This is a genomic window from Arthrobacter sp. THG-b23 (assembly GCF_059091265.1).
Genome location: NZ_JBNHGM010000003.1, coordinates 1 through 114,588, shown reverse-complemented (window position 1 = coordinate 114,588; position 114,588 = coordinate 1). Strand labels below are relative to the sequence as shown.

The window sequence follows — 114,588 nt, the reverse complement described above, 5'->3', positions numbered from 1 at the left end:
CGGGCGCCGAGGTCCGCCAGCAGAGCGTCCAGTTGGTCGTCGGTGGCCCAGCCGTTCAGGCCGATGGTGCCGTCGGCCGCGACCCGGATTTCGATCCGGTCCGGTTGGGCCGCGATGTCCTCCAGCAGGTCGCGGTAGCGGCCGGTCAGCGCGGTCAGGCCCTGGTTGGTGGAACCGATCCATGGCCGGTGCAGTTCCGGCTGGTCCCGCAGGTACGGTCCGTCGGCCAGCAGGTCGGTGGCAGCCAGCAGGCCGGCGATGTCTTCGCGGTCCGTGGCCCAACGCCGCAGGTCACGGTGCAGGTAGCCCGTGAATGTCATCACGGACAGGCCGGCCGCTTGGAAGGCGCGCGCGACGACGGCGCTGGCCGCCGCCTGTTCGAAGGGTTCGCCTCCCAGCAGGGTCAGGCCCTCGGCCCCCGCGGCCACCGCCTGGTCGACGAGGTCGGCGGCGAATTGCCCGGTCGGGACGAGCTCTGCGCCGCGGGCGGCCCAGAGGTGGGGATTGAAGCACCCGGGGCACCGGATGGAACAGCCTTGCAGCCAGAGGGCGGCGCGCCGGCCCGGCCCCTCGGCCTCGGTGGCCGGGAGGAACCGCGCGTGACGGATGAGTCCGGCATCGGCCGGCGCCGGAGCGGAGCCGTTGTTGATGCGGGGCAACAGGACCGGGCCGCCCGGCTGCCCGGGCGCTCCGGGGCTACCGCTCTGCTGACTCATTGTGGACGTAGTCGCTGGTGGTGGCGGCGGTGCGGTTAAAGTCCTCGGTGTAGGAACTGGAGACGCTCTCGGCCTCCAAGAGATCCTCCAAAACCGTGATGTAGTCCAGGCACTCGGCGCCGAAGATGTTGCGCGTCTCGGCCGATACCGCGCCGTCGGGGCTGACCGTGACAATCAGTTGTTGCTGGTCCATAGCTTTTCCTTCGAGGAGTCGAATGTTTGTCTAGAAGTCCACGGTGCGGCCGCCGCGTACCGGATGCCCGGAGGCCGCGGCGGGCACGGCTCCGGCGGATTGCGCCGGATCGACCGGCTGTTCGGAGGCGGCGTCCAGATCCTCGCTGCCGGTGGCACCGACGGCCCGCAAGGCAGCCCACTGCCGGATGGCACCGACTTCCTCTGCCTGCGTGATGGCCAACGGAATCATGTTGGAGACGGCCCGCTGCAGGTCGTCCAGGCGGATTGGGCGGTCTTCGGCGTAGGCGTCGAACAGTGCGGCGACGACAGCCTGTTCGATTTCTGCGCCGGAATAGTTTTCCGAGGCAGCGGTGAGGAGCTCGACGGCGGCCTGATCGTTGGCGACGGCGCCCAGCTGGTTGGCGGCGGTGCTCTTGCCGGCCATCTGGATCTGCCAAATTGCCCGGCGTTCGGCGTCGCTGGGCAGATCGACGAAAAAGATCTCGTCGAAACGGCCCTTGCGCATGAACTCCGGGGGCAGCCGGTCGATGTTGTTGGCGGTGGCGACCACAAAGACCGGATGGCGCTTCTCCTGCATCCAGGTGAGGAACGAGGCGAAGACGCGTGCGGAGGTTCCCGAATCCCCCTCGCCGCTGGTGCCGGAAAAACCCTTCTCGATTTCGTCGATCCACAGGATCGCAGGCGAGATGGCCTCGGCGGTGGCGATGGCGTTGCGCATGTTCTGTTCGCTGGATCCGACCAGGCCGGAGAACACCCGGCCGATGTCCATCCGCAGCAGCGGCAGCCCCCAGGCCGACGCCATTGCCTTGGCCGTCAGGGACTTGCCGCAGCCGGGCACGCCGGTAATCAGCACGCCCTTGGGCGCGGGCAGGCCAAAGTCGGCAGCGGCATCCAGCCAGGACCCCTGGCGCTTGGCCAGCCACCGCTTAAGGTTGTTCAGCCCGCCCACTTCGTCCAGGCTGATGTTCACGTCCACATAGTCCAGCAGTCCGGACTTGCGGATGGTCTGGCGCTTCTCGTCCAGCACCACTTGGACGTCGTGCGCGGTCAGTTCGCCGTCGTCGACCATGGCGCGCGCGAAGGCGTTCTCGGCTTCGGCCATGGTCAGGCCGAGCGCCGCCTGGACCATGTTCTCCTGGTCGGCTTCGCTCAGCGTGACCTTGATCCGTCCGCCGTCGGAATTCTGGCTGATCATGTGCGCCAGCATGGCCTTAATCTCGTCATGGCTGGGCAGCGGAAAGTCGACCAGCGTGACGGCCTTGTCCAGCTCGGGCGGAATGCGCAGCACCGGGGCGACGATGATCAGCACCCGTCCGGTGCTGCCTTGCCGGAAGGCGGCAGAGACCTCGCGGACTTTCCGGACCACCTCGGGGTCCGCTGGGCGCTGGTCGGTGCCGAAGTAGGCGTGCAGGTCGAAGAAGATGAAGACGCCGGGATCGTGCGCGCCGAGCACCCGGTCCAGGGCGCGTGCCGGGGCCGTGGTGTTGGACTGCTGGCCGTCGCTGGGGGAGAGGAGCCCGCTGCTGGCGTTCCACGTCCAGACGGGGCGCGGCGTGCGCAGCGCGGCGGCGCACTTAAGCACCTCGGCGTGCACGCGTGCTTCTTCATGGCTTTCGACGTACAGCACGGGGATGCGGGCCTTGAACGCTTGGTCAAGCGTTTCAGCAAAAGACATGGGTCTCTCCCCTTAAGGAACAGAATCGGGATCTGGCTCTACTTTAGGCATAGTTGGAGGCGCCTGAGCGCTTTGGCCGCGGTTCGTTGCGGTCCTCAGCGGCCGACGTCCAAACTCCAGCGGCCCTCGCTGGTGTCCACTAGGAAATACGTCACCGGGTACGGCTGCCAGGAGAACCTTGTGGTGCTGCTGCCGATCTTGTTGACCACCAGGTTCCGACGTGACTCCTGCCAGGTGTAGACGGCGATGTTGGCCTCACCGGTGTAGGTGAATTCGGCCAGTACCTCGTCGCCTTCATAGCGCACCAGGGCAGGGCCGGATCCGGCGACCGTACCGTCTTCCGGTTCGGCGTAGGCGACCGGGCGGACCTCAAGCTGCCAGTCGCCGTCCGCCTCGACATGCAGCTTGAATTCTTCCCGCGCGGTGGCCAAGAGCCATGCTGAGGGTTCGTTCCGGTCGCCGGAGTTGAAGAGGAAGTGGATCGGCCAGTCGGGGTTCTCCGGGTCGTCCACCGCTACGCTGGCGTCGGTGCCGCTGTCGATGACGATTTCGAACGGACCGTCGTAGCCGGCCGGCCGCTGGTAGCCGATGACCGCGTTGCGGGAACCTGCATAGCTGCCGGGACCGCCGGATTCCGTCAGGGTTCCCTCCTCGGCCGCCGTCGAAGCCGTACCGGTCGCTGCCCCGATGCCGGGTGCCGGATCCGCACCGGTCCCTGCCGCGGGTTCGGCCGCCGGACCGGGGTCGCCACCCGTGGCCGCGGCGGCGGTGAAAAGGTGCGGCAGCAGCCGGGGGACGGCGAAGCCGAGGGCACCGCACAGAACCAGGAGACCCAGCAGCCAGACCGCGAGCGAAAAACGGCCGATCCGCAGTGCCGCGTCCTCAGTCATCGGTGCTGACATGTTGTGCTGTTCTCCTTTGCGTGTCCCCATGAGGTTACCCACACCGCGGATCCGCTTCACACTCGGTGGCGGGCAAAAGCCCGACGCTAGACTTGGACCATCCCCGAATCCATTCTTCCTTGGAGATTTGTGTGAGCCTGAAGCAGCTTGACCGTGTTCCCATCCGCCGCGCGTTGATCTCGGTGTACGACAAGACCGGGCTGGAGGAGCTGGCGCAGGGCCTGCACGCCGCCGGGGTCGGCATAGTGTCCACCGGCTCGACGGCGAAGAAGATTGCCGCAGCGGGCGTTCCGGTCACCGAGGTCTCCGAGGTCACCGGCTTCCCCGAATGCCTGGACGGCCGGGTCAAGACCCTGCACCCGCGCGTGCACGCCGGCATCCTGGCCGACCGCCGGCTGGACGACCACGTCCGGCAGCTCCAGGAGCTCGACGTCGAGCCGTTCGACCTGGTGGTGGTCAACCTCTACCCGTTCGTGCAGACCGTGAAGTCCGGTGCCAGCCAGGACGACGTCGTCGAACAGATCGACATCGGCGGACCCTCGATGGTGCGGGCCGCCGCGAAGAACCACCCGTCCGTGGCGGTCGTGGTGGATCCCGCCAAGTACGGGGACGTGGTGGAGGCGGCTAACTCCGGCGGATTCGACCTGAAGACCCGCCGCCGGCTGGCGTCCTTGGCCTTCGCCCACACGGCAGCCTATGACACCGCCGTGGCCAAATGGACCGCGGAGCAGTTCGGCGACGACGCCGAAACCGTCGAGGCGGCGCCGAAGTTCCCGCCGTACGCCGGCCTTGCACTGGAGCGCTCCGAGTCGCTGCGCTACGGCGAGAACCCGCACCAGGCCGCTGCGCTGTATGCGGAAACCGGCGCCGAGCCGGGCATCGCGCAGGCCGAGCAGTTGCACGGCAAGGCCATGAGCTTCAACAATTACGTCGACGCCGACGCCGCCGTGCGCGCGGCCTTCGACTTCGCCGAGCCGGCCGTCGCGGTGGTCAAGCACGCGAATCCCTGCGGCATCGCCGTCGCCTCCCCGGGCGCCGCCGATCCGATCGCGGATGCGCATGCGAAGGCCCATGCGACCGACCCCGTGTCCGCGTTCGGCGGCGTCATTGCCGCGAACCGAACGGTGACCGCCGGCATGGCCAATACCGTCAAGGACATCTTCACCGAGGTGGTTGTCGCGCCGGGCTTCGAACCGGAGGCCGTCGAGATCCTGTCGAAGAAGAAGAACATCCGGCTGCTGGTCCTGCCTGACGGCTTTGCCCGGGACACGGTCGAGTACAAGCAGGTCTCCGGCGGCATGCTGCTGCAGGCCTCGGACCGGATAGACGCCGATGGCGACGACCCGGCGAACTGGACGCTGGCCGCCGGCGAGGCCGCCGACGAGGCGACCTTGGCGGATCTGGCCTTCGCTTGGCGTGCTGTGCGGGCGGCGAAGTCCAACGCCATCCTGGTCGCGGCCAACCGCGCCGCGGTGGGCATCGGCATGGGCCAGGTCAACCGGCTGGATTCCTGCCGCCTGGCCGTAGAGCGGGCCAATACGCTCGGGGTGGCGGTCGACGGCGGGGCCGACGCGGCCGGGGGAGCGGCCAATGTGCAGGGCGCCGGGGCGCCCGAGCGCGCCCGCGGCGCGGTGGCGGCATCGGACGCGTTCTTTCCGTTCGCCGACGGCCTGCAGATCCTTATCGACGCCGGCGTCCGCGCGGTAGTACAGCCCGGCGGTTCAGTCCGGGATGAAGAAGTAGTGGCAGCGGCCGACGCTGCCGGCATCACCATGTACTTCACCGGAGCGCGCCACTTCTTCCACTGACAGCTCCTCACGCTGGGCGCGGAGGCGCATCAACGGCGAAATCCTTGCCAGCAGGGTGCCGGGCACATAGGTTCAAGGGAACCGGTGCGCCCGGCACCGTGGGTTAAAGGAGGCAGCCATGCTGGCGATGCAGGTTACCCCGGCTGCGGAAACGGCCGATATCTGGCTGGGCGGGGTGATCGTTGCGGTCATCGTGGCCGGTGCAGTGGCGTACTTTGTAGCGTCCCGGCTCCGCAAGACCCGGTCCTATGAAGCCGCCGAACGGCATGCTGCGGCCCGCGAAGCCGAGGCGGCCCGGCCCGGCGGAGGCCTGAAGGACACGCACCTGGAACAGGGCAACGCGGCCCATCGCTCGCAGGTTTTCGGCCCGGGTACCGGCCTCTAGGTCGCGCCAACCAATGCAGCGCGGGCGTCTTCAACCGGCGCCCTGCGGCCCTCCTCGGGTAAATTGGAGGAGTTGAGTAACCAAAGAGACCCACTTTTGCAGGGAGACGCCTCACCCATGGCCAAGATTATCTATACCCACACCGACGAAGCGCCGATGCTGGCCACCTATTCGTTCTTGCCGATCGTTGAGGCCTACGCCTCCACGGCCGGTGTGGAAGTGGAGACCCGCGACATCTCGCTCGCTGGCCGTATTATCGCCGTCTTCGGCGACTACCTCACCCCTGAGCAGCGCATCGGCGACGCCTTGGCCGAGCTGGGCGAACTGGCCAAGCAGCCGGAAGCCAACATCATCAAGCTGCCGAACATCAGCGCCTCCGTGCCGCAGCTGAAGGCTGCCATCAAGGAGCTGCAGGGCCACGGCTACGCACTGCCGGACTACCCGGACGATCCGTCCTCCGACGAGGAGAAGGACATCCGCGCCCGCTATGACAAGATCAAGGGCTCCGCGGTCAACCCGGTGCTGCGCGAGGGCAACTCGGACCGCCGCGCGCCCCTGTCGGTGAAGAACTACGCGCGCCAGAACCCGCACAGCATGGGCGCCTGGACCGCCGACTCCAAGACGAACGTGGCCACCATGGGCGCCGACGACTTCCGCTCCAACGAGAAGTCGGTGGTCATGCCGGCCGACGACAAGATCAAGATCCAGCTGGTGGCCGAGGACGGTACCGTCACGGTCCTGAAGGACGCCTTCCCGGTGCAGGCCGGCGAGGTCATCGACGGCACCGTCATGCGCGCCGCCGCCCTGGACGAATTCCTGGCCGACCAAGTGGCACGCGCCAAGGAAGAAGGCGTGCTCTTCTCCGCGCACCTGAAGGCCACCATGATGAAGGTCTCCGACCCGATCATCTTCGGCCACGTGGTCAAGGCCTACTTCTCCGAGCTGTTCGCTGCCTACGGCGACAAGCTGGCCGCTGCCGGCCTCAGCCCGAACAACGGCCTGGCCGCCATCCTGAACGGACTGGCGGCGCTGGACGCCGAAGACCGCAAGGGAGTCCAGGAGCTGATCGACAAGGGCCTGGACGAGGGTCCGGCCATCGCCATGGTGGACTCCGACAAGGGCATTACCAACCTCCACGTCCCCTCCGACGTGATCGTGGACGCCTCGATGCCGGCCATGATCCGCACCTCCGGCCACATGTGGGGACCGGACGGCCAGGAAGCGGACACGCTGGCAGTGCTGCCGGATAGCTCCTACGCCGGGATCTACCAGGTGGTCATCGACGACTGCCGCGCCAACGGCGCCTACGACCCGACCACCATGGGCACCGTCCCCAACGTTGGCCTGATGGCCCAGGCGGCGGAAGAATACGGCAGCCACGACAAGACGTTCGAGATCCAGACCGCCGGCACCGTGCAGGTGGTGGACGGAGCCGGCAGCGTGCTGATCGAGCACCAAGTGTTCCCGAACGATATCTGGCGCGCCTGCCAGACCAAGGACCTGCCGATCCGCGATTGGGTGAAGCTGGCCGTGACCCGCGCCCGCGCCAGCCAGACCCCGGCCGTGTTCTGGCTGGACGAAACCCGCGCCCACGACGCCAACCTGATCGCCAAGGTGAACGAGTACCTCAAGGACCACGACACCGAAGGCCTGCAGATCGAGATCATGGCCCCGGAGAAGGCCACCGCCTTCACCCTGGAGCGCCTCCGCAAGGGCGAGGACACCATCTCGGTGACCGGCAACGTGCTCCGCGACTACCTGACGGACCTGTTCCCGATCCTGGAGCTCGGCACCAGCGCCAAGATGCTCTCGATCGTCCCGCTGATCAACGGCGGCGGCCTGTTCGAGACCGGTGCCGGCGGCTCCGCTCCGAAGCACGTCCAGCAGCTGCTGGCCGAGAACCACCTGCGCTGGGATTCCCTCGGCGAGTTCCTGGCCCTGGCCGTGTCCTTCGAACACCTGGCCACCAGCACGGGCAACGCCCGCGCGCAGATCCTGGCCGACACGCTGGACGCCGCCACGGGCACGTTCCTGCTGGAAAACAAGTCGCCCAAGCGCAAGGCAGGCGAGTTGGACAACCGCGGCAGCCACTTCTATCTGGCCCTGTACTGGGCGCAGGAACTGGCCAACCAGCGCGAGGACGCCCAGCTTGCTGCGGCCTTCTCCGGTGTCGCCTCCGAGCTGGCCAAGAACGAAGACGCCATCGTGGGCGAGCTCAACGCCGTGCAGGGGTCCCCGGTCGACCTGCGTGGTTACTACCGGCCGGACGCAGCCAAGGCCGCCGAGGTCATGCGCCCCTCGGCCACGCTGAACCGCGTGGTGGCCACCCTGACCGAAGAGAAGTAGGCGGCGCCGGGCACCCGTCCGGCAGCAGCCACGCCCGGTTATAACGGCGACGGCGGCCGGCGCACCTCCTGCGGGAAGGTGCGCCGGCCGCCGTCGTGCTGTCCGGGCCAGTCCGCTGCTGTCCCGGTCAGTCCGTCACCTGCACTGCCCGGTCGGCGGCATAGCTGACGCCCAGCTGGGCGCGGACCCCGTCGAACAGCCGCATGGTGTCCACGGTTTCCGCCCACGGCATGGTGGGACTCTGCTGCAGGCCGGACTGGACGCAGCGGGTGACTTCGCGCAGCTCAAAGACGTAGCCGTGGCCAATTTTGGGAAACGTTTCCACCCGGAGCTCGCCCAGATGCGGTGCGACCGCCAACTCGGTGGGATGGTGCAGCGGCGCGTTGCTCCTCAGCCAGCCGCCGGTGCAGGCCACGGTGGCCGTGCGCGGTGACGCGGCCTGCAGGGAACACGCCAGCTGCGCCTGGGCGCCCGAGCCATAGCTGAGCGTCATGGCGTTCTGGGCGTCCACGCCGTCGTCGTTGACGAAGCCAGTGGCCGAGACCGTCTGCGGGAAGCCCAGCGCCCCGAGCGCCCAGGTCAGGGGATAGACGGCCAGATCCAACAGGGCACCACCGCCGGCCGCCGGATTCCAAAGCCGGGCGGCCGGATCGTAGAGGGCCGGGAATCCCACGTCAGCCTGCACCCAGCGGGCCTCGCCGAGCTCGCCGGACGCGAGAATCTCCCACGCACGGTTGATGATCGGCAAAAAGCGCGTCCAGACCGCCTCCATCAGGAACAGCCCCCGCGCGGCCGCCAGTTCCGTCAGCTCCAGGGCTTCCCGGGCGTTGATGGTCAGGGATTTTTCGCACAGCACATGCTTGCCGGCCCGCAGCGCCCGTCCCGCGATCTCGAAGTGCTGGCCGTGCGGGGTGGCCACGTAGACCACGTCCACGTCCGGATCGGCGAAAAGCTGGTCGTAGCCCTTGCCGGCATCGCCGTCGAAATAGGCGGTGGCGAAGCCGAAACGCCGCTGGAAGGCCACCGCATTGGCCTGGTTGCGGGAACTGACCGCCTGCAGCACGGCATCCTCCAGCCGGGCGATGTCCTCGGTCACGCGGGTGGCGACGGCCCCGGTGGAAACCACGCCCCAGCGCAGCGTCCGCCCGGTGGCTTCGAGCGGATCCGGCGCGCCGGGCCGGGCGCAGGGCGGGGTCACGATCCACGGCAGTTGGGCCATGGCTCCATCTTGGCCGCCGGCGGCCGGAACGTCCATGGGAACCGATTGTCCTTTGTCTCATCCCTCCCGCATGGGTCCGGCGGCCCTACCGGCGCGGACCTATCAATGGTACAAAGTAAGCAGGCTCAGTAATTTCGCCACAACGAGGAGGAGCCCGCACCATGGATACAGGCATGATCGTCGGAATCATCATCGCAATAGTTGTACTCCTGATCATCATCGGAGTCATTGTCTTCTTTGCGCAGAAGCGGAACACCAAGCGGAAGTTCGAGAAGCAGGAAGAGAACCGCAGGGAGGCAGCGGAGTTGCGGCAAGGAGCGCAGGTGTCCTCGGTGGAGGCGCGGGAGCGCCAGGCGGACGCCACCCAGGCGCAGGCCGAGGCCCAGCGGGCGGACGTCGAAGCCGAGCGGGCCAAGATCGAAGCCGACCGCCTTCGCCAGGCTGCCGACCGGCGGCAGGCCGACGCGCAGGGAATCCAGCAGGAGAGCGAAGAGCAGCTGCGCCGCGCCGATGACCTGGACCCGGACGTCAACACCAAGGACCGGGACTCCCGGAAGGACCGCAAGCACGACGGCGGTGCCCACCGCGGCGACTCCGTCCCCGACCGCGGTTCGGACACTGCTTCGTACGGCGACGAGGGCGGCCGGCACGCCGATGACGCCCGGAATGACGGCGCACGGACTGCCGACGAAACCCGCCGCGGCGAGGGCGGCAGCCACAACATCTAAACGGACTACAACAGCGGCGCCCGCTTCCCCTCTGGGAAGCGGGCGCCGCTGTTGTAGGGGAGCCGGGTCAGCCCTTGACCGAACCGCTCATGAGGCCGCCGACGAAGTACTTGCCCAGGATGATGTAGACCAGCAGCGTGGGCAGCGAGGCGATCAGTGCGCCGGCCATCGACGCGGCGTAATCGGTCAGCTGTCCGCCGGCGAGGAAGCTCAGCGCGATGGTGACCGGGCCGTTGGAGCCGGAGGAGAAGAACGCCGCGAAGAGGTAGTCGTTCCATGCCGACGTGAACTGCCAGATGAGCACCACCACGAAGCCCGGGGCGGAGACCGGCAGGATCACCGAGGCGTAGGTGCGCAGCAGGCCGGCTCCGTCCATGCGCGCCGCTTCGATCAGCTCGGCCGGCACGGATTCGTAGTAGTTGCGGAAGATCAGCGTGCAGATGGGCAGGCCGTAGACGATGTGCAGGACCAGCAGCGAGGGGATGCCGTTGGGCACCTCGAGACCCTGCATCAGCTGGGTCAGCGGGATCATCACGGCCTGGTACGGGATGAACATGCCGAACAGGATGAGGGTGAAGACCACGTTGGCGTAGGGGAAGCGCCAGCGGGAGAGCACGAACCCGTTCATCGATCCGAGCAGGGCGGAGATGATCGAGGCCGGGATCACCATGGCGAAGGTGCGGCCCAGCGCCGGGCCCAGGGTGTCCCACGCCTTGGCCCAACCCGCGGTTTCCCACGTCGTCGGGAAGAGCCACGCGGTGGAGGGATCGGCGTCGGCCGGGCCTTTGAAGCTGGTAATGAACAGGACGTAGGCCGGAATCAGCACCACGATCACGAACAACAACAGGATGGCGTACTTGAGCGTGCGGTTCATCTTCTGCCGGCCGGTGCGGGGAGCCGCGGGCCGGGGTCGGGCAACCTCGACGGGCGGCGGCACGGTTGCAGTGGCCATCAGCGCTTCTCCTGCCGTGAGGTGTAGACGAGGTACGGGACGACCACAAGCGCGACCAGCACCAGCATGATGGTGCCGATGGCGGCCGAGTCGGCGTAGTCGCTGCCGATGTACTTGACCCACATCATGGTCGCCGGGACCTGGATGTCGTAGGTATTGGCGTCGGGAACGATCGCCCGGATCAGGTCGAACAGCTTCAAGGACATGTGGCCGATGATGATGACCGCCGAGAGCATCACCGGGCTCAGCTGCGGAAAGATCACGTGACGGTAGAGCTTCCATTCGCTGCAGCCGTCGATCCGCGCGGCTTCGCGCAGTTCTTCCGGGATGCCGCGGAATCCGGCCAGGAACAGCGCCATCACGTAGCCGGAGAGCTGCCAGATGGCCGGCACGGCGATGGCGGCAATGCCCCAGTTGGGATCGGACCACCAGCTGTTCTGCAGGAAGCCGAGCCCCACGCTGTCCAGCAACCGGTTCAGGCCGGTGGCACGATCACCGCCGGACTCGTTGGTCTGCAGGCTCGAGAGCAGCCAGCGCCAGACCACGCCCGAGGCGATGAAGGACACCGCCATCGGGAAGAGGTAGACCGAGCGGAACAGCCCCTCGCCGGCGCCGGGCCGCTCCAGTATCCAGGCCCAGAGGAAGCCGAAGATCAGCGTGCCGGCCAGGAACACCACCGTCAGCAGAAGCAGGTTGCGCAGTGCGTGCTGGAAATCTGCGTCCCCGAACAGCCGGAGGTAGTTCTCCACGCCGACGAATTCAGACGACGGTCGGGCCGTGTGCTGGTTAGTCATCGAGATGCGGACGTTTTCCGCGATCAACGCATAGACGAAGACTGCCAGCAGGATGAGGGTCGGGGCGATCAGAACCAATCCCGGTCCCCAGGTCTTCACTTTCTTGAACATGGACTTCTCCTTGTGCCGCCGTGCACGCCGGTGTGACATGGAAGGGCGGGCGCGGTGGTGGTGCCGCGCCCGCCCTTCCGGGCGTCCCGGGCTTACTGCATGAACTTCTCGGCGATGGACGCCAAGGATTCCTGCAGGGCAGCCACGTCCTGCGGGCCGCCGAACTTGCTGACGGCGGTGCTCAGTTCGTTCAGCCAGGCCACCGGGACGGCGGCACCGTGGGCCAGCGAGGACACGATGGTGTCGGACGAGAAGTCCTCGATGGCGCTCTGCTGGTATTCGCCGAACTCGTCGGACGGCACGTCGGTGCGGGCCGGGATGGAACCCTTCGCCGCGTTGAATGCCTGCTGGCCCTCAACGCTGGAGATGGTGGTCAGCCAGGCCTCGGAACCGGCCGGGTTGGGAGCACCCTTGGGCAGCGTGAACGAATCGGCCAGGAAGTCGAAGATGCCGTCGGTGCCCGGGGTGGGGAAGTAGACGTAGTCCTCACCGGGCTTCTTGCCGTCCTGCGCGAACTTGGCTTCCGCCCAGTCGCCCATCACGTTGTAGGCTGCGGCGCCGTCCTCCACCAGCTGGGTGGCCGGACCCCAGTCGCTGAGGGTGTCCCGGTCGGAGTTGGTGTAGCTGAGGGTCTTCTTGTAGTTCTCGATGGCTTCGGTCACGTCGGGGCCGGACCAGTCGGTGGTGCCGTCCCAGAGCCCGTTGTAGCCCTCGGCGCCGAGGGTGGCGAGCAGGATGTTCTCGAACAGCTGTACCTGGGTCCAGGTGCCGGCCACGGCCAGCGGGGTCTTCCCCGTCTCCTTGATCTTGTCCATGTCCGCAAACCAGGCGTCGAGATCGGCCGGCGGACTGTTCGGATCCAGGCCGGCTTCCTCCAGCACGTCCACGTTGGCCCACACCACGTTGGCCCGATGGATATTCGACGGGACGGAGTAGATCTTGCCCTCGACGGTCAGCCGGTCCAGCAGGTCCTGGGGGAACGCCTCGTTGAGCTGCGCGTCCTCGTAGAAGGAGGTGAGGTCCTCGAGCTGGTCGGCGGCGATGTAGTCCTGCAGCTCGGCTCCGGCATGCGCCTGGAACGAGTCCGGCGGATTGCCCGACTTCAGGTTGGCCGCCAGCACGCTCTTGGCCTGGCTGCCGGCGCCGCCGGCGACGGCTAGGTTGTCGAACTTCAGCTCCGGATACTGTTCGGTGAAGATCTCCACCAGCGCATCCAGCCCGACCTTCTCGGAACCGTCCGCCCACCAGGTGAAGACTCCTACCGACCCCGACGCTTCCTCAGGGTTGGCTTCGTCCACCGCGCTTCCGCCGCCGCACGCGGACAGGAGCAATCCCGCGGCCGCAACGCCGGCGAGCAAAGATTTGCGTCGCATAAACGCCTCCATCAATCAGCAGTCATGGCCACGGGGTCGGCAAGACCCTCACACGGATGTGTGGCTTAGTACGGAAGTTAACTCCGTCACACCGCTTGTCGTCAAGAGTTGAACACAAAGACGCTCCCCGGAGCAGCCCCGGCGGTGCTCAGGCGACGGGAAGCTCGGCCTGTTGAAGCACCAGCGTCGCGGCGCCCAACGCCTCCGCTCGACTGCCCAAGGTGGACATCGCCAGGTCCGTGGATTCGCCCACGACCGGCACCGCATGGCGCAGCAGCCCGCGACGTACCGGGTCCAGAAGGATGCCGCCGAGGCCCGTCAGCGGGCCGCCGACCACGATGACTTCGGGATTGAGCAGGTTGCAGACGTTGGCGAGGGCACGTCCCACCGCCAGGCCGGCATCATCGATCACGCGCAAGACGGCCGGGTCACCCTCCAAGGCGATCCGGACGATGTCCTCGGTTCCGATCGCCTCGCCACGGCCGCGGCTCAGCAGGTCGATCATGGTGGAGGTGGAGGCGACCGTCTCCAGGCACCCGCGATTGCCGCAGCGGCAGATGATGCCATGCTCGGCGACTGTTGCATGTCCGACCTCGCCCGTGACGCCGACATGGCCGTAATAGAGTTTGCCGTTGAGGACCAGGCCGGCCCCGATGCCGGATCCGATCTTCAGGAAGACCAGGTTCTGGGCGTGCTGGTAGGGGCCCCAGCTGACTTGCGCCAGCGCGCCCAAATTCGCGTCGTTGTCCACGAAGACGTCGGTGCCGAACCTGTCCTGCAACCGGTCCAGCAGATTGATGCCCACCCATTCGGGCAGGATCGCACCGTGGATGACGGTGCCGGTCCTCCGGTCGATCGGACCGGGTATGCCGGCGCCCACGCCTATCACGGCCCGTGGGGAAACTGAGTTTTCATCCAACAACCGCTGCGCCAAGCGGGCGGCGGTGTCGATGCCCTGCTCGGCTCCGTGGCCGAGCGGTAATTCGACGGCACCTTCGGCGAGCACCAGGTGGTCGAGGCTGACCAGTACCACGTGCACATGCCGGCGGCCGAAATCCACTCCGACGGCAACGGCGCCTCGGCCGTCGATCATGACCGACAGGGCGCGGCGGCCGGAACTCGTGGTCGGCGCGGTGGTGACCAGTCCGTCGTCGGCCATGGCCTTGACGATGTTGGAGACCGTGGCGGTGGACAGCCCCGTCTGCCGGGACAGCTCGGCCTGCGTGAGCGGGCCGCGGGACATCAGCGCCTGCAGGACCCGTTGGCTGTTCCGCCGCCGCAAGGCGCTCTGGGACCCCGGCCGGTTCTGGGCACCGCGCGGCACGGGGCGCAGCGGGGCCTTGAGGGTGGACGGCGGATCGGCTGGCATACAAAAAGCGTGCGGCAGCGCCGAGTTGTAGTCAAGAAGTTAACGCAAACTTCCACAATGCGACGTTCCGGGGTCGGCGCGGGTGCATGGATCCGTGCCGCCGTCGCGAACGTAGATTGGGCGCACCCCGGCCGGGATCGGCTGCGCCGCGGCCGCGGCACCCACCGCGGCCGGCTACGCCTCGGCTGCGTCGTCGATCGCGTCGCGGTGCAAGGCGGCGAGTTCCACGTAGCGGGCGGCATTGTCCAGCACCGACTGGTACTCGTCCTCGCTCAGCTCGCGGCGGACCTTGGCGGGGACACCGGCGACGAGCGAACGCGGGGGAATGCGCGTGCCCTCGAGAACGACGGCGCCGGCTGCCACCAGCGAACCTTCACCGACCACCGCACCGTTCATGATCGTGGCGCTCATGCCGATCAGGCAGTTGTCCTCGACCGTGCACCCGTGAATCACGGCGGCGTGGCCGACGCTGACGCCGGCACCAACGGTGCAGGGGAAGCCCGGGTCTGCGTGCAGGACCACGTTGTCCTGCAGGTTGCTGCGCTCGCCGACGCGGATGGGAGCGGTGTCGCCGCGGACGCTGACGCCGTAGAAGGCGCTGGAGTCGGCTGCCAGCGCGACGTCGCCGCTGAGCGTCGCCGTGGGGGCGACGAAGGCGGACGGATCGACGGCCGGCAGCATGCCGGAGATGGTGATGATGTGGGCCATCCCATCAGCCTAACCACACCGCACGTGCTGCAGGAGCTTCGTGACGGACGTGCCGCCGCGGATCCGGCCGGTCACGGTTTGGTCAGGATGAAGAACTGGTAGTGCCGGCCGAACTCGGGCCGCTCCCACGTGGTGAAACCGGAGATCAGGCCGTGCTCGGCGAAGAGCCGGCGGACGGTTGCGTCGCTGCGGCGGCTGTAGAAGCGGTGCGGTTCGAAGTCGTCGTCGGCAACGATGCCCTCCTCGTCGTCGCCGGACCAGAGTCCGACCGCCAGCGGAGCGCCTGAGACGAGCACCCGCATGGTCTCGGCGAGAACATCCGGCAGGTCCTGGTCGGGTATGTGCAGCAGTGTGCTCATGGTCCAGCCGGCCGAAAACGTTCCCCCGGCAAACGGCAACTCCCGGGCCGAACCGACCACCGCCTCCAGGTGCTTCGCCCGGGCCAGCCGGACGTTTTCCTCGGAGATATCGACGCCGGTGTAATGGATGCCCGCGGCCTTGAAGGCGAGCCCGTCCTCGCCGGTGCCGCAGCCGATCTCCAACACGCTGTGCCGCCGGGCGGCGACCAGGGAGGCAATGAATTCCTGCCGGGCTGCGTCCCTGTGGGAATCCCTCCCGCGACGGTCGCGGTCGGGCGCCTGCCGGTCGTAAAACGCCCTCAGCTCAGGCTCATGGTTGCCCATCCGACGAGAGTACGCCTTGAGCCGGGCGGGGCACAGGGGCGGCCACTCCGCCGACGGGATGGACGACGGGCCGGGCGTGCGGCGCAGCCGAGCGGCGCCGGCGAGGGGAAGGCGGGCCGGGAGGCGGGCCGGGACTGGTTGAAGGCGACGGTCGACGGGTCGACGACCGGCATCGACTAGTTGAAGGCGACGTCCGGCGAGCGGACGACGGGCATCCGACTAGTTGAAGACGACGGTGCGGGTGCCGTCGAGCAGCACGCGGTGTTCGGCGTGCCACTGCACGGCGCGGGCCAGGGTGCGCGCCTCCCCATCGCGACCCAGCGCCACGAACTGCTCGGCGGTGTGGGCGTGGCGGACCGGAATGACTTCCTGGTCGATGATCGGGCCCTCATCCAGGTCCCCGGTGACGTAGTGCGCCGTGGCGCCGATCAGCTTCACGCCGCGGGCATGCGCCTGGTGGTACGGCCTGGCGCCCTTGAAGCTGGGCAGGAACGAGTGGTGGATGTTAATGGCCTTGCCGGCCAGTTCGGTGCAGAGTTCGTTGCTGAGCACCTGCATGTAGCGGGCCAGTACCACCAGTTCCACGTCGTGCTGCGCGGCCAGGTCCAGCAGGGCTCGTTCGGCCTGCGGTTTGGTGTCCGGGGTGACGGGGATGTGGTGGAAGGGGATGCCGTAGAACGCGGCAAGGTCGGCCAGGTCCTGGTGGTTGGAGACGATGGCGGGGATCTCGACCGGCAGCGTGCCAGAGCGCTGCAGGAACAGCAGGTGGTTCAGGCAGTGCGCCGACTTCGAGGCCATCAGCAGCGTGCGCATCTTCACGCCGTCGCGGCGCAGCTTCCAGTCCATGCCGAACTCCTGCGCGACCGGCTGCAACCGGTCGTGGAGTTCGGTGTAGGACTGGTCGGTGGCGACGGCCACCCGCATGAAGAACCGGCCGGACTGCGGGCTGCCGTACTGCTGCGAGTCGGTGATGTTTCCGCCGGCCCCGGCCAGCGCGCCGGCGACGGCATGCACAATGCCGGGGCGGTCCGGGCAGGAGAGAATCAGGGTGTAGGCGGTGGCGGCGGGAGCTTCAGTCACGAGTCCTAGGGTACCGGCTGGGGTTCGGCTTCTGCGGCAAGGTACTTGACCGCGGCCACGGCGGCGGCCCGGCCGGCGCGGGTGGCCCCGACCGTGGACGCTGATGCGCCGTAGCCGACCAGGAACAGGCGCGGCTCCTTCACGACCGAGACGCCGTCCTCACCCATCATGATCCCGCCGCCCGGTTCACGCAGCCGCAGCGGCACTAGGTGGTCCAGCGATGGCCGGAATCCGGTGGCCCAGAGAATGACGTCCACGTCTTCGGCCGAGCCGTCAACGAATTCGACGCCGTGCTCCGTGATGCGGGCCAGCTTTCCGCGCGAGACGAGCACGCCGTCGTCGATGCCCTTCCGGTACGTCTCGGTCAGCGGCAGCCCCGTGGCGGCGACCACGCTGAGGGTCGGCAGACCCGCGCGGGTGCGCTCGCTGACCCGGCGCTCCACGTCGACGCCCCATTCCATGTCGAAGGGGGCCGCGGTGAAGTCGGGGTCGCGGCGGGTGGACCAGACCGTGTCCGCGCCGGCCGCATCAAGCTGGAGCAGGAACTGCAGCGCGGACGTCCCGCCGCCGACCACCAGGACCCGCTGCCCGCGGAATTCGTCGGCGGACCAGAAGTCCCGGGTGTGCAACTGCCGGCCGCGGAACGTCTCCCGGCCCGGGTAGTGCGGCCAGTGCGGCTTGTCCCAGGTGCCGGTGCCGCTGATGACGGTCCGGGCCAACCACTCGCCGCCGGTGTCGCTGCGCACCCGCAGGAAGGCGCCGTCGTCGTCCACCGAAATTACGCGCACGGGGCGGTGCACCGGGAGGTGGAACCGCTGCTCGTAGGCACCGTAATAACGGCGGACGACGGCGGAGGACGGCTCCCGCGGGTCCGGAACCCCGAGCGGCAGGCCGGGAAGGTCGTGCAGGCCGTGCGCGGCGTCGAAGGTCAGCGAGGGCCAGCGGTGGCGCCAGGCGCCGCCCGGGCCGTCGTTGGCGTCGAGGACCACGAAGTCCCGGTCGGGGACCAGTCCGCGGCGGGCCAGCTGGTAGGCGGCGCTCAGCCCGGCCTGGCCTGCGCCGATCACCACCGCCTGCAGCGGCCGTTGCCCGGTGCCGATTGCCTGGTCCGTCACGATGCTCCCTCCGATTGTTGACGCTTCAACATCTGTCCGGTGCAACGATGGCCGGGAGCCGGGTATTCCGCGGCTTGCCGAAGGGGGAGGGTTGCGGGCCGGCAGGAGCGTGGAGCGGGCCCGGCGAGAAGGTGTGGCCTGCCGGTGAGAGCATGGGGCGGGCGGAAGTCGTGGCAACCGGCGGGAGCGCGGGGCGGATCGGCGGGAGCGTGGGGCGGGCCGGTGAGAGCAGGTGGCGGACCGGCGGGAGAGTATCGCGTGCCGGATCCACCCGAATGCCGCGGAGGCGTTTTCTGCGGATCACGATGGGTCTAGGGTGGCAGCAGCGACGACGGAAGGTCCGGGCCATGACGCATCTGGAACGGGAGAAAACCCTGCATGGCGCCGGGCGCGTGCTGCTCGCAGCCGCCCTCCTGGCGGGCCTGGCCGGCTGCACCGGCGAGAGCGGCGGGGAACCGGCCGGGACCGGCGGCGCGGAGCCGGCCGCGACCGGCGGTGGGACCACGCAAGCGCAGGGCGGCGAGGTAGGACAACCCGGGGGAGCGCAGCCTACAGGCGGCATTCCTCAGATCGTGGAGAACGTGCAGCCGTCCGTGGTGACGGTTTTTACCGACAACGGCCTGGGCAGCGGCGTGGTTTATTCCGAAGACGGGCTGATTTTGACCAACGAACATGTGGTCGGCGAGAGCACCAACGTGGAGGTTGGCTTCGCTGACGGGCAACGCAGCCCCGGGGAGGTGCTGGCGACGGATCCTGTGTCCGACCTGGCGTTGGTGCGGACCGAGCGCGACGGGCTCCCGGCCGCCGAATTCAACACCTCGCTGCCGACGATCGGCGAACTTGCCGTGGTGATAGGTTCGCCGCTGGGCTTCGAGAATACTGCCACGGCAGGCATCATCTCCGGCCTGCACCGTTCCATCCCGGGCTCCGCCTCGTCGAGCCTGGCGCTGGTGGACCTGATCCAGACCGACGCGCCGATCAGCCCCGGCAACTCGGGCGGCGCCGTCGTCAATGCGCGGAGCCAGGTGGTGGGCATCAGCGAGGCCTACATCCCGCCGGAGTCGGGCGCGGTGTCGCTCGGTTTCGCCATCCCCGCCGCCACCGCCCGGGAAGTCGCCGAGGAACTGCTGGAAGACGGCACCGCCGACCACGCTTTTATGGGTCTGACTCCCGCCAGCATCACCGCGGCGATCGCCGAGCAGCTTGGAGTGCCCCAGGCGGAGGGCGTCCTGGCACTGTCCGTGGGCGACGGCGGTCCGGCCGACGAGGCCGGAATCCGCGCCGGCGATGTGCTGCTGAGCGTGGACGGCGAGGCGTTGGCGACGGCCGAAGACCTGCTGGCAGCCGTCCGCCAGCATAATCCGGGCGATACGGTCAGCGTGGAAGTGCGGCGCGACGGCGAAACCCGGAGCGTGCAGGTTGCGCTCTCGGACCGGCCGGTGGGGTGACCGGCTGCTAGTATTGGCTCGCCACGACTGGCGTTAGGTGGGACACCACCAGGAAGTGGCAGCAGGACCGGGACCGTTGGCGCCGCTCCTGCATGTACCGACCACGGTTCGCACGCCTGGGACGTGAGGTCACCTTCGGGCCGGAGTGTGTCCGGGGCAGGTCATGCGCCATGCGTGCGGGTGCCTGCAGCCGGTAATCTGGCCTGTAGCAGTGAGATAAGCCCACCACCCAGGAGATTCTCCCTTGACTTCTACGCCCTCCGTGACCGATCTGCCGTTGTCCCAGGTGGATCCTGAAATCGCCGCCGTGATCGACGCCGAACTCGGCCGCCAGCGCGACACCCTCGAAATGATCGCCTCCGAGAACTTCGCGCCGCGTTCGGTGCTTGAAGTCCAGGGCTCGGTCCTGACCAACAAATACGCCGAGGGGTACCCGGGACGCCGCTACTACGGCGGCTGCGAGCACGTAGACGTCGCCGAAAACCTGGCCATCGAGCGGGCCAAGTCGCTTTTCGGCGCGGAATTCGCCAACGTCCAGCCGCACGCGGGCGCCCAGGCCAACGCGGCCGCCCTCTCCGCACTGATCCAGCCGGGCGACAAGATGATGGGCCTGTCCCTGGCGCACGGCGGCCACCTCACGCACGGCATGAAGCTGAACTTCTCCGGCAAGCTCTATCAGGTCGCCGCCTACGAGGTCGACCCGAAGACCTTCCGGGTGGACATGGACAAGGTCCGCGAGCAGGCGCTGGCCGAGCGCCCGAACGTGCTGGTGGCCGGCTGGTCCGCGTACCCCCGGCAGCTGGACTTCGAGGCGTTCCGTTCCATCGCCGACGAGGTCGGAGCCTACCTCTGGACCGACATGGCACACTTCGCCGGGCTGGTCGCCGCCGGCCTGCATCCGAACCCGGTGCCGCACTCGGACATTGTCACCTCCACGGTCCACAAGACCCTCTCCGGCCCGCGCTCCGGCGTGATCCTGGGCAAGGAAGCCTTCGCAAAGAAGGTCAACTCGGCCGTGTTCCCGGGCCAGCAGGGCGGCCCGCTGATGCATGTGGTTGCTGCCAAGGCCGTGGCCTTTAAGATTGCCGCCGGCGAGGAATTCAAGGAGCGCCAGGAGCGCGTGCTTGAAGGCGCCCGGATCCTGGCCGAGCGCCTGGCCGCCGCCGATGTGGCCGAGGCCGGCGTGTCCGTGCTGACCGGCGGCACCGACGTCCACCTGGTCTTGGTCGACCTGCGCAATTCCGAGCTGGACGGCAAGCAGGCCGAAGACCTGCTCCACGAGGCGGGCATCACGGTCAACCGCAACGCCGTGCCGTTCGACCCGCGCCCACCGATGGTCACCTCGGGGTTGCGCATTGGCACCCCGGCGCTGGCCACCCGCGGTTTCGGTGCTGCCGAATTCACCGAGGTCGCAGACATCATCGCCACCGCGCTCAAGGGCGGCGCCGATACTGCCGCCTTGCGGGCCCGCGTGAAGAAGCTCGCCGACGACTTCCCGCTCTACCCCGGCCACGAGGAGTGGTGACATGACCCTCAACTCGACCCCGCCGACCGCCCGCGTTTTGGACGGCACGGCCACCGCGGCGCAGATCAAGACCGAGCTCACGGAACGGGTATCGGCGCTCAAGGCCAGGGGCATCGTGCCCGGCTTGGGTACCGTGCTGGTCGGTGAGGACCCGGGCAGCAAATGGTATGTCGGCGGCAAGCACAAAGACTGCGCCGAAGTGGGCATCGAGTCGATCCGGCGCGACCTGCCTGATTCCGTCTCGCAGGAGGAACTCGAAGCGGTCCTCGATGAGCTCAACGCCGACCCGGCCTGCACCGGTTACATTGTGCAGCTGCCGCTTCCCAAGCACATCGACACCAACCGCATCCTGGAGAAGATCGACCCGGCCAAGGACGCCGACGGCCTGCACCCGATGAACCTGGGCCGGCTGGTGCTCAATGTGGGTGAGCCGCTGGACTCGCCGCTGCCGTGCACCCCGCACGGCTGTGTGGAGCTGCTGCTGCGCCACGACGTCGAGCTGGCGGGCAAACGCGTGCTCGTCGTCGGCCGCGGCGTCACCGTAGGGCGGCCCCTGGGCCTGCTGCTGACCCGCAAGGAGATCAACGCCACCGTGACCCTTGCCCACACCGGGACGGTGGACCTCGCAGCGGAACTGCGTGAGGCCGACGTCGTGATTGCCGCCGCGGGGATGCCGCACATGATCAAGGCATCCGACCTTAAGCCGGGCGCCATCGTGCTCGACGTTGGGGTCAGCCGCGTCGAGGACGAGGACGGCAAGGCCCGGGTGACCGGCGACGTGGAGCCCGAGGCCCGCAACGTGGCCAGCTGGCTCTCGCCCAATCCCGGTGGCGTCGGTCCGATGACGCGTGCCATGCTGTTGGCTAACGTCGTGGGAGCCGCCGAGCGCCAGGCCGGCTGAACCATGCGCTGAGCGTCGAGGGGGCGGTGTCCGGATCCCGGACGCCGCCCTCTCGCTGTTTCCGGCCACCTTGTTTGGTTCCGGCCGGCCTCGTCCGGCCGCGGCCGGGAGGCCTCACGCGCGGCCGGACAGTCAGCGGCCGTCGATACCGGTCCGGCCGCCAATCGGGAGCGGCCACGGAAACCGACCCGGCGGCAACTTCGGCGACAATCGACCGGCGGAAAGTTGCAGCGACACGCCGACGTTCGCTGCAGCTTTTCTCCACTCGATACACCTGTGAATAACTTCCGCCCGGAAATGGGCCGGCTGTAGATAATGTCCGGATGGACCCAGCACGTCGACAGGGACCCGAACAGCGCCTGCCACGGCTGAGGCCGCTCCCGCCACACCTGCGGGCCTCCGCCTTCACGATCGAGGACGGCTTGAAATCGGGGCTGAGCAAGAGCCAGTTGCGTCATCACCGCTTCATTCGGATAAGCCGAGGCATCTGCGCCGTCCAACCGGCAGGCCTCGATCTCGCAGCCCGAGTGCGGCCGTTCACGCGGGTCAGCGATCCCAGCGCTGCCTCACATGACACCGCGGCACGCCTGTGGGGCTTTCCCGAACCTGCTGCCGGCTTCGATCGGCGGTTTCATATCTCGCGCCCAAGCACCGGCGCACGGATGCAACGCTCCGGCGTGGTGGGTCACCGATCCGGGCTCGTTCCGGATGAAGTGGTTTACGTGGATGGACTGCGCATCACGACGCGCACGCGGACATGGCTGGACTTGGCGGAGGCCCTCGATCTGGATGACTTGGTGGTAATAGCCGACTACCTCCTCCGCATTCCGCGGCCGGAGTTCGAAGGGCGCTTGGCTCCATTCACCACCCGGGAGGAACTTCAGGCCATGCTGAGCCGCCACCCGGGCAAGCGGGGGCTGCGCAAGGCTCGTGCAGCCTTGGCTTTGGCCCGGGTCGGAGCGGACTCTCCGCCCGAAACCAGGCTGCGGCTCGCCATGCTGAGCGCGGAATTGCCGGAACCCGAGGTGAACAAGCCGATCAGGGACGACGACGGCGTCATTATGCACAGCCCTGACCTGTCCCTGCCTGAATACCGGATCGCCGTTGAATACGAGGGCGAAGGCCACGGTGAGGCAGAGCAAATCGCGCGAGACATTGAGCGGGCGGAACGGGCCCGGTCAGCAGACTGGGACGAAGTCCGGATCTCCAGACGGCACATGGCCAACGGCGCAGAGCGTGCGATCGAAAAAATCACCGCGGCACTGCAGCGGCGTGGTTGGTCCGCGGAGCAGGCTGCCTGAGTTCACAACAAAGACGAACACGACCGAGGCGGATGTCCTGCCGGAATTGCTCCGGCAGGACACCCGCCTCGGTATTGAGTCAGCTGGCGTTATTCCAGCACAGCCTGTCTGGCTTAGACGCCGACCTTGACTGCGTCATCGGTGGAGACACCGCGGCGCTTATCGAAGATGGTGGCGCCGACTTCCTGCTCGGCCTGGTTGTTGATCGACAGATCGATCCCCGGGCGGTCGCGCAGGATCAGCACGGCGATGATGGAGATGATCGTCATGCCGAACAGGTACGCCGAGACGGAGCTGCTGGTGCCGGTGGAATTGATCAGTGCCTGGGCGATGGTCGGAGCGAACGCGCCGCCGAGAATCGCGCCCAGTGCGTAGGCGATCGAAACACCCGAGTAGCGCACCGAGGCCGGGAAGATCTCGCTGTACCAGGCCGCCTGCGGGCCATAGCTCAGGCCCAGGCCGACGCTGAAGATTGCCAGCGCGAAGTACAGCATGCCCAGCGAGCCGGTGTCGATCAGCCAGAATAGCGGGAAAACCGTCAGCAGCTGGGCGCCGAAACCAATCAGGTAGGTGCGCTTGCGGCCGATCTTGTCGGCCAGGATGCCGGCCAGGGCGGTGAAGATGAACCACATGGCCGAGGCGAACGTGATGGCCAGCAGCACATCGGTGCGCTCCATGCCCACGGCGTCGCTGGTGGCGTAGCTGGGGATGAACCCGCCGGTTGCCATGTAACCGGCGGCGTTGTTGCCGGCGAAGACCAGTGCGGCCAGGATGACCAGCAGCCAGTGCTTGCGGAACAGCTCGACGATGGGGACCTTCTGCTGCTGTTTCTTGTCGGCGATTTCCTTGAACACCGGGGACTCGTCAACCGAGCGGCGAACCATGTAGCCGACGGCGATCAACACGACGCTGAGCAGGAAGGGGACGCGCCAGCCCCATTCAAGGAAGGCCTCGCCGGGGGCGATTACGCCGGTCATCAGAGTCATGACGCCCGAAGCGAGCAGCATGCCCAGCGGAACACCCAGCTGGGGGAAGGAACCTGCGCGGCCGCGGCGGTCACGCGGGGCGTGCTCCACGGCCATCAGGACGGCTCCGCCCCATTCACCGCCGGCGGAGATGCCCTGCAGGATGCGCAGCGAGAGCAGCAGCACCGGGGCCAGGATTCCGGCCGTCTCATAGGTGGGCAGGACACCGATAAGCGTCGTCGCTGCACCCATCATCATCAGCGTGATGACCAGCATGGCGCGGCGGCCGAGCTTGTCGCCGTAGTGGCCGGCCAGGAAGGCGCCCAGCGGCCGGAACAGGAAGCTGATGCCAACGGAGGCGAAGGCAAGGAGCAGCCCGATGGATTCGCCGGCCGGCTCGAAGAACAGGTGCGCGAAGACCAGGCCCGCGGCCGTGGCGTAGATGAAGAAGTCGTACCACTCGATGGTGGTGCCGATGATGGTGGCAAACGCGACGCGACGCTGGTTCGCGGCGGACGATTGCCCGGAAACTGTAGTGCTCATAGTTGTCCTCTTGGGTCGGTCACGTCGAGGAGACCGGCGTGACCAGATGGGTGGAGCTAAGGCGGGCGGGAACGACGAGGCCGGGTTGTGCGGTCCGGGTCGTATGGTTCCGCCACCGGGTCTGCTCAGCAGCCCGGCGATGCCCGCCGGTTGGGATCAGCCACCGTTCGGGGCAGAACGTTGAACGTGAAAACCATTGTGACACGGCTCGCAATCGTCGGTAAACTTCAGATAACCAACGAACTTCTTTGATTGGACTGAAGTATTGTGGTCGATTACACCCTGCGCCAGCTGCAACTCTTCGCGGCCCTCCCGGACCATCCGACGTTGAGCTCGGCGGCCGCCAGCCTGAACATTTCGGAATCCGCGCTTTCGCAGGCCATCACGGCCCTGGAGCGGGCCGCCGGTGAACAGCTCTGCGTGCGGCGAAAGGCCCGCGGCCTCCAACTGACCCCGTCGGGTCAGTTCTTCGCGCAACGGGCGCGCCTGCTGCTGCGCGATGCGGAAGCGCTGATCAACGACCTGTCAGGCGCAGCCGGCGAGCTCAAGGGACCCGTGCGCTTGGGGTGCTTCGCGAGCTTCGCCAGCACCGTCCTGCCCTCCGTGCTCGACCGGCTGCCGGAACAGTACCCCGGCATCAGCGTGGACGTCACGGTCGGTTCCCATAACGAACTGTTGCCCGCGCTGGACGCCGGGTTGCTGGATTTGGCCATGGTCTACGACATGGAGCTCCCGGCCGGTTACAGCCAGCGCGCCATCTATCAGACCGAGCTGCAGGCGGTGCTGCCGCCGGAGCATCCCCTGGCCGCGCAGCCAATGGTGGACCTGGCTGATCTCGCCGCAGAACCCCTGATCATGTACGAGTCGAGTCCGAGCACGGCCAACACGTATCGCGTCTTCGCCGACCGCGGCCTGCGCCCGCACATCGTCGCGTCCATGCCGCAGGTCGTGCTGGTGCAGGCACTGGTCGGCCGGGGAATAGGCTACGCGCTCCTGATGTCGCGGCCCGACGCCCCGGCCGTGACCGTCGAAGGCAGGCCGGTCGCCGTGCGGCCGCTGTCACCGCCCGCTTCGCAGACCACGATGTGTGCGATCTGGCCGGACACCATGGTGCTCAGTCCCCGGGCCGAGGCGGTGCTGGGCCACGCAGTGCAGGCGCTGGGCAGCGGCGGAGACACCTGACCCGCCGCTGCCTGCCGGACCCGGCCGTGGTGCCGGTACAGCTAGAGCGCGGCCGGCTGCAGCTTGGAGTAGGCCTTGAGGTCGAAGCCGGGGTCGGCGGCTTGTTCGGGGGTGAGGGTGGCGCCGGCGGCGAGGAGGCGGCGGGCGGCCATGTGATCGGCGGGCTGGTTGACGGATTCGACGGCGGCGAGGGTGCCGTTGCGGAAGCAGAAGACGGAGAACTTTTCGTCGGCGGGATCGCCGCGGAGCACGACGTCGTCGCCGGGAGCAACCAGGCCAGCGATCTGCAGGCGCAGCGGGCCCTGGTTGGACCAGAACCAGGGCAGATCCGCGTAGCCGCCGGGCTCGGCGCCGAGGATGGCACGGGCGGCATGCCGGGCCTGGTCGGTGGCGTTCTGCACGGATTCGAGCCGGGTGCGGGCGCCGGCGTGGGCGTTGGGGAAGGACGCGCAGTCGCCGATGGCGTAAATGTCCGAGTCGGAGGTGCACAGGGTGGCGTCCACGCTGATGCCGTTGTCCACCTCGAGCCCGCAGGACGAAGCGAGTTCGGTGCGCGGAACGACGCCGACACCGACCAGGACCAGGTCGGCCGGGTAGCGTCCGCCCGTGGTGCTGACCGCCGCGGTGACGTGCCCGTCGTCGTCCCCGTCAAAGGAGGCGATGCCTTCGCCCAGGCGCAGGTCCACGCCGAGGCGCTGATGGGCCGCGGCGAAGAACGCGCTCATCGTGGGGGTCAGGGCACGGCCCATGGGACGGTCGGCGTACTCGAGGACGGTGACGTCCAGCCCGCGGGCGCGCGGCGGCGGCGAACTCCAGGCCGATGAAACCGGCACCGATGACGACGACGGAGCCCACCGCATCGAGGCGGGCCTGCAGGGCCTCGGCGTCGGCGAGGGTGCGCAGGCCGTGGATGCCGGCCAGGCCGGCCCCGGGCACGCTCAGTTCCCGGTTGGCGGCCCCGGTGGCCAGCACCAGCTTCGTATATGACAGGGTGGCGCCGTCCTCGAGGGTGACGGTCCTGGCCGCCCGGTCGATCGACGTGACGCGCACGCCCAGGCGGGAGTCGACGTCGTGCGTGGTGAAGAATTTCTCCGGGCGAAGCGGGAGCGGGACAGGGGTCTTCCCGGCGGCCAGGTAGTCCTTGGACAGCGGGGGCCGCTGGTAGGGGTGGTGCGGCTCGTCGCCGAGCAGGGTGATGGCACCGGTGTGGCCTTCCTTGCGCAGCGAATCCACCAGCTGGATGCCGGCCTGGCCGTTGCCAACGATGACGATGTTTTCCGGGCTGTTCATGGAGTGCCTTTCGGTACGGGACGTGCAGCCGGGCGCAAACGGCTCGGTTAAACCTGCTCGTCGGGGAGGTCGACTTCGAGTTCGTCGAAGTGGTCGCGGCGGTGAGCTGGCAGCCCAGGCGGCTGCGGGCTGCGTCGCGGGGAGACGCGGTGGTTTCCAGCATTTCTTTTTCGGCGGAGCCAATCTCCGGCAGCCTGTCCACGTATTCGGGCAGGACGTAGACGTGGCAGGTGGCGCAGATTGCCTGGCCGCCGCACTCGCCGACGATGCCGTCCACCCTGTTGATCATCGCCGCCATCATGACCGTCATGCCGGGTTCAGCGTCCAGCCGGTCGACGTTGCCGTCGGAGTGGTGATAGCTGATCTTCGCCAAGGTTCACCTCCCCGATTCAGGCTTGAACCTTGATCGTAGGGCAGCAGCCCGGCCTAGCGGCCGGAATTCGCCGTGGCGGCTTCGGTCAGCATTGATTGCGGTTCGCTCAGACCGGCCGCCGGCCGCACCCCCGCTGGCGTCGCTGCAGTGGGCCACCGCCGGCCGCACCCCTTAGATCTGGTCGTCGGGGACGTCGACCTCGATGTGCTCGAGGCCGTCGCCGACCGTGATCTGGCAGCCCAGCCGGCTGCGTGTCTCGTCGCGTGGGCCGGCGGTGCAGTCGAGCATTTCGTCTTCGTCGTCGCCGATTTCGGGCAGGCCGTCGAGGTATTCGGGGCGGACGTAGACGTGGCAGGTGGCGCACATGGCCTGTCCGCCGCATTCGCCGACGATGCCGTCGACGCCGTTGGTGACGGCGGCGCGCATCAGTGAGGTGCCGGGGTCGACGTCGAGCACGTCCACGTTGCCGTCGGAGTGGTGGAAGCTGATCTTAGCCATGGGGAATCGTCCTTGCTGTAGGCGTTGGTTTGGGGGAGTCGCGGGAGGGGCGCCGGCCGGGCCGGCCTTTATCCCCAGAGCACCGGGAATTTGGTCATGCCGCGGAAGACCCAACCGGCGTCGACCGGAGGGTTGTCCGGATCCAGGCGGAGGTTGGGCAGTTCGCGGAAAACCTGGGGCATGGCGATCTGCGCCACCGAAGCGCGTGCCACCCAGGCGCCGGCGCAGAAGTGGTTGCCGCCGCCGAAAGCCAGGTGCGGTTTCTTCTCCCGGTTGATGTTGAAGGATTCGGGGTCCTCGAACACCGCCGGGTCACGGTTGGCTGCGCCGACGACGATGCCCAGCCGGGCGCCGGCCGGCAGTTGCATGCCCTCCACGACGGTGTCACGGGTGACTTCCCGCGGGTACATGCCGATGGGTGCCACCCAGCGCACGGATTCCTCGAAGGCGCGCGCGTACAGGGACTCGTCCGCCAGCACCTGGGCCAACTGGTCCGGATTGGCCAGCAGCGCCCACACGGTGGTGCCCAGGACGTCGCGCGGTTCGTTCAGGCCGCCGCCGATGGTCATCTTCATGTTCGCCCGGATGGCCTCGAGCGGGATCGGCATGGAGGTGAGGCCGGACAGCAGGCTGGAATCCGGATTCTTGCGCAGGTAGGGCAAAATCTCATCGATCGCGTCGTCGACCTCGTTGTACGACTGTTCCGACTTGCTCCAGACATCCGGGTCGTCGGCGTAGTTGCCGGTGCCGTCGATCATCGTCTGCGACCAACGCTGCAGGTCTTCCTGCGTGGCATTGTGGAAACCCATGATCAGCCGCAGGTTTTCCGCAGCGTAGGGAGCGGCGTACTCCCAGACGAAGTCGGCGCCCGGGCCCGCCGCCTTCAGTTGCGCCAGGTACTTGTCGCTGTTGGCCTGGAAAATGGCGTTCCAGTGCTCCTTGATGGCTTTGGGTCGCAGCACATTGCCGTAGGATTTCCGGTCCACGTCGTGCTCCGGGTCGTCCTTGCGCAGCATCGAGTGGCCCATGGCCCGCTTCATGAGCGAATTGGTCTCATCGGCGGAAAAACGCTCCTGGTCCTGCTCGATCACGTGGCAGGCCTGGTAGCTGGTGACCATGTACCGGTTGACCGCGGGAACCCAGTGCACCGGTGCTTCGGCACGCAGCCTTTGATAGATCGGATACGGGTTCCGATAGAGATCCGGGATGGTGACCCAATCCGCGGTGGGAACCGGGCGGGCTTCGGTAGCGGCGGTCATACTCGCTCTCCTCGTCGTGGGTGGTCCGCGGACGATGTCCCGGATCCTTGCCGGCGGCTTCGCACCCTTACCGGGCGTGAGGTCTGTCTCCTCAAAGTGTGACAGCAGACATATCCGCCGGTAAAGTTCATAATTAGTGGAAATATCCCCCGAAAAACTTTGATTCGGTGTCACACGGCAGGAGGGTCAAATGGTCCGGTACACGCTGCGGCAATTGGGCTACTTCGTAGCAGTGGCCGACGCCGGCACCATCGCGGCCGCCGCCGACGAGCTCCATGTCTCGCAGACTGCAGTGGCTGCGGCCGTGAAGGAACTGGAACGGATCTTTGGCACTCAGCTGACGGTCCGCCGCAAGGCCCACGGCGTCAGCCTCACGCCGGCAGGCCGGCAACTGCATGCCCGTGCGGCGGCCTTCCTGCGCGAAGCCGAGGAGCTGGAGCTAAGCACTAGCAGCGGCGGGGGAGAGCTGGCCGGTCCGCTGGTGGTGGGCTGCTACCTGACCCTGGCGCCGACCGTCCTGCCCGAGCTGTTGGAGCGCTTTGCCGCCGAGCACCCGAAGGTGCAGCTGGACTTCGTCGAAGGAACCCAGGATGCCGTGCAGGACAAGCTGTTCGCCGGCGAGCTGGATCTGGCCATCGTCTACGACATGGATCTGCGGCCCGGGCTGGAGTCGGTGCAGCTCGACGCCATGCACGCCTACGCGCTGTTGCCGGCCGGCCATCGGTTGGCCGGCCGGGAAGCCGTAAGCCTGGCCGAGTTGGCCGAGGAGCCGATGATCCTGCTTGATGCCCCGCCGAGCAGCCATCACACGATGTCGGTGTTCCGCGACGCTTCCGTGGTGCCGAGAATCCGGTACCGCACCACCGACTTCGAACTGACCCGCTCGCTCGTCGGGCGCGGCATCGGCTACTCGGTTCTGGTGCAGCGGCCGTCCGGCGATGCCACGTATGAGGGCCGGAGCTTCACCGCGTTGCCGATCGAACCGGCGGTCCGCCCCGTCGGCGTGAAGATCGTCTGGCCCGAAGGGATCAGGCTGACCGACCGGGCTGCTGAGATGGTCCGGTATGCGGTCGAGGCTCATGCGCCCAGCACTAGTGGGTCCGGCCGCTGAACGCATCCCGCACCGCCGCCGCTCAACGGATGGCGGCTCATGCGGCTCCGCCGGCCAGCGGCTCCCTCGACGGCGGCCACCCCGGCACCCGCCGACAGCGGCTCGACCGGCCATAATTTCTGCAGCAATAGGCGTCAGCCGCTGCTTCAAGCCGGGACACGGAAAAGAAGACCCCGATTGGCTTTCCTCAATCGCTGATGTGATCTAGGCTATAGCAGTGCCTCAAACATCCCTTTCACACCGGTTGCCTCAGCAAACGTCCGCAGCCGTCATTTCCGCCCGGAACGTCGTGAAGACCTACGGCGATTTCAACGCCGTTGACGGCATCTCCTTCGAAGTCCCGGCGGGGGAGTCGTTCGGGCTGCTCGGCCCCAACGGTGCGGGCAAGTCCACGACCATGCGGATGATCGGCGGCGTCTCGCAGCGGACGTCCGGCGATCTGAGCATCATGGGCCTGGACCCGGACCGACACGGGCCGGAGGTGCGGGCCCATCTGGGCGTCGTGCCGCAGCAGGACAATCTCGACGAGGAACTGAAGGTCCGCGACAACCTGATCGTCTATGGCCGCTACTTCGGCCTGCCGTACTCCTACCTGCGGCCCAAGGCGGACGAACTGCTGGAGTTCGCGCAGCTGACGGACAAGGCCAAGGCGAAGGTCGACGCCCTTTCGGGCGGCATGAAACGGCGGCTCACCATCGCCCGTTCGCTGATGAACGATCCGAAGGTGCTGCTGCTCGACGAGCCCACCACCGGGCTCGATCCGCAGGCGCGCCACATCCTGTGGGACCGGCTCTTCCGGCTCAAGGAAGCGGGGGTGACCCTGATCCTGACCACCCACTACATGGACGAGGCCGAGCAGTTGTGCGACCGCCTGATCGTGGTGGACAAGGGCAAGATCATGGCGGAAGGGTCACCGGCCGCCCTGATCCGCGAACATTCCACCCGCGAGGTCCTGGAGCTGCGGTTCGGTTCCGAGCGGAATACCACCGTGGCGCCGGAGCTGGCCGGCATTGGGGAGCGGCTTGAAACGCTGCCGGACCGTGTCCTTGTCTATGCCGACGACGGCGAGGCGGCGCTCGAGCAGGTGTCCAACCGCGGCCTGCGCCCGATCACGTCCCTGGTACGGCGCTCCAGCCTGGAGGACGTCTTCCTTCGGCTGACCGGCAGGAGCCTCATTGACTGAGCAACAGCCCACGCACGTGCCGGGCGGGCAGGACAAGGAGATCGCCGCGCGCCCGGCCGAAGCACCACCGGCGCGCGCGGCCAAGGAGTCCGGGGGAGCCGGAGCCGCTCCAGCCCCAGCGCCGGACGCCGCGGCCCCCGCGGGTGCGGTCGATACGCGCGCCCCGGAGGAGTTGTCGCTGCGCGAAGTCGATGCCCTGACACGGCCCGTCACCGGCCTGCGCTCGCCGCTGACCCCGCTGCAGTCGGCCGAACGCGCCCGGAACTTTGGCTCGGTCTACTTTCTGGAGCATTGGCTGCGGCAGTTGCGCGGGTACGGCTGGACGGTGCTGATGACGGCGGTAGGCACGCCGCTGGTTTACCTGTTTGCCATGGGCGTCGGGCTCGCCACGTTGGTGGACGCCAACACCAACGCCTCGCTCGACGCCGGAAACGGCCAGTCCGTACCGTACCTGGTCTTCGTGGCGCCTGCCCTCCTGGCGACCGCCGCGATCATGGTGGCCAGCGAAGAGAACACGTACTCGGTGATGTCGGGGTTCAGATGGCGCAAGACGTACTACGGCCCCAACGCCTCCCCGCTGCAGAGCCACCAGCTGGTCAACGGGCACTCGATGGGCGTGCTGGCCCGGCTGCTGCTGACCACCGGATTGTATTTCCTCTGCCTGGTCATCTTCGGCGCGGTGACCGAGGCCAGCGCCTGGCTGATGGTCATCACGGCGGCCCTGGGCGGCATGGCCTTCGGACTGCCGCTGATGGCGTACTCGGCCAGCATCGAAGAAGACCGCGGTCAATTCGCGCTGGTGCAGCGGTTCATCGTGATGCCGCTGTTCCTCTTCTCCGGCACGTTCTTCCCGCTGGAGGCCATGCCGCTGCTGGTCCGCTGGATCGGCTGGATCTCGCCCCTGTGGCATTCGACGGAACTGGGCAGGGTGCTCAGCTACGGCTATGTTGAACCGGCCTGGCTGACCGTGCTGCATGTCGCCTACCTGGCCGCCCTCTGCGCGGTGGGCTGGCTCCTCGCGCGCCGAATCTATATCAGGAGGCTGGGCAAATGAGCCAGCACGTTCTCCCGCATGCGCCGCGGCTCGAGCCGACGCGCCGCCCGTTAGGCTCCCTCTATGCCGGCAACGTCCGCGCGGTCTTCGCACGCGGCGTCAAAGCCACCTGGGGAACCAACTGGGCGATCATGGTCAGTGGCTTCGTCGAGCCGGTCCTCTACCTGGTGGCGATGGGCATCGGCCTGGGCTCGCTGATCGGCACCATCAGCGGCCCCGGCGGAACCGAAATCGGTTATGCGAACTACATTGCGCCGGCGCTGCTGGCCGTCTCGGCGATGAACGGCGCGGTGTATGACTCCACCTGGAACGTCTTTTTCAAACTGAACTTCGCCAAGCTCTACGAAGGCATGTTGTACACGTCCCTGGGACCGCTGGACGTGGCGCTCGGCGAAATCCTGCTGGCGCTGATGCGGGGAGCGCTCTACGCCACCGGCTTCACCGCGGTGATGGGCGCCATGGGGCTGATCACCTCGCCCTGGGCGCTGCTGATGATCCCCGCAGCCGTGGTGGTCGCCTTCGGCTTCGCAGCGTTCGGCATGGCGATCACCAGCTACATGAAAACGTTCCAGCAGATGGACTGGATCAACTTCATCATGCTGCCGATGTTCCTGTTCTCCGCGACTTTCTACCCGCTCAGCGTCTACCCGGAGCCGATCCAGTGGCTGATCCAGGCCTTTCCGCTCTGGCACGGCGTGGAACTGCTGCGCCAGCTCAGCGTCGGCGCCTTCACCGCCGCCACGTGGATCCACGTCCTGTACTTCCTGGTCATGATCGTGCTCGGGCTGATCTTGACCACCGGCAGGCTGCGCAAGCTCTTCCTGAACTGATCGCGGACCGACGTTTGCCGGGCCGGGGGCGCGCGTGCCGGGGTTGCCACGCGCTGATGTGGCGTCAATGATGGAACGACCGTCCAAAGGCCTTGAACCAACGAAGGAGCTGGCACATGATCGGCAAGTGGCAGGCACTGGTGATCGATTGTCCGGACAGCGACGCCCTGGCCACTTTCTACGAGGAGCTGCTGGGCATGATCCGGGTCCAACAGGACGACGACGGCTGGATCAGCATCGGGGACGCCCCGGACCGGCCGGCCATCGCCTTCCAACAGGTCCACGATTACGAACCGCCCCAGTGGCCTGGCCAGGAACATCCCCAGCAGATGCATGTGGACGTCAGGGTCAGGGATTTGGACATCGCCGAGGGGCTGGTGCTCCAGCTTGGAGCCACCAGCATGGACTCGGGCAGCGAGACCTTCAGGGTGTACCTGGACCCGGCCGGCCACCCCTTCTGCCTGGTGCAGTGGTAGCGCGCTGAGCCGTGGGCGGACACGGCGCGCGGGAGCGCATGGATTTGAGAGAATAGGCCCATGCGATCAATTGGTCCCGAGTCTACTTCCGTTTCGTCCGCCGCCCGCCAGCTGCCCTTCAAGGCCGGCAACATCAGCTTGGCCGTGCTGGTGCTTGTCTTCCTGGTCGCGGTGATCTTTGCCGCCAATGAGAACGACGTCATCGGCTGGATCGTCGTCGCCGTATCGCTGGCATGGCTGGCCCTGGCCGCCTTCGTGGTGTTCAGCGTCCGCGGTGCCACGCGCAAGGCGAAGGAGAAGCTGGCCAATGTGCAGGCCGACTACGCCGGGCGGGTCAACCCCGCGCCGGGCGGCGGAACCGCCGTCGTCGAGGAAGAAATTTCCAGGGCGAATGCCGTGCGGGACGAAAAGCTGGACCACAGCTTCAAGATCATCCAGGTGCAGGCCAAAGTGATCCGCGACTACCGCGGCAAAGACGAGGGCATGGTCGACCGGGCGCTGGAGACGGTAGAGATCACCGCCCACAACGGCCGCAGCATGATCCGCAAGGAAGACGGCGGCGAAACCGTCAGCGGCACAGTTGTTGGCTGAACTGAAGGGTTGGGTAAGGTAGTCGGGTGACTTTGGCAACCGTTTCCACCGCACCGACCACCTCCCGCGACGCAGCAGGCGGACTGATCCAGGCAGGCAAGACCCTGCGCATCGCCAGCGTCAACGTCAACGGCATCCGCGCCGCCTACACGCGCGGCATGGCCGAGTGGCTGGCGGTCCGGGACGTGGACATCCTGTGCCTGCAGGAGGTGCGGGCGCCGGACGCCGTCGTACGCGAGCTGCTGGGCAGCGACTGGCACATCCTCCATGCCGAAGCGGAGGCCAAGGGGCGCGCCGGTGTTGCCATCGCTTCCCGTGTTGAGCCGACTGCCACCCGCAGCCACATAGGCGATGAATACTTTCTCTCCGCCGGCCGCTGGGTGGAGGCCGACTTTGCGGTGGACGGCGCCGACGGCGAAAAGACCCTGACCGTGGTGAGCGCCTACGTCCATTCAGGCGAGGTGGATACCCCCAAGCAAGTGGACAAGTACCGTTTCCTGGATGCCATGTGCCGCCGGCTGCCGCAGTTGAGGGCCGAGCGGGACTACGCGCTGGTCGTCGGCGACCTGAACGTGGGCCATACCGAGCTGGACATCAAGAACTGGAAGGGCAACGTCAAGCGCGCCGGCTTCCTGCCCGAGGAACGGGCCTACTTCGACCGCTTCTTTGGCGAGGAGATCGGTTGGCGCGACGTGCACCGGTCACTGGCCGGGGACGTCAGCGGGCCCTACACGTGGTGGTCCTGGCGCGGCCAGGCCTTCGACAACGACTCAGGCTGGCGAATCGATTACCAGGTGGCCACCCCGTCGCTGGCCGATCTGGCGACGGCCGCCGCGGTCGACCGTGCCGCCACCTACGACGCCCGATTCTCCGACCACGCACCGCTGGTCGTCGACTACCAGTTCTAGGAAGCATCCCGATGAGCACAGGAACCACAGAACCCACCGACACCGCCGTGCTGGCCGCCGGGCAGGCGGGCCGGCCGCAGGCCGAGCGTCCCAGGCTTCTCTCCGGCATGCAGCCGTCCGCCGACTCGCTGCACCTGGGCAACTATCTGGGTGCACTCGTCAATTGGGTCAAGCTGCAGGACGAGTACGAAGCGTTCTACTTCATTCCCGACCTGCACGCCATCACCGTGGACTACGATCCGAAGGATCTGGCCCAGCGGACCAGGGTCACCTGCGCGCAGTACATCGCCGGCGGCATCGACGTGGACCGGACCGCGCTCTTCGTCCAGTCCCACGTGCCGGAGCACGCCGAGCTGGCCTGGGTCCTGAACTGCGTGACCGGTTTCGGCGAGGCATCCCGGATGACCCAGTTCAAGGACAAGACGCAGAAGAACGGTACCGACGCCGCGACCGTGGGGCTGTTCGCCTATCCCGTGCTGATGGCCGCGGACATTCTGCTGTACCGCCCCTACGGCGTGCCCGTGGGCGAGGACCAGCGCCAGCACTTGGAGCTGGCGCGGAACCTGGCCCAGCGGTTCAACCACAGGTTCGGCGAAACCTTCGTGGTTCCCGAAGCCGTGATCCCCAAGGAGGGGGCGAAGATCTACGATCTCCAGCACCCCACCGCGAAAATGTCCAAGTCGGCCGAGTCGACCGCGGGCCTGATCAACATTCTCGACAACCCGAAGCAGGCTGCCAAGAAGATCAAGTCGGCGGTCACCGACGACGGTACGGAGATCCGCTTCGACCGCGAGGCCAAGCCGGGCATTTCCAATCTGCTCACCATCTACTCCACGCTCACGGGCAAGACCGTCGCGCAGCTGGAGCAGGAGTACCAGGGCAAGATGTACGGGCATCTGAAGGTCGATCTGGCCGAGGTCGTCGTTGAGACGCTCGCCCCGGTCCAGGCGCGCGCCCAGGAGCTGCTGGACGATCCGGCCGAACTTGACCGGCTGCTGGCCCGCGGAGCCCACAAGGCCCGTTCAATCGCATCGGCTACACTCGCTGATGTGTACTCCAAGGTAGGGTTTTTGTCCGCCGGAGGCGGACGCTAGCCATGCGCCAGCAGCACCAGGACAGCATCGCCCGTGTGGACCACGACGGCGATGCCGGCCGGGCTGCCCGGACGGCGGTCGGTTGCGTCGGCGTGGTCATCGGGGTGCCGGAGCCCATGGCCAGTGAGCTGGAGAGCTGGCGGGCGTCGTTCGGTGACCCGTTGGCCTCGGTGATACCGCCGCACATCACCCTGGTCACCACCACCCCGGTGCTTGACTGGGACGAAGCCGTGAATCACGTCCGGGCGGTGGCCCGTTCGCAGTCCCCGTTCACCCTCTCCCTGCGCGGCACGGGCAGTTTCCGCCCGGTTTCGCCCGTGGTCTACCTGAGCATCGACGAGGGGTTTGACGAGTGCGTCGAGCTGCACCGGAAACTCCAGGCCGGGCCGCTGGAACGCGAACTCGAGTTCGGCTTCCACCCGCACGTGACCGTGGCCCACGACGTCAGCGAAGCCAGCATGGACTCGGCCGAAAGCAAGCTCGCGGATTATGACGCCGCATTCCGGGTCAGTAGCATGGGGCTCTACGAGCACGACGAGACCGGCGTGTGGATACTACGGGAAGAGTTGACCTTTGGCGCCGGACGCGCGGGAGCAGACTGAGGCAGCGCCGGATCCGCTGGAACGGCAGCAACTGTTACTCGCCGCGCTGAGACAGCGCAGGGAGGCAGGCCGCGCCAAGCGCGAAGAAGGCACCCTGAAAAGCCTGATGGCCGCGGCCCAGTACAGGCTCGCGAAGATCAACTCCTGGCGCCTGATGCGGGTCATGAATCTCTACGCCCTGAGGCATGGGCCGTTGCTGGCGGCCGGGTGTGCCTACAAAATGTTCTTCTCCGTAGCGGCGATGCTGGTGGCCGGTTTCTCCATCCTCGGCTTGGTGGCCGCCGGCAATCGCGACCTGCAGATGGCCATCATTCAGGTGGTAAACGATTTCATCCCGGGACTGATCGACACCGGGGACGGAGGCCTGGCCTCACCCCAAGAGCTCTTCTCGCAGGGCGAGGCTTTCGGGGTCAGCCTGATCATCTCCACCGCCGTCATGATCTGGACCTCGCTGGGCTGGATCGCCGGGCTGCGCACGGGGATGCGGGGCATCTTTGACCTGCCGCCGCTGGCCACGAACATCGTCCTGGTCAAGCTCAAGGACAGCGGCACGCTGCTGATCGTGGCCGTGGCCTTGATCGTGACGTCGCTCGTCGCGGCCATAGCCAATACCGCGCTGGACCTGATCGTGGAATTGCTCCGTATCGAAGGCGATGTCGTGGTTCCGCTGACCCGGATCGCCGGCATCGTGGTCATGCTGTTGCTGGATACGGCGGTTGCCGTGGTCCTTTTCCGCGTGGCGTCGGGGATCCGGATGCCACGCTGGGTGATGCTCCAGTCCGCCTTGCTCGCCGGCGTCGGCAGTACCGTGCTCAGGTACTTCTCTTCGACACTCCTGGGCAACGTGGGCAGCAACCCGCTGCTGGCTCCTTTCGCTGTCATCCTGGGCCTGTTCGTGTGGTTCTACCTGCTCAGCCAGGTCTACCTGGTCGCCACCGCCTGGGGAGCGGTCGGTAAGGCGGACGCGCTGGCCAGGCAGGCGGCCGGGGGAGGCCGATCGCTGCGGCAGCGGGCCTGGGGGCTGCGCCGGCGGAGGGCCCTGCAGGAACCTTAAACGCCGATGGCGCCGACTCCCGGAGGGGAATCGGCGCCACCTGGCCCGCGCAGTCCCGGAAGGACCGCCCGGGTTGGCTAGACGGAGCGCTGCAGGATGGCCTGGCGGACCTCGGTGATCGCCTTGGTCACCTGGATGCCGCGGGGGCAGGCCTCGGTGCAGTTGAAGGTAGTGCGGCAGCGCCACACGCCTTCCTTGTCGTTGAGGACCTCCAGACGCATGTCGCCGGCATCATCGCGCGAGTCGAAGATGAAGCGGTGCGCGTTCACGATCGCTGCCGGTCCGAAGTACTGGCCGTCGGTCCAGAACACCGGGCAGGAGGAGGTGCAGGCGGCGCAGAGGATGCACTTCGTGGTGTCGTCGAACCGTTCCCGGTCCTCCTGCGACTGCAGCCGCTCGCGGGTCGGCGCGTGGCCGCTATTGATCAGGAACGGCATGATCTCGCGGTAGGACTGGAAGAACGGCTCCATGTCCACGATCAGGTCCTTCTCCACCGGCAGGCCCTTGATCGGCTCCACCGTGATGGGCTTGGCCGTGTCCAGGTCCTTCAGCAGGGTCTTGCAGGCCAGGCGGTTGCGGCCGTTGATGCGCATCGCATCGGAGCCGCAGACGCCGTGGGCGCAGGACCGCCGGAAGGATACGGAACCGTCATGCTCCCACTTGACCTTGTGCAGGGCATCCAGCACACGGTCCGTGCCGTACATGGTGAGCTTGAACTCGTCCCAGCGGGCCTCCTCGGAGACTTCCGGATCGTAGCGGCGAACCTTCAGCGTGATGTCGAAGCTGGGGATTTCGCCGCCGCCGCCGACCCCGGGAGCCAGCTCGACCTTGGACGGTCCTTCGGGAATTTCGGTCGCGGTGCTCATTAGTACTTCCTCACCATCGGTTCGTAGCGCGTGAATACTACGGGTTTGGTATCCATGCGGATGCCGGCCGTCTGATCGGTCACGGCGTCGACGTCCAGGTAGCACATCGAGTGCTTCATGAAGTTCTCGTCGTCGCGGTCCGGGTAGTCCTCGCGGAAGTGTCCGCCGCGGGACTCCGTGCGGTGCAGGGCCGCCACGGTCATCACCTGGGCCATGTCCAGCAGGAAGCCGAGTTCCACGGCCTCCAGCAGGTCCAGGTTGAAACGCTTGCCCTTGTCTTGGACGCTGATGTTCTTGTAGCGCTCGCGCAGCGAAGCGATCACGTTCAGTGCCTCGGTCAGGGACTTCTCGTCGCGGAACACCTGCACGTTGGCGTCCATGATGTCCTGCAGTTCCTTGCGGATCTGGGCGACCCGCTCGGTACCGGTGCCGCCGCGCACCGTCTCGAGCAGCTCCATCGTGTACAGCTCCGGGTTCTCCGGCAGCTCGACGAAGTCCGCAGTCTTGGCATACTCGGCGGCGTTGATGCCGGAGCGCTTGCCGAAGACGTTGATGTCCAGCAGGGAGTTGGTCCCCAGCCGGTTGGAGCCGTGGACGGAGACGCAGGCTACCTCGCCCGCGGCGTACAGGCCCGGCACAACGGTGTCGTTGTCCTGCAGGACCTCGGCCTTGATGTTGGTGGGGATGCCACCCATGGCGTAGTGGGCGGTGGGGAACACGGGCACCGGCTCGGTGTAGGGCTCGACGCCGAGGTAGGTGCGCGCAAACTCCGTGATGTCCGGCAGCTTCGCGTCAATGTGCGCCGGCTCCAGGTGGGTCAGGTCCAGCAGCACGTAGTCCTTGTTCGGACCGCAGCCGCGGCCTTCACGGACCTCAAGGGCCATGGAGCGGGCCACAATGTCGCGGGGCGCCAGGTCCTTGATGGTGGGGGCGTAGCGTTCCATGAAGCGCTCACCGTCGGCGTTGCGGAGGATTCCGCCTTCGCCGCGGGCGGCCTCGGAGAGCAGGATGCCCAGCCCGGCCAGGCCGGTCGGGTGGAACTGGACGAACTCCATGTCTTCCAGCGGGAGGCCGCGGCGGAACGCGATGCCCATGCCGTCGCCGGTGAGGGTGTGCGCGTTGGAGGTGGTCTTGAAGACCTTGCCCACGCCGCCCGAGGCGAAGATGACGGACTTCGCCTGGAAGACGTGGAGCTCGCCGGAGGCCAGGTCATAGCTGACGACGCCGGCGACGCGCTTCTGCTTGTAGGGGGTGCCGTCGGCGCGGGTGGCGTCTTCCTCGACCAGCAGCAGGTCCAGCACGTAGTACTCGTTGTAGAACTCGACGTTGTGCTTGACGCAGTTTTGGTAGAGGGTCTGCAGGATCATGTGTCCGGTGCGGTCCGCGGCGTAGCAGGCGCGGCGAACCGGGGCCTTGCCGTGGTCGCGGGTGTGCCCGCCGAAGCGGCGCTGGTCGATCTTGCCCTCGGGCGTCCGGTTGAACGGCAGGCCCATCTTTTCCAGGTCCAGCACCGCGTCGATGGCTTCCTTCGCCATCACCTCGGCGGCATCCTGGTCAACCAGGTAGTCGCCGCCCTTGATCGTGTCAAAGGTGTGCCATTCCCAGTTGTCCTCTTCGACGTTCGCCAACGCGGCGCACATGCCGCCCTGGGCCGCGCCGGTGTGGGAACGGGTGGGGTACAGCTTGGTCAGTACTGCGGTGTGCGCGCGCTGGCCTGATTCGATCGCGGCGCGCATACCGGCGCCACCGGCACCGACAATGACGACGTCGTACTTATGGACCTGCATACTGGATGCTCTTTCTGTTGAAACTGGGATTTCTTCGCCGCGTGGGGGTCACGACGGGGCAACGGCGCCGCGGTCTGTCGCGGGGACGGTTAGGGTGCCGGGCAGAACGACGGCAGCAGCTCGGCGGTGGCGTTGGCCGGGCACGGATCGAAGGTGAAGATCACCAGGGTGCCGAGCACGATGATGACGGCAGAGGCTACGTACAGGACCATCTTGAACCAGAAGCGGGTGCTGTCCTTTTCCGCGTAGTCCTCGATGATGGTGCGCACGCCGTTGGTGCCGTGCAACATGGCCAGCCACAGCATGGCCAGGTCCCAGATCTGCCAGAACGGATCGGCCCACTTGCCGGCCACGAAGCCGAAGTTGATGGCGTGGACGCCTTCGCCCACCATCAGGTTGACGAACAGGTGGCCAAAGACAAGCACGACCAGAATGAGGCCGGAGAGCCGCATGAACAGCCATGCGTACAGTTCGAAGTTGCCCTTGCGGCCCTTGTTGCGCAGGTATTCGGGAGCGATGCGGGCGCTGCGGGGAGCCTGGATTTCAGAGTTGACCGACATGAGTTAGTGACCCCCGGTGAAAGCGAGCGTGAGGTGGCGGATGAGGAACGGAACCATGACGACGACCCACAGGCCGACGACGCCCCACAGAAGCTTGGCCTGGTACTTGGGGCCCTTCTTCCAGAAGTCGATGAGGATGACGCGAAGGCCGTTAAAGGCGTGGTAGACGATGGCCGCTACCAGGCCGGCTTCCAAGATGGCCATGATCGGGTTCTTGTACGTTGCCATGACGGCGTCATAGGCGCCGGGCGATACCCGGACCAGTGCGGTATCCAGCACGTGTACCAAGAGAAAGAAAAAGATTGCGACGCCCGTGATGCGGTGTCCTACCCAAGACCACATGCCTTCACGGCCGCGGTATAAGGTCCCAGCTGGTGTCTTCGACACTGAATTACCCTCCCTGCATCGCAGAGGCGCAGCGTGGCTTCCACGCAAGAGTTGACGCCGGTGCGAGAGCGCTCTATAGCTCAAGACTAATCTAGGCTTCGCTGAGGGCTTATTCAATTTAGCTACAGCGGGGTGTGACCTTTTTAACAGCCCGGGCACATCGGTCGCTGCAGGGGCTGATTGCGCGGGCCCGCGGCCACACCGGATGCTGGACCGTGACCCGGCGGCGGATTTCGGTGTTTTGGCGCCGGCAAACGACCCCCGGCGGCAAAAATCGACCCGCGGGATGAAGGCGGCACCCACGTTGCTGGATTACCGTGGAGAGGGTGAACACTCAAGCAGCAGGCCGGGGCGCGGCCGATGATGATGCCGTGCTGGATCGTTTTTATGCAGTGATTCCGGCGGGCGGGACCGGGACGCGGTTGTGGCCGTTGTCCCGGGCGGCGGCGCCGAAGTTCTTGCACGACCTGACCGGTTCCGGGTCCACACTGATCCGCGCCACCTACGCCCGCCTGGAGCCGTTGTGCCAGGGGCGGACCCTTGTAGTGACCGGGAAGGTGCACCGCCAGGCAGTGTGCGCACAGTTGCCCGAGCTGCAGGATGCGAACCTGGTGCTGGAACCGGAGCCGAAGGACTCGGCGGCAGCGATCGGGCTGGCCGCGGCGATCCTGCACCGGCGGGATCCGCGGATCATCATGGGCTCCTTTGCCGCGGACCAGGTGATCACCCCTGTGGAGGACTTCCAGCAGGCGGTCCGCGAGGCGGTGCACACCGCGGCCGAGGGCTACATCGTCACGATCGGGATCACGCCGACCCATCCGGCCACCGGGTTCGGGTACATCCGCTCCGCCGGGGCGCTGCAAATCCCGGGCGCGCCGACCGCGCAGGCGGTGGCCGAGTTCGTGGAGAAACCCGACGAGCAGGTGGCCCGCGGCTATCTGGAGACGGGGGAATATTCCTGGAACGCCGGCATGTTCGTGGCCCCGGTGGACCTGCTGCTGAAGCACCTTGAGACCAACGAACCCGAACTCTTTGCCGGACTGACCGAGATCGCCGAGGCCTGGGACACCCCGGCCCGCGGCGCGGTGATGCGCAGGATCTGGCCGGACCTGCCCAAGACGGCGATCGACTACGCGGTGGCCGAACCCGCGGCGGCCGCCGGGGACGTGGCGATGATCCCCGGTTCCTTCTCCTGGGACGATGTGGGCGACTTCGCCGCCATCGGACGGCTGAACACCGCCAGCGAAACCTCCGGGCTCACGGTGCTCGGTGAAGGGGCGAGGGTCTTCGCGGAGTCGGCCACCGGCGTCGTGGTCTCCGACACCAAACGCGTGATCGCGCTGATCGGCATCGACGACGTCGTCGTGGTCGACACCCCGGACGCGCTGCTGGTGACCACCAAGGAACACGCGCAGAAGGTGAAGTCCACGGTGGAACAGCTCAGGGCCAGCGGCGACACCGACGTCCTCTGAGGCGCGCCGCACCCGGCGGACTGCCGGCGGAAGCCCGGTGCACCGCCACCGGCGTCGACGGTCCTCGGTGGGCCGGCGCTCAAGTCGATAGAGTGCAGGTGTGCAGAAGATTTCAGAAACACCGCTGGCCAACCTCAATATCGGCGTCTGGGCATCGCCACTGCTGGACGAACTACGGCGGTTCCGGCAGGACCTGCACCAGCATCCCGAGCTGTCGCACAAGGAATTCCTCACCACGCGGAAGCTGGCCGAGCGTCTGACGGCCGCAGGACTGGAACCCCAGCTGCTGGACGGCACCGGGCTGTTCGTCGACATCGGGGAGGGTCCGCTGGCCATCGGCCTGCGCGCCGACATCGACGCCTTGCCGATCATGGAAGAAACCGGCCTCGACTACGCTTCGGTCAACACCGGCATCAGCCACGCCTGCGGACACGACATCCACACCACGGTGATGCTCGGCGTCGCGCTGGTCCTGCGCAAACTGGATCTGGAAGGGGAACTGTCCGCCCGCGTGCGGGTCATCTTCCAGCCGGCCGAGGAAACCATGCCCGGCGGCGCGCTGGCCGTCATCGAGCAGGGCGTGCTGGAAGGGCTGCCGCGGATCCTGGCCCTGCACTGCGATCCGCGGATCGACGTCGGACTGGTCGGCACCCGGATCGGAGCCATCACCTCCGCCTCGGACACCATACGTATTGAACTGCGCGGACGCGGCGGGCACACTTCGCGCCCGCACCTGACGGAGGACCTGGTGTTCGCGCTGGCCGAGATTGCCGTCAGCGTCCCGGCGGTCATCAACCGGCGGATCGATGTCCGCAGCGCCGTCTCACTCGTGTGGGGGCAAATCCAGGCGGGCGCCGCCCCCAACGCCATCCCTGCTGTCGGTTACATGGCCGGAACCATGCGCTGCCTGGACGGGGAAGCCTGGCAGGCCGCCGGTGAGCTGGTGGACGAAGTGGTCAACCAGGTGGCCGCACCGTTCGGCGTGGACGTCAAGCTCGAACACATCCGCGGCGTGCCTCCTGTCATCAACACCGAACGGGAAACCACGCTGCTCGAAGCGGCGGCCCGGAGCGAGTTGGGGGAGGACGCGGTGACTCTGACACCGCAGTCGATGGGTGGGGAAGACTTCGCCTGGATGACCCAGGAAGTGCCCGGCGCCATGATGCGGCTGGGCACCCGGACCCCGGGCGGGGAAACCTTCGACCTGCACCGCGGCGACTACGTTCCGGACGAGCACGCCATCGGCGTGGGCGTGCGCGTCATGGCCAAGGCGGCCCTGCTGGCCGCCCGGCGTCACCGCGACACGGCAGCGGTTGCTACCGAAAAGTAACAACTTTTCAACAATCTTCGTGCGCGTGTCGCGGATGCTTCGCCGGTGGGGCGCGCGGGAACTACTGTAGGGTCATCAACTGTGCACCTGCAGGACAGGTGCTGTGCCACGCGGAGTACAAGTCAACGCCGCACTTCCTGTGAAGCGACCATTGAACTGTGGCGAGGCAGACATTCTTTTATGGAGGAACATTGAAGACTTCACTGCGCAAGATCAAGCGCGGCACCGGCCTCTCCGCCGCGGTGCTGGGCGCGTCCGCACTCGTTCTGGCCGGTTGCGGCGCACCGCCGGCCCAAGAGGGCGGCGCCAGCGGCAGCCCGGCAGCGGAAGGCACCGACTACCTGGGCTGCATCGTCTCCGACTCCGGTGGATTCGACGACCGTTCGTTCAACCAGTCGAGCTACGAAGGCCTGAAGATGGCCGAAGAAGAGCTGGGCATCAAGATCCGCGAGGCCGAGTCCCAGGCCGAGACCGATTTCGGTCCCAACGTGGATGCCATGGTGCAGGCCAACTGCAACATGGTCCTCACGGTCGGCTTCCTGCTGGGCGACGTGACCAAGGAAGCAGCGGCGGCCAATCCCGAGACCAATTTCGCGATCGTCGACTACAACGACCCGGAATTCAGCGACAACGTCAAGCCGATCATCTACGACACGGCGCAGGCGGCGTTCCTGGCCGGCTACGTTGCGGCCGCAACCAGCGAGACCGGCAAGGTGGCCACCTACGGCGGCATGAACATCCCCACCGTCACCATCTTCATGGACGGCTTCGCCGACGGCGTGGACTACTACAACGAGCAGAAGGACGCCAACGTCGAACTGCTGGGCTGGAACAAGGAAGCCCAGAACGGCACGTTCGTCGGCAACTTCGAGGATCAGGGCAAGGGCAAGACCAACACCCTGAACTTCATCAACGAGGGCGCCGACATCATCATGCCGGTGGCGGGCCCGGTGGGCCTGGGCACGTTGGACGCCGTGCTCGAAGCCAACGCCGACGGCAAGGACGCCAAGGTTGTTTGGGTCGACTCCGACGGCTACGAGACCGCCGGCAAGGCTGAGGAATTCATCCTCACCTCGGTGATGAAGCTGATGGGCAACGCGGTCGAGGAAGTCGTCAGGACCGACGCCGAGGGCAACTTCGACAGCACCCCCTACGTCGGGACCTTGGAGAACGGCGGCGTGGCACTGGCCCCGTTCCACGACCTCGACGCAGCGGTTTCCGATGAGACCAAGGCGGAACTGGAGACCATCAAGGAGTCGATCATCTCGGGCGAGATCAAGGTCGAATCCAAGGCCAGCCCGCAGCAGTAAGCACGCAGCGGACCGCCGCTCTCCGTACCGCACGCCGGTGCCGAGGGTGGCGGTTCGCGCTGTAAGCGGCCGAACCGGTTTAGGCTAGGCACAGCGTCCGGGGCAGCAACACCGCCCGTCACCGCGCCGCTGGATGAGGACCGTCGTACCTACGGACAAAGAACAGGTGGGTTGGGGTTTGAAACTCGAGCTCAAGGGAATCACCAAGCGATTCGGCTCCCTGATCGCCAACGACCACATTGACCTGGTGGTGCAGCCGGGACAGGTGCACAGCCTGCTGGGTGAAAACGGCGCCGGGAAATCCACGCTGATGAACGTCCTCTACGGGCTCTATGAGCCGACCGAAGGACAGATCCTGGTCGACGACAAGCCCGTCACCTTCAACGGCCCCGGGGATGCCATGGCGGCCGGCATCGGCATGGTGCACCAGCACTTCATGCTCGTTCCGGTGTTCACCGTGGCAGAGAACGTGGCGCTGGGCAATGAAGCGACCAAGGCTGGCGGCCAGCTCAACCTGGATGAGACCCGGGCCCGGATCAGGGAGATCTCCGACCAGTACGGCTTCGAAGTGGATCCCGATGCGGTGGTCGAGGACCTGCCGGTGGGGGTGCAGCAGCGCGTCGAGATCATCAAGGCCTTGGTCCGTGACGCCGAAGTGCTGATCCTGGACGAGCCGACCGCTGTCCTGACGCCCAAGGAAACGGATGAGCTGCTGGGCATCATGGGCCAGCTCAAGGCCGACGGCAAGGCCATCGTCTTCATCTCGCACAAGCTGCGCGAAGTCAAGGCAGTTTCCGACATCATCACCGTCATTCGCCGGGGCAAGGTCATCGGCGACGCACCGCCCTCGGCCTCCACGACCGAATTGGCAGAAATGATGGTGGGCCGCGCCGTCAGCCTGACCCTGGACAAGGAACCGGCCCGGCCGGGCGAGGAAACATTCACCGTCGAGAACCTCACGGTGCGTTCGGCGACGGGCCAGCGCGTGGTGGACGGCATCAGTTTCGCGATCGCGCGCGGCGAGATCCTTGCGGTGGCCGGCGTCCAGGGCAACGGGCAGACGGAACTGACCGAGGCGATCCTGGGGCTGCAGGACCATGTGTCCGGCTCCATCAGGCTCGAAGGCCGCGAACTGGTGGGGCGCAAGGTCAAGGACATCATCGAGGCCGGCGTCGGCTTCGTCCCGGAGGACCGCAGCGTCGAGGGCCTGGTGGGGACCTTCTCCGTGGCCGAAAACCTCATCCTCAACCGCTACGACCAGCCGCCCTTCGCCCGCGGCCTGGCCATGAAGCCCGCCTTGGTCGCCCAGAATGCCGAGCAATACATCGAGGAGTTCGACGTCCGCACCCAGTCTGCGGCGGCGGCGGCCGGTACGCTCTCCGGCGGGAACCAGCAAAAGGTGGTCATGGCCCGGGAGCTGTCCAGGCCGTTGAAGCTCTTCATCGCTTCGCAGCCGACCCGCGGCGTGGACGTAGGCTCCATCGAATTCCTGCACAAGCGGATCGTCGCCGAGCGCGACGTCGGCACGCCGGTGATGATCGTTTCCACCGAACTGGACGAGGTGCTGGAACTTGCCGACCGGATTGCCGTGCTCTATCAGGGCCGGCTGATGGGCATCGTCCCCGCCGGTACCTCGCGCGGCGAGCTGGGCCTGATGATGGCCGGCATGAGCGCCGAGGAAGCACAGGCACACCGGACGGATGCCGAGGTACAGCAGACAGACGCCGAAGGAGGCGAGGAATGAGCGCGGACGAGTCCCGCAAGCACGGGAAGCGGTCGAAACACGCGGGCAAGCCCGCGGCGGAGGGCGACGAGCAGCGGCTCGAGGCAGCTGCCGCCCTCGGCGACGGCACCCAGGCGCCGCCGGCCGTCCTGCCCACGGGGGAGAGCCTGCACCCCGAATTGCGGGCGCATCAGACCATCATGCAGCGGATCGTCTCCGGAAACGCGCTGGTGGCTGTCCTCGCCATTGTGCTATCCCTGATCGCCGGCGGCATCCTGATCGCGTTGACGAACGAGGAAGTGGCCCGGACCTCCAGCTACTTCTTCGCCCGGCCGCAGGACATGCTGGCTGCCGGCTGGACGGCCGCCGCCAACGCCTACGCCGCGCTGTTCCAGGGCTCAATCTTCAACTTCGAGGGCTCCACGTTCGCCCGGATGATCTACCCGCTGACCCAGACGCTGACCGTGGCAACGCCGCTCATCTGCGCGGGCCTGGGCGTGGCGCTGGCGTTCCGCGCGGGACTGTTCAACATCGGGGCGCAGGGCCAGATCATCATCGGTGCCACCCTGGCCGCCTGGGTCGGTTTCAGCTGGCACCTTCCGGTGGGCCTGCACCTGCTCCTGGTCATCATCGCCGGCATCATCGGCGGCGCATTGTGGGGCGGCCTCGTCGGCCTGCTGAAGGCCAAGACCGGTGCCCACGAAGTGATCCTGTCGATCATGCTCAACTACGTGGCCATCAACCTGGTGCTGTACTTGCTGACCATGCCCGCGTTCCAGCGTCCCGGCTCCACCAACCCGATCAGCCCCCAGCTGGATGCCACGGCCATGTATCCGCCGCTCTTCGGCGACACCTTCCGGCTGCACTGGGGCTTCGTGGTAGCCATTCTGGCCACCGTTTTTTGCTGGTGGCTGCTCAACCGCTCCACCATTGGCTTCGAGCTGCGGGCCGTGGGCTCCAACCCGCACGCTGCCCGCACCGCAGGCATCAGCGTCACCAAGGGCTACGTCGTGGTGATGGTGCTGGCGGGCGCACTCGCCGGCCTGGCCGGCGTCGCGCAGGTGGCCGGCACCGAACGCGTGCTGACCGCGGGCGTCGCGGCCAGTTTCGGGTTCGACGCCATCACCGTGGCACTGCTGGGACGTTCGACGCCGTGGGGCACGTTTGCGGCCGGCCTGCTGTTTGGCGCCTTCCGCGCCGGCGGCGTGACCATGCAGACCAACACCGGCACCGGCATCGACATTGTCCTGGTGGTCCAGTCCATGATCGTGCTGTTCATCGCGGCTCCGCCGCTCGTGCGCGCGATCTTCCGGCTCCCCGAGCCGGGCAAACTGACGGCAAAACCCCGTAAGACCGCAAGCGCCGGAGGTGCAGCATGAGCACGGCTACCGTCACCGCCCCGCAGCAAAGCCCCACCGCCGCGGACACCGTGCGGAACTGGAAGACGCCGGTCATCCTGGCCGTCCTGGCCTTCGCGTCCATCCTGGTTTTCGCGATCGGGGCACCGGACAACTCGGTGACCTTCCGGCTGTCGGATCCCAACGACCCGGTGGTGCTGCCCTCGGTCGTGCTCTCGGCGGTCGTCACCGGCTGGGTCACCGCCGTCCTGATGCTGGCCGGCGCCGTCTGGTCGTTCATGCTGGTCCGGTCCGGGCGGAAGGTCCCCGGCTGGCTGGTGGCCGTCTTTGCCGTACTGTTCGTGGTCGGATTCCTGACCTGGGTGGTGGGCAGCGCCCGGACCCCCAACGTGGCCCTCTACGGCCTGCTGGCCGGTTCGGTCACTTTGGCCGTGCCGCTGATCTTCGGTTCCCTCTCCGGCGTGCTGTGCGAACGCTCCGGCGTCGTCAACATTGCCATCGAAGGGCAGCTGCTGTTCGGTGCCTTCTCCGCCGCGGTCGCCGGATCGCTCTCCGGCAACGCGTTTATCGGCCTGGCCGCCGCGGCCGTCGGCGGCGTGCTGGTCTCGGCGGTACTGGCGGTGTTCAGCATCAAGTACATCGTCAACCAGGTGATCGTCGGGGTGGTGCTCAACGTGCTGGTTTCCGGCCTGACAGGTTTCCTGTTCTCCACCGTCCTCTCGGCCGATTCGGCCACCTGGAACTCTCCGCCGCGGCTGCCGATCATCAGCATTCCGGTGCTGTCCGACATCCCGATCATCGGCCCCATCCTGTTCGAGCAGTCGGTGGTCGGCTACCTGATGTACGTCGCGGTGGCCGTGATCTACTTCGGCCTGTTCCACACCAAGTGGGGCCTGCGCACCCGTGCCGTCGGCGAACACCCCAAGGCGGCGGACACCCTGGGCGTGAAGGTCAACCGGATGCGGTTCATGAACGTGCTGCTGGCCGGCGTCGTCGCCGGTTTCGGCGGTGCCTTCTTCACCCTGGTCCTTGTTTCCAGCTTCGGCCGCGACATGACCGCCGGGCAGGGCTACATCGCCCTGGCGGCGCTGATCTTCGGCCGCTGGAACCCGCTGTACGCGTTCTTCGCGGCGCTGCTCTTCGGCTTCGCGACGAACCTCCAGTACGTGCTCAGCGCCCTGGGTTCCACGGTGCCGAACCAGTTCCTGGCCATGCTGCCCTATGTGGTGACCATCTTCGCCGTCGCCGGCCTGGTGGGCCGCGCCCGACCCCCGGCCGCCAGCGGCGTGCCGTACATCAAGGGCTGACCGTGGAACCAACGACGGCCCGACCCGTGGACTGGCACGCCCTCCAGCAGGCCGCGGAGGCCGCCATGCGGCTGGCTTACGTACCGTATTCGGGCTTCCCGGTCGGTGCCGCCGCACTCACCGACGACGGCCGGATTGTCTCCGGCTGCAACGTGGAAAACGCCTCCTACGGCCTGACCTTGTGCGCCGAATGTTCGCTGGTGAGCCAGCTGAACATGACGGGCGGGGGAAAACTGGCCGCGTTCAGCTGCGTGGACGGGGAGGGCAACGCCCTGATGCCGTGCGGCCGGTGCCGTCAGCTGTTGTACGAGTTTCGCGCGCCCGGCATGCTGCTGATGACGCCGGCCGGCCTCAAGACCATGGACGAGGTGCTGCCGGACGCCTTCGGCCCGCAGCACCTGGCCTGACGGCCGGAACGCATCACGTAAGGAGCAGGACATGACCGAAACATTCGACGCCGTCGACATCATCCGGACCAAGCGGGACAGGGGAACGCTCAGCCCGGAGCAGATCGCCTGGACCATCGACGCCTACACCCGCGGGGCCATCGCCGACGAGCAAATGTCCGCGCTGAACATGGCCATCCTGCTCAACGGCATGGACCGGGAGGAGATTGCGCACTGGACGACGGCGATGATTGCCTCCGGTGAGCGGATGGACTTCTCCTCGCTCGGCAAGGCGACCGCGGACAAGCACTCCACCGGCGGCGTGGGGGACAAGATCACCCTCCCGCTGGCCCCGCTGGTGGCCGTCTTCGGTGTGGCGGTGCCGCAGCTGTCCGGCCGCGGCCTGGGCCACACCGGCGGCACCCTGGACAAGCTCGAGTCGATCCCGGGCTGGCGGGCCCTGCTCAGCAATGACGAGATGATGAGCCAGCTGGCCGACGTCGGCGCCGTCATCTGCGCGGCCGGGGCAGGTTTGGCTCCTGCGGACAAGAAGCTCTACGCGCTGCGCGATGTAACCGGCACAGTGGAGGCGATCCCGCTGATTGCCTCCTCTATCATGAGCAAGAAGATTGCCGAAGGCACCGGCTCGCTGGTGCTGGACGTGAAGGTCGGCAGCGGGGCCTTCATGAAGGACGAGCGCAACGCCCGGGAACTGGCCGAAACCATGGTGGCCTTGGGCCAGGATGCGGGCGTGAACACGGTGGCGCTGCTGACCGATATGAGCACACCGCTCGGGCTGACCGCCGGTAACGCCATCGAGGTCGAAGAATCGGTGGAGGTACTGGCCGGCGGCGGCCCCGAGGATGTCGTGGAGCTGACGGTGAAGCTGGCCGAGGAGATGCTGCAGGCGGCCGGCGTGAGGGACGCCGACCCTGCGGCCGCGCTGCGGGACGGCCGCGCCATGGACGTCTGGAAATCCATGATCCGCGCCCAGGGCGGGGATCCCGACGCCAACCTGCCGGTGGCCAGGGAATCGGAAGTCGTCTACGCCGAGGCCGACGGCGTGTTGATGCAGCTGGACGCCCTGGCTGTCGGCGTCGCCGCATGGCGGCTGGGAGCCGGACGAGCCCGCAAGGAAGACGCCGTGCAGGCCGGGGCCGGCGTGCGGATGCACGCCAAGCCCGGGGCGGTGGTCCGCGCAGGCGAGCCGCTGATGACGCTGTTGACCGATACCCCCGAAAGGTTCGACCGCGCCAGGGAGGCGCTGCGCGACGCCGTCGTCATTGCGCCGGAGGGGAGCCGGCCGGCCCGGCAGCTGATCATCGACCGGGTGGCCTGACGCACGGAAGACCCCAGCTGTAAACAACTGGGGCAGCACGGATATATATCCACCGGATCAACCTCTTCCCGCCGTTCCTCCGGCCCCGCTACGATGATGTGGTGCGGCCGGAGCGGGGGGAGGCCCCGGCGCACCGCGGGGTCTGCGGTGTCGACCGATGGGGGCCCGGTCAGGGATCTACCCGATAGCGGCACAAAACGCGGCATGGCATCGTTGGACTAGATATCCAGCGGACAGGAACACTTCGTGCAGACTTTCATGGACGCGCTCAGCGTCTTCATCATCGACGCGGCAGCGCAATGGTGGATTTACCCACTGCTCCTGGCTCTCTGCCTGATCGACGGGATCTTCCCGCCGGTGCCCAGTGAATCGGTGGTCGTGGCCTTGGCAGCCATCGCGGTATCCGCAGGAGCTCCGAATGTCTGGCTGGTGGCCGCAGTCGCCGCCGCGGGCGCGATAGCGGGGGACAACATCGCGTATTTGATCGGGCGCCGCATCGGTGCAGACCGTTTCCGCTGGATGCAGCGCCCCCGGGTTGCCGCCGCCTTCGCCTGGGCCCGCCGGGAACTGGACCGGCGCGGCGCCCTGCTGATCCTGAGCGCACGCTACATTCCAGTAGGCCGCGTGGCCGTCAACATGACCGCCGGCGCAACCGGATACAACCACCGCAAGTTCGTCCTGTTTTCCGTGGTCGCCGGAATCTCCTGGTCCTTGTACTCGGTAGGCATCGGGGCACTGGCCGGGCGCTGGTTCCATGACAACACCCTCCTGGCCGCGGGACTGGCGATCGTGCTGGCGCTGCTGCTGGGCCTGGCGCTGGACCACGGCATGAAACTGGCCAATCGGCGCCGTGCGGCGCGGCTGCGCGCCGCCGCCCCGGCCGCATACGGCGTTGCGGAGCCGGCCACCGAAGCCGGGCCGACGGCGGCAGGCGACGGCGGCGCGGCAGCCGCCGAGAGCCCGGATGGGGCAGTGGCTGCACGCCGCGATCCCGCCGACCAGCTGCCGCCAACCGGTTCGCGGACGGTCCGCTTCGAACCGTACGTCCCCCTGACCGTGTCCTCCCGCAACCATTCAACGGCGGGCCTCGACGACTGACCCAGGCGACGGCATCCGCGCCGGCCGTCCGGGTGCTCGCGTAAGGTGGTGCCTGTGACTGAGCCTGAATACTCCGAAGACACCGCAGCCGACCTGGACATCGACATCCGCAGCCTGCCGAAGGTTTCGCTGCACGACCACCTGGACGGCGGACTGCGTCCCGCCACGATCATCGAACTGGCCGCGGCCGAGGGCCACGAGCTGCCCTCCACTGACCCGGTGGCGCTCGGGGAATGGTTCCGGGAGTCGGCGGATTCCGGCTCGCTGGTGCGCTACCTGGAAACCTTTGACCACACCGTCGCCGTGATGCAGACCACGGAAGGCCTGTTCCGCGTGGCCCAGGAATTCGTGGAGGACCTGGCCGACGACGGCGTGGTCTACGGCGAGGTCCGGTGGGCGCCGGAACAGCACCTGTCCAAGGGCCTGACCTTGGACGAGGCGGTGGAAGCCGTCCAGGCAGGCCTCGAAGCCGGCGTGGCCGCCGTGGAAGCCAGTGGCCGCCCCATCCAGGTGGGCCAGCTGATCACCGCAATGCGGCATGCCGACCGCTCGCAGGAGATCGCTGAACTCGCCGTCCGCCACCGTGACCGGGGCGTCGTCGGATTCGACATTGCCGGAGCCGAGGACGGCTTCCCGCCCTCACGCTTCAAGGACGCCTTCACCTACCTGGCCGAACAGCAGTTCCCGGTCACTGTCCACGCCGGCGAGGCAGCCGGAGTGGACAGCATCGTGGATGCGCTGGTCAGCGGCCGTGCGCTGCGGCTGGGCCACGGCGTGCGGATCGCCGAGGACATCCAGGTGGACTTCGGCCCCGACGGCGAGGACGGCGACGAGGTTGGCATGGTCACCCTGGGCCGGGTCGCCTCGTGGGTCCGCGACCGCGGCATCCCGCTCGAGTGCAGCCCCTCATCCAACCTGCAGACCGGTGCGATCGCCGTCTTCGGCGAAGGCATCCACTCACACCCGTTCGACCTGCTCTACCAGACCGGGTTCAAGGTCACGATCAACACCGACAACCGCCTGATGAGCGGCGTGACGCTCTCCGACGAATACGAGTTGCTGGTGGAGACCTTCGACTACGACCTCGATGACCTGCTGGAGATCACGCTCAACGCCGCCGAAGCCGCCTTCCTGCCGCTGGAAGAGCGTGAGGCGCTCATCGAGTTCATCGGCGAGGCCTTTAACAGCCAGCCGGGCTGACGTCGCCATGCCCCACGCCGGACAATCCTTCGAACCGGGGCCGCTCCCGGACGCCGCAACGGCGCAGCCCGGGCGAGGCCGGGCCGTTGCCAGGCTGCTGGAAGTCGTGGCACAACTGCGCGAGCACTGCTTGTGGACGGCCGCGCTGACCCACGAGTCGCTGGTCGAGTACTTGGTGGAGGAAGCCCACGAACTGGCCGAAGCCGTCGAAACCGGCCACACCGGCCGGGCCGATGTGGAAGAGCTCAAGGGCGAACTGGCCGATGTGCTCTACCAGGTGGTGCTGCATGCCCGTTTGCAGGAAGAACGGGGACACTTCGATTTCGACGCCGTGGCCGCCGAACTGACAGCCAAGCTCATCCGGCGGAACCGGCATGTCTTCCGGCCGGACGGATCGCTGCAGGAGAAGTTTCCGGACACCATCGCAGAGATCGTGGCCGGTTACGACGCGGTCAAGGCGGCGGAGAAACCGGAGCGGACCACGCCGTTCGACGGCCTGCCGCACTCGCTGCCGGCTCTGACGTTGGCGGCGAAATCCCTGGACCGCGCCCGCCGGGCCGGCAGCCCGTCGGCGGCCGTCCTAAACCAGGACGGCGCGGCCGGGCGGACTTCGGCCGAGGGTGCAGCCCGGGCGGAGTGCGACGTCGGCGAGGAACTGTTCGCCGTCGTTCGCCGCGCAGTTGAGGCCGGAGTGGATCCCGAGCAGGCGCTGCGGACCGCCGTCCGCAGATTCCAGCAGCGCGTAACGGAAGAAAACCGCAGCGGGTGATCTCGATTAGTCTTAAGCCGGACCTTGCAGCCGGCTCCGGCCTCGCCTGCAGACATTCCATCTTTTCGTTCCAACGAACAGGAGCTACTCCATGGCGCTGATCGATGCCATCCACGCGCGCGAAATCCTTGATTCCCGCGGCAACCCCACCGTTGAAGTTGAGGTGCTGCTGTCTGACGGCTCGATGGGCCGTGCCGCGGTTCCGTCCGGGGCCTCCACCGGGGCGTTCGAGGCGGTGGAACGCCGCGACGGCGAGAAGGACCGCTACCTGGGCAAGGGCGTCGGCCAGGCCGTGGCCGCCGTGGTGGACACCATCCAGCCGGCGCTGGCGGGCCTCGACGCCACCGACCAGCGGCTGATCGACCAGACCATGCTGGACCTGGACGGCACCTCCAACAAGTCCGACCTCGGCGCCAACGCCATCCTCGGCGTTTCGCTGGCCGTGGCCTCGGCCGCCGCCGAATCCGCCAACCTTCCGCTGTACAAGTACCTGGGCGGCCCGAACGCCCACGTGCTGCCGGTCCCGCTGATGAATATCCTCAACGGCGGCTCGCACGCCGATTCCGACGTGGACATCCAGGAGTTCATGGTGGTGCCGCTGGGCGCCGCCACGTTCTCCGAGGGGCTGCGCTGGGGCGTGGAGGTCTACCACAGCCTCAAGGGCGTGCTGAAGGAGAAGGGCCTTTCCACCGGCCTGGGCGATGAGGGCGGCTTCGCCCCGAACCTGCCCAGCAACCGGGCGGCGCTGGATTTGATCACCGAGGCGATCACCCGTGCCGGCTACACCCCGGGCAAGGACATTGCCTTGGCCCTGGACGTGGCGTCCTCCGAGTTCTACCAGGACGGCGCCTACCTGTTCGAAGGCAAGTCCCTGACGGCGGCGGAGATGAGCGCCTACTACGCCCAGCTGGTGGCCGACTTCCCGCTGGTCTCCATCGAGGATCCGCTGGACGAATCCGACTGGGAGGGCTGGGCCGCCCTGACGGCCGAGTTGGGCGACAAGGTGCAGCTGGTGGGCGACGACCTGTTCGTCACCAACCCCGAGCGGCTGCAGCAAGGCATCGATGCCAAGACCGCCAACTCCCTGTTGGTCAAGGTCAACCAGATCGGTTCGCTGACCGAAACCCTGGAGGCCGTGGCCCTGGCCCAGCGCAACGGCTACACCACGATCACCTCGCACCGCTCCGGCGAAACCGAGGACACCACCATCGCCGACATCGCCGTGGCCACCAACGCCGGCCAGATCAAGACCGGCGCCCCGGCGCGTTCGGAGCGCGTGGCCAAGTACAACCAGCTGCTGCGCATCGAAGAGGAGCTCGACGACGCGGCCCGCTACGCCGGTCGCGGCGCCTTCCCGCGTTTCACGGCGTAGTTCGGCCCGACCCTCGGTAATGTCTTAAGCGGGGCCCGGCGGCACAGCCGATGCCGGGCCCCGCACGACTTCCACGGTGAGGAGCCTGAATGTCCACCCGACGCCCCAACATGCCGCGGGCCCGCCGCCCGTCCGGCAGTGGGCCTGCTTCGGGCGGCGTGGACGGGAAGGACACCGACGCTCGGGAACCGGAGAGCGGACAGGTGATTCGCGCCGACTTCGGCCGGACGCCGTCCGGCCCGGCTTCCCAGCCGGATGCCCGTACCCGCCGCGCGCCGGACGCAGGCCACGCGCGAAAGCCGAAGCCGCCGGCGAAACCCAAGCCCTCGCCGTCGGAAGTCCGCGCGGCGGAACGCCGCCAGCTGTCCGAGGCCATCAGGCAGCCTGCCGCACCGGCCGCGGACCCAAAGCCCCGGCCACCGGCCAGGGAAACCCCGGCCGACGTCGTGCCGGTCCCGGCCAAAGCGTTCTCCGGCCGCCTGCTGGCGCTGGCCGTGGTGCTGGTATCCATCACCGTACTGCTGGCCCCGTCGGTGCGCATTTTCATTGAACAGCGGGCGGAACTCTCCGCGCTGCAGGCGGACATCGCCGCCAAGAAAGACTCCAACGAACAGCTGACCAAGGAACTGGCCCGCTGGGACGATCCTGCCTACATCAAGCAGCAGGCCCGGGATCGCATATTCTATGTAATGCCGGGGGAGAAGCGGTACATGGTCACCGGCGCGGAAGGACTGCGCGAGTCCAACAAACATGCCTCCGCCACCGCACCCGAGGACCTGCCGTGGGTCGACGCCCTGTGGAACTCGGTGACCCGCGCGGCAACAGACCCGCCCGCAGCGGACTGACCTCCCGGCAGAGCCTGCCGGATTACCCGGCCCTGCCCCACGGGCCGCAGCACCAGGAAAGGACTGAGCCGTGAACGACGCTCAGCGCACCCCCACACCCGACGATCTCGACACCCTGAGCCGCCAGCTCGGCAGGCCGGTGCGCGATGTCGTGGAAATCGGTGCACGGTGTGTGTGCGGAAACCCGCTGGTCGCCACGACGGCGCCGCGGCTCGGGAACGGAATACCCTTCCCGACCACGTACTACCTGACCCACCCGGTCATCACGTCCGCGGTATCCCGGCTGGAAGCGGCAGGGGTCATGACGGAGATGACCGAACGGCTGGAGGGGGATCCGGAATTGGCCGCGGCCTACCGCCGCGCCCACGATGAGTACGTGGCGGCCCGCGACGAGGTCGGCCGCCGGGCCGGTATCGGCGACGTGCCCGAGATCGCGGGAGTCTCCGCCGGCGGAATGCCCACGCGGGTCAAATGCCTGCACGTCCTGGTGGGTCATTCGCTGGCCGCGGGTCCGGGCGTGAATCCGCTGGGCGACGAAGCGCTTGAGCGGATTGCGGAATGGTGGACCGCGGACCGCTGCTACTGCTCCGGTGCCTGGGATGTTGACGGCACCGCTCCGGCCCGGGACCTGAGCCGCCATACCCGGACCCAGGGGCTGACGGCCGAAGAGCTGGCCGCGAAGAAGGCCCGACGCGCCGGCGGCAAGGATGCCGCGGACGACGACGGCGCCGGAACAGCCAGCGGTTCCGCGTCCGGCCATGCCGGCGGAGGGAAGTCCTAATGGCGCGCGTCGGAGCCATCGACTGCGGGACCAACTCGATCCGCCTGCTGATTGCCGATGTCGGGGACGGCGGGCTCACCGACGTGGTCCGCGAGATGAAGGTCGTGCGGCTCGGGCAGGGCGTCGACGCTACCGGGGCGCTGGCGCCGGAAGCGTTGGACCGGACCTTCGCGGCGGCGGAGGAATATGCCGGCCAGCTGCGCAGCCAGGGTGCCGAGACCCTGCGGTTTGTCGCCACCTCAGCCACCCGCGACGCCGCCAACCGCCAGGTCTTCGTCGACGGCATCCGCGAGCGCCTCGGGGTGGAACCGGAAGTGATCAGCGGCCGGGAAGAGGCCGAGCTGTCCTTCACCGGGGCGGCCAGCGTCCTGGCGCCGGAAGCGGGGGAGAAAGTACTGGTGGTGGACCTGGGCGGTGGCAGCACGGAGTTCGTGCTGGGAACCTCCGAAGGGGTGCTGGCCGCGCTCAGCACCGACATGGGCTGCGTCCGGTTTACCGAGCGGCACCTGCTCTCGGACCCGCCAACCGCCGCGGAGATTGCCCACGCCGTGGCGGACGCCGAGGAACATCTGGCACGGGTGCTCGCCGAGGTGCCGCTGGCCGACGTCGACCGGCTGGTCGGAGTCGCGGGTTCCGTCACCACCGTCACCGCCCACGCTTTGCAACTGGCCCGGTATCGTCCGGAAGTCATCCACGGGGCGCACCTGGACGGTGCCCGGTTGGATTCAGCCTGCACCTCCCTCCTGGAGATGACGCGGCAACAGCGGGCTGCCTTGCCGTACATGCATCCGGGACGGGTGGATGTCATTGGCGCCGGCGCCCTCATCTGGCGGACCGTTTCCCGGCGGTTGGCCGCACTGACCGGTGGCCGCGTGGACGGCGCGACCGCCAGCGAACACGATATTCTTGACGGAATCGCCCTGAGTGCGGCCACCCGGCTGCCGCACTGAGCTTCCCGGGTTCGGGGACCAGACCGCTTTGCCAACCGAAGGGACATCCATGCGCCAGCGCGACAGTGAACGGCCGGCCAGACGCGCGGCCGCGTCGAGGGCCTTCTCGCTGGGTTCGGCGATTGCGGTACTCGCCTCGCTGGTGCTCGCCGGCCCGGTCCAGGCAGACGACACCCGCGGCAAGGAATACTGGCTGGACGCCTACGGGATCCGGGCCGCCTGGGACGAGTCGCAGGGCGAAGGCGTCAAGGTAGCAGTGATCGACAGCGGCGTAGACGCAACGCACCCCGACCTCAAGGGGGCCGTGGTCGGCGGTACGGACGTCTCCGGCTCCGGGGACCCCGACGGCCAGCGCGGCATCGGGCAAACACCGGAGCACGGCACTCTGGTTGCCACCCTGCTGGCCGGACGCGGGCATGCCCCCGAAAAGGACAAGAAGGACGACAAAAAGAAAAACGACAAAGAGTCCAAGTCCAAGTCAAAGCACAAGGACGAGGGGATTGGCGCCGGCACGGACGGCGTGATCGGGGTGGCGCCGAAGGCACAGATCCTCACGGCCTCAACGTGGCTCGGGACACCCAACCCCTCGGGCATCGGCGTCGACGAGCAGATCCCCGCGGCCGTCCGCTGGGCCGTGGACAATGGCGCACAAGTCATCAACATGTCGCTGACCAGCTCCAGCACCTCCTGGCCGGAGAGCTGGGACGCGGCGTTCCTCTACGCCGAACAGCATGACGTGGTGGTCGTGGCCGCCGCCGGCAACCGCGCCGGCGGCACCGAACAGTCCGGCGCCCCGGCCACCATCCCCGGCGTGCTGACCGTGGCCGGATTGAACCGCGATGGCGAGGCGAGCCAGGAGGCCTCGGCCCAGAGCATCGTCATCGGTGTTGCGGCCCCGGCCGAGAACCTCGTCGGCGGACTGCCCGGCGGCCTCTATGCCGACTGGTCCGGCACGTCGGGAGCCACGCCGCTGGTCTCGGGCGTGGCCGCGTTGATCCGCTCCAAGTACCCGGACATGAGCGCGGCCCAGGTCATCAACCGCATCATCAGCACGGCCAAGGAAGCCGGTGTTCCGGGCCATGATCCGATCTACGGCTACGGCGTACTCGACGCCGAGGCTGCACTGAACGCCGACGTGCCGGAGGTCGCCGCCAACCCGCTCGGCTCCATCGCGCAATGGATTACGGTGCACCGCCGCGGTGAAGTCGCCGCGCCCCAGTCAGAGGCTCCGGTGCAGTCCAAGGCCGAGGCGCCGGATATTCCGGAACCGACTACGCCCGTGGCGGTTCCCCCACGCAGCGAAAACTCCGTGTTGCCGGCCATCCTCGTGTTTTCGTTCGGCGGGCTGATCGCCGCCGTCCTGGTGCTGGGCGCGGTCCAGACCATGCGGGCGCGCAAGGCGGTGCAGCAGGGCACGGCCGCGGTCGAGGAAGCGGACACGGACTTCATGCCGCCGATTCGGGAAGAGATCCGGAAGCCCGCCAAGCGCTGATTTCGCGGGGTCTGGGCGGCCATCACGGGCGCCGTCCACTTCGTGAAAATTTTCACAAAAGCGGCTATACTGGGGGCATGGCACTCACTCCTGCTCTGTCCGATCGTCCGCGCGTCCTGGTGGTCGGCGGCGGTTACGTTGGTCTTTACGTCGCGCTGAAGCTCCAGAAGAAGGTTAAGGGGCACGGCGGCATCGTTACCCTGGTGGATCCGCTGCCCTACATGACGTACCAGCCGTTCCTGCCCGAGGTGGCTTCCGGCAGCATCGAAGCCCGCCATGCCGTGGTCAACCACCGGCAGCACCTGCAGGACACCGAACTCATCACCGGCAAGGTGACTTCGATCGATCATGCGGCGAAGAAGGCCGTGGTTACTCCCGCTGTCGGCGACGCCTTCGAGCTGGACTACCGCGACGTCGTCGTTGCCGCCGGTGCCGTGACCCGCACCTTCCCGATCCCCGGGCTGGCCGAGGCAGGGATCGGTTTGAAGACCATTGAAGAAGCCGTGGAATTGCGCAACAAGGTGCTTGAGCGGATCGAAACCGGTTCGTTGCTCCCCGAGGGGCCGGAGCGGACGCGCGCGCTGACCTTCGTCGGCGTCGGCGGAGGCTTCGCCGGCATCGAGGCCATGACCGAAATCGAGGACCTGGCCCGCTCCGCCGTCAAGAAGAACGGGCGGCTGCGCCAGGAAGAGCTGCGCTTCGTGCTGGTCGAGGCGATGGGCCGGATCATGCCCGAGGTCACCGAAGACCAGGCCAAGTGGGTCGTGGAGCACATGCGCTCGCGCGGCATCGAGGTCATGCTCAACACCTCGCTCGCCAAGGCAGAGGGCGGCGTGCTGGAGCTGATCAACATGCCGGACAAGACTCCCGCCGAAACCTTCGAGGCCGATACGCTCCTGTGGACCGCCGGCGTGCAGGCGAACCCGGTGGCCCGCAACTTCGGCTTCCCGCAGGACGAGCGCGGCCGGATCAAGGCCAACGCAACGCTCCAGATCGTCGACGAGAACGGCCCGATCGAGGGTGCCTGGACCGCCGGCGACGTCGCCGCCGTGCCGGACCTGACCGGCGGCGGCGTGGGTGGCTTCTGCGTCCCCAACGCCCAGCACGCCATCCGTCAGGCGAAGCGTCTTGCCAAGAACATCTACGCCGCCCGCTGGGGCGTGGGCACCGTCACCGAGTACAAGCACAAGAACCTCGGCGCCGTCGCCGGCTTCGGCATCAATAAGGGCGTTGCCAAGATTATGGGCATCAAGCTCAAGGGCTGGCCGGCATGGATGGCCCACCGCGGCTACCACGGACTGGCCATGCCGACGGTGGAGCGCAAGATCCGCGTGATCTCGAACTGGTTCTGGACAATTTTCCTGGGCCGCGACACCACGCGCCTTGCCGACCTGCAGACCCCGTACCGCCAGTTCCGCGAGGCGGCTGCCCCCAAGCCTCGGCCGCAGGCTGCCGACGCTCCCAAACCGGCAGGGGATGCCAAGGGCACCGGGGCGGACAAGGAACTCGCCTCCACCGGCCGCTAGGCGCAACTCAGCAGCAGGCCCGGGTACCGCATCGGCGGTGCCCGGGCCTTACTGCATTCCAGGGGAAATTCCTCTGGAGATGCCCCGGGAAGATTTACCTGGAGGGGCCGCCTAGAATGCTGCGGTGAGGATCAGGACAGAACAACGGGAAGACCGGCCCGCAGTCCTCCGGTTGGTGGCACGCGCCTTCGCTACCGACGACGGCGGTGAGCCGGTGGAAGCCCGACTGCTGGCTGAGCTGTACGACTGCGACGGCTTCCTGCCCGAGTTTTCGCTCGTCGCGGAGGAAGAGGGCGCCGTCGTCGGCCATGTCATCAGCACCCGCGGCTGGATTGGCGACGAGCCCGCGCTGGGACTGGGGCCCATCGCCGTGGACCCGGACCGTCAGCGTTCGGGTATCGGGGCTGCCCTGCTGGACGAAACACGGCGTCGCGCCGAGGACGCCGGGGAGAGCGTGATCCTGCTGCTGGGGAGCACCGGCTACTATCCGCGGTTTGGTTATCGGCCGGCCGGCGAAGTCGGCATCGGTGCCCCGGATCCAAGCTGGGGCGCCAACTTCATGGCCCTTCCACTGGCCGGCCGCCCGCTGCCCGCCGGTGTTTTCCGCTACGCCGAACCCTTCGGGCGGCTGTGAACCGGCGCAGGCCCATCAAGTACCCTAGATAGGTGCAGGAGTGTCCAGCCCCCGTAGTCCAATGGCAGAGACAACCGACTTAAAATCGGTCCAGTGTGGGTTCGAGTCCCACCGGGGGTACGGATGGAATGTGACGAGCGTTACAAGGATGTAACCCAAAACGCTTATTTTCACCAACAAATTGGACTAGTTTTCTCTGTAATCAGGAATACCTGGTGATCGCATCAAAGGTTCGCGGACCTTTCGATCGAGGAGAAAACATACATGACTGCAACACGCAACGCAGTGCTTTTCGGCACCGGCGGCAATTCCGCACGCGCGGGACGGGTGGCCGCGCTCGGATTGGGGATCGCTTTGTTTGCCTCGGCGTGCGGCGGGGGGACGACCACGCCCTCGGAGACCGGCGGGGGAGCAGGGACCTCGGCACCGGCGGGCGCATCCGGTTTGGTGTGTCCCGAAGCAGGAGAGGGCGGGGGCCCCACTGCAGGCGCGACGGGCGACCCGTCCGCTGTTCCGGAGACCAAGGGCTCCACCGACACCCCGCTGAAGATCGGCACGCTGCTGCCGGCCACCGGCTCGCTGGCCTTTTTGGGCCCGCCGGAAGTTGCAGGCGTCAAGCTGGCCGTTGACCGGATCAACGAGGCCGGCGGTGTACTGGGCAAAGACGTGGAAACCATCCAGCGCGACTCCGGTGATACCACCACCGACATCGCGACCCAGTCCGTGACCGAACTGCTGAGCGAGGACGTCAGCGCCATCGTGGGAGCAGCGTCCTCGGGCGTATCCAAGACCGTGATCAACCAGATCACCGGCGCAGGGGTGGTGCAGATCTCCCCGGCGAACACATCGCCCGATTTCACCACCTGGGATGACAACAACCTGTACTGGCGCACCGCCCCTTCGGACGTGCTCCAGGGCCGCACGCTGGGCAGCTACATGGTGTCCTGTGGTGCCCAGACGCTGGGCATGATCGTGTTGAATGACGCCTACGGCACCGGCCTGGCGGACAACGTCAAGCAGGCTTTTGAAGGCGCCGGCGGCCAGGTTGTGGCCACCGAAATGTTCAACGAGGGCGACTCCCAGTTCAGCTCGCAGGTGGACGCCGTCGTCAACGCCAAGCCCGACGCCATCGCGCTGATCACCTTTGACCAGATCAAGTCGATCGCGCCGCTGCTGCTGTCCAAGGGTGTCACCCCCGACCAGATGTTCCTGGTGGACGGCAACACCTCGGACCTGAGCGCGGACCTCGACCCGGGCGCCATGGTGGGTGCCCAGGGCACGATCCCCGGAACGTTCGCCAAGGAAGATTTCCAGGCGGCGTTGGCGGAAATGGACGACAACCTCAATTCCTACTCCTACGCAGGTGAGTCCTACGACGCGGTGAACCTGGTGGCCTTGGCAGCCGAAGCCGCCGGAAGCACCAAGGGCGAGGACATCGCCAAGGAAATGCAGGGCGTGTCAGCGGACGGTGAGAAGTGCTTCGACTTCGCCGGCTGTGTCACCCTGCTGCGCAACGGTGAGGATATCGATTACGACGGCATCTCCGGCCCGATCTCGTTCGACGAGAACGGTGACCCGACCGAGGCCTACATCGGCATCTACGAGTACGACGACACCAACGTACCCCAGCCGAAGCGCGAGGAGTTCGGCCAGCTGTAAGGCCGCTCCAGCACCACTGGTAAACACAGCAGAGGGTCCCGGCCGCCGGCCGGGACCCTCTGTCGTGCTCCAGAGCGGGCTACCGGTGAATGGGGGTGGGGTGGGAGGCATGACAGGGCCGCCTGGCATTGAACCGGGCCCAACGGCCGCACGCGGCGGGAAATACCTGCCTGTGGGAGTGCTTCAACGACGACGGCGCCCGCCCCGGAGGACGAGCGCCGCCGTCGAGGTGGCTGGCTGCGGTGGACTCAGGCGGTGTCCGCGAGGGTGCCCAGGTAGAGCTGGATGACCTTCGGATCCTTCAGCAACTCGCGGCCGGTACCGGTGTAGGCGTCCTTGCCCTGGTCGAGGACGTAACCGCGGTCGCAGATCTGCAGGCAGCGGCGCGCGTTCTGCTCCACCATGATGACCGAGACACCGGCCCGGTTGATTTCGTGCACCCGCAGGAACGTCTCGTCCTGTTTGACCGGCGAGAGGCCGGCCGAAGGCTCGTCCAAGAGCAGCACCGCCGGATCCATCATCAGGGCCCGTCCCATTGCCACCATCTGGCGTTCACCTCCGGAGAGCGAACCGGCCCGCTGCGCGCGCCGCTTGGCCAGGTCCGGGAAGATGCCCGCCACGAAATCGAAGCGCTTCCTGAAGTCCTTGGGCCGCTGGAACATGCCCATTTCCATGTTTTCTTCGATGGTCAGCGTCGAGAAGACGTTGTTATTCTGGGGAACGAACCCGATGCCGCGGCTGACGAGCTTGTTCGCCTTCAGTCCGGTCAGGTCCTGGCCGCGGACCACCACGGTGCCGGAATGGACCTTGACCAGGCCGAACATCGCCTTGAGCAGGGTCGATTTGCCGGCACCGTTGGGGCCGATGATGCCAATCAGTTCGCCCTGGCGGGCTTCGATGCTGCAGCCGTTAAGGATATTGACGCCGGGCAGGTAGCCGGCCACCAAGTCCGTCACGGTGACCACCGGTTCCCCCGGTGCCACGGCTGCCGGGGTCGATTCTATGCGGCGCGCATTCATGGCTGGTTCTTCCTTCTCGGGCTTCGGTGGGTGTCGTCGGCTTCGTCTGCGCTGGAATCACGCTCGCTGATGTGGCGGCCCAGAACGCCCTCGCTGGCCGTTCCCACTACCGACTCCGCGTCCTGCGCCAACTCTTCTTCCAGCGCCTCGACGCCTTCGGCGTCGCCCAGGTCGACGTCGTGATGGGCGCCCAGATAGGCGTCGATCACTGCCTGATCCTTCATGACGATGGCCGGCGGACCTTCTGCCACGATCCTCCCTTCGGCCATGACGACCACCCAGTCGGCGATGTGGCGGACCATTTGCATGTCGTGTTCGACGAACAACACGGTCATGCCCTCGGCCTTCAGGTTTTTGACGTGCTCCAGCAGCGACTGCGTCAGCGCGGGGTTGACGCCGGCCATCGGCTCATCGAGCATGACCAGCTTGGGCCGGACCATCAAGGCGCGCGCCATTTCCAGCAGTTTGCGCTGGCCGCCGGAGAGCGATGCCGCGTAGTCGTCCCGTTTAGAGTCCAGTTTGAATTTGGTCAGCAGGACGTCGGCCTGCTCGGTGATTTCCCGTTCCTTGGGCCCCCAGATGTTCTTGAAGAGGGCTTTGAACAGGTTCTCGCCGGACTGGCCGGTGGCACCCAAGCGCATGTTCTCCATGACGGAGAGCTTTCCCATGACCTTGGTCAGCTGGAACGTCCGCACCATGCCCATGCGCGCCACCTTGTAGGACGGCACGCCGGCGAGCGAATGCCCCTCGAAGGACCACTCGCCGCTCTGGGGGACGTCGAAGCCGGTAAGCAAATTGAACAGCGTGGTCTTGCCCGCCCCGTTGGGCCCGATCAGCGCGGTGATTTGGTGCCGTGGGATCTCGAGATATTCCACGTCCACGGCGTTGACGCCGCCGAACTGCCGGGTGACGTTTTTGGCGACGAGGATGGGATCCCGTTTCCGGCAGCCCGGGCCCGGCTCGTCGGCGGCAATGGGGCGGGTGTCCGTCATGTAATCGTTGTCCGGCTGGTCCGCCTGATCCGGGGCAGCTGTGGCGGACCCGGTCGTGGCGCGGTCTTGTTCGCTCATGTGAATGCCAGTTCTTTCTTATTGCCCAGCACGCCTTGGGGCCTGAAGATCATCAGCAGCATCAAGGCGATGCCAACCAGGATGTAGCGGAGCTGCCCGGCCTGTGTGGTTGTCAGGAAGGTGATGTAGTCCGCCTCGATGGCACCGTAGAGCAGTCCCTGGGTCAGCGAGAGGACTACCCAGAAGATCATGGCGCCGATAACAGGGCCGAGGACGGTGGCCATGCCGCCCAGCAGCACGCAGGTCCAGAGGAAGAACGTCAGCTCCGTCTGGTAGTTGGCCGGTTGCACCGCTCCGCGGGGGAGGGTGAAGACCATGCCGGCCATGGTTCCGAACAGGCCGCCGATGATGAGGGCCTGCATCTTGTACGAGTACACATTCTTGCCCACGGACCGCACCGCGTTCTCGTCCTCGCGAATGCCTTTCAAAATCCGGCCCCACGGGCTGCGCATCAGCAGGAACACCAGCAGGCAGCAGATTATCACCAGGCCCCAGCCGACCACGCGGATCCAGAGGCCGCGCTCATTCAGGCTCACCAGGCCGAAATTGTAGACGCCCTGCGGGAACGGGTTCAGGGCGAAGAACCCGCCTTCGAAGGCAGCCAAGCCGTTGGCCGAACCGGTGATGTCCGTCAGGTCGTTGGTGGTGACCACGTACCGGATGATCTCCGCGGCAGCGATCGTGACGATGGCCAGATAATCCGCCCGGAGGCGCAGTGTGGGGATGCCCAGCAGCAGCGCAAAGATCACCGAGCCGATCAGGGCTATCAAGACGCCGACAAAGAACGGCACGCCCCACTCCAGCGTGGGAATGGCGAAGCCGTAGGCGCCGATAGCCATGAAACCGGCTTGGCCAAAGTTCAGCAGGCCGGAATAGCCGAAGTGGACGGCCAGGCCGAGTGCAGCCAGGGCGTAGGCGGCCGTAGTCGGGCTGATGATTTCGCCCAGTGCGTTCGTGAATATGTTCAGGAAATCCATGGTGTTGCCTCCTAACCCACGCGCTCTCGACGGCCCAGGATGCCCTGTGGCCGGAACAGCAGGACGACGATCATGATCAGCAGGGCCCCGACGTACTTCAGGTCTGCTTCCAGCCAGAGCGTCGACAGTTCGACGAACAGGCCGACGATGACCGAACCGACCAGGGCGCCGAACACGGTGCCTAGGCCGCCGAGGATGACGCCGGCAAAGACGAGCAGCAGGATCTGCTGCCCCATGTTGAAGGTGACGCCGGGGCGGTAATAGGCCCAGAGGATGCCGCCCAGCGCGGCCAGCACCCCGCCGACCGTCCAGACGATGCGGATCACGCCGTCAACGTCGATGCCGGACGCTGCCGCCAGCGCGGGATTATCGGCGACGGCCCTGGTCGCCTTGCCCAGCCGGGTCTTCAGCAGCAGCATGGCAATCAGGATGATCACGATCAGGCTGACAACCAGGGAGAGCAGCGTATTGCGGCTGATCGAAATGTTGCCCAGTTCCAGAATGGGGCTTCTTGCCTGCGGCAGCTGCTGCGTGGCGCCGCCGAAGTTGAACTGGATGACATAGCGGGCAGCCAAGGCCAGGCCGATGCTGATGATCATCATGGGGATCAGCCCGGTACCCCGATAACGCAACGGCTTCCACAGCCAGGCGTCCTGGGCCCAGCCGAACGCACCACCCAGGGCAATGGCCAACAGCATCGCCAGCCACACCGGAAGGCCGAGAAGCGCGAAGCCGAACATCAGCACCGCGCCGGCGGTGACCATCTCGCCGTGGGCGAAGTTGGTCAGGCCGGTCGTGCCGTAGATGAGGGACAACCCCACCGAGGCCAGGGCCAGCAGCAGGCCGAAACTCAGGCCCGCAATGAGACGCTCTACGAAGATCTCGCCGAAACCGGCGCCTTGGAGCACAATGCCTTCCCCCAGCGGGAAGATGGCCGCGGCGTTGGACGTGTTGGTGAAGGTGACTTCCCGCGGATTGGGCGTGCCTTCGGCCAGCTCCACTCCCTCCGGGAAGGTGGAGACGTCCACTTCGACTTGATAGGTTCCCCGGACCGGAACACCGATCGACCAAGACCCGTTTTCGCCGGTGATTGCTTCGCCGCTGAATCCTTCGCCCGTGGCCGTGATCCGCACTCCCACGACGGGGCCGTCGGCATTGCGCAGGACGCCGCTGATCGTGTCGCGGAACGGCTCCGCCGGCGCGGTCGTCGTCGTACCAGGGGTCGGCTCAGGTGAGGTGGTCGAAGCCAGTGAGGGGGGAGCGGACAAGAGGATCCCCGTGATGATCGCCAGTAAGGCGAGTAGTGTCCCCAATGGCCGAACAAGCTTCGGCATCGCGATCAAGATATGAACCTCCACAGTGGGGGGTGTGTCCGCCGGATCACCGGCAGGCGCTGACAGCGTCTGTGACGGAAATCACCGACGTGTCGTTTATGTTACCTGCGTCACGGGTGGCGGGAGGGCGCGTTCTGTCGCGATCAGGTAACAACTGTGAAGCCGTTGTTTAGCGGGGGTGAAACGTATCGGCTTTAGGGAGCAGCCGGGCTACCGGATGCCGGCCGAGCCGAGGCGAACGCCAGGGGCGTTTCCCGCGGGAAAACGACAGGAAGCGGCGGGGAACTACAGGTAGAGCCCCGTGCCGCTGTCCGCTTCCTCGGGCTGGGAGACGGCGTGGACGTCGCGCTCGCGGAGGAGTGTGTAGTCGGCGGCGTTGACTTCGACTTCCGCCCGGTCTTCGGGGTCGAAGAGCACCCGGTCGCCGACCGCCACCTGGCGCACGTGCGGGCCCGCGGCGACTACCTCGGCCCACGCCAGGCGCTTGCCCATGACGGCGGTGGCAGGAATGACGATTCCCGAGGACGAACGGCGCTCGCTGCTGTCCTGGTCCGGGGCCACGAGGATGCGGTCATGGAGCATCCGCAGGGGCAGTTTGGCCCGGGCGGAGGAGCGGGGCGGGTTGGAAGGACTGCGGGAAGTCACTGGAGCATTCTACCCGGGGCAGGCGCAACGGGCCGCCGGGAGGTCGGCGGCGGGGCCCCGATGAGGGTTCATCGGCCCGTCATGGAATTTTCTGCCGTGTCGTTCGTTGGGATTGGTAGTCTAAGCATTAGCTCGCCCCCTGACGATGGAGGACAACAAGATGGCAATCGGAGGAAATCCGGTTTTCAACAACCCGAAGGCGTTCCGCGGTTCGCCCGCGGGACCTGCCGGAGCCGGCTCTGCCGTGCTGGCCGGCCAGACCCAGCTTTCCAGCCAGCAGTTGCAGGATCTGTACAACCAGCCGTCGGCGGGCCCTGCCCAGACCGGCCGGATGACCTATGACGACGTCATCCTCAAGACCCTGGCGTGCCTGTCCCTGGTGGTCGTGGGCGGTGCCATCGGCTGGATGTTCCCGATCCTGCTGATTCCGGGCATGATCGCCGGCCTGGTCCTCGGCCTGGTCAACGCCTTCAAGCGGGAACCGTCCAAGGGCCTCATCCTGGCCTACGCCGCCGCCGAAGGCCTGTTCGTCGGCGCCCTGTCCATGGTCATCGATGCGATGTACCCCGGCGTGGCCCCGCAGGCCGTGCTGGGCACCGTGTGCGTCTTCGCCGTCACGCTGGCCCTGTTCAAGAGCGGCAAGGTCCGCGCCACGCCCAAGGCCATGCGCTTCTTCATGATCGCGCTGATCGGCTACGCGCTCTTCTCGCTGGTGAACCTGGGCCTGATGTGGTTCGGCGTGCTGGACAACCAGTGGGGCATGCGCGGCGTCCCGATCACCATCATGGGCATCGACATCCCGCTGGGCGTGATCATCGGCCTGCTGGCCATCGGCCTGGCCGCGTTCTCCCTGATCGTCGACTTCACCTCGATCGAACAGGGCGTCAAGCAGGGCGTGGACCGCAAGTACTCGTGGACGGCCGCCTTCGGCCTGACCGTTACGCTGGTCTGGCTCTACGTGGAGATTTTGCGCCTGCTCGCCATCCTCCGCGGCGACGAGTAATCAGCCGTATTTCTACCCACCGACCCCGGCCCGGCGCCGGGGTCGGCTCCTTTAAGCAGCGGCCCGGTACGGTGGATGCATGACGGGCAAGCGCAGCCGGGCAGCGACCGGCGAGCAGTATGAACTGCGGCGCGCCGGATCGAGGGCCGTGATCACCGAACTGGCGGGCTGCCTCCGGCTCTTCGAAAAACAGGGCGTGCAGCTGACCGAGACGTTCGACGATGACCGGATCCCGCCCTCGGCCTCGGGCATCCTGCTGGCGCCCTGGCCCAATCGGGTGGACGGAGGACGCTGGGAGCTCGACGGCGCCGTCCAGCAACTGGACATCACGGAACCGGGCCGCGGCCATGCCATCCACGGGCTGCTGCGAAATACCGGCTACCGGCTGATCGACCGCAGCGGGTCCGCGGTGGTGTTGCAGGCGGAGATCTTCCCGCAGCACGGCTACCCCTTCCGGCTCAGCCATGTCGCCGAGTACTCCCTGGACCAGGCCGGCGACCTGACGGTCCGGCAGGAACTGCTGAACCTGTCCGCAACGGCGGCCCCGGTCGCGCTGGGCGCGCATCCCTTCATCCGGCTGGGAGACGAACCCGCCGACCGGCTGACCCTGACCGTGCCGGCGGCGCGGTTCTTTCCGGCGGACCGGCACACCAAGATTCCGACGGCGGATGCCCCGGTCAACGACCAGACCGACCTGCGCAGTGGAGCCTTGGTGGCGGACCTCGACATCGACCGCGGCTATGCCGGACTGTCTGCCGGATCCGGCGGGCGCGTGGTGACCACACTCGCCTCGGAGGGCGGTTCGGTGGTCGGGCTGTGGCAGGAAGAACCGTTCCGCTACGTCCATGTCTTTGTGACCACAAAATATCCGGGCCGCGACCGCGCCGTAGCGGTGGAACCCATGACGGCGCCCGCCAACAGCCTCAATACCGGCCTGGGGCTTCGATGGCTGGAACCCGGTGCATCGTTCGGCGGAAGCTGGGGCATTACGGCGCAGCTTCACTGAACGCACGACTGGGTCACAATATGAAACTATTGGGTGTATGAACCGGTCCTTCCCCGAAAACCGTCCGCTGCCGGCCGGACGCTTGGCCGGAGCCGACGGTCAACACCACGTCCGCGAGGACGTGCCCTATGCGCTGCGGATCAGCGCGGCCTGGGCGTGGCGGGTGGGCCTGATCCTGGTCGTCGGCGGACTGCTGGTCTGGCTGCTCAGTTTCGTCTCGCTGCTGATCATCCCGCTGATGGTCGCGGCGTTGATTGCCGCCTTGATTTCCCCCGTTGTCCGGTTCCTGCTCAAGGCCAAGGTTCCCAAGAGCCTGGCGGTGGTCATCACCATCCTGGGCTTCCTGGGGCTGATTGGCGGGGCTCTCTCCCTGGTCGGCCGGCAGCTCTACATCGGCTTCAGCGAGTTGTGGGACCAGGTGCTGCAAGGCATCGGCCAGGTTCAGGGCTGGTTGACCAACGGACCGCTCCGCCTGACCAACGAACAACTCAACGACTACCTGAACGAAGGCCTGGACCAGCTTCAGAACAACAGCAGCGCGATTTTCTCCAGCGCCCTCAGCGTCGGGTCCACCGCCGGACACCTGGTCACCGGCCTGCTGCTGACCATCTTCGCCCTGATTTTCTTCCTGTACGACGGTGACCGGATCTGGCGTTTCATGGTCGGGCTGCTGCCCAAGAAGGCGCGGGCGGCAGGCAATGGCGCCGGCCGCAAGGGATGGACCTCCATGGTCCACTACATCCGGGTCCAGATGTTCGTCGCCTTCGTTGACGCCGTCGGCATCGGCGCCGGCGCGGCCATCATCGGCGTGCCGCTGGCACTGCCGCTCGGCGTCCTGGTATTCCTTGGTTCCTTTGTCCCGATCGTTGGCGCCCTGCTCACCGGGTTCGTCGCCGTCCTCTTGGCCCTGGTGGCCAACGGCTGGGTCAATGCGCTGATCATGCTCGCCATCGTGCTGGGTGTGCAGCAGTTAGAGGGCCACGTGCTCCAGCCGCTGATCATGGGCAAGGCAGTCTCGTTGCACCCGTTGGCCGTCGTGCTGGCCGTCGCCGGCGGCTCCATGGTCGCGGGCATCGCCGGTGCGCTCTTCGCCGTCCCCTTGCTCGCGATACTCAATGCGTTCGTGAAGTACATTGCCGCCCGCGGATGGGAAACGGACCCCGCCTTGGGCGCGCCGCCACCGGTGGAAGAGCCATACCGGGCGCCGGAACCGGCGTTGGCTTCGCCGGGTCCTGGAAATCCGCCCGAACCCTCAGACCGGGGACCTTCCCGCCGACGCCGCGTCCTGCTGCAGAGAAAAGAGACCGACAAGTGACAGTCACCGCCCAGCTTCCCGTCACGCTCGACGACATCCAGGCCGCCCGGATAACCCTTGACGGCATCATCGCCAAGACGCCGATCGAACAATCCCGCGCACTGGGGCGGATGGTCGGCTCCGACGTGTTCTTCAAATGCGAGAACCTGCAGCGGGCCGGGTCGTTCAAAGTCCGCGGGGCGTACGTGCGGATGGCCGGGCTGTCCGATGAGGAGAAGGCACGCGGCGTCGTGGCTGCCTCCGCCGGAAACCACGCGCAGGGCGTGGCGGTGGCTGCGGCCCGCCTGGGCATCAAGGCCCGTATCTTCATGCCGCTCGGCGTCGCCTTGCCGAAGCTCGCGGCCACCCGTGGCCATGGCGCCGAAGTGGTGTTGCACGGCCACAACGTGGACGAAGCCCTCGCCGAGGCCCAGCGCTATGCGGACGAAACCGGCGCGGTCTTCGTGCATCCCTTCGACAACCCGGACATCATCGCCGGCCAAGGCACCCTGGGGCTCGAGATCCTGGAGCAGGTCCCCAACGTCGAGACCATCGTCATGGGCGTCGGCGGCGGCGGCCTGCTGGCCGGGGTCGCCACGGCGGTCAAAGCCAGGGCCAAGGAGCTGGGCCGCGAGATCAAGGTGATCGGCGTGCAGGCGGAGAACGCGGCAGCATACCCTCCCTCCCTCGCCGCCGATGCGCTGGTGCCGCTGCAGAAGGTCTCCACCATGGCCGACGGTATCGCCGTCGGCCGCCCCGGTCAGCTGCCGTTCTCCATCATCAGGGAACTGGTCGACGACGTGGTCACGGTCAGCGAAGACGCCCTGGCCCGCGCCCTGATCTTCCTGGTTGAGCGGTCCAAGCTGGTGGTCGAACCGGCCGGCGCCGTCGGCGTCGCTGCGCTCATGGAAGGTGTCATCCCGGATCCGGGCACCACGGCGGTGATTCTCTCCGGCGGAAACATAGATCCTATGTTGATGCTGAAAGTGATCCAGCGGGGTCTGTATGCCTCCGGCCGGTTCATGTCCGTGCGGATCATGCTCGACGATCGTCCCGGTTCGCTGGCCACGATTTCGCGGATCATCGCCGAATCGGATGCCAATGTCACCCGCGTGGACCATACCCGCATCGGCGGGTCAATCAGCATGGGCGACGTTGCCATCACCATCGACATCGAGACAAAGGGCCACGAGCACTGCGAACTGGTGCTCGGCAGCCTCCGCGCCGCGGGCTTCCAGCCCGTCGTCGTCCACTGACCGTGGCGGCCGGAAGCCGTGGACTGCGCCCCGCCCCGGCGCTGGCCGGAGCCGGGGCATTCGCGGCACTGCTCTGGGTCGTCTTCCTCGTCAACATCCTTGCCGGCGGGTACTTCAGCCTGCTGCTGGGCATCGCCCCACGGCGGCTAGAGGGGCTCGACGGCGTGGTGTTCGCGCCGCTGCTACACGCCGATACCAGCCATCTGTTGAGCAACACTGTCCCGCTGCTGGTGCTCGCGTTCCTGACGCTGCTGGAAGGAATCCGGCGGTTTTCCGTGGTGCTCGCCTGCAGTTGGCTGGCCTCCGGGCTGGGCGTTTGGCTGACCGGTGCGGGCCTCACAATCGGCGCCTCGGGCCTGGTCTTCGGGCTGTTGGCCTACCTGTTGGTGCGCGGCTTCTACAATCACAGCTGGCGCCAGATCCTGCTGGCCGTGGTCATCTTTCTTTTCTACGGCTCGGTTTTGTGGGGCGTCCTGCCGACGGCGCTGCCCGGGATCTCCTGGCAGGCGCACCTTTTCGGGGCGGCCGGGGGAGTCGCCGCGGCGGTGCTGCTGCGCCGCCGCAGGCGGGGCCTGGGCTGAACCCGTTCCCCAGCGATCGGAAGCGCCCAACGCCTGCTGCCGCCTACGCGAAAGGGCGGGCTCCCGCAGGAGCCCGCCCTTTGTGATGGGGTGCGTGATCAGCCGGCGTAGGGCTTGGCCGAAATGATCTCCACGGTGATCTGCTTGCCGTTAGGCGCAGCGTAGGTGGTGGTTTCTCCCGCGCGCAAGCCGTGGATGGCCGCGCCGAGCGGGGACTTTTCGCTGTACACGTCCAGGTCGGAATCGCCGGCCACCTCGCGGCTGCCCAGCAGGAAGCGCTCGGTGTCGCCGGCGATCTTCGCTTCGATGACCATGCCCGGCTCTACGATTCCGTCGTCAGCGGGTGCTTCGCCCACGTGGGCGTTGCGCAGCAACTCGGTGAGCTGACGGATCCGTGCTTCGGCCTTGCCCTGTTCTTCCTTGGCGGCGTGGTATCCGCCGTTTTCCTTGAGATCCCCCTCGGAGCGGGCCTGTTCGATGCGGTCGACAATCTCTGCCCGGCCGGGGCCCGAAAGGTGATCCAGTTCAGCCTTCAGGCGGTCGTAGGCTTCCTGAGTGAGCCAGGCGACGGGTGCGCTGGAAGTGGACACGTAGTTCTCCTTAGTTGCTGCCGGTGCCGCTGGGCGCGGGCCGGCACGATGGCTCTTTGCACAAAAGGCCGCCAAGTTGGCGGCCACTCCATGCAAAGACCCCGCCATGAAGGTGAATCATTCGTTCTGGGAGTTCCCAGTTCACCGGAGGCGGGGCGGAATGTATTTGCTCAATTGTAGTCAGCCCCCGCCGGTTTTCCCAATAACACGGTGGCAAAAGATGCGCCGCACCCTGGAAAGCGAGACCGCGGGCGGCGCCCACCGGGGGCGTCAGCCGCTGGCGTCGGCGGCCCAGCAACTGTCCACGCCGCCGGAGACAGCCATGGATTCGGTCCTCAGCTGAACGCGGTGTGCCGTGGTTTCGGCCGTATCCCCCTCGGCGGCGGGCCCGATCGTGGCGACCTTCCAGCCGACGACGGCGTAGTTCTCGCTCAGGGCCTGTACGGCGCAGTGGACCGTCGCCTCGGGGTCCTTGGTGACTTGGAAGTCCACGGTGATGTGGCCGGCGTCGGCCACCGAAAAGCCAACGTCCTTGCTCTCAACCTGCGGCCCGTCCTGGCCCAGGGCGAAGAAACCGGCGCCGATAACTGCCACGCCCAGGGCCCCGCCGGCCAGTGCCAGCTTGCTGCGGCGGGACAGCGTCCGCCGCGGCGTGCCGTAACGTTCGGAAACCGTTAAGCTGGGGGGAGTCTGAGGAGTTCGGGGGCCGGAGGTGCTCACGCCCTCAAGTTTAGCTTCCCACCCACCCACGCAAGATTTTCCAGGAGCAGCCACGTGAGCTTCGATGCAGCCAAGCCGGCGCAGAGTGAGGGACTGCGCCTGCTGGCGGTCCACGCCCATCCGGACGACGAATCCAGCAAGGGCGCCGCGTCCATGGCGCGTTATGCCGCCGAAGGCGTCCAAGTGCTCGTCGCGACCTGCACCGGCGGTGAACGCGGCGACATCCTCAACGCGGAGGCCGCCTCCGATCCGCAGGCGCACCGGGACCTGGCCGGAATGCGGCGGGTGGAGATGGCCCGGGCTGCAGCGGAGCTGGGCGTACAGCATCGCTGGTTGGGGTTCGCGGATTCGGGCCTTCCGGAGGGGGATCCGCTGCCGCCGCTGCCGTTCGGCAGCTTCGCCACCCTGCCCCTGGAACGGGCGGCGGCTCCGCTGGTTAAGCTGGTCCGCGAGTTCCGTCCGCATGTGGTGATCAGCTACGACGAGAACGGCGGCTACCCGCACCCGGACCACATCATGGCCCACAAGGTGGCGGTGGAGGCGTACCACGCTGCCGGTGACTCGGAGCGCTACCCGGACGCGGGCAGTCCCTGGGAGCCGCTCAAGCTTTACTATGACCGTGCCTTCAACCCGGAACGGTTCCGCGCACTGCACTACGCCCTGGAGGAAGCCGGCCTGCAGTCGCCCTACGCCGCACGCCTCGCGGCATGGCTGGAGGCCGACGCCGAGGGGCACCAGCCGCCCATGCCCAACCACCGGACCACCACGCAGATCGACTGCGGCGACTTCTTCCGCCACCGCGACCGCGCGCTGCTGTCGCACCGCACCCAAGTGGAGCCCACCGGGTTCTTCTTCGCGGTCTCGGAGGAAATGCAGCGGACCGTCTGGCCGTGGGAGGATTTCTCGCTGATCCACGCCCGGGTGGAGACCAGCGTGCCCGAAACGGATTTTTTCGCGGGCATAAGATAGACCTTGCAGCCAACCCGCGCCGGAGCCGAAGTTTTCCGGGACGCAGCGAGAAAGAGATTGAAACTTGCCCCTGATCCAGATCCTTGCCGCCGTCGCCGCCGGTGCCGGCGAACCCACTCTCCGGCCCGGCCTGGACGCTGACCAGGTTTCGCCCGGGCCCTGGGGCTTCTTCTTCACCTTTGCCCTTGCGGCCGTGGTGGTTTTCCTGATCTGGGACATGTCCCGGCGCATCCGGCGGGTGCGCTACCGCTCCCAGGTGGAGGAGAGCGGAGGCCACGATGCGCGGGAGGCCGGCCCCGAAGCGTCCGGGCAGGCAGGCGGGGGCACGCGCGGGCACACGGACGGCGGCGGCACCGAAACGGGGAGCACGAACGAACACAGCGGCGGCTCGGGCCGCCCGGACCGCCGGGAGTGACCATGGCCGGCAGACTGCGCTCAGAGGCTTCGGCCTACTTGCGGCAGCATGCCGGGAACCCGGTGGACTGGTGGCCGTTCGGTGACCAGGCCTTTGAACAGGCACGTCTGCGCGACGTGCCTGTTTTCGTTTCGGTCGGCTACGCGGCGTGCCACTGGTGCCATGTGATGGCCGGTGAATCCTTCGAGGACGAGGCCACGGCCCGCTACCTGAACGAGCACTTCGTTCCGGTCAAAGTGGACCGGGAGGAACGTCCGGACGTGGACAACGTCTACATGGCGGCCACGCAGCTGATGACCGGCCAGGGCGGCTGGCCGATGAGCGTCTTCGCCCTGCCCGACGGCCGGGCCTTCTATGCCGGCACCTACTTCCCACCGCGGCCGCTGCCGGGCCAGCCATCCTTCCGCCAGGTGCTTCAGGCGGTCCATGAAGCCTGGGAGCAGCGCCGCGGCGCCGTTGAAACCACTGCCGCCTCGCTGGCCCAGGCCCTCGCGCAGGCCGGGGAAGCCAACCGTGAACTCCTCGGGGACCTCACCCCGGCGCCCGACGACGGCGCGGCGGACCAGTCCCACGATTTCGGGCCGGGACCGGTGCAGGTGTCCGCCAGCGGCTGGGGTGCGGGCCGCCCGGTCCTCGAACAGGCCGTCGAGGTCCTGGCGCGCCAGGAGGACACCGTCTTCGGCGGGTTTGGCGCGGCCCCCAAATTTCCGCCGTCGGCCGTACTGCACTTCCTGCTCCGGCATGCTGCGGCCTCGGGGTCCGACACTGCGGGGCAGGCCGCCGGATTGTCTTCCCGCACGTTGTCCGCCATGGCCGGCTCCGCGTTGTACGACCAGGTGGAGGGCGGCTTTGCCCGCTACGCGGTGGACCGTCAGTGGTCCGTGCCGCACTTCGAAAAAATGCTCTACGACAATGTCCAGTTGCTGCGCGTGTATGCCCAATGGGCCTTCCAGTCTTCGGTAGAGGCCGAGAGGAACCTGGGGCGGGCGGTCACGGCCGGTACGGTGGACTGGATGGTGGACCGGCTGCGGTTGGCGCACGGCGGGTTGGCGTCCTCGCTCGACGCCGACACCGTCGTCGACGGCGTCCACCATGAAGGCGCAACGTACCTGTGGTCGCCGGCAGAGCTGCGGGAGGCGCTCGGCGACGACGACGGCGGCTGGGTCGCTTCCGTGATGGGTGTGGGCGAGCGGGGCAACGTCAGCGCGACCGGGTCGACGTTGCACCCGGGACGGGTGCTGGGGCCGGACGAGCGGCAGCGCTGGGAAGGGTTGCGTCCGGTACTGCTGGCGGCACGCAAGAAACGGCCGCAGCCCGAGCGGGATGAAAAAGTTGTTGCCGGTTGGAACGGGCTGGCCGTGGCCGGGCTGGCCGAAGCCGGAGAGCTGCTCGAGCGGCCCGACCTGACCGCCGCCGCCGTGGCCGTGGCGGACTACCTGCTGGCCGTGCATCTGGACGGCTCCGGCCGGCTTGCCCGGGTTTCCCACAACGGTTCTGCCCAGCACTTCGAAGGTTTGCTGGAGGACTATGCCGGCTGTGCGGAAGGACTGTTCTCGCTGTATGCGGCCACCGGGGAGCCCCGCTGGTTTGCCGCCGCGGAAGCGCTGGTGCTGCGCGCGGAGGAGGTGTTCCTGGGTGAGGGACAACTTAACGACCAGGCGGCCCCTGCCGACCAGGTGGCTGCCGCCGCGGGATCCGTTCCGCCCGCGGATCCGCTGGAGAGCGCCACCCCCAGCGGCACCAGCCTGTTTGCCGGCGCGTTGGCCACCTATGCGGCCTACAGCGGCTCCGTCCGGCACCGGGATCTGGCCGGCCGGCTGCTCGGCTACCTGGAGGGGATTGCCGTGCGGGCACCGCGTGCTGCCGGGTGGGGCCTCGCAGCTGCGCAGGCACTGGCGGCCGGGCCGGTGGAGCTGGCAGTCACGGGGGCACCGGGCGCAGCCGCCGCGCTCATAGCCGCGGCGCGCGCAACCGGCAGCCCGGGCATGGTCATCGCCCGTTCCGGACGGGCGGGGCCGCCGGAGGGGGCGGCCCCGCTGCTGGCCGACAAGCCAGTCCCGGCGGAAGGGGCGCTCGCTTACGTGTGCCGCGGAATGGTCTGCCGCCGGCCGGTGGCGACCGTCAATGGCCTGCTGGCCGAGCTCGGCGCGGGAGCAGGCTGAGCCCGGAACAGTTCCGAAAGCCCTTTGCGACCGTCAACCGGAGGGGCCCAGCACCGCGATGACGATGGCGATGTAATGGCAGACGAAAGCCACCACGGTGAAGGCATGGAACAACTCGTGAAAGCCGAACCAGGTGACAGAGAAATTCGGCCGCTTGATCCCGTAGACCACCGCACCGCCAATGTAGAGAACGCCTCCCGCGCAGATCAGCACCGAAGCGGGGACGCTGGCAGCGAAGAAGTCGGGCAGGTAGAACAGCGCGGCCAGCCCGAGGGCGCAATAGACCGGGACATAGAGCCAGCGCGGGGCATGGGGCCACAACACCCGGAACCCGACGCCGGCGATGGCGCCGACCCAGATCAGCCACAGCAGCAGCGTGGCCTTCGCCGGTTCCAACAGTGACCAGGCCAGCGGCGTGTACGTTCCGGCGATGACCAGCATGATGTTGGTGTGGTCCAGGCGCTTGAGCACCAGCTTGACGTTGGGGCTCCAGTTGCCGCGGTGATAGACGGCGCTGACGCCGAAGAGCAGCAAGCCCGTGACCGCGTAGACCGCGCAGGCCCATTTGGCCGCTGCGGTGGGTGCCAGCGCCACGAGGACAATTCCGGCCGCCAGGGCCAGCGGGGTGGCCCCCGCATGCAGCCAGCCACGGAACCTCGGCTTGATATTGAGTGCGTCGGCGACCTGCTCCACGGTCCGTTCGATGGGACCGTCCGTCGCCTCCCGGCGAGCAGGGGAATCCTCGTAACCGCCCCGGGAGCCCGATGGCCCGGTGGCGGCGCCGCGTTCACTCATGCGGATATTCTAGCGGCCGGGGCCGCCGTGGTTACCGGCCGGTAACAAGGTGTGGCGCGGAACCGGCCGAACGGGGGGATAGAATTCTAAGTCGTGAACGGGCGATCAGGAAGGCGGGGTGCTGTGTCTCTTCCCGGCGTCCTGTACCGCCTGTATGAGCGGCGCCTGCAGCGCTCGCTGGCGCCTGACCGGATCCCGGGCCACATCGGCGTGGTGGTTGACGGCAATCGGCGCTGGGCCAAACTGGCCGGGGCGCCCACGCGGGAAGGGCACCAGGCGGGGGCCGACAAGATCCTGGAGTTCTTGGGCTGGTGCGGCGACCTGGGCATCAAGGTGGTCACGCTCTACATGTTGTCCACGGACAACATGGGCCGTTCGGAAGACGAATTGCGCGAACTGCTGGGTGTCATTGGCAATACGTTGGACCGGTTGGGCGAGGGCAAGAACGTGCGCGTCCATCCCGTCGGGGCGCTGGAGACGCTCCCGGCCGACCTCGCCGCCAAACTCAGCGCTCTGGGGGAGCAGACCGCGTGTGTCAACGGCGTCCACGTGAACGTGGCCGTGGGTTACGGCGGCCGACGGGAAATCGTAGACGCGGTCAAGGGCCTGCTCCGCCATGCCGACGCCGAAGGCAAGAGCCTGGCCGACGTTGCCGGTGCGCTGGGCGTGGAGGACATCTCCCGCTACCTGTACACCAGCGGCCAGCCGGACCCGGACCTGGTCATCAGGACCTCCGGCGAACAGCGGCTCTCCGGCTTCCTGATGTGGCAAAGCGCCTACAGCGAATACTACTTCTGCGAGGCCCTGTGGCCGGATTTCCGCCGTCTGGACTTCCTGCGCGCCCTGCGCGACTACGCCAGCCGGCAGCGCCGTTTCGGCGCCTGAGCAGGGCCGCGGAGCGGGCGGCTCACCGACGTCGTTCCCGTTCGCGCAGAATTCATTGAAACGATTTCTCCCGGGCTCTTGTCTTAGTGAATTACATCCGCGTAATTTTGGACTATCAGTCAGCAAAACCGCAGATTGATCGGGAGGCCACCAGTTTGATGCGCACAGCGAAAGCCGCATCGGGGGAGGCCGGTTCCGGCCTGGTGGCCCTACCGTCCACGCCCCGCTTCAATCAGTCGGAGCCGTCGCGCTCCGGACGGGAGCAAGCATGACCGCCACCAAGAATCCGCACCCTGCCGCCACGACCGGACCCGGGAAGCAGCCCGCCGCTGCCACCTCGTCCGGTCGTTCTGTTTCCGCCGGGGAACCGGAGACAGCGCGGGCGTCGTTTGTCCTGGACACCTCTGTGCTGCTGTCCGATCCCCGGGCGCTGCTGCGCTTCGCCGAGCACGAGGTCATCCTGCCGGTGGTGGTGATCACGGAGCTGGAAGGCAAGCGGCACGACCCGGAGCTTGGCTACTTCGCCCGCCAGGCGCTGCGTCTGCTGGATGACCTGCGCGTGCAGCACGGGGGCCTGAACCAGGCCATACCGCTGGGTGCGGAGGGTGGCACGCTGCGGGTGGAGCTCAACCACATTTCGCCCGAAGTGCTGCCGGCCGGATTCCGCGGCGGCGGCAACGACAGCAGGATTTTGGCCGTGGCCAAGAACCTGGCCGTCGAGGGCCGCAACGTCACCGTGGTCTCCAAGGACCTGCCCATGCGGGTCAAAGCGTCTGCGCTGGGGCTGCGTGCGGACGAGTACCGCAACGAACTGGTCAAGGACTCCGGCTGGACCGGCGTGGCCGAGCTGGATGTGGCCGACGACGACGTGAACGCGCTGTATGGACACGAGCCGGTGTTCATCCCGGAAGCGGCGGAGCTGCCCGCCAACACCGGCCTGGTGCTGCTCTCCAACCGCGGATCGGCGCTCGGCCGGGTGGGAGCCGACAAACAGGTCCGCCTGGTCAAGGGCGACCGTGACGTGTTCGGTTTGCACGGCCGTTCCGCGGAGCAGCGGCTGGCCATCGACCTGCTGATGGACCCGGAGGTCGGAATAGTCTCCCTCGGCGGACGGGCCGGTACCGGCAAGTCCGCCCTGGCGCTGTGTGCCGGGCTGGAAGCGGTGCTGGAGCGGCGCGAGCACCGGAAGGTGGTGGTGTTCCGGCCGCTGTACGCCGTCGGCGGCCAGGAGCTCGGGTACCTGCCGGGCTCCGAATCGGAAAAGATGAATCCGTGGGCGCAGGCGGTGTTCGACACGCTCGGCGCCCTGGTTTCGAACGAAGTGGTCGAGGAAGTCATGGACCGCGGCATGCTTGAGGTGCTGCCGCTGACCCACATCCGCGGCCGCTCGCTTCACGATTCGTTCGTGGTGGTGGATGAAGCGCAGTCCCTGGAGAAGAACGTGCTGCTGACGGTGATGAGCCGGATCGGCCAGAACTCCAAGATTGTCCTCACCCACGATGTGGCACAGCGTGACAATCTGCGCGTCGGACGCCACGACGGCATCGCCGCCGTCGTGGAAACGCTCAAGGGGCACCCGCTCTTCGGCCACGTGACGCTGACACGGTCGGAGCGCTCGCCCATTGCGGCCCTGGTCACGGAGCTGCTGGAGGGAGCCGAGATCTAGCCGGCGGCATCCGCGGCCTGTTGGAGGGAAGCGGGCTGCCGCAGCGCGGCCCGCTTCCCGCCGGTTACGGCCGGTCAATTGCCGCCGTTACAGCACCTGGGCCACCGCTGGGGGAGCCTGGTCAGGCGCGGTCGAGACTACTTCCGGAAGGAAAGGCGATGACGATCCTGGTGCCGGCACCCGGGGCCGATTCAACCTGCAGCGTACCGCCGGCTTCCCTGACGGTGTCGCGCATGATCCGGAGGCCGAGGTGGTCGGCCCGCCTGGCCGCGTCAGGAGTAAAGCCGACGCCGTCGTCGACCACCTCCAGCACCACAGCAGTGCTGGATTGCCTCAACGAAACTCTGACCAGACGGGCGGACGCATGCTTGGATGCATTGGTGACGGCTTCACGCGCTGCGCGGTAGAGCAGCTCGGGGGAGGCGAGAGCGGTGGGCTCCGGGAAGTCAATGTCCAATTGCCAGTCGGCTCCGCGTTGGCGGACCAGAACACCCAATCCGTCGAGCGCAGCCGGCAAGCCCTCAGCCGACAGGTCCGGCGGATACAGCGTCAGCGTGATCCGGCGCAAGTTACGGATACTGCCCTGCACAACATTTTTGGCCAGCGCATGAAAGGTGCTGTCCGAAGCAGTCTGTTGCTGTTCGCGTGATTCCAGACTGTAGGCCAGCCCGGCCAGCTCTTGGATGACGCCGTCATGAAGGGTCTGGGCCAGACGTTGGCGTTCTTGTTCGGATGCCGCCATTGATCGTTGCAGCAGTCCTCGCCGGATTTCACCATCTTTCCGCATACGGCGCGCCATTCGGATTGCCGGTTCAAGCTGGAGCATCTGCAGCACGGCCAACGCGATCAAGATGACAGGCAGGATGCCCAGCATCTCATCCTGCATGCGGTTGATTTCATCCGGCGGATAAGACAGCTCGAAGATGTAGTCATGTCCGTTGCCGGCCTGTGCACGCACATAAACGTTGACCAGCTGAGTCTGGCCCGTCTCGAAGATATTGTCGTCGTCCGCTGGATCTTCCACGAGGCTGACAGGTGCATCCCCCTGCAGCTGGACCAGGAGATGAGCCGGCAGGTCGAACTGCCGCCCGATGAGCTCATCGACGTCCGAATACACAATCGTGCCGTCGAAGTCCCAGACCTTGACCCGCAAAATGTGGCCGTCGTCAATCATTGGGTCCACTTCGCTGTCCAACTCGGCCAAGGCCTGCGGAATGCCCGCAATCACCGCATCCGTGACGTCCTGGGCGAATTCGTGGTCGACTATTTGTTCCGTGTGTTCGGCGGTGTGGAGGAGTGCCTGGTCGGCAGCCAGCGAGCGGGCAACCATGATCACGGGCACCGTGACGATGATCAGTGCCGCAAGCCCGGACAGCGCGAAGCGGCGCAGGGCCGCCTGCATTTCCGAGGGCTTCCGGCGGCGGGGCTCGGAGGGTGATTCAGCGAGGATGCTGCGCCGGCACCGCGCGGCGAACTCAACGACCATACCCGCCGCCCAGCAGTTCCAGCCGCTGGGCGGTGGCGACGGCTTCCAGCTGCGAATGTGCGCCGAGCTTGGCAAGAATCGACTTCACGTATCCCCGACAAGTGTGCTGGGAAATGCCCAGCCTCCGGGAATTCGTTCGCACATCGTGGCCTGCTGCCATGAGAGCCAGTACCTGATGCTCGCGTTTCGTCAGCGCCGGTCGGTCCGCTGCCTGCGCCGGCGGAGCGGTGGCACATCGGGTGAGCGCGGACGGATGGACAGCCATGCTGCCGCTCCTGGCGTGCCGGATCGTTTCGAGCAGTGTCGACAGGGAGCCGTCTTTGGGCAGGAAACCGGAAAGACCCGATGCGGCGGCGCGCGCGAGTACATTCAGCGACGGGTTACCGGTCAACAAGATGATCCGCGTCTCCGGGGCAGCCTGCAGGATCTGCTCCGCGGCGCTGAGTCCATCACCGTCGGGCAAATGGTAATCCATGATCACCACGTCGGGCCGGGACCGGCGGCACAGGGCAACCGCCTCCGTCACGCCGGCGGCGCTGCCCACGTTGACCAGATCCGATTCCCGATTCAGGGCATCAGACAGCAACTCCGCGAAAGTCGTGTGGTCATCTACGACGGCGATGCGTAGTTTTTGCTCCCCCAAAGAGCTCATTCTCCAGTTCCCCAACTCAAGACACGAAGGACTTGACCCCACCTCGAGTATGCACGGTACGCACCTGGAAGTACACACCGGGCCGGCAGGGTCCCCCGCTCTCAGCTGGCCGTCAGCGCTTTGCGCAAGAAAGAGCTGACGATGTCTCCCGCCGCCATATAGCGGGGTTCCGCGTCAACATCAGCCATAAATTGTTCTTTCCGGTGCCTCGCTGCGGGCGGGTCCAGCCGTTCGTTGAGCACCAGCAGCGCCGCCAGGACTTCCGACAGGCCGGACTGCGCGTCGGCGGTGGCCTTCAGCAGCCGCACATAGATCTCCTGAAGGGCCGGGCCGGGTGCACAACCGAGGTCGCGGCCGAACAATCGCCGGCACCGTTCGTAGGCCTGCAACCCGTCCGCATGCCGTCCGCCCAGCTCCAGGCCCCGGATCAGGACTGTCCACGCCGCTTCATTCAGCGGAGAAGCAGCAACGCAGCGCTGCGCCCAGAGCACGGCGTCATCGGGCCGCCGCAAGGCCAGCGCGGCCTCCGCAGCCAACTGTTGGGCGTGCTGCACCATTTCCGCATGGCTCGACCGGGCATCTTCCGCCCAATCGGGAGTCAATTCGTGGCCCAGCAGCGGTTCAGTGGCGAGCGACAGCGCCTCGGCCAGCAGAGGGTACGCCCTCCACGGTTCGGCAAACTCGGCGGCCCGCACCAGGGCTTGGAACCGGTGCAGATCGACGTCGACCATGTCCCGGTCGATCATGTAACCACCGTTGGCGGTGCGCAGCGGTCCCGACTTTGCGCAGCCCGGCTGCAGGTTGCGCCGCAGGATGCTGACATAGCTCTCCAAGGTGGCCAGTGCTTCGCCCGGAGCCCGGCCGCCCCACAACATGTGCACCAGCCGGTCCTTCGACATGGGCGAACCTACGTGCAGTAACAAGATCTCCAGCACCTGGCGCGGCTTTGGTCCGCCCAGCTTGTCGGCGGTCAACAAGTCCCCGCCGCGACGGATCCTCAAGTTTCCGATCATTTGCACAGCCACGGGCATGGCCCGTCCACTCAATTGCTCCACGATTCCCCCTCGTAGCACGCACCCTCCCCATTGAGTGCACCACCATCGTGCGTTGACTACGTGCCGGCGGGACAGCCTCGCGTGGGGGAGCCAACACCCCTAATTTGAGGGGGCGGGGAGAGCACTCGGTTTTTTCCAAGGATGAATGGGGACTCTGGACTCGTGATCCCGAGGCCTCCGGCTCAGCGCGGCAGGTCGGCCGGGCGCACGGCGCCGGGCCCTGGCGTCACCCCTCAACGCCAGGGCCCGGTCGCGTGTCCCGCCCCGGCCGGACGGCCGGACCTGTCGGCGCCGGTGTGCGGCGCCGGGCTGCGGCGCGGGGCTGCCGCGCCGGGGCCCTCAGGCGGGGTGCGGGCGTAGGGGCCAAGGAATGTGCTCCCGCACATCGGTGAGGTTCATACTGACTTCCAGGAACAGGTCGTCGAGCATGTATTCGTCCACCCCGAGGATGGTCAACGAGTGACCGCCGCCCTGCTGAGGCCCGTCCATTGCTACCGCGGAGACACAAACCCCGGTCCGCCAGTCGACCCGCACCTCGGTGCGGCCCGCGGGAAGCAGCGGATGGCCGGCGTCGTACGGTGCGTACGTTTGGTTGGGCGAAACGACCGCCTCCAGCGCCCGGCGGCCCTGGTGCTCGACCTCGCGCAGTTCATGGATTTCCACGGGGTTGGCGAAGGGCGCCTCATATGCCACCGGCGCGCTGCCGGCCAGCTCAACCGGATCCAGCATTGCGGACCAGCGCCCGTTGCCGAAGACCGGCTCACCGTAGGCGGCCTCGGGCCGGCGGCGCACCAGGTGGATGTCGTTGAACACCGGCGTGACCAGATGCGGCGGCAACAGCCACGACTTGCGTGTCGCGCTGACGTAGAAACCATCCCGGGAGTCGTTGATGCCGGTGGTGCTGTACAGCAGCCGGCCGTCGGCCGTCTCGACCCGAAGCGCGCCGGGGCGCCGGGTCCACGCACGCAGCATGCCGCCGGAAGCGTCCGGCTCCAGTGCCTCGGCCTGGACGGCGCGGAGCTCGAACCGCAGCGATTCCCACTTCCAGGGAGAAGAGCGGCAGAGGCACCTGAAGATCTCCGCATTGCCGGCGGCGTCGCCGGTTTTGAGCACGCTCCCGCCGTTCATATCCACAGTGTAGCCGCCGGCTCCCGGGGATCAGGGGGGGTGCAGTAGGTTGGGTCCATGGTCGAGCAACTGGCGCTGCTGTGGCCCGGCCGCGCATTCGCGTTCTGGATGCTTTTGGCCGCCGGCGGCTATCTGCTGGTGATCGGAGCCCGGCTGAGCTGGATCGACCTGCGCACACACCGACTGCCGAACCGCATCATTTTTCCGGCCTACGCGGTGTCCGGGGTGCTGCTGATTGCCGCCTCTCTGGGAGGCTACGACGCCGGCATGTTCTGGCATGTGCCGGCCGGCGGCGCACTGCTCTGGGTTTTTTATTTCGCCGTCCGGTTCATTTATCCAGCCGGCATGGGGTTCGGCGACGTGAAACTGGCCGGAGTGCTGGGGATGTACCTGGGTTATCTGGGGTTTGAACAGGTGCTGTTGGGGACGTTCGCGGCGTTCCTGCTGGGCGGGGCGTACGGTGTGCTGCTGGTGGTGCTGCGGCGCGGATCGCTGCGCAGCGACATTCCGTTCGGGCCGTTCATGATTGCCGGCACGTGGGTGGCGCTGCTGCTGCCCACGTAGCCTAGGGTCATGCCTACTCCCGATTTCATCCTCCGGTTGCGCGACAAAATCGGCCACGACCTGCTCTGGCTCCCCGGCGTCACTGCCGTGGTGCTGGATGAGCGGAACCGCGTCTTGCTGGGCCGCCGCGCCGACAACGGGCGGTGGACGCTGATCACCGGCATCCTGGACCCGGGGGAGCAGCCCGCCGAAGGCGTGGTGCGCGAGGTGTTGGAAGAAACAGGCGTCGTTGCCGAGGTCGAGCACCTGGCCGAGGTTTACGCGGGCGGTCCGATGGAGTTCGTCAATGGAGACCGGGCCCAGTTCCTGACGCTGAACTTCCGGTGTCGGCAGGTGGGCGGCGAAGCCCGGGTCAACGACGATGAGTCGTCCGAGGTCGGCTGGTTCGGACTGGACGAGCTGCCGGAACTGACCGACCATCATCGCGACCGGCTGAAGGCGGCCCTGCGGGCCGGGGGAGTCCCGGAGTTTGTCCGCTGAGCCTATTGGATGTCCGAGTCGGGAGGCGGCAGGACGTACTGCCGGTCTTCGTCCACGGACTCGACGCCCTCGATTCCGGCAACCGCCGCACGCTGTCCCTCCGGCAGTGAACCGGTAATCATGCCCAAGGTGGACAGCACGTTCTCCACCTGCATGCCGCCGGCCGCCAACTGTTCGGCGATCCGCCCGGTATCGGAGAGGTAGTCGTGGCGCACCGTCACGGTGATCTGCATACCCCCATGATAGGTCCGCGGCACCCTCCCGGGGGAAGGCAGGTCACTGCGGGGAAAGCACCAGCCCTGCCCCGACATCGACGGAGGGCACGGGCAACCGCTCCGCCTCCTGGACCAGGGTGGCCCACAGCTCCAGGCCACGCCGGCCGGTGGCCTCTGCCCACAGGGCCGCCACGCCGGCGGCGTGGGGCGTCGCCATGCTGGTTCCGCTGATAGTGTTGTACCGCTTCGGCATCGGCCAGGACGAGTACACCTGGAATCCGGGGCCGGCGCAGTCCACCTGCCCGCCGCGCAGCGGAAGGCTCCGGGCGGAAAAGAACGCGACCTCCAGGGCCTGGTCCAGCGCGGCTACCCCCATGATGAACGGGCTGTTCGCCGGGGCGCCGACGAACCCGAACTCGCCCTTCCGGCGGTCGGCGTTGTTTCCCGCGGCGGCGATGATCAGGGAACCCTGTTCCAGCGCCCGGCTCCCGGCCGCCGTGTAGGGCGGGTGGATTTGTGCCACGTCGGCTCCCAACGACATGGAGATGACGGCACATCCGTTGCCCACGGCCCAGTCGATCCCGGCGAGGATGCCGGCGTCGGTCCCGGAACCGGCGTTGCTGAGCACCTTCCCGGCGAAGATTTCCGCTTCGTGGGCCACGCCGTAGCGCGGACCGGTGCCGGGGGCCTTGGGGCCGCACGCGGTCCCGATGCAGTGCGTGCCGTGGCCGTGTCCGTCGTGGGGCGGCTCGCCGGCAATGAAGGAGGCGCTGGTGATGCTGCGTCCGGCGAAATCGGGATGCGCTTCATCGAAGCCCGTGTCCAGCACGGCGACGCGCACCCCTTGCCCGGAATAGGGCGACGAGACGGCCCTGGTGGCCTGCTGCCCCCACGTGAAATTGGTGTTGTCGGCGAAACCCGCCGGCGCGGGACCCGCTTCGCGGCGTTCGTGCCGGCCCGCGGCGAGCCGGCCGGACAGGTCGGTCACGCCGTCGCGGTAGCCGGCAGCATAGTCCTCGACGCCCAGCACATCGTGGATGAGTTCCGGCGAGACCGAGAGGACACGGTGCCGGGCAGCGGAACTGACCTGGAGCGAACTGATCTGGTCCGGGTCGGCAGCGACGACGGCGATGCCCAGGTTTGCAAAGACCGTTGCGTCGGCGCCGGAGGCCGAGTCCGGATCCACTCCCCGGGTGCCGAAATCGCGGCTGTCCGCGACATCCGACAGGCCGGCGGCGTCGGCCAGGATCCCGGCACATTCATCGGCCGGGCCGTAGAAGACGACGATATAGCGTCCGGTGGTCTTCGGATGCCCAGGCAGGGAATAGTCGGCCGTCGCCAGGGACGGGGGCTGCGAATCGCCAATCACGGAGACCTCCTGGACACTCTTCCGCTTAGGTCCCCGATGGGCCCGGGCGGCGGCCCGGGAGGGGCCGTTCACCCGCAGTCCGCGGGGACGTGTGCGCATCATCCTAGCCCCGGCGGCCGACGGTTCAAGCTGTAGGCAATCGTTTCAGCCAGTCGGGGGCAAAAATAGCGGGCGGGCTCGGTCCTGCCGCACATCCGGCGCCGGTGCGACGGGCCGGCGGCGGGCCCGCCGGACACCGAAGGGCGCGCCCGCCGAAGCAGAAGCGCCCTCCATGGTCCGCCGGGGACGTGTCTGCTACTTGGCCTGCGGCGGCACGGTCATCGAGAGCACGTCCAGCGCAGAATCCAGCTGCTCTTCGGTCAGTTCGCCGCGCTCCAGGAAGCCAAGGGCGATGACGGACTCGCGCACGGTCAGGCCTTCCTGGACCGAATGCTTGGCGATCTTGGCGGCGTTTTCGTAGCCGATGTACTTGTTCAGCGGGGTCACGATCGAGGGGGAGGCCTCGGCCAGGAAGCGGGCACGCTCCACGTTGGCGGTCAGCCCGTCGATCATCTTGTCCGCCATCACGCGCGAGGTGTTGGCCAGCAGGCGGATGGACTCGAGCAGGTTGGCGGCCATCACCGGAATGCCGACGTTCAGCTCAAAGGCACCGTTGGTGGAGGACAAGGCGATCGTGGTGTCGTTGCCGACGACCTGGGCGGCAACCATGATCGCTGCCTCGCAGATCACCGGGTTGACCTTGCCGGGCATGATCGAGGATCCCGGCTGCAGGTCGGGGATGGCGATTTCGCCCAGGCCGGTGTTCGGGCCCGAGCCCATCCAGCGCAGGTCGTTGTTGATCTTCATGAACGCGTAGGCAATGTTGCGCAGCTGCCCGGAGGCTTCGATCAGGCCGTCGCGGTTGGCCTGGGCCTCGAAGTGGTTGCGGGCCTCCGTCAGCGGCAAGCCGGTGTCGGCGGCCAGCAGTTCGATGACGCGCTGCGGGAAGCCGGCCGGGGTGTTGATGCCGGTGCCGACGGCGGTGCCGCCCAGCGGAACCTCGGCCACGCGCGGCAGCGATGCTTCGATGCGTTCGATGCCGTAGCGCACCTGTGCGGCATAGCCGCCGAATTCCTGTCCGAGGGTGACCGGCGTCGCGTCCATCAGGTGGGTGCGGCCGGACTTCACCACATCCTTGAACTCCTCGGCCTTGCGCTCCAGCGAAGCGGCCAGGTAGTCCAGCGCGGGGATCAGCTCGTTGATCAGGGCCGAGGTGGCGGCCACGTGCACCGACGTCGGGAAGACGTCATTGGAGGACTGCGAGGCGTTGACGTGGTCGTTCGGGTGGACCGTCTTGTCGCTGCCGGCTGCCTTCAGCGCGCGGGTGGCCAGCTCCGCCAGGACCTCGTTGGTGTTCATGTTCGACGAGGTGCCGGAACCGGTCTGGAAGACGTCGATCGGGAAGTCGCCGTCGTACTTGCCCGTGGCTACTTCGTCGGCTGCCGCGGCGATGGCCTTGGCCAGCTCGCCGTCCAGCACGCCCAGTTCGGCGTTGGCGGTGGCGGCAGCCTTCTTGATCCGGGCCAGGGCCTCGATGTGGGCGCGCTCCAGCGTCTTGCCGGAGATCGGGAAGTTCTCGACGGCGCGCTGGGTCTGGGCACGGTAGAGGGCGTTGACCGGAACGCGGACCTCGCCCATGGTGTCGTGTTCGATGCGGTATTCAGCAGAATCAGCAGAAGTCATGGCTCCAAGCTTATGCCTGCCGCGCACCGGTTCCGAATTGTGTTGCGGCCCGGCGGCGGCCTACCCGGCGGTGCGGCGTCGGCGCCTGCAGCCCCCGGGCAGGACCTGTCCTGCCCCGTGCGCGGCTAGAGCGCTCCGTGCCCTGCAACGAGCTCGGCGCGGCCGTCCGCCAGCCGGTAGGCGACGCCGACGACGGCCGTGCGGCCGGCCTCGACCGCCTCCGAGATGGCCCGCGAACTGTCCAGCAGGCGTTCGGAGGATTGCCGCACGTTTTCGATCACCATGTCGTTGAGGTCGTCGAGGCCGGCACGCCGGGCAGCCAACACCGACGGCGTGATCCGCTCCACGAGGTCGCGCAGGCCGCCGCGCGGCATTTCGCCGGTGTCTATCGTGTTCTTTGCGGCCGTCACGGCGCCGCAGCTGTCGTGGCCCAGGATGACAATCAGCGGAACGTTGAGCACATCCACGCCGTACTCGAGCGAACCGATCACCGCGTCTCCGAGGACATGGCCGGCGGTGCGGACCACGAAGGCATCGCCCAGTCCCAGGTCGAAAATGATTTCGGCAGCCAGCCGCGAGTCGGAACAGCCGAAGATGATGGCGAACGGATGCTGTTCGTTGACCAGTGAACTGCGCCGCGCGGCGTCCTGGTTCGGGTGGACGGACTCGCCTGCCACGAAGCGGGCGTTGCCGTCGATGAGTTTTTGCCAGGCCTGGGCGGGAGTCAGTGAGGTGGGCACGAAGCAACCTTACTGCTTCGCGGGGCCCGTCCCGCGCACCCGTTACCGTGTCGGGGCGGGGTTACTTGCTGTCCAGTTCTTCGACGACGGCGGTGGCCAGGACATCGAATTCGTCCAGCTCCGCCGTGCCGGTGAGGATGACGGTGAAGCCGCCGTGCTCCAGCACGAGGCTGCGCTCGCCCGCGCCGGCGTCGCGCAGCTCCCAGGTGGCACCCGCCTCGCGGTCCCCGGTGACCGGCGCGTTGTCGGTCGCCTGGCCGATCCAGGTGGGATTGGCCTTGTCGGTCTGGATGAGTCCGATGTACTCCTCGCCGGGGGTGATGTAGCCGACTTCCCAGGCTGCCACCTGGGCGGTGCCCCCGGTATTCCACCGGGCGTAGTTGGCCGTCCAGCCCTCCGGGAGGTCAACGGCGAGCGGCCGGTAACCCGCCGTGGATTCGGCCTGCAAGGCCACCCCGGGCACGTCAATATTACGTTCGTAGACTCCGGGCTTGCTGCCCGGGTTCAGGAACATCACCGGAAGCAGCACGGCCAGGGAGAGCCCCACGGCCATCAGCATGCCGACCACCGGCGCCTTCGCACGGTTGGCCTGCTTCGCCGTCAACACCGGCTTGACAGGCAACTCAGACGATTCTTCGGGACGCGCTTCACTCACTGTCCCATGATCTCAGATCCCCGCCGTTGTGCGCACACGCCCCCGCGCGAGCGGGCAGGCGGAGCGGCCCGCACGCCGGGAGCCAGCGTGCGGGCAGGCGGAGCGGCCCGCACGCTGGCTCCCGGCGTGCTGACGACTATGATCGAAAGCAATGGAAGATGTCCGCACCGCGGATGCATCCGTCACGGCACCGCAGCCGGTGCTGTCTGAAGAGCTACTCGAAGATGAGGTCGAAGTGTCCCAAGAAGCCCAGGCTGACCCCTTTTCCAACTTCCCGCCGTCGATGCGTGTCGGCGACAACGAGCCGGACCGAAACCTGGCGCTGGAACTGGTGCGCGTCACCGAAGCCGCGGCCATCGCCGGCGGCCACTGGGTCGGCTACGGGGACAAGAACGCCGCCGACGGCGCGGCTGTGGACGCCATGCGCGCGTTCCTGTCCACCGTCAGCTTCAACGGGGTGGTCGTGATCGGCGAGGGCGAAAAGGACGAGGCCCCGATGCTGTTCAACGGCGAAAAGGTGGGCGACGGCACCGGTGCAGAGTGCGACGTCGCCGTGGATCCGATCGACGGCACCCGGCTGACGGCGCTGGGCATCAACAACGCGCTCTCCGTGCTGGCCGTCTCCGAGCGCGGCACCATGTTCGACCCCTCGGCCGTGTTCTACATGGAGAAGCTGGTCACCGGCCCCGAAGCCGCAGACCTGGTGGACCTGCGGCTGCCCATCAAGCAGAACCTGCACCTGATCGCGAAGGCCAAGAACAAGAAGATTAACCAGATCAACGTGATGATCCTGGACCGCGACCGGCACAAGCCGTACGTCGAGGAGATCCGCGCCGCCGGCGCGCGCACCAAGTTCATCATGGACGGCGACGTTGCCGGCGGTATCGCGGCCGCCCGCGAAGGCACCGACGTCGACGTCCTGATGGGCATCGGCGGCACCCCGGAGGGCATCGTGACGGCCTGCGCCATCAAGTCCCTGGGCGGCGTGATTCAGGGCCGGCTCTGGCCGACCACCGACGAGGAAAAGCAGAAGGCCATCGACGCCGGCCACGACCTGGACCGAGTGCTGACCACCGATGACCTGGTCACCAGCGACAACTGCTTCTTCGTGGCCACCGGCATCACTGACGGCGACCTGCTGCGCGGAGTCCGCTACAAGAACCACAAGGTTTTGACGCAGTCGATCGTGATGCGCTCCAAGTCCGGCACGATCCGCTTCGTCGAGGGCGAGCACCAGGAATACAAGTGGGACCGCTTCGAGCGGAAGCTCTAGCCACCCGCAAGGACAGGAAAACCCCGCGCCGGCCTGCGCCGGTGCGGGGTTTTCGTTTCTTCGTTCCCTGCCAATCCGTGGGCGGTCAGCGGGGGAGCTTGCCGCGCAGTTTCCGCAAGGCCGGGCCGACGGCGTTGCGCGCCTTGCCGGCCGCGGGCAGCACCGAGGTGCGGACCTTGTGCACGGCGGGGGTAACCGCCTCGCGGGCCGAGCGCGAGAGCAGGTAGGCCCGGTACATGAGCTGGTTGACGGGCAGGTCCCAGCTGCCCGGATAGCTGACCTCGTAGCCGCCGAAGGAACGCTTGAACCGGGAGAAACCGGCCCACGGGTGGTCGGGCTCGTCCTCGGGACTGACGCCCCACATGTCGAAGTGGCGGATGCCGGCGGCGCGGGCGTCCATCATCATGGTCACCACCAGCGGAATCCCGGCGTTGAGCTTTCGGTGGGCGTCGTCCGCGGCGGCGTGCGCATACACCCGTGTGGTCGCCGTGTCGTAGGACAGCGCGGCCGCGATGGGCTGCCCGTCCAACCGGGCGATGAAGAGTTTGGCCGCGCCGGCCGGCACCAGGGTCCGGGCGGCGTGCCGCAGGTAGTCGTCGGACTGGGCCTTGAAATCCGCGCGCTCGGAGACGTCGTGCAGGAAACCCAGCAGGATGCCGATGTCGTCCGGGTCGGCGGAGACATCGAACGTGACGCCCTTCTTGTGGATATTGCGGTACAGGTTACGGCTGGTGCTGCGCATGCCGGCCAGCAGGTCCTCTTCCGGCTGGCTCAGGTCCAGCATCCAGGTCAGTTTCGGCTGGACGTCCACCGGTGCCTTGACCAGGCCCAGCGACTGCAGCGCCGCCTGCGGCCGCTGGCCGAGGTCAGTGCCGACCGGTTCGATCCGCACGTAGTGGGCGCGCTCTTCCGCGGCCAGGGAGCGCAGGGCGGCCAGCGCGCGGATCAGGGCGGCGTTATCGTCCGCCGCCGGGCCGTACGGAACGTACAGGAACCGGCCCAACGGCGTCTTTTCCGCGATGGCCTGGAAGGCCCAGCCGTCACCGCTGCGTTCGAAAACCTGTTTGCCCAGGCTGCGTTGAAAGTCCGCCCACGGCGCGGACTGCAGGATCGAAGCGGTCAAAGTGTGGCTCCCGTTCGTTGTTGGTCGAATTCATGTGTGCTGCCCGAGGTGGTGACCGCGAACAACACGGCACCCGTTCCGGTGTCGCCGGCCGGATGGACGTTCACCGGTTGTTCGGTGTCCGGGATGAACGCCGCCTCGCCGCGGCCAAGGGTCAGGTCGGACTTCGGGGAGTCCAGCAGCACGCTCCCGGACACCGCCAGCACGATCGCGGGACCGTGCTGGGCCAGCGGTACCGGGCTGCCGCCGTCGGCCAGTTCGATGCGCTGGAGTTGGAACTCGGCAAAGGGCGGGCAGTAGAGTTCCTGGCCGGCATCCGTCATGATCCGTTGCACCATGGGCGGGGCGATCGGCCGGAAGTCGGTAATCTTCACCAGTTCCGGCACGTTGATGTACTTCGGGGTGAGGCCGCCGCGCAGCACGTTGTCCGAGGTCGCCATGACCTCCACCCCGACGCCCTGCAGGTAGGCGTGGATGTTTCCGGCCGGCAGGCACAGTGCCTGGCCGGGGGAGAGGACCACCAGGTTCAGCAGCAGCGAGATCAACGCGCCGGGATCGCCCGGATAGAGTTCGCCCAGGCGGGCGACTGCTGCGTATTCGCTGCCCAGGCTGCCGGCCGGCGCCGCCGCCAGCATGCGGGCCGTGTCCGCGGCGAGCCGGGCGGAGCGCTCTCCGCCGTCGAGCAGCGACACGAAAGCACCGCGCAGGGCCGATTCCTCGTCGCCGCCGTCCAGCAGTTCCAGCACCTCGTCCAAAAGGTCCACGGCCGCCCCGGCGTCTGCCAGCCGTGGTTTCAGCCCGGCCAGCAGCCGCGCCGCATCGCGCGGGGGACGGAAGCCGCACAGCGCCTGGAAGTCGCTGAGCGCGAAAATCATCTCCGGCTTGTGGTTGTCATCCCGGTAGCTGCGCTGCGGGTCGTTGAAGGAGATGCCGGCGGCGTTCTCCGCGGCGAACCCCAAGCGCGCCTGCTCAAGCGTGGGATGGACCTGAAGCGACAACGCGGAATCGGCGGCCAGGACCTTGGTCAGGAACGGCAGCGTGGCACCGAACATGCCCAGGACCGTCTCGCCCAGGGCGGCGCCGGGATTCTCCTTGATGAACTCGTCGAGCGGCCGTTCACCGCTGGCCAGCTGCACCTTTGACGGGGAGTCGGGGTGCGCGCCGATCCAGAGTTCGGCTTCCGGCCCGCCGGACGGTTCCCGCCCGAACAGCTCGGCAATCGCCGTCGTCGAACCCCAGGCATAGGGACGCAGTACATTCGTCAACCGATACATGTGAAGCCTCTTCCTCGTCCTTGTTCCAAACGATCCTCTCAGACCCCGCGCCGAAGCAGCATGCCGCCCGTCCGCACCGGACCGGGCGGAGGCCGCCGGACGAGCGCAACATCAGGTCGGAGCGAAGTATCCGGGCGCAGGCGGAGCGGACCCGGTGCCGTCACCACACCCGGGCGCTTGAGCCGCGGGACCGGGTCCTGCAGCCCCCGTGAAACCCGGGTCCTCCCGCAGCGGGATCAGGGGACCGAGCACTTGCCGTTGTTGGCCACCAGGGCACCGAGCGTAGCCGTATCGCCAATCTCGGCCAGCTGCTGGAGGTACTCCGCGGTGATCTGTGGCTCCGCCGGCGCCTCCGGGGCGTCGGCAGGTTCCGGTGCCGGCTCGTCCGCCGGGCCGGCCCCGCCCTCGCCGGCGGTGGTTTCTCCGCCGCCGGCACCCGGGCCGCCGTCGTCGTCGCCGTCGTCCTTGGGATCTTTCTGCCCAGTCTGCTCTTCCTGGGTGAACATCTCCTGAACACGGGGATGGATCACGGAGAAGTCCGGGTAGGTGACGAAGTTCTCCGCCGCGGTGCCGAAGTCCGGCGGTCCGATGGTCAGGCGCTTCACCTTTTGGTCTTTGGCCTTCAGCGCCAGCGAGACGAAGCTGCCCAGCTGGGAACTGGGAATGTCCGTTTCAACGACCTGTTCGCCGGCTTCGGCCAACTGCTGGAAGCGGGTCAGCACCGTTGCCGGGTCCAGCTGCTTGACCATCGCGGACATCACGCACTGCTGGCGCTGGACGCGGTCATAGTCGGTGGCGAATTCGCGGGAGCGGGCGTACCAGAGGGCGTGGTAGCCGTCGAGCTCTTGGACGCCCGGGGCGATCCAGCCCTTCGGCGGGTAGTGCTGATTGGTGCCGGGGATGGTCCTGTTGGAGATGGGCACCCAGCCGCCGGCGTTCACCGTGATGCCGCCCATCGCGTCCACCAGGGCTTCGAAGCCGTCCATGTCCACGAGGGCATACGCCTGGATCTCGATGCCCAGGATCCCGCTCACGGCGTCCTTCATGGCTTCCGCGCCCGGGTTCTTGGCATCCGGGTAACGGTCGGCGTGGTTTTGCTCCACGTCGACGTAGAGGGCGTTGATGATGCACTCGTCACCGCAGCTGAAGCCTTCCGGGTAGACCTCGCGCATCGGAGAGTCTGCCGGGAACGGGGCGTTTTGGAAGTTGCGCGGGATGCCGAACATGACGGTCTGGCCGGTCTTCGCGTCGACGCTGACCACCTGGATGCTGTCCGGCCGCAGCCCGACCCGTCCGGCACCGGCGTCGCCGCCCATCAGCAGGAAATTGTAGCGGCCGTCTACCGGGTCGAATGCGGGCCGGGTTTCGAAGATGCTGCTGAAGGCGTTGCGGCTCACGTTGAGCAGGTAGGCGGCGTAGCCCAGGCTGCCGCTGGTGAGCACCATCAGGGCAACGAGCGTCACCGCCACCGCCGGCTTGGCTCCCGGGGCCAGCAGGTTTGGCCTGATGATGCGCAGGGTGTTCAAAAACAGGAACGCCCAGAACAGCGCCAGCGCCGCCAGCACCACAATCAGGGCCAGCGAACCCCATCGGTCGGTCGCCAGGTTCACCAGCAGCGGCCAGTTCACCAGGGCCATGACGGCCGCGGCCAGGATGGCGGCCCAGGCCAGCAGCGTCACCGCCAGGGCGCGCCGGCCCAGCCTGCGGTCCCCGGCCACGATCTGGGCGCTGCCCGGGACGAGCAGGGTCAGCAGCAGCAGGACGAAGGCGCGCTTGGTGCGCACCGGTGCCGGAGCGTGCTGGGGGTAGCGGACCGGATCGGTCACCCCGCGCGCCGAAGACCCCGACGCCCGCCTGGGCGGCTGGGGACCCACCTTCCTAGGCCTCGCCGGAGCCGGCTACGCGTGCACGCAGCGCGGCTCCTTTGTCGTAGGCGGCCTGGCGCAGGCCGGAAGCGAACTCCAGCAGGGCCGGCTGCAGCCGTGCGGCCAAGTCGTCGCCGCCGGCTGCCAGCATCCGCACGGCCAGCAGGCCGGCATTGCGGGCTCCGCCGATGGACACGGTGGCCACCGGTACGCCGGCGGGCATCTGCACGATGGAGAGCAGGGAGTCCATGCCGTCCAGGTACTTCAGGGGCACCGGCACCCCGATCACCGGCAGCGGGGTCACGGAGGCGAGCATGCCGGGCAGGTGCGCGGCACCGCCGGCGCCGGCGATGATGATCCGCAGCCCCCGGGAGTGCGCGTCGCGGCCGTAACCGATCATGTCTTCCGGCATGCGGTGCGCGGAGACGACGTCGGCCTCGTAGGGGACGCCGAATTCCTCCAGCGCCTGTGCGGCGGCCTCCATGACGGGCCAGTCGGAATCCGACCCCATCACGACCCCGACTACCGGCTTGTTGTTCATGGTTTGCCTTCCTGGGGGTCCACGCCGTCACGGACAATCGCCGCCACACGGTTTGCGCGCCGCCGCAGTTCCTCGACCTGGGACGCATCGCGGCCCACCACATTGACATGGCCGATCTTCCGGCCGGGACGGACCGACTTGCCGTAGCCGTGCAGCTTGACGGACGGTTCGGCCGCCAGCGCGCGCGGGTAGGCCGAGAACAGATCCGTATTTGCGCCGCCCAGATAGTTCTTCATGACGACGACGCCGCCGAGCAGGGACGTATCGCCCAGCGGCAGATCCAGGACCGCCCGCAGGTGCTGCTCGAACTGGCTGGTGACCGACCCGTCCTGGGTCCAATGGCCGGTGTTGTGCGGACGCATGGCCAGTTCGTTGATCACGAAGCCTGCTCCGCGTCCCGGGGTGGCGAACAACTCGGCGGCCATCACGCCGGTCACGCCCAGCTCGTCGGCCAGCCGAAGCGCCGCCTGCTGGGCAGCCTCGGCGACGTCCTCCGGCAGCTCCTGCGCCGGCGCGATCACTTCGTCACAGACGCCGTTGACCTGGATGGTGTGCACCACCGGCCAGGCCCGCGCTTCGCCGGAGGGAGTCCTGGCTACCAGCGCCGAGAGCTCCCGGCTGAACTCAACTTTTTCTTCCACCAGCAGCGCGCCGCCGGTGAACCAATCGGCCGCTTCGACGGCTGCCGCCGCGTCGCGGATGATCCGCACTCCCTTGCCGTCGTAGCCTCCCCGCGGCGTTTTCAGCACCACCGGCCAGCCGATCTTGCCGCCGAAGGCAACCAGCTCGTCGACTCCGGAGACAGACGCCCATGCCGGGTTTGGCAGCCCCAGCTTGTCCACCACCGCCCGCATGACCAGCTTGTCCTGCGCATGGATCAGCGCATCCGGCTGCGGCTGCACGTTGACGCCTTCCGCAATCAAGGCCTGCAGATGTTCGGTGGGGACATGCTCATGGTCGAAGGTCATCACGTCCAGGCCCTGCGCGAATTCGCGCAGCGCCTGCAGGTCGCGGTAGTCGCCCACCGGTGCGGTGGCCACCGCCGGGACCGCCGAAACATCGGCAGCCTCGGCCAGAACACGCAGTTCAAAGCCGAGCTCTACCGCACACGGTGCCATCATTCGGGCAAGCTGGCCGCCGCCCACTACGCCGATCACTGGAAAACTCACCTAGTCAGGGTACCGAACAGGCCCCGGACGAGCGGCATTGCGCTTCCCGCGGCGGGGACGTCCTAGGTAACGCCCAGACTGGAGCAATACAATAGTGCGTCGGCCGGCACTGCTCCGGCATCCGAGCGAAAGGGATCCACCTTCGATCATGAATCGAACTATTTCCGAGCGCCTGCGCGCCATCGTTTCCCTTTTTTGGCGGGAAGTGGCGAAGTTCGGCACGGTCGGCGGGATCGCCTTCATCGTGGACAACGGCGTGTACTGGTGGCTGATCAACGGGCCCATGGACGACAGCGTGGTGAAGGCGCGGTTCGTTTCCGCCTCCGTGGCGACACTGTTTTCCTGGGTGGCCAACCGCTATTGGACGTTCCGGCATCGCCGCCAGGCAAACGTGCTGCGCGAACTGGTGCTGTTCATCGTCATCAATGTGATCGGGATGGTGGTCTCCGCCGGCTGCGTGTGGATAGCCCGCTACCCGCTGGAGGTGACGGACCGGACCATGCTGCTGTTCGCGGGGATCGTCGGGACGGTCCTGGCCACTGTCATGCGCTTCTTCGCCTACCGGTTCCTGGTGTTCAACGTTGAGCTGGACGCCGAGCCGGAGTTCGCTGCCGACCGCAAGATCTTCGAACGCCACCACGAGGAGCAGGCCGCCCCCCAGCCTCCCGCGGACGCTGCACCGGAGGTCGACGGCCCCCAGTCGTCGGGCACGGCGCGCGGCTAGGCAGGGTTCGGGCCGGATCGTCGGGTCACAGTTGAACGGTGACCCGCTCGCTGTCCAACAACCGTTGGGTTACCCCTACCTCTGGGTGCACCAGCACGACCGTGCCGCCGCCCTGCCACGTCGCCAAGGCTTCGCGGAGCACATCCGGCCAGGGGGATTGCGCCGGCACCAGCAGGGTCCTGCCGGCTGTCGGCCGGCCAAGAAGCTCGGCGAAGGTGAGGGATCCGCCGTCGTACTCCAAAGCCAAGCCGTTTGCCGCCAAGGAATCCATCCCCAGGTAGTCGTCCGCGTAGGACCGAACCTCCGCAGCGTAATCCAAGACGTCGTCGGGCAGTTCCCCGGGCCAGCGCAATTGGAGCGCCCCGAGGGCGACCACGACCCGATGCGGGCCGCCGTCCTGCACCAGGAGGGCGGGATCCGTCGCCACCACCACATCGGCGGTCCGGGCGCCCTCGTCCAGCCGGACCGTGGCGCCCGCCTGCCACGCGGCCAGCGCCCAGACCAACGACCGCCAGTGCGGCTCCATCCGAAGACCCACGCTCGTTCCCTCTCCGGCGTCCAGCTCCTCGGCCAGCAGGTTCGCCGTCTTGGCCACCCAGTTGTCCAGCACCCGGCCGGACAGCTCGACGCGTTCTCCCTGCGGCCCGTACCAGACCAGGCAGGGGGAGGAGTCCGGGCGCAGCCGGGCAAGCAGATCGGTGATCGTGGCGGTGGTGCTCACGGTGCTCCTTAGGGTCGGGTTCCCGGCCCGGCCGGACGCGGGCTGACGCCGGCACGGGTTCAATTGTGACGCACATCACGGAGGCAAGTCCTCGCGTGGCGTACGCGGATTTGGCTGCCGGGTCTCTAAGATTCCCGCCGGCGCTTGACTTGAACGTATTACACCCATGTAATTAGTTATTAAACGTGTAACAGCATGCTTGTGTCCGGCGCTGAGATCCAGCGCTGGACATGAATCTAGCACCACGCTGGTACAGGAACTCCGGGAGGGCTGATGGGGCAGGCAGAACGTAGTGCGCACCGGCGGGAGCTTGAAGCGCAGGCTTCGGCACCGCACGGATCGCGCGGCGTACCGGCAGACTGGTATGTGGATCCGGCCGATCCGACGGCGGCAGAGCGCTTCCGCGAATCCAGCCAAGAGACGCTCGAGGACGCGGCCACCGCCTTCCTCGCGGCGCACGAAGCGTTGGCGGAGGGACCCGGTGCCGAGGTGCTGGAGCTGACTGCTCCCCGCCTGCTCCGGGAACCGGCCGAGGCCGATCCGGCACCGAAACCGCTGTGGATCGGGCTGCCGGGCTTCGGTGCCGGCTATGAGGACGAGGGTGAACTCGGCTGGCAGGCCGATGCCCTGTGCGCCCAGACGGACCCGGAAGCGTTCTTCCCGGAGAAGGGCGGCTCCACCCGCGACGCGAAAAAGGTCTGCGGTGCGTGCACGGTGCGCTCGCAGTGCCTGGAGTATGCGCTGGCCAATGACGAGCGTTTCGGCATTTGGGGAGGGCTGTCGGAGCGCGAGCGCCGCCGGCTACGGAAAAGAGCACTCTAATTCAGCAGCAAGTTCGCGTCACCGCCGTTGTGGTAGCCCATAACGGCGCTTCCTACCTGCCCCAAACCCTGGCCGCCCTGGCCCGGCAGACGAGACCCGCCGATGTCCACATCGGGGTGGATACCGGGTCGTCCGATGAGTCCGCTGACCTGCTGCGCGCGCAGCTGCCCGCCGGAAGCCCGGTGGCCGCGGCTTCCACCCGCGCCGGCTTCGGCGCCGCGGTGCGGGTGGGGCTGGCCGAGCTGCCCAAGCAGGCCGTTGACGACGGTCCGGCCCAGGAATGGCTGTGGCTGCTGCATGACGATGCCGCGCCGGACCCCGACGCGCTCGAGGAACTGCTGCTCGCCGTGGAAACGGCACCGTCGGTGACCATCGCCGGCTGCAAACAGGTGGACTGGGACAACCCGCGCCGACTGGTCGACGTGGGCCTGACCGTGAGCCGCTGGGCCGAGCGGCTGACCATGATCGACGTGGATGAGATGGACCAGGGCCAGTACAACGGCCGGAGCGACTTCTTTGCAGTCAATTCCGCCGGCATGCTGGTGCGCCGCGACGTCTTCGACGAGCTGGGCGGGTTCGATCCTGCCCTGCCCGGTACCGGTGATGACGTGGACCTGTGCTGGCGGAACCGCCTGGCCGGCCACCGCGTGGTGGTTGTTCCTACCGCGAGGGTCCGCCATGCCACCCGCACCGGCGGCCACGGCACCGCAAGGGAAGCCCGCAAGGCGCAGATCCACCTGCGGCTAAAGCATGCGGCGTGGTGGCAGGTACCGTTCCTGTGGATCGGAGCCCTGCTCGGCGGGGTGTACACCTTCCTGGCCTCGGTGGTGGCCAAGGACCCGATGCACGGCCTGCGGCAACTCGGTGCCACCCTGGCCGCCTTGTTCCGTCCCGCAGGCTTCTTCGCTTCCCGGCGGCAGGCGGCCAAGACCCGCAAGGCCTCGCGGGGGATAGTGCGCCCGCTGATGGTCCCGCGGCGCGAGGTCTGGGCCTACCGGCGCTCACTCGCCGAGTCGCTGCGGCCCGAGCTCGCCGTCGGCGTAGTGGGCGACGGCTCCGGCTCGGACGCCGGCAGCAGCGACCAGCCCACCGGCGGATCCGACGACTTCGCCGCCCTCGCCGCGCCCGCCCGGACCTGGGTCGGTACGGGACTGGTGGCCGCCGCCGTCGTGCTGGCCCTCGTGTCCACGGTGGGCATGTTTGACTTCTTCGGTGCACCGGCGCTGGTGGGCGGCGGACTGCTGCCGGTCTCGGCCACCGTGGCGGAAATCTGGCACAACGCGTCAAGCTGGTGGATCTCGCTTGGTTCCGGCGTCCCCGGGCACGGGGACCCCTTCGGCTACGTCCTGGCTGTCCTGGCCGTGCTGGGTCTGGGGAACGGCTCTGCCGCCGTCCTGACGCTGGTGCTGCTGGCCATGCCGTTGGCCGCCGCCGGCGCCTGGTTCGCCGCCGGGGCGCTCACGCAGCGGCGCGGCCTGCGCTTCTGGGCCGCCATGTTCTGGGCGAGCGTTCCGGCGTTCCAGGTCGCGTTGGGCACGGGCCGGCTGGGCGCGCTGATTGCCCACCTGCTGATCCCGTGGGCCGTTCTCGGCCTGCTGCGCGCCACCGGCTCCGCCGTGCAGCGCGCCGACGCCAACCGGCCGCTGCTGCCGCACGAAGCCGTGCACAAGCCCGGCATCAACGGCAATCCCTCGTGGACCGCCGCGGCGGCGGCCGGACTCTGCCTGGCCGGCATCACGGCGTCGGCGCCGGCGCTGCTGCCGGTGGTTGTCGTCTTTATTGCCGTCCTGATGCTGGCCTTGCGCCGCCGGGCCAAAACCGTCTGGTGGGCGCTCATCCCGCCCCTGGCACTCGCCCTGCCGATGTTCGCGGCCGGACTGGACGAGCCGCGCGCGCTCTTGGGCGATCCCGGCCTGCCGCTGGCCTTCCACGCCGCCCCGCTGTGGCAGCAGCTGATGGGCTTCCCGCTCGCCTTCGGCCCCGCCGACGGGCTGGCCGGAGCCGGGATGCTGGAGGAACTGGCCCGGGGGCCGTGGGCGCTCCTCTACGCGCTCGTCGTCGCCGTGCCGATGCTGGCGCTGGCCGTGGCCGGGGCGGTCATGGGCAAGGGGGCCGGCCGCGCTCGGCTGCTCTGGCTCGGCGCGTTCCTGACCCTCGCGGCCTCCCTTGGTTCGTCGATGGTGGCCACCGCCGTCGCACCGGGAGCCGTGGTCACCCCGTTCACCGGTCCCTTTGTGTCGCTGGCGCTGTTCCTGCTCTTGGGCGCGGCCCTCATCGGCGGGGACCGAATGCGGCACGACCTGGCCGCCTCTGGGCGCCCGGCGTCCGGCCTGCGGCGCAGCGTGGCGGTGGCCGCCGCCGTCCTCATGGCCCTGGGCCCGGTGGCGAGCCTGGCGCACTGGCTGGTGCCCCAGTTCACCGGCTACACATCGTCCAGCGAGACGCGGACGCTGACGGATTTCGGCACGCACCTGGCGGTGGCGCCCGGGGCCGACCGGACGCTGCCGGCCACCTCCGCTGACAGCGGGACCGGGCCGGAGCAGGCGCGGGCGCTCGTGTTGACGGCGGAAACCGGCGGTGCGGTGACGGCGGCCGTGATGCACGGCAGCGGCACCACCCTGGACCAGCTGTCGGCCATCTATTCGGCGAGGGCCCTGGCCGGTCCGCTGACCGAAGCCCAGGTGCGCACCGACGACGACGCCGACGCCGAACTGCGGAACACGGTTGCTGTCATCGTGGCGGGCACCGGCGTGGATCCGCGGCCCTCCCTGGTGCGGCTCGGCGTGGACTTCGTGGTGCTGCAGGAATCCGACACGGCAGCCGAACTGCTGGCGGGCCGCATCGACGCCGTGCCGGGACTGACCTCGGTGGGACGCACCGACTCCGGTTGGCTCTGGCGGGTCGTCGGAACGACGGGCAAGGACGGCACCGCGGCGGGCCAACTGACCGCCCGGGTGCGCCTGGTCGACGCCAACGGCGACCTGCTGCAAACGGTGCCGTCCGGCTGGACCGCGGCGGGCGGCGAGATTCCCGCCGGCGAGCCCGGACGGCGGCTGATCCTGGCCGAGCGGACCGACCCGGGCTGGACGGCTACCTTGAACGGCCAGCGGCTGGAACCGTCGCAGGACGGCTGGGCCCAGGCGTTTGAAGTGCCGGCAGCAGCGGGTACCGTGAAGATCGGCTATTCGAGCCCCTGGTCGCCGTGGATCGGAATCCTTCAGGTGCTCGCCATCGGACTGACCGTCCTGCTCGCCATACCGATTCCGGCGCGCCGTCGGTTCGTGCCGCGCCGGGTCGACCACATCAAGACCACGGGGGCGGATGCCGGCACCGCTGAACTGCGCAGGGCAGCATTCGAGGACCCGGGCGACGGCGCCGCAGTTGCTCTGGCCGGAAAAGGACAGCAAGGATGACCGAGACGGGTGGCCGCGGCGAGGAGCCGCGGGCGACAGACGCAGGGACCGGTGCAACCGCTGCCGGATCCGCACAGGACGGCGGCCAGCCGCAGCGCGAAAGCGCGGCCGAGCCTGCGCAGCCGGTCGACCGCAAGGCCGCCAAGCGGGCTGCGCGGCGGGACCGCGCACGCGATGCCGCTGCCGGCAAAGCGGCCGCGCGCTCCGGCAGTTCCGCCGTAAGCGCCACGCCGAAGGGCGGCGGCGGGCGGCGGACGCTGGGCGCCGTCTCCGGAGCGGGCCTTCTGCTGCTGTCCGGAGCGGCGGTAGCGACCAGCAGCCTGGTGGACGTGCCGGGCGCGGCCGCCGAGCGCCCGCCCGTGTCCGCCGCCGTCCCGGCCGGGGACTACACCGCCGTCTGCCCGGAGCCTCTCCGGCTGCTCGACACCGCCGCCGAAGACACCGATCCCCAGTTCAGCCCGGTCTCCACCACGGCGCAGACCCGGGCCAGGGCCCTGGTGCTCAGCGACCTCGGCGGCAACGTCCCCGGCAGCGAGCTGACGGAACTGGGAGCGGGCACCCCGCTTGCGCGCATCGCCGAACCAACGGAAAAGTCATCCGGCGAGACCAAGACGGTGGCGTCCGTGGTGTCGGGACAGGATCTGTCCGGCCCCACCGTGCTGCGGGCGGCCCCGATGGGGGAGTCCACGGCGCTGGCCGGTGCGGCAATGACCTACCGTGCCTCCGACGGCGACCTGCGCGGACTGGCCGCGGCCAACTGCATGGCACCTGCCAATGATTTCTGGCTGCTCGGCGCCTCCACCACCGTGGGAACCACCTCCGTGCTGAAACTGCACAACAGTTCCCAGACCCCGTCCTCGGTTGACCTCGAACTGATCTCTTCCGAGGGGCAGATCCAGGCTCCGGGCACCCGCGGGCTGCTGGTCGCCCCGGGGGAGTCGCGTTCCATCGTGCTGGCGGGCGTGGCCGCGAACCAGGAATCACTGGCCGTGCGCGTGCAGTCCTCCGGCGGCCCGATAACCGGCTTCATCCAGCAGAGCATCCTGCGTCAGCTGACCCCCGGCGGCGTCGAGTTGCTGCAGGCGTCTGCCCCGGCCGGAACGCGCCAGGTGGTCACGGGAATCACCGTCCAGGACGAGAAACTGGCACGGGCGATCCGGGGCCAGGACGGCTACGGGAACGCCGCGCCGGCGCTGGAGGTGGCGGTGCCCGGCGTGACCGACGCGGTCCTGGAAGTGCGCGTGTTCGGTTCGGACGGGCCGGTCGGCCTCCCGGGCGGCGGCGTCATCACCGCGGCGGCCGGCAGCGTCACCAGGGTGCCGCTGGAGTCCCTGCCCGCCGGCACGTATTCCGTCGAAATCAGCGCCGACGTGTCCATCGCTGCCGCCGCACGGGTCAGCAGGGCAACCGAGACGGGCGAACCGGTGGACTTCGGGTGGTCACCCGCCGCCGGCCGCCTCGGCAGCAACCATCTGGCAGTCGTGCCGGGCGGCGTCAGCTCCAGGATGGCCTTCAGCGCGCCGTCCGGGGACGCCACGGTGGAAATCACCCCGGTGGATCTGATAGGCAAACTGGGCCAGAAGCAGGTAATCCGCGTCCCCGCCGGAACCACCGTGACCCTGGATCACAAGGCCGACGCTGCGGCCCTGTTGATCAGCGCCTCCGGCGAAGCCGTCTACGGTGCCCAGGTCCTGACCGACGGCGGTGCACCCGATGTTGCGGTCCTGCCGGTGCCCGCCGGGACGCAGGCGCAGAACGCCGTGCCGGTCGATATCGGGTACTAGGAAGACGGGGCGCCGGGCCCGCTCAGGGGCGGGTCCGGCCGTAGCCGGGGTCAACCGCTTCCGGTGCCATGTTCAGCAGCTGCGCGGTCTGCTCCACCACCACATCGTGGATGAGCTCCGGAAGCTCGGCCCGCAGCCGGGCGGCCGTCTGGACCGGCTGCCGGAACACTGTCACCACCGCCGGGCGGCCCGGCGAAGCCGGAGTGAAGCTGCCCAGCGGCGCGGCCTGGCCGCGGGCCAGCAGCTCCTCGAGGCGGGGCGGAATGTCTTCGACCACGAATTGGGCTGCTTCGACCCGCTCCCCCCAGAAGTACGCCAGCCGCTCGGCGGACTCCGAGACCCACTGCTCGAACTGTTCCGACCTGGTCAGATGGCCGGGCAGGTTGGCGGGCAGCAGGTCGCCGCGCAGCCCGCGGCCGCGGCGGTTCCGGCGTCGTGCGGCAAACGGACGGCGCCAGCCACCGCCGTCGCTATCCAGCGAGAGGGTCAGTGATGGTCCGTTGTCCATATACCGACTTTAAGCCCGGGAACCGGAATAAGGCACCCGGCCCCCGCAGCCGGTGCGCCGGAGCGTCCGGGGGAGCGGCGTCCGGCGCGACCCGATTGTGACCTAATCTTTTCTTCACCGGCCCGCGCCGGTGGTCCGGAAGGAGGGAGGCCGGGAGTAGGATGCTCTCTCGTGGGATCCTTTCGTCAATGTTCACGCTCGGCCTGTCAACGGTCGGCCATCGCTACTTTGACATACGTGTATGCGGATTCCACTGCCGTCCTGGGCCCGCTGGCGACCTACGCGGAGCCACACTGCTACGACCTGTGCGCCGAGCACGCCGAACGGCTGACCGTGCCCCGCGGCTGGGAAGTCATGCGGTTGGCCCTGCCGGAGCAGGCGCCGGTCCCCAACCCCGACGACCTGTTGGCCTTGGCCGACGCCGTGCGCGAGGCCGCCCGCACGCCGGAGGCGCCCGACGAGGTGCCCCAGCCGCGCGGCCAGCGCGAGCCGTTGGAGCCTCCCGCAGGTGCTGCCGGCACCCGACGCGGACACCTGCGCATTCTGCGCGGACAACCGTAGGGCGATACGCTGGGACGCGGACAGCCCGCCGTGCCGGCAACCTGCCGTCCGCGGCGAAGCCCCGCACCGCCGCCCCGGAAGCGGACGCAGCCGAAGCTGCTGGAGATCAAAGGACACCATTGCATGGCACATCTGACCCCCGAACTGCTGGCGGTTTTGCGCTGCCCGGGCACCGGTTCATCACTCGCCCAGGAGGGCGACGAGCTGGTCTCGACCGGCCGCACCGCCGCCGGAGCCCGGCTGCGCTACCGGATCGAAGACGGCATCCCGGTGCTGCTGCCGCAAGCCGCCCCGGCCGCCGGCGCCATTGATTCAACCAACGACGGCGCCGCTGCTTCCCCCAACGACGGCCCCGCTGACGACGCTTAGGAGCATGACTGTGACGTTCGATTACAAGGTCAAGGACCTCTCGCTGGCTGCCGCCGGCCGCCACCAGATCCGCCTGGCGGAGCACGAGATGCCGGGATTGATGGCACTGCGCGCGGAGTTCGGCGAGGCCCAGCCGCTGGCCGGCGCCCGGATTGCCGGTTCCTTGCACATGACGGTGCAGACCGCGGTCCTGATCGAAACCCTGACTGCACTCGGAGCGGAGGTCCGCTGGGCCTCCTGCAACATCTTCTCCACCCAGGACGAGGCCGCCGCCGCCGTCGTGGTGGGCAAGGGCACGCCGGAAGAGCCGCAGGGCGTGCCGGTTTTCGCCTGGAAGGGCGAAACGCTCGAAGAATACTGGTGGACCGCGGAGCAGATCCTGACCTGGCCGGGTGCCGCCGAGAACCCCGAGCTGGGACCGAACATGATTCTGGACGACGGCGGCGATGCCACCCTGCTGCTGCACAAGGGCGTCGAATTCGAAGCCGCCGGTGCCGTCCCCTCGGCCACCGCCGACGACCCGCACGAGTACACGATCATCCTGGACGTGCTGCGCGCCTCTTTGGCCAAGGACCCGCAGAAGTTCACCCGGGTTGCCGCCGGCATCCGCGGCGTCACCGAGGAAACCACCACCGGCGTGCACCGGCTCTACCAGCTGGCGGAGCAGGGCCAGCTGCTGTTCCCGGCGATCAACGTCAACGATGCGGTGACCAAGTCCAAGTTCGACAACAAGTACGGCATCCGCCATTCGCTGCCGGACGGCATCAACCGGGCCACCGACGTTTTGATGGGCGGCAAGACCGCCGTGGTCTGCGGCTACGGCGATGTCGGCAAGGGCGCGGCCGAGGCGCTGCGCGGCCAGGGCGCCCGCGTCGTCGTCACCGAGATCGACCCGATTTGTGCCCTGCAGGCCGCCATGGACGGTTACCAGGTCACCACCCTGGACAAGGTCGTCGGCGAGGGCCACATCTTCATCACCACAACCGGCAACAAGGACGTCATCATGGCGTCCGACATGGTGAAGATGCGCGACAAGGCCATCGTGGGCAACATCGGCCACTTCGACAACGAAATCGACATGGCAGGCCTGGCCAACGTCCAGGGTGTCCGGAAGGTGGAGATCAAGCCGCAGGTCCACGAATGGGTCTTCGATGCCGGCCTGGCGACCGAACGCTCCATCATCGTGCTCTCCGAGGGCCGCCTGCTAAACCTGGGCAACGCCACCGGGCATCCCTCGTTTGTCATGAGCAACTCCTTCGCCAACCAGACCATTGCGCAGATCGAGCTGTTCACCAAGCACGGCAAGCCGGCCGAGGGTTCGGCCACCGGCGAGCCCGAATACGCCAACCAGGTCTACGTGCTGCCGAAGGTGCTCGACGAGAAGGTCGCCCGGCTGCACCTGGGCGCGCTCGGCGTCGAACTCACCGAACTGAACAAGGAACAGGCCGAGTACCTGGGCGTGGACATCGCCGGCCCGTACAAGCCGGACCATTACCGCTACTGATCGGGACCGGACGGCTAACGGCGGAGCGGCGCTTCCCGCCCCGCCGTTGGCCGTCCGGCTAATGGTTACCGGATTGTTGGGCGGACCCGCCCGCAATAACGCGTCCTTCGGCTCCGCGCGCCCTACGATGGAAACAGGGTGCTGCTGTGCCCTTCAGCGGCGAGCACATGCCGCCGAGGTCTCGTGAGTTGGGTTGGGATGACTGAGGATAAAAAAAAGCGCAAGGGCCTCAAGATTGCCCTGCTGTGCATCATCGGAGTGCTGGTGGCCGCCGCCGCAGCGGTCACTGCGGCGGCCATGGCGTCGCCGACTTTCGCCTCCCAGCTGGGACGGGTGTTCGCCGCCGCGCCGGCCGAGCGGCAGGGCTTCTCGGAGCCGGTCGTCAAGGCGATGTCGGTCGGAGTCACCCCGGAAGACAAAGCCGTGGAAGTCAATCCGGCCACCGTGGCCACCATCACCGCCAAGAACGCCACCATCAAGGATGTGGTGTTAACGCCGGCGGGGGGCGGCGAACCGATCGCCGGCGAACTGTCCGCGGACGGCAGCCAATGGAAGGCAACGGAACGCCTGGACTTCCTGACCGAATACGACTTTGGCTACACGCTCGTGGACCGCGCGGGCACCGAGACCGCCAAGCAGCAGAGCTTCACCACCGTGCTCGCACCGAACCAGGCCGACGGCTGGATGTATCCGCTGGACGGACAGAGCGTGGGCATCGCCCAGCCGCTGGAGTTCAATTTCAGTGAACCCGTGCTGAACAAGGAAGCGGTGGAGAAGGCCATTTCCATCACCACCTCCGCCGGGCAGAAGGGCGAGTTCTACTGGTACTCGGACACGAAGGCCCGCTTCCGTGCGGAAAAGTACTGGGAACCGAACAGCACCGTGACCGTGGACATGAAACTTTTCGGCGTGGAGTTCGGCAACAACATGGTCGGGATGAACGACGAGAAGATTACCGTCAACATCCTCGATGACCGCAGGGCGATCGTGGACAACAAGACCAAGACCATGAAGATCTACGTGGGCGGTGAGCTGGCCAAGACCTTCCCGGTGACCCTGGGCGACCCGAACTGGCCGTCCAGCAAGGGCATCCACCCGATCATGGACATGCATGAGTCGCTTCCGTTCAACCCGCGCAGCATCGGGCTCAAACCGGGAGACCCGGACTGGTACGAGCCGTTCGACGCCAAGTACGCCAGCCGGTTGAGCAACAGCGGCGAATTCGTCCACACGACCCTTGACCCCTCGGCCCTGGGCGTGCGCAACATTTCGCACGGCTGCGTGGGCATGTCCGAAGCCGGTGCCCGGTACTTCTACGAGACCATGCGGACCGGGGACATCGTGGATATCCGCAACACCGACGGCGGGTTCCTGGATCCGACGGACGGTTTTGGGGACTGGAACGTGGATTGGAAGACCTGGACGTCGCAGGACAAGAGCTAGCCGTTTCGCGGTCCGCCCGGCCGGGCGGACCGCGCGGCCGCTCCTAGTCCCGGAAGGGCAGGGAATGCAGCCGGGCGCCGCGCTCGGCGGCGCGTTCCTGCTGCCGGGCCAGCCGGGCGAAGTCGCGTTCGCGCCGTTCGGCCATCACCGCCAGCAGGTACATTTCCGGCGGCGTCCCCGCCGGCGGCGGGGGAGAGACATAGCCGGAGGCCTCGTTGGCCAGGGCCGTGGCCAACCGCGCGCGGGACGCCGGAATCATCTTGGGCGCCTGGGAGAGGAACTGGACAATCCGCCGGGCCAGCGGTTCCGGCAGCCGCCCCATGTCCGCGAGCTTCACCCACGGGGCCAGCTGCGGGGGAATTTCCGGCAGGACCTTCGGCATGACCGCGACGCGTTCCCGCATGCTGTAGGTGCCCGCCAAGAGGTCGCCAAGGCGCTTGGACCTGTCGTTGAACAGGGCCACCATGAAGGCCACCGAACCGAGCAGGATATACAGTTCGAAGACAGCCACGAGGCCGCGGATGAGCGCATGCCGGAAGCGGATGGCACCGCCGTCGTCACGCACGATCCGCAGCCCCATGATCCAGCGTCCCAGCGACTTGCCGCGCGTGAGCGTTTCCACGGCGATGGGCACGCCGACCAGGAAGAACAGCACCACCGCGATGACCAGCGCCCGGGCGGCCGCGGCGTCGAACCCGACCTCCAGGGTTTCCGCCAGCAGCACGAAGGCGGCGATCAGCAGGATCACGTTGGCCACCACGTCGATGATCGAGCTCAGCGCCCGGACGCCGAACGACGCCGGCCGCAGTTCCAGCACTACCGCCTCGCCGGTGATGACGTTGCTCATCGGATCCCTTTCCCGGGCGGTCTGTGCCGCGCCCGGTTCCACTCTATCGATCCGAGGTGTCCGGCCGGGCCGCCGGGAGCCTGGACGGGCGACGGATAGGCTAGGGGCGTGGATATCGATGCCTTCGCCGCGGTGCATGAGCACGATTGGCAGCGGCTGGACGAACTGAGCGCCAAACGAAAGCTTACTGGCGCCGAGGCGGATGAACTGCTCGTGCTCTACCGGCGCACGTCGACCCACTTGTCGATGATCCGCTCGGTCGCCGCCGAGGGCCAACTGTCGGCGGCCCTCTCCACCCGACTGTCGCGGGCCCGGACGCGGTTCACGGGGGCGCGCTCCAACTTCGCCCGGGACGTGGCGGAGTTCTTCGTGTTGTCCCTGCCGGCCGCGTTCTACCGCCTGCGCTGGCTGACCGTGATCATCGGCGCCCTGTTCATCCTGGTCGCCTGGCTGTTCGGCGCCTGGGTGGCGGGAAACCCCGACGTGATCAAGGCGATGGGCTCCAACGAGGAGATCCGGCAGTACGTGGAAGAGGACTTCGTCAATTACTACTCGGAGAATCCCAACGCCTCGTTCGCCGGCATGGTGTGGACCAACAACGCCTGGATCGCCGCGCAGGCGGTGGCCTTCGGAGTGACCGGACTATGGGTGCCGTACATCCTGTTCATGAACGCCCAAGGCGTGGGCATGGCCGGCGGGATGATGGCCGCCTACGACCGGCTGGACGTCTTCTTCATCTACATTCTGCCGCATGGGCTGATGGAAATGACCGCAATCTTCATTGCCGGTGCCGCCGGACTGCGGATCTTCTGGTCCTGGGTCTCGCCCGGCCGGCTCACCCGCGCGGCATCACTGGCCAGGGAAGGCCGGTCGCTGATCACAGTGGCCCTGGGGCTGGTCCTGGTCCTCCTGATCTCCGGCCTCGTCGAGGGCTTCGTGACTCCCAGCGCGCTGCCGGACTGGCTGCGGCTGGGCATCGGTGTACTGGTGCTGGCCGCCTACTGGATCTACACCCTTGTCGTGGGCCGGCGGGCCTACCTGGCGGGGGAGCGCGGCGACCTGGGCCGGTTCGACGCCGGCGAGGCCGCCGCCACCGGGTAGCCGCGGTCGAGCCGGCAGGGGCTACCGGCGAGGGCCGGGTGGGCCGCCCCGGGGTGGCAACCGTGAAGCGTCGCCGGCCGGCGGTAGTCTCATAGGCAGAGAGGCCAGCGGTACAGAAAGAGGCGACGGACGTGGCAGTCGAAGAGGTGAACCCCGGCGGAGATGACCGCAGGGCACGGACAGCGCCGGGAGAAGGCCCTGGGATCGAACCCGAGCGCGCTCCGGCGCCTCCGGTCCCCGCGGTCAACGGCCGGTTTCGGGACGGCGCCAACCCGCTTCCCATGCGGCGGCCCAGCAGGCTGCCGGATCTGAGTGCCGTGTCGAACGGCCAGGGCACCGCGCGCGACGGCGGTGCTTTGGACGGCGCCGGAACGAAACCCCGGAGCGACGCGTCCACACAGCTCGACGCCGGCGCGCCGGCCGCAGGGGGAGATTCTGCCGCCGCAGGGGCACCCCGATCCGGAGCCCCGGCGGCGGCCGAGGGTGACGCCGGCAGTTCCGCGCCCAGGACGCCCAGCAGTAGGACCAGGATCAGCGTCGCGGCAGAACCGGCGAACAGGCCGCGCCGGATGCCTCCGTGGTAGCGGCGGGCCAG

At 67.6% G+C, this 114,588-nt stretch carries 108 protein-coding genes, 1 tRNA gene and 1 pseudogene (1 of these 110 only partly in view); 62 read left to right on the top strand and 48 right to left on the bottom strand.

What is annotated here, in order from left to right; genetic code table 11:
* The 4 genes from AC5RVD_RS07380 to AC5RVD_RS07365 form a co-directional block, all read right to left on the bottom strand.
* Positions 1–716, bottom strand: partial view of a 4Fe-4S single cluster domain-containing protein gene (locus tag AC5RVD_RS07380; RefSeq protein ID WP_494126525.1) — the 5' portion only. 94 nt of this gene lie to the left of the window's left edge; only the first 716 of its 810 coding nucleotides appear in the window; it begins with the start codon at positions 714–716; its stop codon lies off the left edge, out of view.
* Positions 697–909, bottom strand: coding sequence for a DUF2997 domain-containing protein (locus AC5RVD_RS07375; RefSeq protein ID WP_494126524.1), 213 nt, complete (start codon positions 907–909; stop codon positions 697–699). Before AC5RVD_RS07375 ends, AC5RVD_RS07380 begins: the two co-directional genes overlap by 20 nt.
* A 30-nt stretch (positions 910–939) precedes the next feature.
* Positions 940–2,586: an AAA family ATPase gene (locus tag AC5RVD_RS07370; protein WP_494126523.1), complete on the bottom strand. Its 1,647-nt coding sequence runs from the start codon at positions 2,584–2,586 to the stop codon at positions 940–942.
* 95 nt (positions 2,587–2,681) lie between these two features.
* On the bottom strand, positions 2,682–3,488 hold the full coding sequence (locus AC5RVD_RS07365; RefSeq protein ID WP_494126522.1) for a hypothetical protein: 807 nt from the start codon (positions 3,486–3,488) through the stop codon (positions 2,682–2,684).
* 131 nt (positions 3,489–3,619) lie between these two features.
* Here AC5RVD_RS07365 and purH point away from each other — a divergent pair, with 131 nt between their 5' ends.
* The 3 genes from purH (at position 3,620) to AC5RVD_RS07350 (ending at position 8,027) form a co-directional block, all read left to right on the top strand.
* The gene (gene purH, locus AC5RVD_RS07360; RefSeq protein WP_494126521.1) at positions 3,620–5,296 is read left to right on the top strand and encodes a bifunctional phosphoribosylaminoimidazolecarboxamide formyltransferase/IMP cyclohydrolase; all 1,677 of its coding nucleotides are present in this window, start codon (positions 3,620–3,622) and stop codon (positions 5,294–5,296) included.
* A gap of 118 nt (positions 5,297–5,414) precedes the next feature.
* A complete protein-coding gene (locus AC5RVD_RS07355; protein ID WP_494126520.1) occupies positions 5,415–5,681 on the top strand; it encodes a hypothetical protein in 267 nt (88 codons plus the stop codon).
* Positions 5,682–5,798: 117 nt separating this feature from the next.
* On the top strand, positions 5,799–8,027 hold the full coding sequence (locus tag AC5RVD_RS07350) for an NADP-dependent isocitrate dehydrogenase (RefSeq protein WP_494126519.1): 2,229 nt from the start codon (positions 5,799–5,801) through the stop codon (positions 8,025–8,027).
* 127 nt (positions 8,028–8,154) lie between these two features.
* Here AC5RVD_RS07350 and AC5RVD_RS07345 read toward each other — a convergent pair whose 3' ends face one another.
* Positions 8,155–9,282 (bottom strand): Gfo/Idh/MocA family protein, encoded by a 1,128-nt coding sequence (locus AC5RVD_RS07345; protein WP_494126518.1) that lies wholly within the window; start codon positions 9,280–9,282, stop codon positions 8,155–8,157.
* Positions 9,283–9,407: 125 nt separating this feature from the next.
* On the opposite strand from AC5RVD_RS07345, the gene AC5RVD_RS07340 reads away from it, so the two are divergent.
* Entirely contained in the window at positions 9,408–9,974 is a 567-nt protein-coding gene (locus AC5RVD_RS07340) for a hypothetical protein (RefSeq protein ID WP_494122736.1), read from the top strand.
* A 67-nt stretch (positions 9,975–10,041) separates the two neighbouring features.
* Here AC5RVD_RS07340 and AC5RVD_RS07335 read toward each other — a convergent pair whose 3' ends face one another.
* The 8 genes from AC5RVD_RS07335 to AC5RVD_RS07300 form a co-directional block, all read right to left on the bottom strand.
* Positions 10,042–10,926, bottom strand: a complete 885-nt coding sequence (locus tag AC5RVD_RS07335; RefSeq protein WP_494126517.1) for a carbohydrate ABC transporter permease — start codon at positions 10,924–10,926, stop codon at positions 10,042–10,044.
* Positions 10,926–11,831, bottom strand: coding sequence for a carbohydrate ABC transporter permease (locus AC5RVD_RS07330; RefSeq protein ID WP_494126516.1), 906 nt, complete (start codon positions 11,829–11,831; stop codon positions 10,926–10,928). Before AC5RVD_RS07330 ends, AC5RVD_RS07335 begins: the two co-directional genes overlap by 1 nt.
* Before the next feature lie 92 nt (positions 11,832–11,923).
* Entirely contained in the window at positions 11,924–13,204 is a 1,281-nt protein-coding gene (locus AC5RVD_RS07325; protein ID WP_494113144.1) for an ABC transporter substrate-binding protein, read from the bottom strand.
* A 148-nt stretch (positions 13,205–13,352) separates the two neighbouring features.
* Positions 13,353–14,573, bottom strand: a complete 1,221-nt coding sequence (locus tag AC5RVD_RS07320; protein WP_494126515.1) for an ROK family transcriptional regulator — start codon at positions 14,571–14,573, stop codon at positions 13,353–13,355.
* A 174-nt stretch (positions 14,574–14,747) separates the two neighbouring features.
* Positions 14,748–15,281, bottom strand: coding sequence for a gamma carbonic anhydrase family protein (locus AC5RVD_RS07315; RefSeq protein ID WP_494122733.1), 534 nt, complete (start codon positions 15,279–15,281; stop codon positions 14,748–14,750).
* A 71-nt stretch (positions 15,282–15,352) separates the two neighbouring features.
* Positions 15,353–15,964 (bottom strand): class I SAM-dependent methyltransferase, encoded by a 612-nt coding sequence (locus AC5RVD_RS07310; protein ID WP_494126514.1) that lies wholly within the window; start codon positions 15,962–15,964, stop codon positions 15,353–15,355.
* 219 nt (positions 15,965–16,183) lie between these two features.
* Positions 16,184–17,044 (bottom strand): formyltetrahydrofolate deformylase, encoded by an 861-nt coding sequence (gene purU, locus AC5RVD_RS07305; protein WP_494113140.1) that lies wholly within the window; start codon positions 17,042–17,044, stop codon positions 16,184–16,186.
* A 5-nt stretch (positions 17,045–17,049) separates the two neighbouring features.
* The gene (locus tag AC5RVD_RS07300; RefSeq protein WP_494126513.1) at positions 17,050–18,159 is read right to left on the bottom strand and encodes an FAD-dependent oxidoreductase; all 1,110 of its coding nucleotides are present in this window, start codon (positions 18,157–18,159) and stop codon (positions 17,050–17,052) included.
* 347 nt (positions 18,160–18,506) lie between these two features.
* Here AC5RVD_RS07300 and AC5RVD_RS07295 point away from each other — a divergent pair, with 347 nt between their 5' ends.
* From AC5RVD_RS07295 to AC5RVD_RS07280, 4 genes are all read left to right on the top strand, one after another.
* Complete coding sequence (locus AC5RVD_RS07295) at positions 18,507–19,607, top strand: S1C family serine protease (RefSeq protein ID WP_494113138.1); 1,101 nt, start codon at positions 18,507–18,509, stop codon at positions 19,605–19,607.
* 244 nt (positions 19,608–19,851) lie between these two features.
* Positions 19,852–21,132 carry a serine hydroxymethyltransferase gene (gene glyA, locus AC5RVD_RS07290; protein ID WP_494113137.1) on the top strand — a complete coding sequence of 427 codons (1,281 nt, stop codon included), beginning with the start codon at positions 19,852–19,854 and terminating at the stop codon, positions 21,130–21,132.
* Between the two features lies 1 nt (position 21,133).
* Positions 21,134–22,033, top strand: a complete 900-nt coding sequence (locus tag AC5RVD_RS07285; protein WP_494113136.1) for a bifunctional methylenetetrahydrofolate dehydrogenase/methenyltetrahydrofolate cyclohydrolase — start codon at positions 21,134–21,136, stop codon at positions 22,031–22,033.
* 680 nt (positions 22,034–22,713) lie between these two features.
* Positions 22,714–23,334, top strand: coding sequence for a putative endonuclease domain-containing protein (locus tag AC5RVD_RS07280; RefSeq protein ID WP_494126512.1), 621 nt, complete (start codon positions 22,714–22,716; stop codon positions 23,332–23,334).
* Positions 23,335–23,447: 113 nt separating this feature from the next.
* Here the strand turns inward: AC5RVD_RS07280 and AC5RVD_RS07275 are convergent, their stop codons facing one another.
* Positions 23,448–24,842, bottom strand: a complete 1,395-nt coding sequence (locus AC5RVD_RS07275) for an MFS transporter (protein ID WP_494113134.1) — start codon at positions 24,840–24,842, stop codon at positions 23,448–23,450.
* Positions 24,843–25,109: 267 nt separating this feature from the next.
* Between AC5RVD_RS07275 and AC5RVD_RS07270 the strand changes: the two genes are divergently transcribed.
* The gene (locus AC5RVD_RS07270) at positions 25,110–26,024 is read left to right on the top strand and encodes a LysR family transcriptional regulator (protein WP_494126511.1); all 915 of its coding nucleotides are present in this window, start codon (positions 25,110–25,112) and stop codon (positions 26,022–26,024) included.
* A gap of 41 nt (positions 26,025–26,065) precedes the next feature.
* Here the strand turns inward: AC5RVD_RS07270 and AC5RVD_RS07265 are convergent, their stop codons facing one another.
* The 3 genes and pseudogenes from AC5RVD_RS07265 to AC5RVD_RS07255 form a co-directional block, all read right to left on the bottom strand.
* Complete coding sequence (locus AC5RVD_RS07265) at positions 26,066–26,773, bottom strand: oxidoreductase C-terminal domain-containing protein (RefSeq protein ID WP_494126510.1); 708 nt, start codon at positions 26,771–26,773, stop codon at positions 26,066–26,068.
* Positions 26,673–27,314, bottom strand: a complete 642-nt coding sequence (locus tag AC5RVD_RS07260; RefSeq protein WP_494126509.1) for an NAD(P)/FAD-dependent oxidoreductase — start codon at positions 27,312–27,314, stop codon at positions 26,673–26,675. The genes AC5RVD_RS07265 and AC5RVD_RS07260 overlap by 101 nt, the downstream gene beginning before the upstream one ends.
* A gap of 163 nt (positions 27,315–27,477) precedes the next feature.
* Positions 27,478–27,603 (bottom strand): annotated as a pseudogene (locus AC5RVD_RS07255) (2Fe-2S iron-sulfur cluster-binding protein); the annotation flags it as partial.
* Here AC5RVD_RS07255 and AC5RVD_RS07250 point away from each other — a divergent pair.
* Positions 27,545–27,670: a hypothetical protein gene (locus AC5RVD_RS07250; protein ID WP_494126508.1), complete on the top strand. Its 126-nt coding sequence runs from the start codon at positions 27,545–27,547 to the stop codon at positions 27,668–27,670. The pseudogene AC5RVD_RS07255 and the gene AC5RVD_RS07250 overlap by 59 nt on opposite strands.
* 188 nt (positions 27,671–27,858) lie before the next feature.
* On the opposite strand, the gene AC5RVD_RS07245 is transcribed toward AC5RVD_RS07250, so the two are convergent.
* Positions 27,859–28,185 carry a 2Fe-2S iron-sulfur cluster-binding protein gene (locus AC5RVD_RS07245; RefSeq protein WP_494126507.1) on the bottom strand — a complete coding sequence of 109 codons (327 nt, stop codon included), beginning with the start codon at positions 28,183–28,185 and terminating at the stop codon, positions 27,859–27,861.
* A gap of 68 nt (positions 28,186–28,253) precedes the next feature.
* Positions 28,254–29,444, bottom strand: a complete 1,191-nt coding sequence (locus AC5RVD_RS07240; RefSeq protein WP_494126506.1) for a cytochrome P450 — start codon at positions 29,442–29,444, stop codon at positions 28,254–28,256.
* Between the two features lie 190 nt (positions 29,445–29,634).
* Here AC5RVD_RS07240 and AC5RVD_RS07235 point away from each other — a divergent pair, with 190 nt between their 5' ends.
* The 10 genes from AC5RVD_RS07235 to AC5RVD_RS07190 all read left to right on the top strand — a co-directional run bounded on the left by AC5RVD_RS07235 (position 29,635) and on the right by AC5RVD_RS07190 (position 38,347).
* Positions 29,635–30,555 (top strand): LysR substrate-binding domain-containing protein, encoded by a 921-nt coding sequence (locus AC5RVD_RS07235; RefSeq protein ID WP_494126505.1) that lies wholly within the window; start codon positions 29,635–29,637, stop codon positions 30,553–30,555.
* A 217-nt stretch (positions 30,556–30,772) separates the two neighbouring features.
* The gene (locus tag AC5RVD_RS07230) at positions 30,773–31,738 is read left to right on the top strand and encodes an ABC transporter ATP-binding protein (RefSeq protein WP_494113127.1); all 966 of its coding nucleotides are present in this window, start codon (positions 30,773–30,775) and stop codon (positions 31,736–31,738) included.
* Complete coding sequence (locus tag AC5RVD_RS07225; RefSeq protein ID WP_494126504.1) at positions 31,731–32,792, top strand: ABC transporter permease; 1,062 nt, start codon at positions 31,731–31,733, stop codon at positions 32,790–32,792. The genes AC5RVD_RS07230 and AC5RVD_RS07225 overlap by 8 nt, the downstream gene beginning before the upstream one ends.
* Positions 32,789–33,622: an ABC transporter permease gene (locus AC5RVD_RS07220; RefSeq protein WP_494113125.1), complete on the top strand. Its 834-nt coding sequence runs from the start codon at positions 32,789–32,791 to the stop codon at positions 33,620–33,622. Before AC5RVD_RS07225 ends, AC5RVD_RS07220 begins: the two co-directional genes overlap by 4 nt.
* Positions 33,623–33,738: 116 nt before the next feature.
* Complete coding sequence (locus AC5RVD_RS07215) at positions 33,739–34,098, top strand: VOC family protein (protein WP_494113124.1); 360 nt, start codon at positions 33,739–33,741, stop codon at positions 34,096–34,098.
* A gap of 60 nt (positions 34,099–34,158) precedes the next feature.
* Complete coding sequence (locus AC5RVD_RS07210) at positions 34,159–34,689, top strand: hypothetical protein (RefSeq protein WP_494113123.1); 531 nt, start codon at positions 34,159–34,161, stop codon at positions 34,687–34,689.
* An 83-nt stretch (positions 34,690–34,772) separates the two neighbouring features.
* Positions 34,773–35,597, top strand: coding sequence for an exodeoxyribonuclease III (locus tag AC5RVD_RS07205; protein WP_494126738.1), 825 nt, complete (start codon positions 34,773–34,775; stop codon positions 35,595–35,597).
* 11 nt (positions 35,598–35,608) lie between these two features.
* The gene (trpS, locus tag AC5RVD_RS07200; protein WP_494126503.1) at positions 35,609–36,691 is read left to right on the top strand and encodes a tryptophan--tRNA ligase; all 1,083 of its coding nucleotides are present in this window, start codon (positions 35,609–35,611) and stop codon (positions 36,689–36,691) included.
* Between the two features lie 2 nt (positions 36,692–36,693).
* A complete protein-coding gene (locus AC5RVD_RS07195) occupies positions 36,694–37,293 on the top strand; it encodes a 2'-5' RNA ligase family protein (RefSeq protein ID WP_494126502.1) in 600 nt (199 codons plus the stop codon).
* Positions 37,265–38,347 carry a YihY/virulence factor BrkB family protein gene (locus AC5RVD_RS07190; protein ID WP_494126501.1) on the top strand — a complete coding sequence of 361 codons (1,083 nt, stop codon included), beginning with the start codon at positions 37,265–37,267 and terminating at the stop codon, positions 38,345–38,347. The genes AC5RVD_RS07195 and AC5RVD_RS07190 overlap by 29 nt, the downstream gene beginning before the upstream one ends.
* A 77-nt stretch (positions 38,348–38,424) precedes the next feature.
* Here AC5RVD_RS07190 and AC5RVD_RS07185 read toward each other — a convergent pair whose 3' ends face one another.
* The 4 genes from AC5RVD_RS07185 to sdhC form a co-directional block, all read right to left on the bottom strand.
* On the bottom strand, positions 38,425–39,213 hold the full coding sequence (locus AC5RVD_RS07185) for a succinate dehydrogenase iron-sulfur subunit (RefSeq protein WP_494113120.1): 789 nt from the start codon (positions 39,211–39,213) through the stop codon (positions 38,425–38,427).
* Positions 39,213–41,000: a succinate dehydrogenase flavoprotein subunit gene (sdhA, locus tag AC5RVD_RS07180; RefSeq protein ID WP_493978599.1), complete on the bottom strand. Its 1,788-nt coding sequence runs from the start codon at positions 40,998–41,000 to the stop codon at positions 39,213–39,215. Before sdhA ends, AC5RVD_RS07185 begins: the two co-directional genes overlap by 1 nt.
* 89 nt (positions 41,001–41,089) lie before the next feature.
* Positions 41,090–41,560: a succinate dehydrogenase hydrophobic membrane anchor subunit gene (locus AC5RVD_RS07175; RefSeq protein ID WP_494113119.1), complete on the bottom strand. Its 471-nt coding sequence runs from the start codon at positions 41,558–41,560 to the stop codon at positions 41,090–41,092.
* 3 nt (positions 41,561–41,563) lie between these two features.
* Positions 41,564–41,947: a succinate dehydrogenase, cytochrome b556 subunit gene (gene sdhC, locus AC5RVD_RS07170; protein WP_493987889.1), complete on the bottom strand. Its 384-nt coding sequence runs from the start codon at positions 41,945–41,947 to the stop codon at positions 41,564–41,566.
* A gap of 326 nt (positions 41,948–42,273) precedes the next feature.
* On the opposite strand from sdhC, the gene AC5RVD_RS07165 reads away from it, so the two are divergent.
* The 20 genes from AC5RVD_RS07165 to AC5RVD_RS07070 all read left to right on the top strand — a co-directional run bounded on the left by AC5RVD_RS07165 (position 42,274) and on the right by AC5RVD_RS07070 (position 64,498).
* Positions 42,274–43,419 (top strand): mannose-1-phosphate guanylyltransferase, encoded by a 1,146-nt coding sequence (locus tag AC5RVD_RS07165; RefSeq protein ID WP_494113118.1) that lies wholly within the window; start codon positions 42,274–42,276, stop codon positions 43,417–43,419.
* 100 nt (positions 43,420–43,519) lie between these two features.
* Positions 43,520–44,749: an amidohydrolase gene (locus AC5RVD_RS07160; protein ID WP_494108108.1), complete on the top strand. Its 1,230-nt coding sequence runs from the start codon at positions 43,520–43,522 to the stop codon at positions 44,747–44,749.
* Between the two features lie 191 nt (positions 44,750–44,940).
* Positions 44,941–46,059: a BMP family lipoprotein gene (locus tag AC5RVD_RS07155; protein WP_494113117.1), complete on the top strand. Its 1,119-nt coding sequence runs from the start codon at positions 44,941–44,943 to the stop codon at positions 46,057–46,059.
* A 178-nt stretch (positions 46,060–46,237) separates the two neighbouring features.
* On the top strand, positions 46,238–47,803 hold the full coding sequence (locus AC5RVD_RS07150) for an ABC transporter ATP-binding protein (protein WP_494126737.1): 1,566 nt from the start codon (positions 46,238–46,240) through the stop codon (positions 47,801–47,803).
* Positions 47,800–49,161: an ABC transporter permease gene (locus AC5RVD_RS07145; RefSeq protein ID WP_494113116.1), complete on the top strand. Its 1,362-nt coding sequence runs from the start codon at positions 47,800–47,802 to the stop codon at positions 49,159–49,161. The genes AC5RVD_RS07150 and AC5RVD_RS07145 overlap by 4 nt, the downstream gene beginning before the upstream one ends.
* A complete protein-coding gene (locus AC5RVD_RS07140; protein WP_494113115.1) occupies positions 49,158–50,447 on the top strand; it encodes an ABC transporter permease in 1,290 nt (429 codons plus the stop codon). The genes AC5RVD_RS07145 and AC5RVD_RS07140 overlap by 4 nt, the downstream gene beginning before the upstream one ends.
* 2 nt (positions 50,448–50,449) lie before the next feature.
* Positions 50,450–50,854 carry a cytidine deaminase gene (locus AC5RVD_RS07135; protein WP_494122708.1) on the top strand — a complete coding sequence of 135 codons (405 nt, stop codon included), beginning with the start codon at positions 50,450–50,452 and terminating at the stop codon, positions 50,852–50,854.
* A 31-nt stretch (positions 50,855–50,885) separates the two neighbouring features.
* Positions 50,886–52,172, top strand: coding sequence for a thymidine phosphorylase (locus tag AC5RVD_RS07130; RefSeq protein WP_494126500.1), 1,287 nt, complete (start codon positions 50,886–50,888; stop codon positions 52,170–52,172).
* A gap of 246 nt (positions 52,173–52,418) precedes the next feature.
* The gene (locus AC5RVD_RS07125) at positions 52,419–53,270 is read left to right on the top strand and encodes a DedA family protein (RefSeq protein WP_494126499.1); all 852 of its coding nucleotides are present in this window, start codon (positions 52,419–52,421) and stop codon (positions 53,268–53,270) included.
* Positions 53,271–53,324: 54 nt separating this feature from the next.
* Positions 53,325–54,470, top strand: a complete 1,146-nt coding sequence (locus AC5RVD_RS07120) for an adenosine deaminase (RefSeq protein WP_494126498.1) — start codon at positions 53,325–53,327, stop codon at positions 54,468–54,470.
* A 7-nt stretch (positions 54,471–54,477) separates the two neighbouring features.
* Entirely contained in the window at positions 54,478–55,239 is a 762-nt protein-coding gene (locus tag AC5RVD_RS07115) for a MazG nucleotide pyrophosphohydrolase domain-containing protein (protein WP_494126497.1), read from the top strand.
* 91 nt (positions 55,240–55,330) lie between these two features.
* Complete coding sequence (gene eno / locus AC5RVD_RS07110; protein ID WP_494126496.1) at positions 55,331–56,611, top strand: phosphopyruvate hydratase; 1,281 nt, start codon at positions 55,331–55,333, stop codon at positions 56,609–56,611.
* Positions 56,612–56,700: 89 nt separating this feature from the next.
* Positions 56,701–57,456: an FtsB family cell division protein gene (locus AC5RVD_RS07105; RefSeq protein ID WP_494126495.1), complete on the top strand. Its 756-nt coding sequence runs from the start codon at positions 56,701–56,703 to the stop codon at positions 57,454–57,456.
* Positions 57,457–57,526: 70 nt separating this feature from the next.
* The gene (locus AC5RVD_RS07100; RefSeq protein ID WP_494126494.1) at positions 57,527–58,237 is read left to right on the top strand and encodes a DUF501 domain-containing protein; all 711 of its coding nucleotides are present in this window, start codon (positions 57,527–57,529) and stop codon (positions 58,235–58,237) included.
* Positions 58,237–59,187 (top strand): Ppx/GppA phosphatase family protein, encoded by a 951-nt coding sequence (locus AC5RVD_RS07095; protein WP_494126493.1) that lies wholly within the window; start codon positions 58,237–58,239, stop codon positions 59,185–59,187. Before AC5RVD_RS07100 ends, AC5RVD_RS07095 begins: the two co-directional genes overlap by 1 nt.
* Positions 59,188–59,236: 49 nt before the next feature.
* Complete coding sequence (locus tag AC5RVD_RS07090; protein ID WP_494126492.1) at positions 59,237–60,679, top strand: S8 family serine peptidase; 1,443 nt, start codon at positions 59,237–59,239, stop codon at positions 60,677–60,679.
* 77 nt (positions 60,680–60,756) lie between these two features.
* Positions 60,757–62,205: an NAD(P)/FAD-dependent oxidoreductase gene (locus AC5RVD_RS07085; RefSeq protein WP_494113281.1), complete on the top strand. Its 1,449-nt coding sequence runs from the start codon at positions 60,757–60,759 to the stop codon at positions 62,203–62,205.
* A 124-nt stretch (positions 62,206–62,329) separates the two neighbouring features.
* The gene (locus AC5RVD_RS07080; protein WP_494113280.1) at positions 62,330–62,839 is read left to right on the top strand and encodes a GNAT family N-acetyltransferase; all 510 of its coding nucleotides are present in this window, start codon (positions 62,330–62,332) and stop codon (positions 62,837–62,839) included.
* 47 nt (positions 62,840–62,886) lie between these two features.
* Positions 62,887–62,959: transfer RNA gene (locus AC5RVD_RS07075), tRNA-Leu, on the top strand.
* 144 nt (positions 62,960–63,103) lie between these two features.
* Positions 63,104–64,498, top strand: a complete 1,395-nt coding sequence (locus AC5RVD_RS07070; protein WP_494113279.1) for an ABC transporter substrate-binding protein — start codon at positions 63,104–63,106, stop codon at positions 64,496–64,498.
* A gap of 248 nt (positions 64,499–64,746) precedes the next feature.
* On the opposite strand, the gene AC5RVD_RS07065 is transcribed toward AC5RVD_RS07070, so the two are convergent.
* The 5 genes from AC5RVD_RS07065 to AC5RVD_RS07045 form a co-directional block, all read right to left on the bottom strand.
* Positions 64,747–65,517, bottom strand: coding sequence for an ABC transporter ATP-binding protein (locus AC5RVD_RS07065; RefSeq protein WP_493987908.1), 771 nt, complete (start codon positions 65,515–65,517; stop codon positions 64,747–64,749).
* Complete coding sequence (locus AC5RVD_RS07060) at positions 65,514–66,509, bottom strand: ABC transporter ATP-binding protein (protein ID WP_494126736.1); 996 nt, start codon at positions 66,507–66,509, stop codon at positions 65,514–65,516. The genes AC5RVD_RS07065 and AC5RVD_RS07060 overlap by 4 nt, the downstream gene beginning before the upstream one ends.
* Before the next feature lie 74 nt (positions 66,510–66,583).
* The gene (locus AC5RVD_RS07055) at positions 66,584–67,564 is read right to left on the bottom strand and encodes a branched-chain amino acid ABC transporter permease (protein ID WP_494126491.1); all 981 of its coding nucleotides are present in this window, start codon (positions 67,562–67,564) and stop codon (positions 66,584–66,586) included.
* An 11-nt stretch (positions 67,565–67,575) separates the two neighbouring features.
* Positions 67,576–68,898 (bottom strand): branched-chain amino acid ABC transporter permease, encoded by a 1,323-nt coding sequence (locus AC5RVD_RS07050; protein ID WP_494113277.1) that lies wholly within the window; start codon positions 68,896–68,898, stop codon positions 67,576–67,578.
* 285 nt (positions 68,899–69,183) lie between these two features.
* Entirely contained in the window at positions 69,184–69,480 is a 297-nt protein-coding gene (locus tag AC5RVD_RS07045) for a GroES family chaperonin (protein WP_493978707.1), read from the bottom strand.
* A gap of 223 nt (positions 69,481–69,703) precedes the next feature.
* Here AC5RVD_RS07045 and AC5RVD_RS07040 point away from each other — a divergent pair, with 223 nt between their 5' ends.
* The 5 genes from AC5RVD_RS07040 to AC5RVD_RS07020 all read left to right on the top strand — a co-directional run bounded on the left by AC5RVD_RS07040 (position 69,704) and on the right by AC5RVD_RS07020 (position 74,683).
* Complete coding sequence (locus tag AC5RVD_RS07040) at positions 69,704–70,546, top strand: Bax inhibitor-1/YccA family protein (RefSeq protein ID WP_494113276.1); 843 nt, start codon at positions 69,704–69,706, stop codon at positions 70,544–70,546.
* Positions 70,547–70,625: 79 nt separating this feature from the next.
* Positions 70,626–71,552, top strand: coding sequence for an aldose 1-epimerase family protein (locus tag AC5RVD_RS07035; RefSeq protein ID WP_494113275.1), 927 nt, complete (start codon positions 70,626–70,628; stop codon positions 71,550–71,552).
* Positions 71,553–71,589: 37 nt separating this feature from the next.
* A complete protein-coding gene (locus AC5RVD_RS07030; protein WP_494126490.1) occupies positions 71,590–72,867 on the top strand; it encodes an AI-2E family transporter in 1,278 nt (425 codons plus the stop codon).
* Positions 72,864–74,102, top strand: a complete 1,239-nt coding sequence (ilvA, locus tag AC5RVD_RS07025) for a threonine ammonia-lyase (protein WP_494113273.1) — start codon at positions 72,864–72,866, stop codon at positions 74,100–74,102. The genes AC5RVD_RS07030 and ilvA overlap by 4 nt, the downstream gene beginning before the upstream one ends.
* 2 nt (positions 74,103–74,104) lie before the next feature.
* Positions 74,105–74,683 (top strand): rhomboid family intramembrane serine protease, encoded by a 579-nt coding sequence (locus AC5RVD_RS07020; RefSeq protein ID WP_494113272.1) that lies wholly within the window; start codon positions 74,105–74,107, stop codon positions 74,681–74,683.
* 98 nt (positions 74,684–74,781) lie between these two features.
* On the opposite strand, the gene greA is transcribed toward AC5RVD_RS07020, so the two are convergent.
* On the bottom strand, positions 74,782–75,273 hold the full coding sequence (gene greA, locus AC5RVD_RS07015; RefSeq protein WP_494113271.1) for a transcription elongation factor GreA: 492 nt from the start codon (positions 75,271–75,273) through the stop codon (positions 74,782–74,784).
* Between the two features lie 270 nt (positions 75,274–75,543).
* Complete coding sequence (locus AC5RVD_RS07010) at positions 75,544–75,993, bottom strand: DUF4307 domain-containing protein (protein WP_494113270.1); 450 nt, start codon at positions 75,991–75,993, stop codon at positions 75,544–75,546.
* Positions 75,994–76,047: 54 nt separating this feature from the next.
* Here AC5RVD_RS07010 and mca point away from each other — a divergent pair, with 54 nt between their 5' ends.
* The 3 genes from mca (at position 76,048) to AC5RVD_RS06995 (ending at position 79,539) form a co-directional block, all read left to right on the top strand.
* Positions 76,048–76,962: a mycothiol conjugate amidase Mca gene (mca, locus tag AC5RVD_RS07005; protein ID WP_494126489.1), complete on the top strand. Its 915-nt coding sequence runs from the start codon at positions 76,048–76,050 to the stop codon at positions 76,960–76,962.
* Between the two features lie 64 nt (positions 76,963–77,026).
* Positions 77,027–77,377, top strand: coding sequence for a hypothetical protein (locus AC5RVD_RS07000; RefSeq protein ID WP_494126488.1), 351 nt, complete (start codon positions 77,027–77,029; stop codon positions 77,375–77,377).
* A gap of 2 nt (positions 77,378–77,379) precedes the next feature.
* On the top strand, positions 77,380–79,539 hold the full coding sequence (locus AC5RVD_RS06995) for a thioredoxin domain-containing protein (protein ID WP_494126487.1): 2,160 nt from the start codon (positions 77,380–77,382) through the stop codon (positions 79,537–79,539).
* A gap of 33 nt (positions 79,540–79,572) precedes the next feature.
* On the opposite strand, the gene trhA is transcribed toward AC5RVD_RS06995, so the two are convergent.
* On the bottom strand, positions 79,573–80,334 hold the full coding sequence (gene trhA / locus AC5RVD_RS06990; RefSeq protein ID WP_494126486.1) for a PAQR family membrane homeostasis protein TrhA: 762 nt from the start codon (positions 80,332–80,334) through the stop codon (positions 79,573–79,575).
* A gap of 123 nt (positions 80,335–80,457) precedes the next feature.
* Between trhA and AC5RVD_RS06985 the strand changes: the two genes are divergently transcribed.
* Together AC5RVD_RS06985 and phoH2 are read left to right on the top strand one after the other, a co-directional pair.
* Positions 80,458–81,219, top strand: a complete 762-nt coding sequence (locus AC5RVD_RS06985) for an isoprenyl transferase (protein ID WP_494113265.1) — start codon at positions 80,458–80,460, stop codon at positions 81,217–81,219.
* Positions 81,220–81,487: 268 nt separating this feature from the next.
* A complete protein-coding gene (phoH2, locus tag AC5RVD_RS06980; protein ID WP_494122687.1) occupies positions 81,488–82,885 on the top strand; it encodes an RNA 5'-3' helicase PhoH2 in 1,398 nt (465 codons plus the stop codon).
* A gap of 121 nt (positions 82,886–83,006) precedes the next feature.
* Here phoH2 and AC5RVD_RS06975 read toward each other — a convergent pair whose 3' ends face one another.
* The 4 genes from AC5RVD_RS06975 to AC5RVD_RS06960 form a co-directional block, all read right to left on the bottom strand.
* Positions 83,007–84,371 carry a sensor histidine kinase gene (locus AC5RVD_RS06975; protein WP_494126485.1) on the bottom strand — a complete coding sequence of 455 codons (1,365 nt, stop codon included), beginning with the start codon at positions 84,369–84,371 and terminating at the stop codon, positions 83,007–83,009.
* Positions 84,361–85,023: a response regulator transcription factor gene (locus tag AC5RVD_RS06970; RefSeq protein ID WP_494126484.1), complete on the bottom strand. Its 663-nt coding sequence runs from the start codon at positions 85,021–85,023 to the stop codon at positions 84,361–84,363. Before AC5RVD_RS06970 ends, AC5RVD_RS06975 begins: the two co-directional genes overlap by 11 nt.
* 101 nt (positions 85,024–85,124) lie before the next feature.
* Entirely contained in the window at positions 85,125–86,024 is a 900-nt protein-coding gene (locus AC5RVD_RS06965; protein WP_494126483.1) for an AfsR/SARP family transcriptional regulator, read from the bottom strand.
* Between the two features lie 393 nt (positions 86,025–86,417).
* The gene (locus AC5RVD_RS06960; protein ID WP_494126482.1) at positions 86,418–87,206 is read right to left on the bottom strand and encodes a hypothetical protein; all 789 of its coding nucleotides are present in this window, start codon (positions 87,204–87,206) and stop codon (positions 86,418–86,420) included.
* A 57-nt stretch (positions 87,207–87,263) separates the two neighbouring features.
* Between AC5RVD_RS06960 and AC5RVD_RS06955 the strand changes: the two genes are divergently transcribed.
* Both AC5RVD_RS06955 and AC5RVD_RS06950 read left to right on the top strand, forming a co-directional pair.
* Complete coding sequence (locus AC5RVD_RS06955) at positions 87,264–87,770, top strand: prepilin peptidase (RefSeq protein ID WP_494126481.1); 507 nt, start codon at positions 87,264–87,266, stop codon at positions 87,768–87,770.
* A gap of 9 nt (positions 87,771–87,779) precedes the next feature.
* Positions 87,780–88,250: an NUDIX hydrolase gene (locus tag AC5RVD_RS06950; protein WP_494113258.1), complete on the top strand. Its 471-nt coding sequence runs from the start codon at positions 87,780–87,782 to the stop codon at positions 88,248–88,250.
* A gap of 2 nt (positions 88,251–88,252) precedes the next feature.
* Here the strand turns inward: AC5RVD_RS06950 and AC5RVD_RS06945 are convergent, their stop codons facing one another.
* The 5 genes from AC5RVD_RS06945 to AC5RVD_RS06925 form a co-directional block, all read right to left on the bottom strand.
* Positions 88,253–88,483, bottom strand: a complete 231-nt coding sequence (locus AC5RVD_RS06945; protein WP_494113257.1) for a hypothetical protein — start codon at positions 88,481–88,483, stop codon at positions 88,253–88,255.
* A 43-nt stretch (positions 88,484–88,526) separates the two neighbouring features.
* Entirely contained in the window at positions 88,527–89,834 is a 1,308-nt protein-coding gene (locus tag AC5RVD_RS06940) for a S8 family serine peptidase (RefSeq protein ID WP_494126480.1), read from the bottom strand.
* Positions 89,835–90,128: 294 nt separating this feature from the next.
* A complete protein-coding gene (locus AC5RVD_RS06935; protein ID WP_494126479.1) occupies positions 90,129–91,556 on the bottom strand; it encodes a class II fumarate hydratase in 1,428 nt (475 codons plus the stop codon).
* A 125-nt stretch (positions 91,557–91,681) separates the two neighbouring features.
* Positions 91,682–92,296: a carbonic anhydrase gene (locus AC5RVD_RS06930; RefSeq protein WP_494113254.1), complete on the bottom strand. Its 615-nt coding sequence runs from the start codon at positions 92,294–92,296 to the stop codon at positions 91,682–91,684.
* A gap of 61 nt (positions 92,297–92,357) precedes the next feature.
* Positions 92,358–92,951, bottom strand: a complete 594-nt coding sequence (locus AC5RVD_RS06925) for a DUF4245 domain-containing protein (protein WP_494126478.1) — start codon at positions 92,949–92,951, stop codon at positions 92,358–92,360.
* Between the two features lie 283 nt (positions 92,952–93,234).
* Between AC5RVD_RS06925 and glpX the strand changes: the two genes are divergently transcribed.
* Complete coding sequence (gene glpX / locus AC5RVD_RS06920; RefSeq protein WP_493988242.1) at positions 93,235–94,224, top strand: class II fructose-bisphosphatase; 990 nt, start codon at positions 93,235–93,237, stop codon at positions 94,222–94,224.
* Between the two features lie 85 nt (positions 94,225–94,309).
* Here the strand turns inward: glpX and AC5RVD_RS06915 are convergent, their stop codons facing one another.
* The 5 genes from AC5RVD_RS06915 to AC5RVD_RS06895 all read right to left on the bottom strand — a co-directional run bounded on the left by AC5RVD_RS06915 (position 94,310) and on the right by AC5RVD_RS06895 (position 100,196).
* Positions 94,310–95,347, bottom strand: coding sequence for a lipid II:glycine glycyltransferase FemX (locus AC5RVD_RS06915; protein ID WP_494126477.1), 1,038 nt, complete (start codon positions 95,345–95,347; stop codon positions 94,310–94,312).
* A complete protein-coding gene (gene manA / locus AC5RVD_RS06910; RefSeq protein WP_494126476.1) occupies positions 95,344–96,621 on the bottom strand; it encodes a mannose-6-phosphate isomerase, class I in 1,278 nt (425 codons plus the stop codon). The genes AC5RVD_RS06915 and manA overlap by 4 nt, the downstream gene beginning before the upstream one ends.
* Before the next feature lie 236 nt (positions 96,622–96,857).
* Positions 96,858–98,447 (bottom strand): LCP family protein, encoded by a 1,590-nt coding sequence (locus AC5RVD_RS06905; protein WP_494126475.1) that lies wholly within the window; start codon positions 98,445–98,447, stop codon positions 96,858–96,860.
* A 52-nt stretch (positions 98,448–98,499) separates the two neighbouring features.
* The gene (purE, locus tag AC5RVD_RS06900) at positions 98,500–99,027 is read right to left on the bottom strand and encodes a 5-(carboxyamino)imidazole ribonucleotide mutase (protein ID WP_494113249.1); all 528 of its coding nucleotides are present in this window, start codon (positions 99,025–99,027) and stop codon (positions 98,500–98,502) included.
* Positions 99,024–100,196 (bottom strand): 5-(carboxyamino)imidazole ribonucleotide synthase, encoded by a 1,173-nt coding sequence (locus tag AC5RVD_RS06895; RefSeq protein WP_494113248.1) that lies wholly within the window; start codon positions 100,194–100,196, stop codon positions 99,024–99,026. Before AC5RVD_RS06895 ends, purE begins: the two co-directional genes overlap by 4 nt.
* Before the next feature lie 148 nt (positions 100,197–100,344).
* On the opposite strand from AC5RVD_RS06895, the gene AC5RVD_RS06890 reads away from it, so the two are divergent.
* Positions 100,345–100,920, top strand: coding sequence for a GtrA family protein (locus AC5RVD_RS06890; protein WP_494113247.1), 576 nt, complete (start codon positions 100,345–100,347; stop codon positions 100,918–100,920).
* Between the two features lie 25 nt (positions 100,921–100,945).
* On the opposite strand, the gene AC5RVD_RS06885 is transcribed toward AC5RVD_RS06890, so the two are convergent.
* A complete protein-coding gene (locus AC5RVD_RS06885; protein ID WP_494126474.1) occupies positions 100,946–101,641 on the bottom strand; it encodes a TIGR03089 family protein in 696 nt (231 codons plus the stop codon).
* Between the two features lie 273 nt (positions 101,642–101,914).
* Between AC5RVD_RS06885 and AC5RVD_RS06880 the strand changes: the two genes are divergently transcribed.
* Genes AC5RVD_RS06880 through AC5RVD_RS06870 form a run of 3 tightly spaced genes read left to right on the top strand, consistent with a single transcriptional unit; the run spans position 101,915 to position 107,660 of the window.
* A complete protein-coding gene (locus tag AC5RVD_RS06880) occupies positions 101,915–102,463 on the top strand; it encodes a WhiB family transcriptional regulator (RefSeq protein WP_494113245.1) in 549 nt (182 codons plus the stop codon).
* A 29-nt stretch (positions 102,464–102,492) separates the two neighbouring features.
* Positions 102,493–105,876, top strand: a complete 3,384-nt coding sequence (locus tag AC5RVD_RS06875; protein ID WP_494126473.1) for a glycosyltransferase — start codon at positions 102,493–102,495, stop codon at positions 105,874–105,876.
* Positions 105,873–107,660 carry a DUF5719 family protein gene (locus AC5RVD_RS06870; RefSeq protein ID WP_494126472.1) on the top strand — a complete coding sequence of 596 codons (1,788 nt, stop codon included), beginning with the start codon at positions 105,873–105,875 and terminating at the stop codon, positions 107,658–107,660. Before AC5RVD_RS06875 ends, AC5RVD_RS06870 begins: the two co-directional genes overlap by 4 nt.
* Before the next feature lie 22 nt (positions 107,661–107,682).
* Here AC5RVD_RS06870 and AC5RVD_RS06865 read toward each other — a convergent pair whose 3' ends face one another.
* Positions 107,683–108,168: a metallopeptidase family protein gene (locus AC5RVD_RS06865; protein WP_493987944.1), complete on the bottom strand. Its 486-nt coding sequence runs from the start codon at positions 108,166–108,168 to the stop codon at positions 107,683–107,685.
* Positions 108,169–108,339: 171 nt separating this feature from the next.
* Here AC5RVD_RS06865 and AC5RVD_RS06860 point away from each other — a divergent pair, with 171 nt between their 5' ends.
* From AC5RVD_RS06860 to AC5RVD_RS06845, 4 genes are all read left to right on the top strand, one after another.
* Entirely contained in the window at positions 108,340–108,729 is a 390-nt protein-coding gene (locus tag AC5RVD_RS06860; protein WP_494126471.1) for a DUF3499 domain-containing protein, read from the top strand.
* Positions 108,730–108,852: 123 nt separating this feature from the next.
* Positions 108,853–109,098 carry a Trm112 family protein gene (locus AC5RVD_RS06855; protein WP_494113241.1) on the top strand — a complete coding sequence of 82 codons (246 nt, stop codon included), beginning with the start codon at positions 108,853–108,855 and terminating at the stop codon, positions 109,096–109,098.
* A gap of 10 nt (positions 109,099–109,108) precedes the next feature.
* Positions 109,109–110,602 (top strand): adenosylhomocysteinase, encoded by a 1,494-nt coding sequence (gene ahcY / locus AC5RVD_RS06850; protein ID WP_494126735.1) that lies wholly within the window; start codon positions 109,109–109,111, stop codon positions 110,600–110,602.
* 198 nt (positions 110,603–110,800) lie between these two features.
* Positions 110,801–112,045: a L,D-transpeptidase gene (locus tag AC5RVD_RS06845; RefSeq protein WP_494126470.1), complete on the top strand. Its 1,245-nt coding sequence runs from the start codon at positions 110,801–110,803 to the stop codon at positions 112,043–112,045.
* A 43-nt stretch (positions 112,046–112,088) separates the two neighbouring features.
* Here AC5RVD_RS06845 and AC5RVD_RS06840 read toward each other — a convergent pair whose 3' ends face one another.
* Positions 112,089–112,892 (bottom strand): RDD family protein, encoded by an 804-nt coding sequence (locus AC5RVD_RS06840; RefSeq protein WP_494113239.1) that lies wholly within the window; start codon positions 112,890–112,892, stop codon positions 112,089–112,091.
* A gap of 108 nt (positions 112,893–113,000) precedes the next feature.
* Between AC5RVD_RS06840 and AC5RVD_RS06835 the strand changes: the two genes are divergently transcribed.
* Complete coding sequence (locus tag AC5RVD_RS06835) at positions 113,001–113,993, top strand: stage II sporulation protein M (RefSeq protein WP_494113238.1); 993 nt, start codon at positions 113,001–113,003, stop codon at positions 113,991–113,993.
* Positions 113,994–114,588 lie beyond the last annotated feature (595 nt).

Coding starts and splice junctions, on each gene's coding strand:
- AC5RVD_RS07375 (WP_494126524.1), bottom strand. CDS start 909: ATGGACCAGCAACAACTGATTGTCACGGTCAGCCCCGACGGCGCGGTA.
- AC5RVD_RS07370 (WP_494126523.1), bottom strand. CDS start 2,586: ATGTCTTTTGCTGAAACGCTTGACCAAGCGTTCAAGGCCCGCATCCCC.
- AC5RVD_RS07365 (WP_494126522.1), bottom strand. CDS start 3,488: ATGTCAGCACCGATGACTGAGGACGCGGCACTGCGGATCGGCCGTTTT.
- AC5RVD_RS07355 (WP_494126520.1), top strand. CDS start 5,415: ATGCTGGCGATGCAGGTTACCCCGGCTGCGGAAACGGCCGATATCTGG.
- AC5RVD_RS07350 (WP_494126519.1), top strand. CDS start 5,799: ATGGCCAAGATTATCTATACCCACACCGACGAAGCGCCGATGCTGGCC.
- AC5RVD_RS07345 (WP_494126518.1), bottom strand. CDS start 9,282: ATGGACGTTCCGGCCGCCGGCGGCCAAGATGGAGCCATGGCCCAACTG.
- AC5RVD_RS07340 (WP_494122736.1), top strand. CDS start 9,408: ATGGATACAGGCATGATCGTCGGAATCATCATCGCAATAGTTGTACTC.
- AC5RVD_RS07335 (WP_494126517.1), bottom strand. CDS start 10,926: ATGGCCACTGCAACCGTGCCGCCGCCCGTCGAGGTTGCCCGACCCCGG.
- AC5RVD_RS07330 (WP_494126516.1), bottom strand. CDS start 11,831: ATGTTCAAGAAAGTGAAGACCTGGGGACCGGGATTGGTTCTGATCGCC.
- AC5RVD_RS07325 (WP_494113144.1), bottom strand. CDS start 13,204: ATGCGACGCAAATCTTTGCTCGCCGGCGTTGCGGCCGCGGGATTGCTC.
- AC5RVD_RS07320 (WP_494126515.1), bottom strand. CDS start 14,573: ATGCCAGCCGATCCGCCGTCCACCCTCAAGGCCCCGCTGCGCCCCGTG.
- AC5RVD_RS07315 (WP_494122733.1), bottom strand. CDS start 15,281: ATGGCCCACATCATCACCATCTCCGGCATGCTGCCGGCCGTCGATCCG.
- AC5RVD_RS07310 (WP_494126514.1), bottom strand. CDS start 15,964: ATGGGCAACCATGAGCCTGAGCTGAGGGCGTTTTACGACCGGCAGGCG.
- AC5RVD_RS07295 (WP_494113138.1), top strand. CDS start 18,507: ATGACGCATCTGGAACGGGAGAAAACCCTGCATGGCGCCGGGCGCGTG.
- AC5RVD_RS07285 (WP_494113136.1), top strand. CDS start 21,134: ATGACCCTCAACTCGACCCCGCCGACCGCCCGCGTTTTGGACGGCACG.
- AC5RVD_RS07275 (WP_494113134.1), bottom strand. CDS start 24,842: ATGAGCACTACAGTTTCCGGGCAATCGTCCGCCGCGAACCAGCGTCGC.
- AC5RVD_RS07265 (WP_494126510.1), bottom strand. CDS start 26,773: ATGGGCCGTGCCCTGACCCCCACGATGAGCGCGTTCTTCGCCGCGGCC.
- AC5RVD_RS07260 (WP_494126509.1), bottom strand. CDS start 27,314: ATGAACAGCCCGGAAAACATCGTCATCGTTGGCAACGGCCAGGCCGGC.
- AC5RVD_RS07245 (WP_494126507.1), bottom strand. CDS start 28,185: ATGGCTAAGATCAGCTTCCACCACTCCGACGGCAACGTGGACGTGCTC.
- AC5RVD_RS07240 (WP_494126506.1), bottom strand. CDS start 29,444: ATGACCGCCGCTACCGAAGCCCGCCCGGTTCCCACCGCGGATTGGGTC.
- AC5RVD_RS07235 (WP_494126505.1), top strand. CDS start 29,635: ATGGTCCGGTACACGCTGCGGCAATTGGGCTACTTCGTAGCAGTGGCC.
- AC5RVD_RS07220 (WP_494113125.1), top strand. CDS start 32,789: ATGAGCCAGCACGTTCTCCCGCATGCGCCGCGGCTCGAGCCGACGCGC.
- AC5RVD_RS07215 (WP_494113124.1), top strand. CDS start 33,739: ATGATCGGCAAGTGGCAGGCACTGGTGATCGATTGTCCGGACAGCGAC.
- AC5RVD_RS07210 (WP_494113123.1), top strand. CDS start 34,159: ATGCGATCAATTGGTCCCGAGTCTACTTCCGTTTCGTCCGCCGCCCGC.
- trpS (WP_494126503.1), top strand. CDS start 35,609: ATGAGCACAGGAACCACAGAACCCACCGACACCGCCGTGCTGGCCGCC.
- AC5RVD_RS07195 (WP_494126502.1), top strand. CDS start 36,694: ATGCGCCAGCAGCACCAGGACAGCATCGCCCGTGTGGACCACGACGGC.
- AC5RVD_RS07185 (WP_494113120.1), bottom strand. CDS start 39,213: ATGAGCACCGCGACCGAAATTCCCGAAGGACCGTCCAAGGTCGAGCTG.
- sdhA (WP_493978599.1), bottom strand. CDS start 41,000: ATGCAGGTCCATAAGTACGACGTCGTCATTGTCGGTGCCGGTGGCGCC.
- AC5RVD_RS07175 (WP_494113119.1), bottom strand. CDS start 41,560: ATGTCGGTCAACTCTGAAATCCAGGCTCCCCGCAGCGCCCGCATCGCT.
- AC5RVD_RS07145 (WP_494113116.1), top strand. CDS start 47,800: ATGAGCGCGGACGAGTCCCGCAAGCACGGGAAGCGGTCGAAACACGCG.
- AC5RVD_RS07140 (WP_494113115.1), top strand. CDS start 49,158: ATGAGCACGGCTACCGTCACCGCCCCGCAGCAAAGCCCCACCGCCGCG.
- AC5RVD_RS07130 (WP_494126500.1), top strand. CDS start 50,886: ATGACCGAAACATTCGACGCCGTCGACATCATCCGGACCAAGCGGGAC.
- AC5RVD_RS07115 (WP_494126497.1), top strand. CDS start 54,478: ATGCCCCACGCCGGACAATCCTTCGAACCGGGGCCGCTCCCGGACGCC.
- eno (WP_494126496.1), top strand. CDS start 55,331: ATGGCGCTGATCGATGCCATCCACGCGCGCGAAATCCTTGATTCCCGC.
- AC5RVD_RS07105 (WP_494126495.1), top strand. CDS start 56,701: ATGTCCACCCGACGCCCCAACATGCCGCGGGCCCGCCGCCCGTCCGGC.
- AC5RVD_RS07095 (WP_494126493.1), top strand. CDS start 58,237: ATGGCGCGCGTCGGAGCCATCGACTGCGGGACCAACTCGATCCGCCTG.
- AC5RVD_RS07090 (WP_494126492.1), top strand. CDS start 59,237: ATGCGCCAGCGCGACAGTGAACGGCCGGCCAGACGCGCGGCCGCGTCG.
- AC5RVD_RS07085 (WP_494113281.1), top strand. CDS start 60,757: ATGGCACTCACTCCTGCTCTGTCCGATCGTCCGCGCGTCCTGGTGGTC.
- AC5RVD_RS07070 (WP_494113279.1), top strand. CDS start 63,104: ATGACTGCAACACGCAACGCAGTGCTTTTCGGCACCGGCGGCAATTCC.
- AC5RVD_RS07065 (WP_493987908.1), bottom strand. CDS start 65,517: ATGAATGCGCGCCGCATAGAATCGACCCCGGCAGCCGTGGCACCGGGG.
- AC5RVD_RS07060 (WP_494126736.1), bottom strand. CDS start 66,509: ATGACGGACACCCGCCCCATTGCCGCCGACGAGCCGGGCCCGGGCTGC.
- AC5RVD_RS07055 (WP_494126491.1), bottom strand. CDS start 67,564: ATGGATTTCCTGAACATATTCACGAACGCACTGGGCGAAATCATCAGC.
- AC5RVD_RS07050 (WP_494113277.1), bottom strand. CDS start 68,898: ATGCCGAAGCTTGTTCGGCCATTGGGGACACTACTCGCCTTACTGGCG.
- AC5RVD_RS07045 (WP_493978707.1), bottom strand. CDS start 69,480: ATGCTCCATGACCGCATCCTCGTGGCCCCGGACCAGGACAGCAGCGAG.
- AC5RVD_RS07040 (WP_494113276.1), top strand. CDS start 69,704: ATGGCAATCGGAGGAAATCCGGTTTTCAACAACCCGAAGGCGTTCCGC.
- AC5RVD_RS07035 (WP_494113275.1), top strand. CDS start 70,626: ATGACGGGCAAGCGCAGCCGGGCAGCGACCGGCGAGCAGTATGAACTG.
- AC5RVD_RS07030 (WP_494126490.1), top strand. CDS start 71,590: ATGAACCGGTCCTTCCCCGAAAACCGTCCGCTGCCGGCCGGACGCTTG.
- AC5RVD_RS06995 (WP_494126487.1), top strand. CDS start 77,380: ATGGCCGGCAGACTGCGCTCAGAGGCTTCGGCCTACTTGCGGCAGCAT.
- trhA (WP_494126486.1), bottom strand. CDS start 80,334: ATGAGTGAACGCGGCGCCGCCACCGGGCCATCGGGCTCCCGGGGCGGT.
- phoH2 (WP_494122687.1), top strand. CDS start 81,488: ATGACCGCCACCAAGAATCCGCACCCTGCCGCCACGACCGGACCCGGG.
- AC5RVD_RS06975 (WP_494126485.1), bottom strand. CDS start 84,371: ATGGTCGTTGAGTTCGCCGCGCGGTGCCGGCGCAGCATCCTCGCTGAA.
- AC5RVD_RS06970 (WP_494126484.1), bottom strand. CDS start 85,023: ATGAGCTCTTTGGGGGAGCAAAAACTACGCATCGCCGTCGTAGATGAC.
- AC5RVD_RS06960 (WP_494126482.1), bottom strand. CDS start 87,206: ATGAACGGCGGGAGCGTGCTCAAAACCGGCGACGCCGCCGGCAATGCG.
- AC5RVD_RS06955 (WP_494126481.1), top strand. CDS start 87,264: ATGGTCGAGCAACTGGCGCTGCTGTGGCCCGGCCGCGCATTCGCGTTC.
- AC5RVD_RS06950 (WP_494113258.1), top strand. CDS start 87,780: ATGCCTACTCCCGATTTCATCCTCCGGTTGCGCGACAAAATCGGCCAC.
- AC5RVD_RS06945 (WP_494113257.1), bottom strand. CDS start 88,483: ATGCAGATCACCGTGACGGTGCGCCACGACTACCTCTCCGATACCGGG.
- AC5RVD_RS06935 (WP_494126479.1), bottom strand. CDS start 91,556: ATGACTTCTGCTGATTCTGCTGAATACCGCATCGAACACGACACCATG.
- glpX (WP_493988242.1), top strand. CDS start 93,235: ATGCGTGTCGGCGACAACGAGCCGGACCGAAACCTGGCGCTGGAACTG.
- manA (WP_494126476.1), bottom strand. CDS start 96,621: ATGTATCGGTTGACGAATGTACTGCGTCCCTATGCCTGGGGTTCGACG.
- purE (WP_494113249.1), bottom strand. CDS start 99,027: ATGAACAACAAGCCGGTAGTCGGGGTCGTGATGGGGTCGGATTCCGAC.
- AC5RVD_RS06890 (WP_494113247.1), top strand. CDS start 100,345: ATGAATCGAACTATTTCCGAGCGCCTGCGCGCCATCGTTTCCCTTTTT.
- AC5RVD_RS06880 (WP_494113245.1), top strand. CDS start 101,915: ATGGGGCAGGCAGAACGTAGTGCGCACCGGCGGGAGCTTGAAGCGCAG.
- AC5RVD_RS06870 (WP_494126472.1), top strand. CDS start 105,873: ATGACCGAGACGGGTGGCCGCGGCGAGGAGCCGCGGGCGACAGACGCA.
- AC5RVD_RS06865 (WP_493987944.1), bottom strand. CDS start 108,168: ATGGACAACGGACCATCACTGACCCTCTCGCTGGATAGCGACGGCGGT.
- AC5RVD_RS06855 (WP_494113241.1), top strand. CDS start 108,853: ATGGCACATCTGACCCCCGAACTGCTGGCGGTTTTGCGCTGCCCGGGC.
- AC5RVD_RS06845 (WP_494126470.1), top strand. CDS start 110,801: ATGACTGAGGATAAAAAAAAGCGCAAGGGCCTCAAGATTGCCCTGCTG.
- AC5RVD_RS06840 (WP_494113239.1), bottom strand. CDS start 112,892: ATGAGCAACGTCATCACCGGCGAGGCGGTAGTGCTGGAACTGCGGCCG.